We start from the raw sequence: 115,343 nt of genomic DNA, 5'->3' as shown, positions 1-115,343 counted from the left end.
CGATCAGCTCGAGGTCATCGCCGGGGCCGGAGAACGTATGCAGACGCTCATCTCGGAGATCCTCGCCAACTCGCGGGGCGTGTTCAAAGACCAGAGCGCGCCGGCCACCGCGGACGCGAGCCGCATCATCGCGTCGTCCCTCGCGTCGTTCCGCCCCGCGGCCGGGGCGCGTCGCGTCAACGTCATCGACGAGCTGCCCCCCTCGGCGGAGGTCGTCGGCGACGCCTTCCGTCTGCGTCAGGCTTTCGACAACATCCTTAGCAACGCCATCAAATACACCCCGGCCGGCGGAACCATCCGCATCTCGGGCGAGACGTCGCCCGACGACGTCATCCTGCGCTTCGCCGACACGGGGATCGGCATCCACCCCGACGACCTCGCCCGCGTCTTCGATCCGTATTTCCGCGCGCAGAGCGTGCGAGACAGTCCCACCCCGGGCACGGGTCTGGGAATGGGGATCATCCGCACCATCGTCGAAGAGCAGGGAGGCTCGCTCTTCCTCGACAGCGAACTGGGCGTCGGCACCACCGTGACCGTCGTCCTCCCCGTGCGCGCCGAGGTCGACGCGGCGTGATGCCCGACGACGTCCTGTCCAACCTGGGCCTCGCGCAGGCGACGGTGGCGACGCTCGGCACCGTCATGACCATCGGTCTCGGGTTCCTGCACCGCCCCTCCCGGTCCGCGCTGCTGTGGTCGCTGGCCTTCGTCCTGGCGATGACCAGCACCTGGGTCTCGGTGACCGGTGCGATCCTCGACGACGAGACGGTGCGTCGGGCCGGTCTGGGCCTCATGCTGGGCGCACCGGCTCTGATCTGGTCGGGGTTCCGCGCGCGACGCGGCGTGGCGGCGCTGCCGTGGATCGGCGTCCTGCAGGCCGTCGTCACGGCGGTGGTCTTCGTGTCCGTGGTCGACATCAGCGCCTACGGTCTCGCGTTCCGACTCGCGTTCCTCGCCGCGGCGGTCTTCGCCGGCCTGACGCTCGCAGAGATGCGGCACGCCGCCGATCGGCTCGAGCGCATGGCCCTCCCCCTCGCCGTCGTCTCCGCGGCCTTCGTCGCCCTCGGCGCCGGCATCCTCATCTCCGGCCTCTCGGCCCCCGCGAGCATCGGCGATCTCGCCCTCCCGCGCGTGCTCAACGGTCTGGCGATGCTGGTCTTCCTCGTCTGCGCGACGGTGTCGTTGCTGTACTTCACCTCGGTGTCGCCCAGCGGGCGGCGGGCGGCGTCCGCGTGGCCCCACTTCGTCGTCACCGCGTCCGATCGTCTGCGACGCGCGGCGCGTGCCCGTGAGGAGTCGTGGGCGGTCCTGACCGTCCGTCTCGACGATCCCCAGCACCTGCGCAGCGCAGCGGGCGAGAACGCCTGGACGCGCCTCGTCGAGGACTTCGAGAGGGTCGTCGCCGACACGTTCCCCGCCGAGGCCGATCTCGGCCGCGAGACGCGGGGCCGGGTGGTCGTCGTCCTCGCGCGACCGGACTCCGTGCTCCGCGAGCAGGTGCGCACCGTGCTGCGACGCATCACCGAACTCGACGGCTCGTCGTACGTCGGCATCCAGCTCTCCGCGAGCGTGGGATGGGTGCCCGCGGAAACGGGCGACTTCGAGTTGTCGACCCTCATCGCCGAGGCCGACCGCGCCGCCGACGAAGCGACTCGGCAGGGGGGCGATCGCTGGCAGCGCGTCCGCGCGTGATCAGCCTGCGGGCTCGGTGTCCCCACCACCGGCGATCGCGACGGTGAGCGTGTCACTGGCCGTCTGCTTGGCGAATTCGTTCGACGTCGGGGTGGTCTGGACCAAGAACTCGAAGGTGAACTGCAGGGTGACGAATGTCGCTTCTGCCGGCACCTCGCCGACGTTGAACGTCTGCGAATAGCTGTACGGAGCCAGCACCAGGTATCCCGGGGCGTCGGTCTGGTCGCTCTGCGCCGTCAGGGGTGAGAACGACTGCGACGCGTTGCCCGGGACGGCCGTCATGGTCGCCCGCTGCAGGTAGACCTTCTGTCCGTCGTCGGGGGACACCGTGGTCACCATCGACAGGCTGACGGGCTTCAACGCCGTCGGCGTCCAGCGGTCCATCGACAGAGTCGACCAGTAGTCGACCGTGGCGCTGACGGCGCCCGCGGTCAAGGGCCGCTGGGTCGAGCCGCTGGAGAGGTCGTTGCGCACCGGCTGCGGAGCCGCGCTCGTCGTGGCCGTCGGTGAAGCCGCAGCCGTCTGCTGTCCGCCGCCCTGCGCCCACGGAGGAGCACCGCATCCGGCGAGAGCGATCGCACCCGTGACCAGCAGCGTCGCGACGCCGATGAGCCTGCCGCGCCTCGTTGCGAGCCCCATTCGTCCTCCCCCGGATCGTTCCCTTCAGTGTAGGTGCCCGTAGAGGGGCGGCCGCCGCCGGACGCCTAAGGTGTGCGCGTGCAGCGCTCGTCCTCTCCCGCCCCTCCGCATCGCGCGTCCACCGTCTTCGCGGCGGTGGTGCTCGCCGTGTTCCTCGTCGGCATCGGGTGGACCGCCTGGATCGGGCTGCGGGGCGCATCAGCCGTGCAGCACCTGCGATCGGCGCAAACGACGGTCGACTCCGCGACGGCCGATGTCTCCGATCCGGCCGGGGCGATCGAGCGCCTCGGAGCGGCTGCGACCGACACCTCCGCCGCGCGCGGCCTCACCGACGACCCCGCCTGGAGGGCGGCCGAGATCCTGCCCTGGATCGGACCGCAGCTGGCCGCGGTCAGAATCGTCGCCGCCTCGGTGGACGACGCGGCATCCACGGCCGTCCGCCCCCTCGGCGCTGCCGCCGCCGTTCTGGCGCCGGGCGCTCTGCGCACCCCGGACGGCGCCATCGACGTGGCGCGGATCGCCGCCGCGCGTCCCGCCGCCGCCGACGCCGCCGCGCGACTGCGGACGGCCGCCGACGCCGTCGCCGCGATCGACCGTGCCCCGCTCCTGGGAGCACTCGCCACGGCCGTCTCCTCGACCGTCGAGTCGCTGGATCATGCGGCCGGCGCCGCCGATGCGCTGGAGCGCACGACGACTCTCCTCCCCCGCATGCTCGGCGTCGACGGCCGCCGCTCCACACTCCTGCTGTTCCAGAACAACGCCGAGTGGCGCTCCCTGGGTGGGGTGGTCGGTGCGGTGGCCGAGGTGAACGCCGAATCCGGCCGCCTCGCGCTCGTCGCCCAGGCGTCCAGCGCCGACCTCGCCGCTTTCGCCGACGAGCCGGTCCTCCCCCTCGCCGACGATGTCCGCGGCGTCTTCGACACGCGGCCGGCCCGATACCTGCAGAACACCACCCAGGTACCCGACTTCGCCGTCGGCGCCGCGATCGCCCGGGAGATGTGGCGGCGCACGCACGGCGACGAGGTCGACGCGGTGGTCGCGCTGGATCCGGTGGCGTTGTCGTACCTGCTGCGGGCGACGGGTCCCGTCACGCTGCCCACGGGCGATGTCATGGACAGCGCGAACGCCGTCCCCCTGCTGCTCGACGAGGTCTACCGCCGCTTCGCCGACCCCCACGAGCAGGATGTTTTCTTCCAGAGCGCTTCCGCCGCGGTCTTCATCGCACTCTCGGAGGGACGCGGTGACTCCACCGCTCTCATCCAGGCGCTGACGCAAGCAGGCGCCGAACGCCGCCTCCTGGTGTGGAACGCGGATGCCGCAGACCAGGCCGTTCTGGACGGTTCCACGCTCCAGGGCGCCCTGCCCGTGTCCGATGACACCCGCACCACGATCGGCGTCTATCTCAACGACGGCACCGGCTCGAAGATGGATTACTATCTCCACCCGCGCGTCGCGATCGGGTGGTGCGCCGACGGCTTGGCGACCCTCCGTGTGAGCCTGCGGAACGACGCGCCCGATCCCTCGACGCTGCCGCCCTACGTGACCGGCGGGGGCGAGTACGGCATTCCTCCCGGTGAGGCGCAGACCGGCGTCTACGTCTACCTTCCGCCGGGGGCCGAGGTCGTCGATCGGCGCACGTCGTCCGACGGCGACGTGACCCCTGGCTTCGCGGGCGGCACGCACGACGGCCGGACGGTCGTGAAGTGGTCCGTGCGCCTCTCCCCCGGGCACGCCGGAGTCCTGGATCTCGACCTCCGGATGCCGATGACCCCCCACCTCGACGTCCTCGCCACGCCGACGCGGGATCCGCGGGAGAAACCGGAGGCGGGAGGATGTCCGTCCGCTGGATGAGCGCTACCGGTCGCGGACTCCGGGTGAAGTCCGGAGGCGACCGGCGTGAAAGGCACCGGGACACACCGCACCGCGTCCGCCTCCTCCGGAAGACTCCCCCATGGAGCGGCGCCGTCCGCTTCGATCACCGGCTCGACCACGCCAAGCAGATGGGGCACACCATGAAGACCACGATCATCCGGGCCGTCGCGGCGCTCTCGCTCGCCGCGGCCGCGTTGCTGACCCCCACGGCCGCCAACGCCTACACCGACCCCTCCGCGGTCTCGGTGACGCCGTCGACGGTCGCTCCCAACGGCACCGCGACGTTCACGACCGACCGCCCGATCTTCGACGGCGACGAAGACATCGCCATCTCGGTGACCGGCGTCGCAGCGAAGGGCATCACCCTCGCGTCGATCGCTTCCGAGACCAACGACTCGCTGCGAACCAAAGCCGTCGGAGGCAACCTCCGCGCGCAGGTGCACTTCCCGGCGAACGCCAAGGGCGTCTACACGCTCACCTTCACCGGCGTGCGCAGCGGCGTCGTCCTCCACTCCAGCGTCACCGTCACCCCGATCGGCGCCCCGAGCGCCCCGGCGCAGGGCGGTCTCGCCGTCACCGGTTTCGACGCGGGCAGCACGACCGGCCTGTGGCTGACGGGTGCCGCCCTCCTCGTCGGCGGTTCCGCCGTCGGCATCGGTGCCGTCGTCCGTCGCCGCCGCGCCTCCCACGACTGACCTGCTCGACCCACGAAGTGGGGGCCGTCCTCGGACGGCCCCCACTTCGTCGTTCCCGCGCGCTCAGTCGAGGACGCCGGTCCGGGCCGATGCGACCTCGGCGGTGATCAGGATCGGCAGATGGTCGCTCTGTCCCTGGGGCAGCGTCTTGATGTGGGCGATGTCGAACCCCACCGATGTCGCGAAGTCGTAGTGTCCGCGGAAGAAGCGGTATCGCGTGTAGGTCCGCGTGTCGCTCAGCGTCAGTTCGTACCCCTGGTCGCGAACCTTCTGCCCGAGGTTCTCCTTGAAGACGGGGTAGTTGTAGTCGCCGACCATCAACGCGGGCAACCCCGGGCCGAGGTTCTGCAGTTCGGTCAGCGCCGTCCGGATCTGGTGACGACGGAGCGAGTTGAGCGCGGTCAACGGCGCGGCATGGAAGGAAGCGACGATGACGTCACGTCCGTGGTCGATGTCGCGAAGCCGCACGCCGAGCATGCGCTCCTCGGCGGGCTTCAGCACGTAATCGTGCAGCGACTTCTTCAACGCGATCGCCCGGACCTCCTCGGCACGGAACGTGTTCTCGCGGTAGTACAGCGCGAGCCCGAGACGGTTGCGCTGCGTGGCGTCGGCCAACCGCAGACCGCCGATCCGGTCAGGGATGTCCGTGGAGTCGCATTCCTGCAGGCAGAGCACGTCGATCTCGTGCTGCTCGACGAGCGCGACGAGTTCCCCCGCCGCGCGGTGCTTGTTGAGGTTGTACGAGATGACCTTCATGGCGCAGTCAGCCTACGACTCCCTCTGATGCGGTTGCCGAGGGGTTGCACATGCGCGGTGAGGTCGATTCAGGATGCCGAGTCGTCGGCATCCCGTCGGTTCCGCGTCTGCTCGGCTCGCGCTGCCAGGAGCTCGTCGGCGGGATATCCGACCTCGGCGAGCACGAGCCCACGGGCCGCCAGGACCTTCGTCTCGGGGATCCGCAGGCGAGCGTCGCGGATGGCGACGACATCGTCGATCTCGATCCGTCCCTCCCCCACGGCGACGCACGCGCCGACGAGCGCCCGCACCATGCTGTGGCAGAAGGCGTCGGCACGCACGTTCGCCACGAGGACGCCGTCGTCGCCGCGGTGCCAGTCGTACTCGAGCAGGGTGCGAATGGTCGTCGCCTCTTCCCGGGCCTTGCAGTAGGCGGCGAAGTCGTGGAGTCCGATGAGCCGGTTGGCGGCGGCATCCATCGCCACGACGTCGAGGGCGCTGCGAACCGTCGTCGTCCGCGTGCGATCGAGCGGGTCGTAGCCCGTCGCTGCGTCGGCCAGCCGATAGGTATACCGACGCCACACCGCCGAGAACCGGGCGTCGAAGCCTTCCGGCGCAAGAGACGTGCGACGCACCGTCACGTCGGAATACGCGCCCAGCACACCGCGGATGCGACCAGCCAGCGCGGCGACCGCGTCAGCCTCGTCATTGTCGCGACGTCGTCGCGGCAGACGCGCGATCTGATCGGCGTCCAGGTCGAGGTGGGCCACCTGGCCGGAGGCGTGCACTCCCGCGTCGGTGCGACCGGCCACGACGAGACGCGGTGAGCCTCCGATGATCCGTTCCAAGGCCGCTTCGAGGTCGCCCTGGACCGTCCTCAAGCGAGGCTGGCGCGCCCACCCTCGGAAATGCGTGCCGTCGTAGGCGATGTCGAGACGTATGCGCACCCTCCCAGCCTACGAGCGCGAGGGCCGCGGAAACGACGACGTCCCCACCCGAGAGGGCGAGGGCGAAACGACGAAGCCCCCACCGAAGGGTGAGGGCGAGACGACGGCGCCCCCACCGAAGGGTGAGGGCGAGACGACGGAGCCCCCACCCGTGAGGGTGAGGGCTCCGTGCGAGCGGGAGGCTCAGGCCTTGGCGTCGTCCTGGACGGCGTCGTCGGCGGCGGCCTCGGCGGCCGCGCCTTCCTCGGGCGACTCGGCGCCGGCGTCGGCGGCCTCGTCGGTGGAGGTCTCCTCGGCGGCGGGCTCTTCCGCAGCGGCCGGGGCGGCAGCGGCGGGAGCCGCAGCGGCCTTGGTCGACGCCTTCTTGGCGACGGGCTCGAGGACGAGCTCGATCACGGCCATGGGGGCGTTGTCGCCCTTGCGGTTGCCGACCTTGGTGATGCGGGTGTAGCCGCCGTCACGCTCGGCCACCAGGGGCGCGATCTCGGTGAAGAGGGTGTGAACGACCTCTTTGTCGCCGATCACGCTCAGCACGCGACGACGCGCGTGCAGGTCGCCGCGCTTTGCGAAGGTGATGAGGCGCTCGGCGAGCGGACGCAGGCGCTTGGCCTTCGTCTCGGTCGTCTTGATGGACTTGTGCGTGTAGAGAGCTGCCGCGAGGTTCGCGAGAAGCAGACGCTCGTGGGCCGGGCCGCCTCCGAGGCGGGGACCCTTCGTGGGCTTGGGCATGTCGTGTTACTCCAGGGAAAGGTTCGGTCGGGTCCGACGGGGTCAGACGGTCTCTTCGTCGTAGCCGCTGTAGAACTGGGCGCCGTCGAAGCCGGGCACCGAGTCCTTCAGCGAAAGGCCGAGGGAGGTGAGCTTGTCGCGCACCTCGTCGACCGACTTCTGACCGAAGTTGCGGATGTTCATCAGCTGCGTCTCGGAAAGGGCGACCAGCTCCGAAACGGTGTTGATGCCCTCGCGCTTGAGGCAGTTGTACGAGCGGACCGACAGGTCGAGGTCTTCGATCGGCATCGACAGCTCGTTCGAGAGGACGGTCTCGACCGGCGCGGGGCCGATCTCGATGCCCTCGGCCTCGACGTTCAGCTCGCGGGCGAGGCCGAACAGCTCGGTGAGGGTGCGGCCGGCCGAGGCGACGGCATCGCGCGGGGCGATGGAGGCCTTGGACTCGACGTCGAGAACGAGCTTGTCGAAGTCGGTACGCTCGCCGGCACGGGTGGCGTCGACGCGGTAGCTGACCTTGAGGACCGGCGAGTAGATCGAGTCGATCGGGATCTGACCGGCCTCGGCGTACTCGTTGCGGTTCTGGGTCGCCGAGACGTAGCCACGGCCACGCTCGATGGTGAGCTCGAGCTCGAACTTCGCCGTGTCGTTGAGCGTCGCGATGACCAGCTCGGGGTTGTGCACCTCGACACCCGCCGGAGCGGAGATGTCGGCTGCGGTGACCTCGCCGGCGCCGGTCTTGCGCAGGTACGCCGTGATGGGCTCGTCGCGCTCGCTCGAGACGACCAGCTGCTTGATGTTCAGGATGATCTCGGTGACGTCTTCCTTCACGCCCGGGATGGTGCTGAACTCGTGCAGGACGCCGTCGATGCGGATGCTCGTGACGGCCGCGCCGGGGATCGACGACAAGAGGCTGCGACGCAGCGCGTTGCCGATCGTGTAACCGAAACCGGGCTCCAGCGGCTCGATGACGAAACGGCTGCGGAACTCCCCGATCTTCTCCTCGGTCAGAGTGGGACGCTGTGCGATGAGCACTATGTGTTCCTTTCGATCACGTGCCCGCTATATGACACGTGTAATGGGGTGAGGTGTTGAGTTGTACTCGCGGGATGCCGAGGGGCCCACGACCGCGGGCCTCGGCATCCGGAAGTCTGAATCGCGCGTGAGCGCGGCATTCCCGGGGAGCGACGAGCACTCCCCGGGAACGAACGCGTCAGACGCGGCGACGCTTGGGCGGACGGCAGCCGTTGTGGGCCTGCGGCGTCACGTCCTGGATCGAACCGACCTCGAGACCCGCAGCGGTCAGCGAGCGGATCGCGGTCTCACGACCCGAACCCGGACCCTTCACGAAGACGTCGACCTTCTTGACGCCGTGCTCCTGCGCCTGGCGAGCGGCCGACTCCGCGGCCATGCCGGCGGCGTACGGCGTCGACTTGCGCGAGCCCTTGAACCCGACACCGCCGGACGAGGCCCAGCTGATGACGGCACCCGAGGGGTCGGTGATCGAAACGATGGTGTTGTTGAACGTCGACTTGATGTGGGCCTGACCCACGGCGATGTTCTTCTTCTCTTTGCGGCGCGGCTTGCGCGCGGCGGACTTGGCCTGTGCCATGTGCGTTCTCCTGAATCCTGACGCTCAGCCCGCGGCTTAGCGCGCCTTCTTCTTGCCGGCGACGGTGCGCTTGGGGCCCTTGCGGGTACGCGCGTTCGTCTTCGTGCGCTGACCGCGCACCGGGAGGCCGCGGCGGTGGCGCAGGCCCTCGTAGGAACCGATCTCGACCTTGCGGCGGATGTCGGCGGCGACCTCGCGACGGAGGTCACCCTCCACCTTGTAGGTGCCTTCGATGTGGTCGCGCAGTGCGACCAGCTGGTCGTCGGTGAGGTCCTTGACGCGGATCTCCTGGCTGATGCCAGTGGCGTTCAGGATCTCGACGGAGCGGGTGCGACCCACGCCGTAGATGTAAGTAAGTGCGATCACCACGCGCTTGTCGCGCGGGATGTCGACGCCGGCGAGACGTGCCATGCGGCTCTCCTCAGAGTGTCGTGGAGGTGTGGAGCAGGATCGGTGCTCGGGCCTCCGCCCCGAGGTGTCCCCCGCCCGCTTTCGCGAACGGGATCTGATCCTGCCGGTGTGTATTCAGTTGGAAAGAGTCGAGAGCTCGGAGGAGCTCAGCCCTGGCGCTGCTTGTGGCGCGGGTTGCTCTTGCAGATCACCATCACGCGCCCGTGGCGGCGGATCACCTTGCAGTGATCGCAGATGGGCTTGACGGAGGGGTTGACCTTCATGATGTTCCTGTTTCGCTGTCTTCGAATCCGCGGATGCGGCTCGTTACTTCTCGGCCGGGCTCAGCGGTAGCGGTAGACGATACGACCGCGGGTGAGGTCGTAGGGGCTCAGCTCGACGACGACGCGGTCCTCCGGGATGATGCGGATGTAGTTCTGCCGCATCTTGCCCGAAATGGTGGCGAGCACCTTGTGACCGTTCGTCAGTTCGACACGGAACATCGCGTTGGGCAGTGCCTCGGACACCGTGCCCTCGATCTCGATGACACCGTCTTTCTTCGCCATAAACTCGCTCACGCTCAGTTGCAGACCGGCCGGTCTGCGGTGGATGGGGATTCGGTGCTTCGACACGCCAAGGAAGGCGCAACGCACCAAAGATCAAGCATACGTGGTAATACCCGCCCCGGCAACTCGTGGGGCGCCGCGTCAGCCGTCGAGACGGGCGACGATGTCCTTCTGCGGGTCTCCGGTCAGGTCGTTCTGGTTCGACAGAACGGTGCCGTTCACCGCGATCGTCGGGGTCGCGACCCCGCTCTGACCCGGCTGCACCGGAGTCTTCTGCGTCATCGCGGTGACGAACTTCGTGTACGTCCCGTCGGAGATGCAGGATGCCACGGCATCCGAGGCTCCGGCCGTCGTCGCGATCGAGGCGAGGGTCGCGTCATCGAGGCCCGAGGTGTTCTCCTTGGGCTGCTGCGCGTACATCTCCTTCACGAAGGCGGAGACGTTGGCCGGGTCGTCCACGGCCACGCAGTACGCGGCGTTCGCCGAGCGGGTGGAGTACTGCGTGCCCTGCGAGAGGCGGTCGAGGATCGCGATCGGGTGAATGTTCAAGGTGATCGTTCCGTCGTCCACGAGCTGCTGCAGCGTGGGACCGTAGGCCTGCTCGAACGAGTTGCAGACGGGGCACATGAAGTCGACGTAGGTGTCGACCGTCTTCTCCCCCGTCCCCACCGCGATCGCACCGGTGTCGGTGTTCACGGCGGAGGACTGCGGAAGCGTCCCGGGCGAGGTCGCCTGGCTGTTGGCGAACCAGACCACGCCGCCCACGATCAGCACGACCACGACGACCGCCGCCGTGATGCCGATCGCGAACCAGTTCGTGGACTTGCGCACCGCGGCCATCATCATCAATCGATCTCCTTCGGCACCACACCGAACGGCGCCAGCTTCTCGGCACCGCCGTCGTGAGCGGTGAGGACCCAGATGCCCCCATCATGCACGGCGACGCTATGTTCCCAGTGGGAGCCCTCGGTGCCGTCGACGGTGGAGACGGTCCACCCGTCGTCCTCGACCAGGGTCTCCTGATCGCCGATGACGACCATCGGCTCGATCGCGACCGCCAGGCCCGGACGGACCTCCGGACCGCGGTCGGCGACGGCGTAGTTGAAGATGCTCGGCGACTCGTGCATCTTGCGGCCGATCCCGTGCCCGACATAGTCGCGCAGGATTCCGTAACCGCCCGCAGGCGCGTGCTCGTCGATGTAGCCCTGGATCGCAGCCCCGACCTCACCGAGGTGCGACGCACGGCTCAGTGCGGCGATACCCGCCCACAGCGAGCCCTCCGTCACCTCCGAGAGTCGGCGACGAGGCGCGACCAGCTCTTCCGGCGCGTCACCGGGCACGATGACGGTGAACGCCGAGTCGCCGTTCCACCCCTGGAACTCCGCTCCGGCGTCGATGGAGAGGATGTCTCCCGCCTGGAGCGGACGATCGTTCGGGATGCCGTGCACCACCTGCTCGTTGACCGAGGCGCAGATGGTGTGCCGATAGCCGCGCACCATCTGGAAGTTCGACTTCGCGCCGCGCTCCCCGATCAGACGGGCGGCTTCCGCATCGAGCTGCAGCGTGGTGACGCCGGGCTCGATGAGCCGGCGGACCGCCGCGAGAGCGTCGGCCGTGATCAGGCCCGGCTCGATCATCGATCGCAGCTGCGCCGGCTTCTTGTAGATCGAGGAACGCAGTCCCACGTCAACGAGCCGAGATGCCGCGGGCGTCGAGCGCCGCGTAGATGCGCGCGGTGACCTCGTCGAGGCTGCCGACGCCGTCGATCTCGTCGACGATCCCGCGGGTGCCGTACACCTCGAGGATCGGCGCGGTCTCGCGCTCGTAGATGCCCAGACGGGTGGCGATGGCCTCTTCGGTGTCGTCGGCGCGGCCCTGCTCCGCGGCCCGGGCGGTGAGCCGCGACAGCGACTCCTCGCGCGGGACGACGAGCGCGATGACGGCGTCGAGCGACTCGTCGCGCCCCTCGAGGAACTCGTCCAGGTGCATCACCTGCGCGAGGTTGCGCGGGTACCCGTCGAGGAGGAAGCCCTCCGCGGCGTCCGGCTGGGCGAGACGGTCGCGCACGACCGCGCTCGTGAGCTCATCGGGTACGAGATCCCCCGCGTCGATGATCGACTTCACCTGGAGGCCGAGCTCGGTGCCGTCCTTGACGTTGGCGCGGAAGACGTCGCCCGTCGAGACGACGGGGATTCCCAGGGCTTCGCCGACACGGACGCCCTGCGTTCCTTTTCCGGATCCCTGAGGTCCGACGATCAGAAGACGCGCGGTCATCGCAGCAGCCCTTCGTAATGACGCTGCTGGAGTTGCGCGTCGATCTGCTTCACCGTCTCGAGACCGACGCCCACGATGATGAGGATCGAGGCCCCGCCGAAGGGGAAGTTCTGGTTGGCACCGACCGTCGCGAGCGCCACGAGGGGCAGCAGGGCGATGAGGCCGAGATAGATCGAGCCCGGCAGCGTGATGCGGGTCAGGACGTAGTCCAGGTACTCCGCCGTGGGGCGACCCGCACGGATGCCGGGGATGAACCCGCCGTACTTCTTCATGTTGTCGGCGACGTCGACGGGGTTGAACGTGATGGCGACGTAGAAGTAGGCGAACCCGATGATCAGGAGGAAGTAGATCAGCATGTAGAGCGGGTGGTCACCGCGCGTGAGGTACTGCGAGATCCACGTCACCCACGGCGCCGGCTCCTGGCCCGCCTGCGGCTGGTTGAACTGCGCGATGAGCGCGGGGATGTACAGCAGCGACGAGGCGAAGATGACGGGGACGACACCGGCCATGTTGACCTTGATGGGGATGTAGGTGTTCGTGCCACCGTAGGTACGACGACCCACCATGCGCTTGGCGTACTGCACCGGGATGCGGCGCTGGGACTGCTCGACGAAGACGACGAGCGCCACGATGACGATGCTCACCGCAAGCACGAGGAGGAAGACCTCGACACCGCGGGCGTTGAGGATCGAGATCATCGCGCCGGGGAAGGTCGCGGCGATCGAGGTGAAGATGAGAATCGACATGCCGTTGCCGACACCGCGCTCGGTGACGAGCTCGGCGAACCACATGACCAGGCCGGTACCGGCGGTCATCGTGATGATCATGAGCAGCTGCGCCCACCAGATGTCGTTGGTCAGCAGCTGCTGGCACTCGGGCACGCCGGCGGAGCCGAAGAGCTGGCCCGAGCGGGCCACGGTGACGAGGGTGGTCGACTGCAGCAGCGCCAGCGCGATCGTCAGGTAGCGGGTGTACTGGGTGAGCTTGGCCTGACCGGCCTGGCCCTCTTTGTACAGGGTCTCGAAGTGGGGGATCACCACGCGCAGCAGCTGCACGATGATGGTGGCCGTGATGTAGGGCATCACGCCGAGCGCGAAGATCGACAGCTGCAGCAGCGCGCCGCCGGAGAACAGGTTGACGAGCGAGAGCAGACCCTCGGTGCCGCCCGATTGGTTCAGACACTGCTGGACGTTGGGGAAGTCGACGAAGGGCGTCGGCACGTGGGCACCCAGCCGGTAGATGGCGATGATGCCCAGCGTGAAGGCGATCTTCCGCCTCAGGTCGGGCGTGCGGAAAACCCGCGCGATGGCGCTGAACAAGGGAGAATCCTCCAGAACGATCTCGGCGCGCGACGGGGCGCACACCAAATCAGACTAACCCAGAAGGGGCCGACGGCCGTAAGGCCGCCGGCCCCTCCGGGGTCGGGCGTCAGTTGACGGAGCCGCCTGCGGCGACGATCTTCTGCTCAGCGGAGCCGGAGACCTTGTCGACCGAAACGGTCAGCGCGACCGAGATGTCGCCGGTGCCGAGCACCTTGACCTTCTCGTTCTTGCGGACGGCGCCCTTGGCCACGAGGTCGGCGACGGTCACGTCGCCACCCTGCGGGTAGAGCTCGGCGAGCTTCTCCAGGTTCACGACCTGGTACTCGACGCGGAACGGGTTCTTGAAGCCGCGGAGCTTCGGGGTGCGCATGTGCAGCGGCATCTGCCCACCCTCGAAGCCGACCTTGACCTGGTAACGGGCCTTGGTTCCCTTGGTACCGCGACCGGCCGTCTTACCCTTCGAGCCCTCACCGCGACCGACACGGGTCTTGGCGGTGCGAGCACCCGGGACGGGACGCAGGTGGTGGACCTTGAGCACGCCGGGGCGCGCCGCGGGGGCTTCCTTCTTGGCGGCCGTCTTACCGGCCGTTGCCTTCTTCGGGGCGTCGACCGTGGCGGTCTCGTCCTTCTTGGCAGCCATTAGTCGATCTCCTCAACCTTGACGAGGTGGGCGACGGTCTTGACGTATCCGCGCGTCTGCGCGTCGTCGGGACGGACGACCGAGTCGCCGATCCGCTTGAGACCGAGCGAACGCAGCGTGTCACGCTGGTTCTGCTTCTCGCTCACCTTGGACTTGATCTGCGTGACCTTCAGACGCTCGGCCATCAGGCACCTACCTTCTGAGCGGCGGCCTCGGCGCGCACGAGGCGGGCCGGGGCGACCTGGTCGAACTCCAGGCCACGGCGAGCGGCCACGGCGCGGGGCTCTTCGAGCGACTTCAGAGCCTCGACGGTCGCGTGCACGATGTTGATCGTGTTCGACGAACCGAGCGACTTCGAGAGGACATCGTGGATGCCGGCGCACTCGAGGACGGCGCGGACGGGACCACCGGCGATAACACCGGTACCGGCGGCGGCGGGGCGCAGGAGCACCACACCGGCGGCGGCCTCACCCTGGACGGGGTGCGGGATGGTCGAGCCCGAGCGCGGGACGCGGAAGAAGTTGCGCTTGGCCTCTTCGACACCCTTCGAGATGGCGAGGGGGACTTCGCGGGCCTTGCCGTAACCGACGCCCACGACGCCGTTGCCGTCACCCACGACGACGAGCGCCGTGAAGCTGAAGCGACGACCGCCCTTGACGACCTTCGACACGCGGTTGATCGTCACGACGCGCTCGAGGAACTGGCTCTCGTTGCGGTCGCGCGAACCACGGTCGCGCTGGTTGGTGTTGCGCTCGCGACCACCGCGACGGGGCTCGCGCTCGCGCTCGGCGGGGGCCGTGGCCGCAGCCGCACCCTCTGCCGGTGCAGTCTGCTCGGTCACTTCGGTCTCCTTGTTGTCACTCACAGGTTCAGCCCTCCTTCGCGAGCTCCGTCGGCGATCGCGGCGACGCGGCCGGCGTAGCGGTTACCGCCACGGTCGAACACGACGTCGGAGACGCCCACGGCCTTGGCACGCTCGGCGACGAGCTCGCCGACCTTGCGGGCCTTGGCGGTCTTGTCACCGTCGAAGCCGCGCAGGTCGGTTTCGAGGGTCGAGGCGGAGGCCACGGTGTGGCCCTTGCTGTCGTCCACGACCTGGACGAACACGTGGCGCGCGGAGCGCGTCACGACGAGACGGGGGCGCAGCTCGGTGCCGACGACCTTCTTGCGAAGGCGCGCGTGACGACGAGCACGAGCGACAGACTTTGTCTTGACAGCCATGGTCACTTACCACTCTTTCCGGCCTTGCGACGCACGACCTCGCCCGCGTACCGCACACCCTTGCCCTTGTAGGGCTCGGGCTTGCGGATCTTGCGGATGTTGGCGGCGGCCTCGCCGACGGCCTGCTTGTCGATGCCACTCACGGTGACCTTGTTGTTGCCTTCGACCGTGAGGGTGATGCCGGCGGGCGGGTCGATGAGCACGGGGTGCGAGAAGCCCAGGGCGAACTCGATCGAGCTGCCCTTCTGCGCCACGCGGTAACCCGTTCCGACGACCTCGAGGCCCTTGGTGTAGCCCTGGGTGACACCGATGATGTTGTTGTTGATGAGCGTGCGGGTCAGGCCGTGGAGCGACCGCGACTCGCGCTCGTCGTCGGGGCGGGTGACGAGAACCTGGTTCTCCTCGACCGACACCTCGAGGGGCTGTGCGATGGTGAGCGCGAGCTCGCCCTTCGGGCCCTTGACGTTGACCTCCCGGCCGTTCACCGAGACGGTGACACCGGCGGGGATGTCGATGGGAAGACGTCCAATACGCGACATGTCAGATCACCACACGTAGGCGAGGACTTCCCCGCCGACGCCCTTCTGCTCGGCCTGACGGTCGGTGAGGAGACCGGAGGAGGTGGACAGGATGGCGACGCCGAGCCCGCCGAGGACCGTGGGGACCTCGGTCGACTTCGCGTACACGCGGAGGCCGGGCTTCGAGACGCGCTTGATGCCGGCGATCGACCGCTCGCGGTTCGGGCCGTACTTCAGCGTCATGTTGAGGGTCTGGCCGACGCGCGCGTCTTCGACGCTCCAGTCGGCGATGTAACCCTCCTGCTTGAGGATGGCGGCGATGTTGGTCTTGAGCTTCGAGCTCGGCATCGACACGGAGTCGTGGTGCGCCGAGTTCGCGTTGCGCAGACGGGTCAGCATGTCTGCGACCGGGTCTGTCATCGTCATGTGTTGCTTCTTTCTTTCATGAGGTTTCGGCTGCCGTTACGCGACAGCCGACCTTCGATGACGGGCCCCCGGAAACCCCGGGGGCCCGAGGCGTCAGGCCTGCTGGTCGGCCGACTGGAAGGGGAAGCCGAGCTGGCGGAGCAGCGAGCGGCCTTCGTCGTCGGTCTTGGCGGTGGTGACGATGGTGATGTCGAAACCACGCACGCGGTCGATGCGGTCCTGATCGATCTCGTGGAACACGGACTGCTCCTGGAGACCGAAGGTGTAGTTGCCGTTGCCGTCGAACTGCTTGGCCGACAGACCGCGGAAGTCGCGGATGCGGGGCAGGGCGAGGTTGACGAGGCGGTCGATGAACTCCCACGCACGGTCGCCACGGAGGGTGACGTGCGCGCCGATGGCCTGGCCCTCACGCAGCTTGAACTGCGCGATGGACTTGCGGGCCTTGGTGACGACGGGCTTCTGACCGGTGATCTTGGTGAGGTCGTCGACCGCACCATCGATCACCTTGCTGTCGCGAGCGGCCTCGCCGACACCGGTGTTCACGACGACCTTGACCAGGCCGGGGATCTGCATGACGTTCTCGTAGCCGAACTCGTCCTGCAGCGCCTTCTTGATCTCGGCGTTGTACTTCTGCTTGAGGCGGGGCTGGATCTTGCCAGTCTCCGCGGCAGTCACGGTGCTCATGTTCAGAGGTCCTTGCCTGACTTCTTCGCGTAGCGCACACGGACGGTGCGCTTGACGCCGTCCTTCACCTGCTCCTCGACACGGTGGCCGACACGGGTCGGCTTCTTGGTCGAGGGGTCGACGAGCGCGACGTTGGAGATGTGGATCGGGGCCTCGAACGTCTCGATGCCACCGGTCTTGGTGCCGCGCTGGGACTGGCCCACGCGGTTGTGCTTGGTGACGTAGTTCACGCCCTCGACGATGACGCGGTTCTGCTCGGACAGGACCTCGAGGACCTTGCCCTGCTTACCGCGGTCGCCGCCGCGCTCGGGCTTGGCGCCCGAGATGACCTGAACCAGGTCGCCCTTCTTGATTTTCGCCATGATCAGATGACCTCCGGGGCGAGCGAGACGATCTTCATGAACTTCTTGTCACGAAGCTCACGACCGACCGGTCCGAAGATGCGGGTGCCGCGGGGCTCCCCGTCGTTCTTCAGGATCACGGCGGCGTTCTCGTCGAACTTGATGTACGAGCCGTCGGGACGGCGGGTCTGCTTCACGACACGGACGACGACGGCCTTGACCACGTCGCCCTTCTTGACGTTTCCACCCGGGATCGCGTCCTTGACCGTGGCGACGATGACGTCACCCAGGCCGGCGTAGCGACGGTTGGAGCCGCCGAGCACGCGGATGGTGAGCAGCTCCTTGGCGCCGGTGTTGTCGGCGACCTTCAGCCGGGATTCGTTCTGAATCACTTTTTACTCCTTGGGTTCCAAGCAAGCCGCGAGGCTTACTTGGCCTTCTCGAGGATCTCGACCAGGCGCCAGCGCTTGGTGGCGCTGAGCGGACGGGTCTCGTTGATGACGACCAGGTCGCCGATGCCCGCCGAGTTGGTCTCGTCGTGCGCCTTGACCTTGGAGGTGCGGCGGATGACCTTGCCGTAGAGCGGGTGCTTCACGCGGTCCTCGACCTCGACGACGATCGTCTTGTCCATCTTGTCGCTGACGACGTAGCCACGACGCGCCTTGCGGTACCCGCGGGCGTTCTCGTCGCGAACGTCGTTCTCGGCGTGCTCGTGACCGGCGACCTGCGCCTCGGCCTTCTTCGCGGTAGCCATTACTCCGCCTCTTCCTTTGCGGCGTCGTCAGCGGCATCCGCCTTCTTCGCCTTGCTCTTCTTCGCCTTCGCCGGAGCCTCGACCGGAGCCGGGGTGGCGCGGATGCCGAGCTCGCGCTCACGGATCACCGTGTACAGACGCGCGATGTCGCGCTTGACTGCACGGATGCGACCGTGGCTCTCGAGCTGGCCGGTGGCCGACTGGAAGCGCAGGTTGAACAGCTCTTCCTTGGCCTTGCGCAGCTCCTCGACGAGGCGCTGGTCTTCGAACGTGTCGAGCTCGCTCGGAGCGAGCTGCTTGGTGCCGATCGCCATTACGCGTCGCCCTCCTCGCGCTTGATGATGCGTGCCTTCAGCGGCAGCTTGTGGATGGCACGGGTGAGTGCTTCACGAGCGAGTTCCTCGTTGACACCCGCGACCTCGAAGAGGACGCGGCCCGGCTTGACGTTGGCAACCCACCACTCGGGGGATCCCTTACCGGAACCCATGCGGGTTTCGGCCGGCTTCTTGGTGAGCGGACGGTCGGGGTAGATGTTGATCCACACCTTTCCACCACGCTTGATGTGACGCGTCATGGCGATACGAGCGGACTCGATCTGACGGTTGGTCACGTAAGCGGGGGTCAGAGCCTGGATGCCGAACTCACCGAACGACACCGTGGTGCCACCGGTGGCCTGACCCGAGCGACCGGGGTGGTGCTGCTTGCGGTACTTGACCTTGCGGGGGATGAGCATTACGCCGACGCTCCTTCTGCCACGGGGGCCTCGTTGCGCGGGCCACGACGACGGTCGCCACCGCGGTCGTCACGACCGCGCGACTTGGGCGCGTTGGCCTGCTCGCGGGCGAGCTCCTTGTTGGTGAGGTCGCCCTTGTAGATCCAGACCTTCACGCCGATGCGGCCGAAGGTCGTCTTGGCCTCGTAGAAGCCGTAGTCGATGTTCGCGCGCAGGGTGTGCAGGGGCACACGGCCTTCGCGGTAGAACTCGGAGCGGCTCATCTCGGCGCCGCCGAGGCGGCCCGACACCTGGATGCGGACACCCTTGGCGCCGGCACGCTGCGCACCCTGCAGACCCTTGCGCATCGCGCGACGGAACGCCACGCGAGCAGAGAGCTGCTCGGCGACACCCTGCGCGACGAGCTGAGCGTCGGCCTCGGGGTTCTTGACCTCGAGGATGTTCAGCTGGATCTGCTTGCCGGTGAGCTTCTCGAGGTCGGCGCGGATGCGCTCGGCCTCGGCGCCGCGGCGACCGATCACGATGCCCGGACGGGCGGTGTGGATGTCGACGCGGACGCGGTCACGCGTGCGCTCGATCTCGATGTTGCTGACACCGGCGCGGTCGAGCGAGGTGGTCAGCAGGCGACGGATCTTGATGTCCTCGGCGAGGTAGTCGGCGTAACGCTGACCGGGCTTCGTCGAGTCCGAGAACCACCGCGACACGTGGTCGGTGGTGATGCCGAGGCGGAAGCCGTACGGGTTGACCTTCTGTCCCATTACTTGCTCGCCTTCTTGTTGGCGCGAGCCGGGGCCGCCTCAGCGGTCTCGGGCGTCGCGAGCACGACCGTGATGTGGCTCGTGCGCTTCTTGATCTGGAAGGCGCGACCCTGAGCGCGGGGCTGGAAACGCTTGAGCGTCGTGCCCTCGTCGACGTACGCGTTCTTCACGTACAGGTCGGCGTCATCCAGGTATTCGTTCGTCTTGTCGGCGGTGACGCGAGCGTTCGCGATGGCCGAGGCGACGAGCTTGTAGATCGGCTCGCTCGCGCCCTGCGGCGCGAACTTCAGGATGGCGAGGGCCTCTTCGGCCTGCTTCCCCTTGATGAGCGCGACGACGCGACGAGCCTTCTGAGGGGTCACGCGGATGTGTCGCACACGTGCGATGGACTCCACCATTTCTCTCTCCTCCTCGGTCGCCTTAGCGGCGACGGCCCTTCTTGTCGTCCTTCACGTGGCCGCGGAAGGTGCGGGTGGGCGAGAACTCGCCCAGCTTGTGGCCGACCATGGTCTCGGTCACGAACACGGGGATGTGCTTGCGACCGTCGTGCACGGCGATGGTGTGTCCCAGCATGGCGGGGATGATCATCGAACGGCGCGACCAGGTCTTGATGACGTTCTTGGAACCGGCTTCGTTCTGCGAGACGACCTTGCGAAGCAGGTGCTCGTCGACGAAGGGGCCCTTCTTAAGGCTGCGAGGCATCTTCCTCTACTCCTACTTGCGCTTCTTGCCGGCGGTGCGACGGCGGACGATCAGCTTGTCGCTTTCCTTGTTCGCGTGGCGGGTGCGGCCTTCGGCCTTACCCCACGGCGAAACAGGGTGACGACCACCGGAGGTCTTACCCTCACCACCACCGTGCGGGTGGTCGACCGGGTTCATGGCGACACCACGCACGGTCGGGCGGACGCCCTTCCAGCGCATGCGGCCGGCCTTGCCCCAGTTGATGTTCGACTGCTCGGCGTTGCCGACCTCGCCGATCGTCGCGCGGCAGCGGACGTCGACGTTGCGGATCTCGCCGGAGGGCAGACGCAGCTGCGCGTAGGGGCCGTCCTTCGCGACCAGACGCACGGATGCGCCGGCCGAACGGGCCATCTTCGCGCCGCCACCGGGACGCAGCTCGATCGCGTGGATCACGGTACCGGTGGGGATGTTGCGCAGCGGCAGGTTGTTGCCGGGCTTGATGTCGGCGCCGGCGCCGGACTCGACGACGTCACCCTGCGACAGCTTCGCGGGGGCGAGGATGTAACGCTTCTCGCCGTCCGCGTAGTGCAGCAGCGCGATGCGCGCGGTGCGGTTGGGGTCGTACTCGATGTGAGCGACCTTGGCGTCGATGCCGTCCTTGTCGTTACGACGGAAGTCGATCAGACGGTACTGACGCTTGTGGCCACCACCGATGTGACGCGTGGTGATGCGGCCCTGGTTGTTGCGGCCACCGGTCTTCGACAGCGGGCGCAGCAGCGACTTCTCGGGCGTCGATCGGGTGATCTCGGCGAAGTCGGCCACCGACGAGCCGCGGCGACCGGGGGTCGTGGGCTTGTACTTGCGAATAGCCATTGTTCTTGTCCTCTATCCCGACCGTCAGCCGACAGACGTGAAGATGTCGATGGTGCCCGACTTCAGCGAGACGATGGCGCGCTTGGTGTCCTTGCGCTTGCCGATGCCGAAGCGGGTGCGACGGGCCTTGCCCACGCGGTTGATCGTGTTGACCGAGGCGACCTTGACGCTGAAGATCTTCTCGATCGCGAGCTTGATCTCGGTCTTCGACGCACGGGGGTCCACCAGGAAGGTGTACTTGCCCTCGTCGATGAGCGAGTAGCTCTTCTCGGAGACGACCGGCTTCAGGATGATGTCGCGCGGGTCCTTGTTGACGGCGGTCATGCCGAGACCTCCTCGGTGGCGCCGGTCTTCGACGCGACGAACGCGTCGTAGGCGGCCTTGGTGAAGACGATGTCGTCGGAGACGAGCACGTCGTAAGCGTTCAGCTGGCCGAAGGACAGCACGTGGACATACGCGAGGTTGCGCACGCTCTTGACGGTCAGCTCGTCGTCGCGGTCGATGACCACGAGGACGTTCTTGACGGCGCCGAGCGTGTTCAGGACGGTCGCGGCGGTCTTGGTCGAGGGCGCACCCTCGATGCCGAACCCGTCGACGACGTGCAGACGCTGACCCCGAGCGCGGTCGCTGAGCGCACCCAGGAGGGCGGCGGCGATCATCTTCTTGGGGGTGCGCTGGCCGTAGTCGCGCGGCTTCGGGCCGTGGACGATGCCACCACCGGTCATGTGCGGCGCGCGGATCGAGCCCTGACGGGCGTTACCCGTGCCCTTCTGCTTGAAGGGCTTGCGACCGGCACCCGAGACCTCGCCACGACGCTTGGTCGAGTGCGTGCCCTGGCGAGCCGCGGCGCGCTGCGCCACGACGACCTGGTGGATGAGCGGGATGTTCGTCTTGACGTCGAAGATGGCGGCGGGCAGCTCGACGGAGCCTGCCTTCTTGCCGTCGGCCTTCACGACGTCGAGCGCGAGAGTCGAGTCAGCCATGATCAGGCACCCTTCACTGCGTTGCGGACGTAGACGATGCGGCCACGAGCACCGGGGACGGCGCCCTTGACGAGCATCAGACCCTTCTCGGCGTCGACGGCGTGCACCGTGAGGTTGAGGACGGTCACGCGCTCGCCACCCATACGGCCGGCCATGCGCATGCCCTTGAAGACGCGGCTCGGGGTCGACGAGGCGCCGATCGAACCGGGCTTGCGGTGGTTGCGGTGCGCACCGTGAGATGCGGAGACACCCTTGAAGTTGTGACGCTTCATGACACCCGCGGTGCCCTTGCCCTTGCTGGTGCCGACGACGTCGACCAGCTGGCCGGCCTCGAAGAGACCGTCGACGGTGAGCTCCTGGCCCAGCGCGTAGTCGGCGGCGTCCGCGGTGCGCACCTCGGTGAGGTGGCGGCGCGGGGTGACACCGGCGGCGTCGAAGTGAGCCGTGAGGGGCTTGTTCACCTTGCGGGGGTCGATCTGGCCGTAGCCGATCTGAACGGCGTTGTAGCCGTCCTTCTCGAGCGAGCGCAGCTGGGTCACGACGTTCGGAGCGACCTCGATGACGGTGACGGGAACGAGCTTGCCGTTCTCGTCCCACACCTGGGTCATGCCGAGCTTGGTGCCGAGGAGGCCCTTGGAGATCTTGGAGTTGATGTCAGCCATGTCGAACCTCAGAGCTTGATCTCGATGTTGACATCGGCCGGGAGGTCGAGACGCATCAGCGAGTCGACGGCCTTGGGCGTCGGGTCGATGATGTCGATGAGGCGCTTGTGGGTGCGCATCTCGAAGTGCTCGCGGCTGTCCTTGTACTTGTGGGGCGACCGGATGACGCACACGACGTTCTTCTCGGTCGGAAGGGGAACCGGGCCCACCACGGTGGCGCCGGCACGGGTCACGGTGTCGACGATCTTGCGCGCCGACGAGTCCAGCCCGGCGTGGTCGTACGACTTCAGGCGAATGCGGATCTTCTGTCCCGCCATTGTCTGCTCTCTCTCTTTCTCGCGTCTTACCCGACCTGGGGCATTGGACGCACGGTGGTGCTGACGCACCCTGGCACTTCCCCTCGCTTGCGCGAGAGATGCTGCACCGCTGTTCAGCTGTCAAACCGGACGCCATGGCATCCGGCCCGCCCCGCGCACGCACGCGTGCGAATCCCGTGAAGGATGAGGGGTTCGGTGTGGTGTTCTGCTGCCCGCGGCCCAGGACCCTGCGCTCTCGCGCCGCCTGTGCACTGCCCTGACAGTGATCCTGGCGCGCGCACAGCGCACGCCGGAATGTGGAACTGGACTAGTCTACGGACCCCCGGCACGTGTCGCAAACCCGGGCGTGTCGCGTGCGGCCGATGCTCAGGATCGCCACCCGAACGGGCGCGATCGCGGCGGACACCAGCCATAGGATGGTCGCGCCTGGGGGGCACCCGCATCGAGCATCGTACGTCTCCGGCCGGGCAGGAAGGCACGGATGAGTCCTGCTGACGAGGGTTCCGCACCCGCGAGCATCTGCACCGTCGACGCGATGGACGTCGTCGTCGAGGTGCGCAGCGACGCTCCCCTGCCCGATGAGATGCGCACGCGTATCCGCGAGGCCTGGAAGGACTGCCGCGTCAGGTCCGAGGCCGCGAGCGAGCGCCGCGTGCTCGAGCTGCACCCCGACGCGTTCCTCGACCCCGAGGGCGGCCTCTCCAACCTCTCCACCCTCGTCACCCTGGAGGCCCTCGACGCCCTCCGCGGCACACGACTGCTCCTGCACGCGGCCGGGGTGGCCGCCCCGGATGGGCGGACGATCGCACTGGTGGGGCCCTCGGGTCGCGGCAAGACCACGGCATCCCGTCATCTGGGAAAGCACTTCGGCTACGTGAGCGACGAGACCGTCGCCGTCGCCGACGACCTCTCCGTGAGCCCGTACCGCAAACCGCTCTCGGTCGTCACCGAGGGGCTGATCCACAAGGAACAGATCGCGCCGAGCACCGCCGGGCTGCACGGGCTGCCGGATGCCCCGCTGCGGCTCGTCGCGCTCACCCTCATCGATCGTCGGCCGGACTCCACGACGGTCGGCCTCGAGGTCATCGACCTCATCGACGCCGTCTGCGAGATGACCCCGCAGATCAGCTATCTGCCGGAGATGCCCGCCCCCCTGCAGCGGCTGGCGAAGCTGTTCGACGCGATCGGCGCCCCCACCCGTCTGATCTACCGGGATGCCACCGAGCTCCCGGCCCTCGTGCAGCAGATGTTCGATGCTCCGCCGCCGCGCGCCGCGACGTGGACGATTCCCCACCGTGCGGACTCCGCGGGGCCGTGGCGGGCCACCGCCTACGACGATGCGATCCTCGTCGACGGACGGGCGTGCATTCTCCGCGACGGCGTGGTCACCGCTCTCGAGCAGCTGGGCCGCCTCGTCTGGACGATGTGTCTCGCGGGGGCCTCGGAGGAGGCGATCGTCGAGGCGGCCTCGGCGGAGTTCGGCGAGCCGGCGGAGGGGAACGCGTCGGAGACGATCCGGTCGACCCTCGAAGAGCTGCGCACGCGCGGGTTCATCGAGGCGACGCGATGACCCCGCCCTCTCCCCCGGCGCCGCGTCCGCGCGGATGGCGACGGGTGCGTCGATCGCCCGTGACGCACATCATCGCCGCGTTCGTGGTGCTGGCCCTCGTGCAACTGTTCTTGGTCAAGCCGTTCCAGGTGCCCTCGGAGTCGATGTCGCCCACGCTGGAGACCGGCGACCGTATCCTCGCCGACCGCATCTCCCTCGTCGCGTCCGACCCGGCTCAGGGAGACGTCGTGGTCTTCTCCCGCCCCGACACGTGGGCGGGGGATGCCGCGCCGCGCGGAGCGCTGCGCACGGCCGTGGGATGGGTCGGCGACCTCGTCGGCTTCGGCCCGAGCAACCTCGACGCTCTCGTGAAGCGCGTGGTCGGGCCGCCGGGGTCGACGGTGCAGTGCTGCAGCGCCCAGGGACAGGTCGAGGTCGACGGCGTCGCGCTCGATGAGGGGTACGTCCGCAACGATCTGCCGTTCGTGGCCGGGCAACTCGACTGCGACACCGTTCCCGCGTCGGCGCGATGCTTCGGTCCGATCAGCGTGCCGGTGGGCCAGTACCTCGTGATGGGCGACAACCGCGCGAACTCGGCGGATTCGGTCATCGGATGCCGGGGCGCCCCGGCATCCACGGACTGTGCGCGGTTCGTGACGCGCGGTGACGTGATCGGCGAGGTGCGGGCGATCGTGTGGCCCCTCGACCGCGCTTTCGGCCCCCTGGATTGACCTCAAGCCCGCGGGCCGGACTCACGCGGTGAGCGCCCGGTGCCCGCGGCTCACACGACGTCGGCGCCGCCCCGGTGCGGGGACGGCGCCGACGTGAGACGCGATCAGGCGTTGCCGATGTTCTTGTCGACGTTCGCCCGGACCTCGTCGACCTTGGCATGCTGCTCGGCGGGAACGACCTTCTTGATCGCCTCGGCCGCACCGTCGAGGATCTTGTCGCTGACCTCTTCGGCCTTCTCGCTCTTGAGAGCCTCTTCGATCTTGTCGCGGTTCTCGTCGAGCAGCTTCTTGCCCTTGTTGATGATGTCGTCGACGCCCATGGCGTTCCCCCTTCGTCTGTCGATCACCCGGATCGGCCGAGCGATGTGGGTGCCATTCTGACGGGGTGTAGACCTCGATGGAAGGGCGGCTTGCTCCTGCTCTCGGCAACAGAGAATGCCCGACGTCGACGACGCCGGGCATTCTCTGTTGGACGAGTGTTTACGGGGTGCTCGAGACGTTGGTCACGGAGATGCCGTTGTTGACCGCCGTCGCGCTGACCGACACGGCAGCCGACAGCGGAGTGTCCTCGGAGATCTCAGCAGGGTCGAAGGTTCCGGCGTACTTCGCGCGGGGGGCGAAGATGGACACCTGTGCCGGAGATCCGCTGGATCCGGAGACCGTGACGGGCTGACCGGTGAAGTCGACTCGACGGTTGGTTCCGCTGACGGCGGCCACGGTCCAGACGGTGCCGCCGCTGGTGATGGTCTCGCCGACCGTGAACAGGGAGCCGTCTTCCTTGGTGATCTGGCCCGTGATGTTGGTGCCCGTGACGCGGTACGTGGCTTTGAGGTTGCCCGTCGAGTACGACCCGATGACGTTGCTGAGCTGGATACCGGCGTTCTGGAACTGACCCGAGTACGTGCTGTTCGAGTAGTTGGCGACGATGTTGCCTCCGACCAACGCCTGGATGTTCGCGCTGGCCGGGCTGGCGGAGGCCAGCGGCGCGGCGACGGCCACGGCGATGACGGGCGCGGCCCACGCGGCGGTCTTGATGACGGCGCGGCGGCTGACGGAGCCGGTGGCGGTCTCGGAGTTCTCGGTGCTCATGTGCCCCCCTGGGGTGAAGTGGATGCCCTCCCCGGTCGGGTGGGGAAAGGTCGCTACAGGGGTGATCGTGCTGACCCGGACGGGTGACACCCAGGGCGAAGCGGTAAACCCGGCGCGTCAGGTATGAGACATGACGCGTTGCGCGCGAACGACAGAGGCGCGACGCGGTGAACGCACGCGCGTCGGCGACGCCTGGCCCTCTGCGGCGAAGGCGCGGGCGAGAGATGACCCGTTGGCGAGTCCGCACGCGTGGGCGATGCGCTCGACGGACAGCGAGGAGTAGGCGGGGTCCTTCAGCAGGGTCGTCGCGTGGCGTACCCGGGCTGCCCGGATGCTCCGGTCCATCGTCGTCCCCCGGACGGAGAAGTGCCGCTGGAGGGTTCGCAGAGAGATGTTCAGTTCCGCGGCGACAGAGGCTGCGGTCAGCTCGGGATCACCGATCCGTGCGGTGATCACCGACAGCGCCGCGGAGTAGAGGTCCGCCCCCGCCTTCTCGCTCCGCGTGCGCAGAGACGCGACGACGACTCCCACCACCATCTCCTGCAGCAGACGCTCCATGAAGTAAAGCGAGAGTCCGGTCTGCTTGTCCCGCGTCGTCACGCAGGTCCAAGCGAACGTCAGGAAGGGCCAGAACAGCGCCGAATGCGTATCGACGACCTGCGCGAACGGCGCCTCGATCCCGATCCCGTTGAGCACTTGAGCGGGGAGGGTCACGATGAGATGGCACTTCGCCGACGGCAGGATCGCGGTCGCCTCATCCGAGACGAGCAGGGCGGCGCAAGGCCCCTTCTCCGTCACCACTCCCCTGGAGGAGGGGGGTCGTTCGAGGGCGACGATCACCGCCACCTCGCCGGCCGAGGGTGCGGGCGCCGCCACCGTGGGCCGGGCACCCAGCGTCGCACGGATACGGACACTGCCGAATGCGGCCTCGATAGGGGCGTCGACGAGTGCGATGACCATCGATGACACCCCCCGCGCGACACCGGCGCTGCGCGCCCCGCGCGGCTGCCGACGTCGATTCGCACGTCGACGCACGCCCCATCGAAACGGGACGAGCGCAACGACGCCTCAGAGGAATGTCAAGGTCTTGTCAAGATTGCGTAAAGGTGCAGTCGGTTTGCGCAGAGACCGAGGCGGTGCATGTCCATTACGCGCATTCACCGCTCTCGTACGGGTCGGATTCGGCCTGTCGATCGCGATTCGCGCCTGGGGCGCCTCGTGCGAGGGCCGTGAAATGTCAGCTCGAGAAGCCCGCCAGGAACGGATCGCACGAGGAGTCGACCGTCACCGGGGTGTCGTTGGCGGTCGGCGTGTGCCGCAGATCGAGCGGACCGAGCGGGCCACTGGGCAACTGCACGGTGTACGAGACGGTGCGCGTCTCGTTCTGACCGAGCGTGACCATCCGGCTTTCACCGGTGTTGCCGTTCTCATTGCCGCTCCGCGACAGCGACGGGATGTCGCCCTGCCCGGGATCCATCGCCGTGATCGTCGCGCCGGGGGGCGCGAAGAAGAGCGTGTCGAGCATCATCGTGCGCGGCGGCAGGCCGTAAGAGCTGTTGCGGAAGCCCAGCGTGTAGGCGTTCGTGATGTCATCCGTGATGCCGTTGCGCATGTTCATGCTGACGTTCACGGTGCGATCGGCCGCGTTGCACGAGGCGAAGACCTCGGTGGAGAGGTGGTACTCCAGCTTACCGACCGAGAAATCGTTCAGGTAGATGCCCAGCTGCGTCGAGGCGGCGTTATCGGCGCGCAGGCCGCCGTCCAGACCCACCTCGGTCACGAGGGCCTGCGCCTGCTCGTCGGTGAACCAGAGGTTGATGCGCTGCTCCTGCGCGCTGCGGGTGAGCTGATCGAACATCGCGATCGGGTTCCACTGTCCCGCGGCGAGGCGCGAGAAGACGGTCGACGAGACGGCCGCGAAGAACTCGTCGGACGATCGCCCGTTGTCGCCGGCGTCACCGTAGCGCTGGTAGGCGTCGCTGAGCACGAGCTTCACCGCGTTCTCGGAGGTGATCTGCTCACCGGTCGGCAGATCGACGGGCCCGAGCACCTCGAGCATGTGCGACAGCACGACCGGGTCGATCGAGATGACACCGTCGAACTGCGACCCGTCGGTGCGCTTCCAGAGGGATTCGAACAGGCGCGCCGTGGTCGGGAAGTCGGGTGAGAACGTGAAGTCCTGCGAGTACCGCGTGAACGTGTCGGGGTAGAGCGCGAGAGTGCTTTCGGGCAGGTCGAGCGCTGACCGGCCGGCCTGACCCGCGGCGTAGAACGCCATCGAGTCGGACTGCTCCTTGAGCTCGATGCGTCCGTTGTCGACGACCATGACGCTCGATGCGGCGGGGTTTCCTCCCGTGGCGCGGATCTCCGCGTTGTTCTGGAAGACCACCAGGTACGTCTTGGGGCCGTCGGCGCCCGCCGCCGCGAGTAGCGACGGCAGGTACTTCTGCACGAGGGTGAGGGAGGGGGCGGCCTGATCGACGATCTGCGCGACCTGGTCGAGCGGTTCGGTGACGATAGGCAGGAGGTTCGTGCGGTCGATGCCGTCGGTGACCACCTTGGCGTCGGTGAAGGCCGCGGTGATCTCGGGCAGAGCGCCCTCGGCCGCGCGGAACGGCTCGAGGTTGATGCCGCCGCCCTCGACGGCCAGCGACGAGAAGTCCGAGGCCGACAGCAGCGCGACTGTGGGCGGAAGCGCCCGCGCGGTGAGCTCGCGCGTCATGGCGGTGAGGCTCTGCACCGCCTCGGTGTTGTCTTTGACCAGGGGAAGGGAGGATGCCAGGTCCCACAGGGGTCCGGACGAATTGGCGTCCGCCCGATTCGTCTGCTCGAGCACCTCACCCGAAACCTGGTTTAGACCCGCGATGTCACGGTTGGCGACGATCTGCGGGACGAAGGAGAGCTTCGCCTGAGCCCCGAGGAGGTCGGTTCGGACGACACCCGCCTGGTGGGCGAATGCGAGGGCGATGGCTGCCGCGCCGAAGACGGCGAAGCCGAGCGCGCCGAGGGTCCAGCCGGTGATGGCGGCGGCGAGCTTGGTGCGCCGCGAGGGCGTGGGTGCTTCGTCGACGTCGGAGCGACGGGAACGGTCGCGACGCGAGCTCGAGTCCATGGTCACGAGCTGGTCCCCGTACCGTCATCGGTGGCCGGGGGGTCGATGACGATCGGCGGGAGGCCCGGCTCCGTCGTCGGCTGATCCGTCGGGGTGTCGGTGGGCGGATCGGTGGGATCCGTCGAGGGCGTGGAGTCCGACGGCGACGGAGAGGGCGCGGGTGACGGGTTCGTCGCCCCGCCTCCCGTGTTCGATCCACCCGAGCCGGGTTTGCGGCTCGGCTGCTGCGTGGGCGTCCGCTCGCGTTCTGCCTCCTCGAGCGCCAGGACGCGCTGATTCTCGGCGCGCAGGGCGTCCACGGCCGCGGCGTAGACGGGCATCTCTGAAAGCCCGTCTCCACCAGCCTGCTGGGCTGCCGTCACCCGTCCCGCCGCATCGGTGACCGCCGTGCGGAAGCTCTGTGTCGCGGAGTCGTTCTCGACGACCAGCTTGTCGGCCTCGGACTTGATCGCGGATCCGAGCGCCGTGAGCTCCGATTTGAAGGCCGACACCGCCGCGGTGATCTGCGACCGGGCATCGCGTGCGTCGGTAATCAAGGTGGGCAGCGACTCGCGGGCGACACGAACGCCGTCGATTGCCTTGCCGACGTCGGCGAGCGACTTCTCGTCGATCGACGCACGCTGATACTCGGGGATGGAGACGGGCGCGGCCGTGGCAGATGCCTGCAGCAGCGTGCCCCGAGCCGACTCGGCCGCACCCAGGGCAGCTCCGTCGACGCGGCCCTGCAGGGCGACGAGGACCGACTCGCTGGCCTGAGCCAGCGATGCTGCCTCCGTCACCGAAGCGTCGTAGAGGTCCGCCGCGGTCTGCAACACCTTCGTGTCGTTGGCGAGCTCCGCCTCACGCTCACGAAGACTGACCATCGCGTCATCCGCGGGGTTCGCCGTCGCGCGTTGCACAACGGCGAAAGATGCCGTGCCAACGATGGCGAGAACGGCGACCACGGCAGCAGCTACGCTCAGATAGTTGACGGCGCCGGCCTTGCGTCGTCCCCCGAACAGAGGCCTCTTACCGACCTGCGCCAGTTCGGGTGCCTGCCACCCGGCGTCTTCGGCGGATTTTCCGCCGGCGCCGACGAGTGCCGACAATGCCGCGCGAGAGTCAGGAGTGGAGGCGGGGCGGGAACCGCCGACGAGCGCCGAGAGCGCCTTCCGCGAGTCGACTGTCGGCTCCGGCGCCGATCCACCGGTCAGGTCGGCGAGATTCTGCGAGTGTGAGGACGCGGAGGCTGACACGCCCTCTCCGACGAGGGCCCGCAATTGGGTCGATTCCGATGCGACTCGCGCGTCGACCGAGATAACAGCCGAGGCGCCGACCAGGTCACGCAAAGCGGCAACGTCCGTCGGAGCCGGCGCCGCCGACCGTGCCTGGTCATCTGATTCGGTCGAGGATCCGACGAGCTTTTTGAGATCGTTCATGGCGTCTCCCCGGCGCATCTCCGGCGCCGTTCTGCGAATGTCGTAGGGTAGTCGAGGGGGCGCCGAGTACGGCGCGGATTATCTCGGGCAACAATAGCCGGAGAAATCTCGCGGATCAGCCGGGCACCCACTCCAGAGACGACAGGCGAATGGACGAGGCTTGGAACTGCGCGATTATCTCCGGATCCTGCATCGCAATTGGATCCTCATTCTGGCGCTGACAGTTCTCGGCGGCGCTGGGGCCTACGGCTATTCCCTCCTGCAGACGCCGACGTACGAGGCGAGCACCCAGCTGTATGTGTCCGTGCGCTCGGAGAGCTCCGGAGTCAGCGAACTTGCGCAGGGAACCAATTTCGCCCGTCAGGCTGTGGTCAGCTTCGTCGACGTGGTTGACAGCGCACTGGTGCTCGATCGCGTCATCGACGATCTCAACCTGAACGAAAGCGCGCAACAGCTCGCAAAGACCATCGACGCCTCTTCGCCGACGAATTCGGTGATCATCTCCATCAAGGCCTCCAATCCGAACGCCGAGATGGCTGCCTCCATAGCCAATTCCGTGGGCACGAATTTCGCCAACGTCGTCGTCAATCAGCTCGAGAAGCCGGATGGCAACGCGGCGAGTCTCGTAAAGGTCGAGACGATCGAACCGGCGCTGGTGCCGACCTCTCCTGCGGCGCCCCACACCGCGGTCAACATCGTTCTCGGCATCATTCTCGGCCTCGGCCTCGGCCTCGGGTTCGCCGTTCTGCGATCAATCCTTGACACGCGGATCCACTCACTGCACGACATTGAGGCAGCGACGGAGTCGCCCGTGCTCGGCGGAATCGCATTGGATCCCGACGCCAAGAAACGCCCGCTCATCGTGCACGCCGATCCACGCAACCCCCGCGCCGAATCATTCCGCAGCCTGCGAACGAACCTGCAGTTCATCGACGTCGATGGCGCGTCGCGCTCGTTCGTCGTCTCCAGCGCCGGACCCGGCGAGGGAAAGTCGACCACTACCGCTAATCTCGCAATCGCTTTGGCCGAGACGGGCGCCCGGGTGGCACTCGTTGACGGAGACCTTCGCCTGCCGCGCGTTGCGGACTACATGGGCATCGAGGGAGGCGTCGGCCTGACCGACGTGCTGATCGGCCGCGCGGAACTCGTCGACGTGCTGCAGCCTTGGGGCACGGGCAGACTCTTCGTCCTCCCCTCCGGTCGGACGCCCCCCAACCCATCGGAACTCCTCGGCAGCCAGGCGATGCAGCGCACTTTGGAGGCGCTCGCGGAGGCATTCGACTATGTGCTCGTCGATGCCCCACCCCTGCTTCTCGTGACGGACGCAGCCGTCGTGTCACGCTTCACCAGCGGCGTGCTGATGGTGGCGGCATCCGGAACGACCAAGAAGCCGCAATTGACCGCTGCGGTCGAGAAGCTCAACGCGATCGGCAGCCGCCTGTTCGGTGTGATTGTGACGATGCTGCCGGCAAAGGGTCCTGACAGCTACGGATACGGCGCTTACTCGTACAGCGTCCAGGAGGAGTCGGTATCCCCTTCCGGGCGGGGCGAGCGTCGCGCCCGGCGGTCGAAGACGGAAGAGACGTGACTTTCTCGATCCTGTCCGTCTGCACGGGAAACATTTGTCGATCCCCCGTGGCGGAACTCCTCCTCGCATCCGCACTCGAGCCGTTCCCGGAAGTGGTCGTCGCCAGCGCAGGGACGGGAGCGTTGGTGGGCGGCGGCGTCCCCGAACCCGCGCAGAGACTCGCGGCCAGCGTCGGAATCGATGCATCAGCACACCGGGCTCGCCAGTTCGACCCAGCAATGCTGCGCGAAGCTGATCTGATCGTCGCGATGGCAAGGGAACATCGAAGAATCGCCGTGGAATCTTTCCCGGGCGCGATGCGGCGTTCGTTTACTCTGCGCGAACTCGCCCGCATTGCCGACGTCGTCGAGCCCTCCCTGCCCGACGCGATCCGCAATGCCGGGGCGACGAGTCCATCCGACGGCATGCGCGCTGCGGTTGCGCTCGCATCCGCTTTGCGAGGCACCGTTTCCCCGCCAACAAGTCCCGACGAGTTCGACATCGTCGACCCCTATCGGCGGTCCGAGGAGACCTACCAGCGCTCCTTCAACGAGTTGGTACCCGCCGCGGGGCGGGTGGCGTCCTTTCTTGCGACGGCGGCGCGAATGGCCGCCTCTTCCTGAACGGAACCAAATCCCTACGTTCGCCTTCGCGGTGAGTGGATGGGCGCGGAGACAATCGCCCAGATTTCCCGCCTGTATTCATCGGCTCTGAATTGCCGCAGAGCGTCCCGTGCCGGGCAACCGGGTCGCTCCGATGAGATTAGGGTCCGAGCGTGGACAATGAATCGCTATCGCCGAGCCGGCGTGACCTGATCCTGATGACAGGAGTCGCCACGGCGGGAGCCGTCGCAGCCACCCGCGGTTCGTGGCGGTCCGAGTCGACGCCGTCCGCGCACTCGAACATCTTGATCAATGTGCGCGATCATGGGGCCCGAGGCGACGGCTCGGCGGACGACTCGTCCGCCGTGCGAGACGCTATGAAGGTCGCGCAGTCCAAAGGCCAACCCGCGACGATTTACTTCCCACGAGGAACCTACCGAGTGAAGGCAGGAACACTGACGGTTCCGGCCGGCCATCCCATGATCATCCGCGGCGACGGTCCGCGATCATCGCAGATCTCGTTGTCGGCCTCGGAGACCAGCACCGACGCGTTGATCTCCCTCGATGCGACCTTCGCTGCGGTCGAAGATCTGCAACTGGACGGGGGAGGCTCCGCCGCAGGCAACGATCTTCTCGTCCTGAATGCGGGATACAACCGCGTCAGCAACTGCAACATCGGTCGCGCACCGGGCACGGGGCTGGCCATTGGAAAGAAGGGTCGCTCGCTAGCCCACATGCTCGAGAACCTCATCATCAGAGACTCCGTGTCGTACGGCATCCGCGTTCACGGCCCGGCAGGGAAGGACGAAACGGGGTCAACGGACGGGCTGTGGTCGAACGTGGACGTAGGCCGCTCTGGGCTGTCTGGAGTCTTCCTCCAGTCGTCCTCTCAAAACATGTCGAATGTGCACGTGTGGCAGTCGGGAACACGTGCGGGAGACGACGGAGACCAGCACGGCTTCCGGGTCACCTCGCGAACACACATCTTCAGCGGGTGCCAGGCCGAGAAGAACCTGGGCGACGGGTTCCACTTCGAGTCCGGCGGCGGCGATGGGACCGTGATCAGCGGGTGCCGCATTTGGGAGAACGGGGGCGCCGGGCTGATCGGCGAAGGCACCCGCCACCTCACTGTGGTGGGATCGACCTTCACGCGCAACGGCCGCAACAACGTGGGCGACGCGGCATCCGATGACGCCGTCTCAGCGGCGGCCATCCACAACGACGGCGGTGACGCCTGGACGATCACGGGATGTAGCGCCTGGGACGACACCAACGAACTCTCCGCCGTGTGGGTACCCGAGAACTCGACCACGCCCGAGATTCCCCGCCGCGGCGAGACCATGAGTCAGACGTACGCGTATGTCGAAACAGGGTCGCGAGGTCGATCGAGCATCACCGGGGCGATGTTCCGCGCTGAAGAGCATCTCAGCGGCAGCTCCATCAAGACGGAGTCGGCGCTCCTGCGCGTGTCCAACAGCGACCTCGGCGATGATGACGTTCCCGTCGTGCCGGCCGCCGCTACGATCACTCTTCCCCCGTGGGGCGACGTCATTCGTGTCTCCGGACATGTGAAGGTGACGAAGATTTCGGACAGCCGCCCGGGCCGTTCCGTCACGCTGATGTTCGACAGCGCCAGCGCGGGGGGCATCTCCGACGGCGCGGACATCCAGATTCGGGGCGCATTCCTACCGAACGCCGGAGGCAGCATCAGCCTGATATTCCTCGGCGAGAAATGGCGAGAGCAGGCTCGGTCGGCGTGAGCAGATTGCGACGGCGAAATTAGTCTGGAAACACCCCCGGAATCCGGCCGGGGTAGGATCCACGCGTGGGGACATCGAGCGAGACGAGTGGCTACACCCGCGCATCTGTGAAGAATGCTCCGGCGGCGCCCGTGGAATCCATTCAAGCGGAGCCGCCGAAGAGCACGGGACGGCAGTTGCGCGTCGCGTTCTACGCCGTTTACGTGGCGCTCCTGATGATGGCACCCACCCTCGTTTCGTTCCCCGCGCGGTACCTGGGCGCGCCATCCGACAGCGCTCTCACTTGGACCTGGTTGGCAATCAACGCCATCGCCGTCTTGATGGTCCTCGCCGCGGTCCGAGCACATCCGGCGGCCTTGTTCGTGGTCATCGCGTTCAGCGCGTACATCATGATCTCGCCGTCCTGGTCGGTCGCGCCCCAAATCTCACTGCAGTACGGATCGACCCTCGTCGGGGTCTTGTGCGTCGCGTATCTGATGTCGGTGGACATGAACATGCGCGGGGTCCTGATCCTCATCGCGCGGGTGACCGTCACGCTGTCGGTCATCGGTCTGATTCTGTACGTGCTGCGCGCAGACGTCGCCATCTACGTCGACGCTGCCAACCGATCGAACCTCCTGGGAACCTCCCCTTTCAAGGGGCTGTTCCCGCACAAGATCGTCGCCGGCTACTACGCGGCCACCGGAATCGTCGCCATTCTGGCCACGTCCCGTCGAGGGCTTGGGCGAGTCCTCGGGATCATCTGCCTGCTCGCCGTCGTCATGCTGTCAAGCTCGTCGACCGCGTTGGTCCTGCTGCCCTTCGCGGTCGCCATTTACTTGCTCACGCGACGCGCGCTCGACCGCGGCATGCGAACCCGCGCATGGATCGCATCGCTCGTTGTCACCGCCACAGCCGGCGGGTTCCTCATGGCCTGGACGTGGTCGGACGTGCTCGGACTACTCTCCCGCGACGCCACCCTCACCGGTCGCACAGTCTTGTGGGACTGGGGGATCCGGACGTGGGCGGAACGGCCCATCTTCGGATGGGGCTACGGCGCATACTTCGAGACCCCGGAAGCGGCCGCGGTCGCGTGGTCGATTCCCGAATTCCGTAGCTGGGACGTTCCGCACTTCCATGAGACCTACATTCAGACGGCTGTGGATTTCGGCCTCGTCGGTCTCGTCGCTCTCGTCGTAGTGCTCTGGAAGGTGCTGGTGCGTTCGTACAAGCACGGTGCTGCACTCGGTAGTTCGGTCGCCGCGGGCACTTTCGCCATCGCGCTGACGGCAGTAGCGGCGGGATTCGTCATGTATCTCGTACCCTCGTACGCCTACACCGAGGTGGTTCCGCTCTTCCTTTTCATCACACTTTTCTCCACGGGAGCGCTGGAAAAACTCCGCCGTCGTTCAGAGAAGGTGAAATCTCGGCGGCCCCTCGGCGTCCGTTAGATGCGCGACATCGCCCTGTAGCATTGCCCTGATACGTTGAGGCGTCTTTCCGCTTACCCCAAGGATGCGGGGTGGATGCGGCACTCATTTCATTCTGAGAGAGAGACATCTTGACTGAACCGACGAGTTCGCCCTCGAACGTCGCCCGCTCTGCTGTCACCCCCGTGTTGTACCTTTCTGGCGCCCCGCGCCTGTCCACCAAGGCCACCACCGAGAGCCTAGGGCCGCGCTCGCACATTCTCGGAGTCATCTCGGCCCTGCGCGAAAGCGGATCCCTGGTCCGCGCCTTCGTCGTCGGCGACAACGTCCCCCAGTCGTTCCACGGCTCCGGCAGCGAGGCCCGAATGACGGCATCGCCGGTGCGGTTGCTCGCGGCCGACCTCGGACGTCTGACGTATCGGGCACGTTCGATTTTGAGGCTGTGGCGCCTGCTCCGCCGCGCCTCCCCCGCGCCCGCCATGGCCTACGAGCGCTACGCGCTTATGCAAGAGCTCGGTCGCGTAGCGCAGCGCAAGGGGGCAACCTGGGTGCTCGAGGTGAATGCGCTCCTCGCGATCGAATCCACGTCGGACCGTCGCGCCACCTCAAGTCGGCAGGTCGCGACGTTCTTCGAGCGCCGGACCTTGCGGCGGGCCGACCTGATCGTGGCCGTGACCGACCAGCTCAAGGTCGCGATCCACAACCTCTACCACGTACCCCTGGATCGCATCCTCGTGGTCGAGAACGGCGTCGACACGACGAGGCACGGCGACGCCTCGGCGGAACCGCACGGGACGCCCACGATCGGCTTCCTCGGGACCCTGTACCCCTGGCAACGCGTGGACCGCCTGCTCCACGCCGTGCACCGCAGCGAGACCCAGTGGAACGTCCGGATCGCCGGCGAAGGGCCCGAATACGACGCCCTCAAGCAGCTCGTCCGCCAGCTCGACCTCGACGCGCGAGTGACCTTCCTCGGACGGGTTCATCCCGATGAGGTTCCGGGTTTTCTGACCACCGTCGACATCTGCTATGCCGGCCACGGGAGCTCCGAGGGGGTGTATTTCTCACCGCTCAAGCTGTGGGAATACCTTGCAGCGGGCCGCCCTGTCTTGGCCTCGCGACACGACGCGACGGAGCGCCTGAACGCGCAAGGCTACGCGGTCGAGGTCTTCGATGAAGCCGACGACGACCTCGACCGCGCGTTGGCTGTGGCTTCCGAGAGTCTGCCGCAGCTCCTGGAGACGGCGGTACGTGATCAAGAACGCGTGCGCGTCGCCCACAGCTGGACCGCGCGGATTCAGCCCCTCCTGGAGCGGGTGGCTGAAAGAAGGCGTGGTCCAGCGTGAGAACCGTCGCACTGCCGTGGGATCTGGGGCATGCCACCCCGCTTGACGCGACGCAGACCTGCGACTGGATCCTCGGACCCGCGCGAACGTCCTCACGCCCGCGCATCCTCGGCAACCTGAATCTTCACGCCCTGCACCTGACACTCGAGCCTGGCCCTGTGCGCGAGCTGACCGCGAGGAGCGACGTCATCCTGATCGATGGATGGCCTATCCTCCTGCTCGCGAAGATGAGCTCTCGAAAGTCCGGCTGGCCGACGACCCGGGAGCGGATCGGCAGCACCGACTGGCTGGCCGAGCTGCTGGCGCGCGACCCGGCAATCACCGTCGTCGCGGTAGGTGGAACGCCCGAAACCGCGGAGAAGATGGCGCGGCACGTCAAGACCCACACCCGCAGCATCCGGTGGCACCACTTCGACGGTTACCGCTTCTCCCGCGCAGCCGAGAGCACCGGACCCGACGTGCTGACCGGTGCCCTCGCGGGAGCCGATCTCGTCCTCGTAGGGCTCGGAATGCCGAGGCAGGAGAAGTGGATCCTCGATCATCTCGAGTTGATCGCTCCTGGCGCGGTGATCGCGAATGTCGGCGGATGCTTCGACTACTTCGCCGGCACGCAGCGCCTCGCGCCAAGGTGGATGGGCCGAATCGGCTTGGAGTGGTTGTTCCGGCTCGCGCACTCGCCGCGGCGGCTCGCGAAGCGCTACCTGGTTGAGCCCTTGGTCTTGATCAGCCGTCTGGTGCGACGAGGTGTCCGGCGACATGACTGACCTCATCCCACCACCGACGGCATCTGACCGCCTCACACGCCGCTTCGAGGGAGCCCTTTGAGTTCGCTAGCATCCGCCGCTGCACGCGGTGGGGGAATCACGATCGCGTCCCAGTTCGTCAAGGTCGTCTTGATGCTGGGATCGACGATCGTGCTTGCGCGGTTGTTGAACCCGACCGACTATGGACTCGTCGCCATGGTGGTGGCCGTGGTCGGTGTGGGCGAGATCTTCCGAGACTTCGGCCTTTCGATGGCCGCCCTGCAGGCGAAGTCACTCAGTCAGGCGCAGCAATCCAACCTGTTCTGGATCAACTCAGCCGTGGGCTTCGCGCTCGGAGTGCTTTTCTTCGCCGCGTCCTACCCGCTGGCAGCCTTCTACAATCAGCCGGACGTCGCCATCATCACCCAGGCACTCTCGGTGACCTTCGTTCTCGGTGGCTTGTCGACGCAGTTCAAGGTGCACATCAACCGAGACCTCCGATTCGTTGCGCTCGCGATCGCTGACCTGCTCCCCTACGCGCTCGGCATCGGCGGCGCGATTGCGATCGCGGCCGTGTACGCGAATTTCTGGGCCCTCGTGGCGCAGCAGTTGATCGTGGCCGCCGGAACGTTGATCTTCTCGTTCGCCCTGACACGGTGGCGACCAGGGCTGCCGAGGCGCGTGCCGATGGATGGCCTGATTTCGTTCGGAGCGAGCTTCGCCGGGACTCAGATCATCTCCTACCTGACGAGGAACATCGACAGTCTGCTCATCGGGAAGGTGTGGGGCTCGACATCACTCGGCTACTACGACCGCGCGTACAACCTCGTCGTGCTGCCGCTCACTCAGATCAACACGCCCATGTCGCGGGTCGCAGTTCCAGTCCTTGCCCGGATCGCCGAAGAACAAGACCGCTTCGTCTCGTATCTTCGACGTGCGCAACTGGTCGCCCTCTACGTCACGTCATCGATCTTCGCGCTCCTTTTCGCCCTTGGAACGCCGCTTGTGATCGCCGTACTCGGCGAGCAGTGGGCACCCGCCGGCCCCATCCTCAGCATCCTCGCGGTGAGCGGCATCTTCCGTTCTCTCGTGCAGGTAGCGTACTGGGTGTACATGTCGCAGGGGCTCGCGACCGCTCAGCTGCGTTTCTACCTCGTCGCCCAGCCCCTGCTGGTGGGCGTCATCGCCTGCGGCGTACCGTTCGGGCCCCTGGGTGTGGCCGTGGCCGTCTCGCTCGGCTACGCCCTGTTCTGGATCGCCTCCCTCGCATGGGTGCGCCGTGTGACGAAGCTGCACCTCGGTGTGCTCTACGTCGACGCCCTGCGCGCGCTTGGTCTCGTCGCGGTTCCGATGGCGGCAGCCGCCTTCGGCGTACGTCTCCTCGTCGAGGGGGCGGGGGGCGTTCCCCTGCTCGTCGTGGTTTTGGGCGGCGTCGCCGCCCTCGTCTGGGCGGCGCTGGCATTCCTGTTCTTCCCCCGCGTACGGGCGGATGCCTCGCAACTCATCGATTTCGGCCGACGCGCCATCGGCGGTCGACGTAATGGCTAACGACCCCGCCCTCCACGGCTCGAAGAGACGGATCCTCTGGTGAAAAATTCTGACATCTTCGTCGCAGCACACGGTCAGGACGACAATGTAGGCGACCCGGCCCTACGCCGCGCAATGCTCGCGGGACTGGCCCCCGGTCGTCGCCGACATGTCCTGATCGGCACGGCCTCGCCGGCCTACGTCAACGCACTGGGTCTCCGCGACGACGACGTGACTTACGCGAATCGCCGGGATTGGCAGCTCGCCGCTTTTCGGCACGCGCTCCTCGGACGGGCGGCCTTCGTGTCGAATGCCGGCGAAATTCAGCTCAACAAGCGGCGTTTGCGGATCAATCGTGTCGACCGGCTCCTTGTCGGCCTGATTCGCCTCCGTGGAGGCGCTGCCATCACGACCGGTCTGGGCGTGCGCGACCCCTTCGGCACCCCGTCACCCATGCTCACCTCTCTGTCACGCGCCTGCCAGATCACCACCTGGCGCGACGAGGACAGCCGTCGGTTCGCCGACGCGGGGACCGTGCGCCCCGACTGGGCGTTCGCCTTGGGCTCCGACCTCGATGTTGTCCGCTCGACGCAACGCCCCCTCCTCGTCGTATCGATGCGCGGAGACACCCCCGCACTCACCGAGGCATGGCAGGATGCCGTGGCGAAGGTCGCCGATACCCTCGGTCTTGAGGCGCTCGTCGTCGCACAGGTGGAACGCGACGTCGCGCGAGGAGTCGAACTGGCGCACGCGCTGGGCGCCCGATCGCACCCCTGGCACGGCGGCGACCACCTCGCTGCGGAAGCCGACCTGCGCGAGGTGTACCGCCGGGCGCGCGTCGTCATCAGCGACCGGCTGCATGTGCTCATCTTCGCCGCGACGGAAGGAGCGGTTCCGCTCTACCTTCCGAACATCGATTCCGCGAAGATCCCTCGTACAATGGCGGTCGTCGGGCTCGGCGACCATCACGTCAGCCCCCACGATGATGATCTGTCGACGAAGGTTGCTGCCCTCGCGGACGGGCAGGCAGACGTGATGTCGAAAGTCGTCGCCGCACGGTCGCAGCTCCACGATCTCGCGACATCTATGAACAACCTGATCGAGGGCGGTGCCGGGCGATGAACGGGGTCTCGCCGTCATCCGGAGCCCTGCGCTCTGTCGTGATCTCGATCGCGACTTTCCGTCGGCCAGACCTCCTGAGCCAACTGCTCGAGTCCTGCACCGCTCAGGCCACGGAGGTGGACGCGAACGTTCGGATCGTCGTGGTCGACAATGACCCGCGCGAGTCGGCACGCTCGACTGTGGTCGGCTTCCCGTCGGTCGAGTATCTGGCGGAGCCCACCCCCGGAATCGCGGCCGCTCGCAACCGAGGCCTGGACGCGACACGTGACGCGGACGACGCGATCATCTTCGTCGACGACGACGAAATCCCGATGGCAGGCTGGCTGAGGGCATTGCTCGCCTACGCGGATCAGGAGAGAGCAGACATCGTCACCGGACCGGTCGAGCCGCTCATCACCGACGCGGTCCCGCGATGGATCGTCAGCGGGGGGTTCTGGCGGCGGCAGAACAGCGTATCAGGGAGCGTCCCCAATTCGGTGGCGACCAACAACACACTCCTCCGACTCGCCGCCTGGCGTGTCAGCGGCACACGCTTCAGCGAAGCGCTGTCGATGAAGGGAGGCAGCGACACCGAGTTCTTCCGCGCGCTACGCGCCGCCGCCCCCCTGATTGTTCTGTGGTGCGCAGACGCCGTCGTTCAGGAGCACCTAATCCCTGAACGCGCGAATGCCAAATGGCTCTTCCGCCGGGCGATCCGGATCGGCAACATCAATGCGCGATATCGCAAGCGGACGAACGCGCTCGTCGGGGGCATCGCGCGCATCAGTATCGGAGCCCCCTTCATCGCCCTCGACTTTCTCACCCACCGGCAGCCCATGGCCCGGAGCTGGAACATGCTCGCACACGGCCTCGGCATGGTCGGAAACGTCTTCAACGTCGATGTCGTCGAATATCGCCGGACAACGAACGGAGCATGATGTCCACGCCGTCATTCGCCTGTGTCATCCCGACGCACAACAGGCATCATTTCCTGCGCGAATCCCTCTCCTCCGTGCTCGCACAGACTCTCGCAGCCGAGCAGATCATCGTGGTATCCGACATACCCGATCCCGAGGCCGCCGAGATCTGCCGGGAACTCGCCGCCGGATCGGGACACCCGAACGTCGTGTTCGTTCACGATCCCTCAGCCGGCTCCGGGGCGTCCGCCTCCCGCAACCGCGGCGCCGCCGAGGCGACGGCGGACTACCTCGGCTTCTTGGACGACGACGACCTGTGGCAGCCCTCGCTCCTCGAGGCGGTCGCGGCGGCTTTGAACGGAAACGGGTCCGACCTCGTCGCCGTCAACCGTGAGATCTTCTCCGAGACCGATTCGCACGTCGGCCCCCGCATCACGGAGGGCCTGAAGTCGGCCGACGTCGCCGCCGCGAGCCTCGGCACTACGGGCAGCAACATGATCGTCAGCCGACTCGCGTTCGACGCGGTCGGAGGCTTCGATGCGCAACTGCCCGTGAAAAACGACACGGACTTTTTCTTCCGTTACCTTCTCGCCGGGTTCACCTACGTCGTAGTCCCCGACCTTCTCGTGCGCCAGCGTAAACACGGCCTCGGTCAGCTCACGACCAAGAATGAACGGCGCGCCCATGGTACCGAGCTCTACATCGCCAAGCACCGGGAGCATCTGACGCGTCGTGATCTGCGCAAACTCCGACTGACGATCCACCGCATTCGTCGCGCCTCGGCGACGACGTTCCGCGGGCGGACCGTGCACCTTCTCGGGGCACTGGCGAACTACACTCCCGCCGACTTCCTCCGCGAGCGCCGCGAATGGAAGATGTGGCACCAGGCCGACGCCTGACGTCTGCTTGCAGGCTTTCGATCAGTCGATGCCGAGAGAGGGAGCGGCTTGCCCGATCCTTCGCAACGCGAGACGCGCGGCGTGCCATCCGGCCATGCCGTGGACGCCTGCCCCGGGTGGGGTCGCAGCGGAGGCGAGATACACCCCAGGGATCGGTGTTCGCCACGGCCGTGCCGTCACCGTGGGTCGGGTAAGCAACTGCGCCGCGTCGACGCGCCCGCCGAGCACGTCCCCACCCTCGAAATTGGCGTTGACAGACGCAAAGTACGGCGCCGGGCGGGCCTCTCGATGAATGACGAGGTCGCGAAAGCCGGGGGCGAACGTCTCGATGCGGCTCGTAATCATCTCGACGGCATCCACCGCTGAGCCATTCGGGACGTGAGCGTAGGCCCAGACCACCTCATCGGAGGATCCCTGCGGCAGACGACTGCGATCGAGCCGCGTGGGCTGCGAAACGAGCACGTAGGGCGCGAGCGGAACCTGTCCGCGCCACGCCTGGCGTTCGGCAGAGGACACGTCGCGCTCCGATCCGCCGACATGCACCGTTCCGGCATCCTGCAGCCGCGCGTCGGCCCACGGGACTGGTCCGGAGAGGACGAAGTCGACCTTCGACGCCGCGTTGCCGTACCGGTAGCGCTCGAGCCGTCGCACGTACGTCGTGGGCAGCTTGTCTCGGGCGATGCGGGCCAATCCCCGCGGGCCGATGTTCAAGAACGCGATGTCACCCGGCTTCCACACCTCGCGCAAGTCATTCACAGTACTGTCCGCTTGGAGGCGGCCTCCGTGCGCGATGAGGTCCGAGACCAGGGCCTCGGCGATGGCGCCCGACCCGCCGCGTGGGATAGGCCAACCCGACGCATGCGCCTCCGCGGCGAGGACGGCGCCGACGAAACGCGCGGCGAGTGATCCGAAGGGCGCGGCGCCGTGGGCAGTAGCGCCTGCCGCCAGAGCACGCGCCTCGGCCCGGAGAGTGGAGAACCCCGCCACCGCCGAGGCGAGGGCGGCGGCACCACCGACCGTCGAAGGATGGGCACGCAGCTCCAAGCCGCTCAGCCCGCGCACCGCGTCGATGTTCGCGAGGAGCGGCCTCATCACACGCGACCACCCGGTGCCCGATCGACCGAGTTCGTCGACCGTCCGTCCCAGATCACGGTATGCCACGGCGGACCGTCCGACCATCGCCTGCCCATAGGACACCCGCGGGGTGAGGAACTCGACGCGACGTGAGATCTCGAAAGCCCGGAAGAACGTCGATGCAAGAGCCATGGGATGCGCCGCGGAGGCGACGTCGAAGCTGCCGTCGAATCCCTCGAATCGATCCGTCCACAGCCCACCGCCGAAGTGTGAGCCGGCCTCATACACGCTTACCTCGTGCCCGGCTCGCGCCATGATGACGGCGGCGGCGAGCCCATTCGGACCGCTGCCGACGACACTCACCCTCACAGGTATCGCCGATCAGGCATGGACCGGCTGCGAGCGCGTCGGTGGTCGTCTCGCCACAAGCTTCCTCACGACCCACATGACGACGGGAGCGAAGAAGACGGCGTAAACCAACGTGTAGTCGATGAACGAAATGCCCAGCGTCAGGTACACCGCCAGATGGAAGCACGCCAACAGCGCGAGCCAGCAGCGAAACAGCAGGGGCGTCAGCACGAGGAAGATCAGGAGCCCCTCGGCAGCCAAAGTCGAGTAGTCGAGGGCCTTCCAGAAAAGATGGTTGTCGAATGTCAGCATCCAAGGCCCGAGTATTCCGAGCTTGTCGTCTGCCGCGATGTCTTTCGCCAGGTATCCACGAGTGGCATCACGAGCGGGATCGAGCCATCCGCCCGCAATCTTCGGAGCCGCCGCCGACAACATCCCCCACCCGATCGTGAAGGCGAAGAGGAGGACAGGCAGCCCCTGGGTCTGCCGCAGCGGCCTGTTGCGACGGCCGCGCAGGTATGCATCGATCGACCACCGTGAACCCCACCCGGCAAATCCCAGGAACACGGGAACCAGCTCGAACAGGATGAAGTGGTCGACCTTGGAGAAGGAGTAGGAGAGCCCGGCCGCGATCATCATTGTGAGAGTGAGCAGCAGCGACACCGGCAGAGTAGCGATGCCGATCATCAGCAGCACCGCCAGCACGACACGGATGATCGATAGGGCGATGAGCAATCCAAGCGGTGGGACAGAGTCGACGAAGCCCAGAATGCCGGCGCGAGGGTGCAGGAAATCGTCGGGAAGTCCGGCGATCCAGGTGATGTCTACGGGCAGCAGGATGATCCATGCTCCGTACGCGATGCGCAGCGCCGCCAGAAAACGGCCATCGGTGCGGTAGGAATCGGCCGCCCGCGCCACTGTGCGCTCAAGGAAGGCGATCACAGGTCGACTACCTTCCACTCGCATTCCTGGATCTGCGCGACCTGTGCCGAGGTGATATCGATGCGCGCAGGCTCCCAGCAGAAGCGAATGCTGGTGACATCGACGCGACCGGAGACGATCTGAGCACGCTCGCGAAGCCAGGCGATCGATTCGTCCGAGAGCTCGACCTCGCTGTTCGGGCCGAGGATGTAGCTCAGTGTCGGCAACGCCGTGGAGAACCGCAGCGGCTCCATCACGGATGAGGGGTCTATTTCGGCGGTGGCGCCGTCGGCGAAGTCGACCTCGCCGCGGACGAACGTGGTCTCGACGGTTCCGTCACGGTCTGCCGCGGTCTGGAACCCGGGCATGCGAATGACCGGATAGGGCTCAGGGGAGATCCGGAAAGAAACAAATCCCTGGATGGCGAGAAAACAAACGAATCCCACCACGATGAGCAGGTCCATCCGTCTTTTCGAGTCAGAGCGCCGACGTTCGGACACACGTGTCATTTGCGCTCCCCCGCTGCCCATTGATGTGTCGATAGTACCGGCCGGTCCGTTACGGTACGGTTTCGCCTCGCGGAACACCCGCGACCGCGAGTCCGCGGAACGCGAGGATCGCGGGCACAACATTTACTGCCGATGTCACCTGGGTCCCGGCCTCGGCGCGCAGACAAAGTCGACCTACTTTTCCACGACAATGTCGAGGTAGGGCGGTACGGTCGACTCTCTGCTCCGAATCTGCATGATGACCGGTTTCGGCGTGAGGAATGGCGCGTCCTGCGTGAATCCCAACGACATGCTGTTCGCGTCGGAACCGAGGAGGGTGCGCAGGCGATCCGCGACGTCGAGCGTCCGGTAATCGAAGTCTCGGTCGACCTCGACGCTCCCGATCGGCGCGAGCATTTCTGGGCGATTGTTGAAGGTCAACGCCGTCTCGGACCACGCTCCCTCGACCGCACGGATGTCGAGTCTCGCCCGATCGCCCGTCGCGTCGCTGATGGCTGCGTTCAGCGACAGCGTCGCCGATACGATTTTCTTTCCCTTGAGCGCGCTGAGATCGAAGCCCATGTACGTGAACCGAGTGTAGGTCTGATCAGCAGATCCCCCGGTGGGCGGTTTGACGGGCATCTTCGATTCGGAAGCGAAGTTCGTGTCGGCTGAATCGCCTCCACGAACGTAGGCGTCTCCCGAGGCGTAAAGGCGCAGCTTCGTCGGATCCGTCACCCCGACATCCGTTTTTTGGACGACGGTCGAACCGTTCGTCGTGACCGAGGCCGAGATCGTCGCCGTCCCGACCGACTTCGGCGTGAGGTGCCCGGACGCACCGGCGTCCACGATCGTCGGATCACTAGACGAGTACGTGACCACCAGAGCGCTAGCGTCGATTGTGCTCCCGGTGGTGCTCTTGGCCGTGACCACGAGCTGAGCGGTCTGATCCAGCGAAAGAGTGGAGCCCACGCCGGTGAGTTCGACCGAACTCAAATACGGCGCGAGTTTGGTCGCCGGCTCCGGCTTGATCACCACATCGATATACGGGGGGTCAGCGGATTCGCGACTTCTGATCTGCGTGATCAGGGGCTGACCGGTCAGGAACGGGGTGTCCTGTGTAAATCCGAGGGAGAGCCTGCCTGCGGAGGCGGCGGCCTTGCCGGCCACGTAATCGCTGATGTCGGTCTGCCTCGCGGCGAACGCGGTATCGACCGCCGTGCTCCCTACCGTCGCCCCCAGGGCTGGCCGGTTTGCGAATGTCAGCCCGCTCTCCGTCCATGTCGCGTCGATTGCGTGGGCGTCGATACGCGCACGCTCGCCCGAGGGCTCGGTCACCGCGGCCGTCGTGGTGAGGATGGCTGACGCCACCTCTTTGCCCTTCAACGCCGAGATATCGAAGCCCATGTAGGCCAGACGCGTGTAAGACTCGTCGGTGGAGCCCGAGTTGGCCGGCTTGACCGCGAGTTGGACGTCAGCACCGTAGTTGCGCGTCGAGGTCGCTCCGCCGCGGACCCATGCGTCGGCGTCCGCGTACAGGCGCACCCGCTGAGGATCGTCGACCTTCACCGGCACGTAGGCAGTTTCCGTCACGCCCCCCGCTGTGACCATCACTCCCAGTGAGGTCTCGCCTCCGGCCAGAGCCGTAACCACACCGGATGCGGAAACCTGGGCGACCGCCGGGTTGCCTGACACGTAGCGCACTGACGAGAGCGATGACGGATCGATCGTGCGCCCATCAGCGCGCGTGGCCGTGAACGCGATCGCGGCCGACTGTGATTTGGTCATCGTCGAAGGCACGCCCGAAATGCTCACCGACACGAGTCGGCTCGTCGAGGGGGTCGCCGTCGGGACGGTCACCGCATAGCTGTACAGCTTGATCTCGCTGAGGGACGTCTTCGGATCGGTGGCCTGATCGCCGTGACCGACGATCCTCACCCATTTCGACAATGCGCTCGAGGTCGGGACGATCAACTGCGAACCGGTCGATCCGTCGTATGCTCCGTCGTATCTCGTCACCCAGGTCGAGCCGTTCCAAGACGTCTGAACCTCGAACTTGGTATGCCGCGACCTGTTCGCGCGCCAATCAATCTGAAGCGATTTGATCGAACGAGGTTGATCCAACGTGTAGGTGATCGAGTTGTCCTGCCAGGTCGTCCAGTAAGTGGTCGGGTCGCCGTCGAACGTCAGACCCGGGGATCCTTCGGTCGTGCGGGTCGCCACGGCCGACTTGATCTTCATCGGCCCTCGTTCCAGCAACACGCGATACGTCGAGGGTGTTTTCCCGGGTTCCGTGATCGTGGTCGTCGCCACTCCCGGAATGCTCGTGGGAAGGGTGCTCGTGACGGTCGCGCCGGTCTTGTAGGCAGCGACGGCCGGCACGCCCGCCCCCGGATCCCACGGGACCGTGTAGGCGAACGTCGTCGCGGCGAAACCGGAGATGTCAGCGCCACCGACGCGGAGGCTCTCTGCACGTGAGGTGCCTTGAGCATCGAGCTTCCAGTTGTCGAGTGCGACGATCCCTGCTGGCGACGGCGCGGCGAGACCGCTCGTCAGGGGGGTGAACTGGACGGCGAGCGTCGTGTTGCCCTTCGTCGACACCGCGATGGCGAGCTTGCGAACGTCATTGTTCGCGTTCTGTTTGGCCGGGTGAGGCGACGATGGGAGGGGAGCCGCGGCGGTGTCGACGAACGTGGCCGACGCGCTCTGCGAAACGATGCGCGCGAGAACCTGCTTGCCATTCTTGGTCAGTGTCGCCGACCGGCCATCGCCAGAGATCTGAATGGATGCCGAGGTATGCATGGACCAGAGAGCCTCCACCGGTCGTGACGAGCGGATCTCATCTTGGACGATCACCTGTCGCCTACCGTCGAACAGCTTGATGCCTCGCTTCCACGACGTGACGTCGTTGGGGTACTGCGCGGAAAGATCCGCGACGGACAGCGCCGACGTGAGGTTCGATTCGACGCGAGCCGCCGGAGTGTCCGCCAACGAGGTCGGGTGCGACGCATACGGGTTGATCACCAGCGTGTTCTGGCCCTCGGCCGCCATCCGGTAGTAGTCCCACCGTTGGCCGTAGGCCCCCTCATCGAAGTACCCGGCCAGCCCGTAGTCGTCCTTGCCCAGCTCCGTCGCCCAGTTCTGTCCGAGCGCGTCGAGATTGAAACTCCCGGCGTCGAGGTTCTGGTGGCTTGCGGCGGGCATGCTCCCCGTGCGGAATCCGACGAAGGTCGCGTTCGGGTCGGTCCATGAGGATCGGAAGCTCGCGACAGCGGCATTGGAGAAGTTGCGGTCGAGCGGCAGACCGCTTGCCGCCGGCGACGTCGAGGGGCGCCCGGGCTGATACCAGAGAAGACGTTGGACAGAGCTCCCGCCCCGGCCTTCGTCGATACCGGCATAGGTGAACGACGCATTGCCGTAAAGGTCGCCGAGACCGGCGAGCACCGGCCCCCGACTTACGCCCTTCTCGCTGTCGCCGAAGTTGTATCGCTCGCCCGACGGGCTTGTGAGGTAGATCGGGAAGTACCCCGTGGCGTCCAAGCCCGGGAGCGAAGAGAGGCCGGCGTCATCTCCGGTGGCCGATCGAAGACTCTGTAGGAGCACGACGAGGTAGCGCGTGGCGTAATCCCAATAGCTCAGACCCTCTGCGTAGCCTCCACCGTTCGCGTAGGCACCGATTCCGCGCTGGACGCTCGTGATCGCCGCATCGAGGATCTTGGAGGATAGCGCGGGGTCGTCTTGGGCGACGGCGATCGCTCCGATCGCGAGCCCGCTGTTGACGACGACGTTCCAATTGTTCGCGTTCTGAGCCCAGTTGCCCCCGTGCGTGTACGGCCCGTTGCTGCCCTCCGGGGCCTCATATACCGGCTCTGCCGGCTTGAGTCCCAAGTTGATGATGGCGCCCGAAAGTCGCGCCCGTCGATCGGCTGTCCAATACGAGTACAGCCAGTCGTATGCAATCGCGACACCGTGGGTCATCTCGGCTGTGTCGAGAAAGTGATTCGGGTTCCAGTCGGTGAAGCGGGTGACGGCGTCGAGGTCTTTCCACAGCCGCTCAGCGTATTTCGCATCTCTGGTGACCTGCCATGCCAAGCCCAGGTTGTATGCCCTCTCAACCATTTCACGGCTGGTGTCGAGGATCCTGACCCCGTCGGAGCTCGAATACGTCAGGGTCGGCTTCGTCAACAGGGCATCGGCAGAAGACAGAATCGCGGCGTATGTCTTCACACTGAACGCGTCGGATTTCACCTGCGACCTCAGTGCGGCGAAGCGCGCGTCATCGGCGAGCAATCGCGGATGGGCCGACGTCACCTCACCGGCTGAGACGGATGCCACATCGACGGCCGAGGCTGCGCTCACCGGCGTGAGCATTCCTACTGCTAGCGACACGGCGACCCCGAAAACGAGAAGGACGCGGGGCCCGCGCCGCGGGTATTCCTGGTTCTTCATGAGTGCCCTCTGGAGAGATTGACTCATCCCCAGATGACACCACCGGTCGACAGTCACCCGAACAGTCGACGGCTATGGCGGTATCCACGCCAGAGCCAACGGAGGTAAGGGAAGCACCGTAGACATTTCCGACGCCGGCGAATGAAGCCAGCGAATTCGACACCATACTAGGCGGTCGCCGAATATCCATGTCATACGTGCATGACGAGCGACAAGTTGATAAAGAGCGCTTCGGTACCGACGGATGTCTCCAAGACCCGTCACCCGTTCGTCATTTGGAGCGGCTCTCGAACCGTCGACGGGCCCGTCACCTCTCCAGGCGTCGCCAGAACCGAAATCCCACCTCATCGCCCTCCAGGACGTACGAAGACGCGACCCAGGGCGCGAGCCCCGCGAAGTGAGCGTCTTCGGCGGGGCATTCGGTCGAGATGCCGCACGAAACCGGGGATTCCACGATCAGCGCCGGGGGAAACGCCTGGATATCGGCCAGGTACTGCGTCGGTAGACCGCCATACCCCTGCTCAACTGGGAGCGAGTACGTGATCGCCGTCGGTGAGAGCCGTTGCGACGCCGCGAGGATCCACGTCTCGGCTCCGTGCACCAGTACCCGGTCCTCGGGAGCGGTTTCGGCCAACACGTGATCTATGATCTGCGCCTGGTAAGACCCAACGACGAAGACACCGGCGCCGGTGGTGGTGCGCAGGCCCTGTAGAGCGCTGGCTCCCGAACTCGAGATGATCATCGCCGACAGGGCGAGCAGCGCGGCCACGCGCGCGCCGCGGGCACCCGCGCGTCGTTCGGCCTGCCACCAGCGCGCGACCAACGGTCGCAGGTCGGCTCCGGCGGCGACGATGCTCACGGCGAATGCGGCGCTCGCGACGACGAGGTAGTGGGGATAGGGGCGTCCGGACGCCATCTGCGAGAGCGCGTCGACACCGCCCACGGCGAGGAACAGGACCACCACAATGGCGCCCGTTCGTCCCTGGGTATCCGTCGTCGCGCGCTGGAGAGCCCATGCGCCACTGACGAACAGGGCCGCGGCTACGACCGCACCCGAGACGAAGAGCTGCGACAGAGTCGCGAACGACTCGACCCGCTCACCCAAGGGCGTGCTCTCAGAGTAGAAGAGGTTGTAACGCAGGTACTGGTCGACGGCGGCGCGCAGAGCGTCTCCTGCCCATAACCACAGAGTCAACGCGAGTCCGATCATCGCGACCACGGCGACCACCGCCCCCGCGAGCACGACCCGCCGGCGGAAGTAGAGGACACCGGCGACCACCACCGCCACCAAACCCGCGACATTGTTCATGCGGGTGAATAGCCCGACCGATAGAGCCAGACCCAAGAAGAGTCCGACGACAGTCACCGTGCGCGCCGCGGCATCACGGCCCACGCTCATCGCAACGTGCGCGAAGAGGCTGTAGGCGACGAGCTGGAAGGGGAACAACCAGGTCTCCGTGAAGTTGCCGCCCTCGAAGACGCCGAGGTAGGTGATGCCCACGAGAAGCACTACGGCCGCCGCCCACCCGCGGATCCAACGCGACCAGATCACCCCGGCTGTCGCCAGGCCAACGGCGAATACGACGGCCTCGAGCAGGGGGGCACCGACAATCCCGCCCCCGATCCGCCATGCAAGCATCTCGATGACGGCGAGAAGCGGTCCCTTGTGGTCCCAAGAGTCGACGTATGGCATCCCTCCCCGAGACACCACCATGCCCGTGTACAGGAAGACGCCGGAGTCCCGCGTGATGTGCCCGCTGATGATCATCGGAACATAGGCGGCCAGACTGACGATCAGCGCTGCCGTCGTCGACAGGACGACATCGCGAGGCCGGAGCGAGGTCACGAGGCGACCTCGCGCACGCCGACGACGTGACGTTCGCGCCACCGTTGCAGGACGCGTCTATCGCGCGCATGTACGGCGGCGACGGTCAGCGCGGCTACGGCGACACCTCCCCACCCCCCGATGGTGTTCGCGATGACGTCGTTGACGGTGGCGAAGCGCGCGGGGAGGACGAAGAACTGCACCGTCTCCAGGGCCACGGACAGCGCGGGCAGCAGCGGTAGCGCCAGCCAGAGGAACCGAGTCGGGAAAACCAGCGAAACGAAGTACCCGAGCGGCAGGAACATGGCGATGTTGGCCGAGAATTCGAACCACCGGTATCCGAACCACGCCGGCACGCCGTTGCGGTGCAGGACCGAAAGCACCCGCTCGATGGCGCTTTCGTACCCACTGTCGATCGGGGTGGGAGACATGGTCGCCGTCAGCACGAGAGCGAGGCAGAGCCCCAGTCCCGTCCAGGCGAACAGCTGGCGCACGATCAGCCGTGCACGATCGCGTCACGAGCGATACGGCGGGGGGACGAACCGACGATGCTGACGCGCCACAACTCGATGAGTGCCCGGAACGCGAACTGCACCAAGCGGCGCGGGGGGAGGACCGCGCGCGCACGCCCGCCACCCCACATGGTTCCCTGCGAGACGGCCCCGCGGCGCGGAATGCTCGCCACGGAGACGTAGCGCACGCGAAGTCGTTCACGAGCCTCGGCGATCGAGAAGTGCACGTGCGGCACGAGCGCGTCCGACGGGACACCATCGACGAGCCGTCGCAGAGCGGTGGGTCCATACGCCCGGAGCGGAGTGTTCACATCCGGGACCGATCGGCCGCACAGCAACAGCACCGCGAAGCGGACCAGTCCGCTCAGGGCGCGGCGGAACCACGGGTCCGTGCGCCCGCGTCGCACGCCGTGCACGACATCGGCATGGCTGTGATCGAGAGCAGTCACCACCCGCGCGATGTCGTCCCCGTAGAACTGGCCGTCGCCGTCCACGTGGACGATGGTGCCGGCTCCGCTTCGGAGCCCCGCCTCGTACGCGGCGAGGGCTGTGGGTCCGTGGCCGCGGTTGCGGGGGGATCGGATGACGTCCGCGAGAGCAGCGGCAGCTTCCGCGGTATCGTCCGTCGACGCGTCGTCCATGACGATCACCGTCAGGAGAACGCCGGTTCCGGCGAACGAGGCGCGGATCTCGGCGAGGAAGGACGGAAGCGCCTCGGCCTCGTTGAAGGCCGGTATCACGACCGCAACATGGTCTTGCGCCTGCACCCTGGCATCCCCGCTCTCGGCCGGGACGGCTTCACCCGGCAATTCCCCCGAACATGTAGCGTATGACACTCGTGGGGCGCAGCCGGAATCTTCGTCGCGCGGGCGCTCTGTCCGCGCGGTTCCTCATCGTGGGCGCGATCAGCACCGCGATCGAGATCGTCGCCTTCAATCTGCTGCTCTTGACGGGGATGGGTCCGGTGGCCGCGAAAGTCGTCGCTTCGCTTATCGCCCTCGTCAACGCCTACATCGGCAACCGCGAATGGGCTTTCCGGTCGCGAGCACGCACGGGCGCCGGGCGGCAGATGGTGAAGTTCCTCCTGGTCAATGCCGTCTGCACGGGTCTCGGCGCGGGCGCTGTCTGGCTCGGAGCACGCGCGCTCGAGGCCGTGTTCGGGGCGGCCGACCCCGTCGGTCTCAACGTCGTCAACCTGTTCGCGATCGGCGGGGTGACCGTCATCCGGTTCCTGCTCTATCACTTCGTCGTGTTCCCACCGGCGCGGGCGATTCCGGCCAGCGAAAGCCGCTCGGGTAGGCTCGCCCCGTGAAAACCGCCCCCCGCGTGCTCGGCACCCTGTCTCTGCTTGCCGCGCTCGCCTCCATCGGGGTGCAGCTGGCGGTCGTTGCGCGCCTCTGGGCGGCCTTCGTCGAGACGCTGTCTCTCACCGGCACCCTCGCCCTGAGCGCCGCTGGTGCCGTGCTCGGCCTGGCCCTGGCCGTCGTCGCGGTGATCCTCCGGCGTGGTTCGGTCGGACTGCTCGCCCCGATCGCGGGACTGATCAACCTCGGTCTTCTCGCGGCCTACGCCTACCTGTTCACGGTGCTCTAAGACCTCGCTACGGCAACCGTCGGCAGCCCACCGACGGTCGCGTGCCGCGGGTCAACCGCAGGTGGTCTCGGTGACGCTCGTTCGCACCGGGTTGACCATGGGGGTGTGCACGAGCGACACCTCGCCGCCGTCTTCGGGCGCGCCCTCGAAGGTCATCGTCAGGGTGTGCGCCTGCTGCAGACCGTTGACCACCCACATGCGCCCCACGGGTCGGCCGAGGTGCTCTCCGTTGGTGATCTCGACATCGGTCCCATCGATCGTCGCCTTGACGAAACGGGCACCGCTGGGTCCGTAGAACTGGATGTCCGTTCCGATCGTGCCCTTGGGGTAGTGCCGCGCGCCGTCGACGTAGTTCACGAGGCCGTCCGAGGTCGCCTGGTCGAGCGCATTCACGAAGGTGACCGTCGTGGTGTAGGTGGGCACCGCCGAGCAGCGGTCGGCGACGACGTCGGCAGACATCCAGGTGTAGAAGCTCAACTTGCCCTCGGTGAGGTCGTTGACGAACACGCCCAGCGTCGTCTGGTCGGGGCCGTCGCTCTCGGGGAGCGGCCCGGACAGCCGTGACCCGTCGAAGGCGGACTCGATGCCCTCGTCGAAGGAGTGGAAGTAGATGCGGTTCTCGTCGACCGCCTGCACGACGGCCGTCGCGAAGGGGACCGGCTTAAAGTCCCCCGACGAAACGGCATCGAACACCTCCACCGCCGCGGAGGCGAAGAACGCGTCCTGATCGTCGTTCTTGGGATACCGCGCGTACACGTCACTCAGGAGGATCTTGACCGCATCACCCGACGTCAGCTTGTCGCCGGTCGCCAGCGTGATCGGACCGGTCGCCCGAAGGATGTACGACAGCACCACGGGGTCGATGGAGATGACCCCGTCGACCTGCGTGCCGAACGACTCGGTCCAGTAGGCCTTGGCGAGCTCGGCCGACAGGGTGAAGTCGGGCGTCGACGTGATGTCCTGCGAGTACCGGCCGACCTTGTCGTCGTAGAGCTTCACGACCTCGGGGTCGAGCGGGATGATGGGCGACTGCCGCTTGTTGGTGAAATCGCGGCTCGTCGCCTGCGCGGCGATCTCCAGCTTGCCGCCGTCGAAGCGCAACATGACCACGGATGCCGGGATGCCGCCGGTTCCGCGGGCCTCGGCGTTGTTCTGCACGAGAAGGAGATAGTTCCTGGGGCCGTCCGCGCCCATCATCGTCGACAGGTGCGGCATCAGTGCGTTCGCGCGGGAGAGCGCCGGCTGCAGCGCGGCAACGGCTCCCGTGAGCTGCGACAGGGGCTGACGCAGCACCCCGGGGATGTCGGCGAGGTCGACGCCGGAGAGGGCGTCGGCCGCGCGCTCCCCCGCGTCGGCCGCGGTGGAGACCGGAGCGGCGAGGGAGGCGAGAGCAGCCACGTCGAACACCCCGCCGGTCGGGCGCAGAAGAGCAGGGTCGACATCGGATAGCGCAGGCAGCACCCCCTGGGCGAGCTCGTCGATGGCGACCGTCGACTCCCGCACCGCGTGCAGGGTCGGACCGACGAAGGGTGCCTGCTCGGCGATCCACCACAACGGCGTGTCCGCGGCGCCACGCGCGGCCGACGCGTGGCCTTGGAGCTTCTGCACGGACGCCTGGACGGCTGCAGGATCGTCGCCCCCGAACTCATCCTGCAATTGCGAGACGACGGGCACGGCAGCACGCAATTCCTTCTGCGCGATGAAGGCGCCTATTCCCACCGCCGCGACGAGGACGACGAAAAACGCCGTAACGACGCCGAGCGCGATCCACGCGATTCTCGTGGGGCTCAGGCGGGCGAGGGAGATACGCGACATCACATTCCGTTCACGCCGTGAGTCCGAGGTCCGGCGTCGAGCGCAACGGGGCCCGTCGCGCAAATCGGTATGCTAGCGGAGTCGAATGGAAAGACGGTTGATGCACAAAGTGCCAACCCTGGGGGCTCCGTTCGATTCCTACCCGCCGAAAGACGAGGAGCCGCGTGGGATCCGACCGCACGCCGTCCGTCGCCATCATCGGCACCCGGGGGTATCCGAGCTATTACGGCGGATTCGAAACCGCGGTGCGCCGGCTCTCGCCGTACCTCGTGGAGCACGGGTGGGATGTGACGGTCTACGGCCGCCCCGGCTCGATCGAACTCGACGATCCCGAGCGCGACCGCCGCGTGCTTTCGCGGCAGACGAAGGGCATTGATTCCCGCGCTCTCAGCACATTGTCGTATGGATTCACCTCCACCTTCGATGCCGTCCGTCGGCGTCCCGATGTGGCGCTCATCATGAATGTCGCCAATGGTTTCTGGCTGCCGATGCTGCGTGCTCGCGGCATCCCCACGATCGTCAATGTCGACGGCCTCGAATGGGAACGCGAGAAATGGAGCGCGCTCGGAAAGGCCGTCTTCAAAGCGGGGGCGCACGTCACCGCGAAATGGTCGACGGAAAGAGTCGTCGACGCGCGGACGATCGGTGACGCCTGGCAGTCGCGCTTCGGTGTCGGGGGGGAATTCATCCCCTACGGCGCCGACGTGCCCGCAGCGCTGCCCGTCGAACCCGGCTTTTCGCATCGCGGGTACGCCTTGCTCGTGGCACGTTTCGTGCCGGAGAACACCGTCGGCCCGTTCTTCGACGCCGCCGAACGTCTTGCCGAAACGCATGACGTCATCGCCGTAGGTTCTGCGGGCTACGGCGGTGAACTCGACGATCGGGCGGCAGCCCTCGCCGCGCGGCTGCCGCGCTTCCACTGGTTCGGACACGTGCACGACGACAACCGCCTCGACAGCCTGTGGCAGCACGCGGGCGCATACTTCCACGGACACAGCGTGGGGGGCACGAATCCCGCTCTCGTGCAGGCGATGGCCGCGGGAGCTCCGATCCTGGCGCGCGACACCGTTCACAGCCGCGAGGTGCTGGGAACGGAAGCCGGTGACTTCACCGGCCCGGCTCCCGCGGACATCGAGAATTCGCTCCGCCGTCTGCTCGATGACCCCCAGAGGCAGCAGCAGCTCAGCGCGGCGGCGGTGGAGCGGGCCCGTACGGCCTACTCCTGGGAGAGCGTCAACGCCGCCTACGAACGGCTGCTGCGCTCGCATCTGACCTCCGCGGCCAACCGCGTGAACGAAGCGCAGGAACGGGAACGCTGACGCCATGGGCATCGCCGGCAAGATCATCCACGAGCAGCGCGAACGTCTGCGCGAGGCCGGTAGTGAGCGGTGGCGCATCGTCAGCGCACAGCTGGCGGGCAAGGTCGGTCCCATGGCCGTGCGCGGCGCGCTCCTCGCCCCCCGCCTCGGAACATCGCACGGTCTCCCCCTGATCGGACGAGGAGTCCGCGTCCGCAACCCACACCTCGTGCATGCCGGTCGCGATCTCGTCGTCGAGGACTTCGCCGAGATCCAGGGCCTCAGCCGCGATGGCATCCGGTTCGGCAGCGGAGTGTCCATCGGAACGGGGACGCTCATCCGCCCCAGCAGCTACTACTCCCGCGCGATAGGCGTCGGCCTCGTCATGGGCGACGGCAGCAGCCTGTCACCGGGGTGCTACATCGGGTGCTCCGGCGGAGTGAACATCGGCGAAAAGACCATGCTCGGTCCCGGGGTCCGCGTCTTCGCGGAAGACCACGTGATGAGCGACCCCTCGCTCGACGTGAAGTCGCAGGGCGTCGAGTGGTCGCCCATCACCATCGGATCCGGATGCTGGATCGCCAGCGGAGTGACCATCACCTCGGGAGTGACGATCGGCGACGGCGCCGTCGTCGCCGCCGGCGCGGTGGTGACCCGCGACGTCCCCGCCGGCGCCGTCTACGGCGGCATTCCCGCCCGCGAGCTGAAATCTCGGGGCGCGGAGTGAAGACGAATCGCTGCATCGTCATCCACCCCTCCGACGAAATGTACGGCGCCGATCGTGTGCTTCTCGAGGCGCTGCGGACGGCACCCGCCGATCTCGACGTCGAGGTCTGGCTGCCCACCGACGTCGAGTACCCCGAACGACAGCTGACGCGTGCGCTCGAAGATGCCGGCATTCAGGTGCGTCATCTCGCTCTGCCCATCATGCGCAGGGCCTACCTGCGTCCGGCGCGACTGCCGGGACTGGGATGGAGGACGCTCATCACAAGCGTGCGCCTCCTGGCGGCTCGCCCCCGGCTCGTCTACCTCAACACCGCCGCCGCGGCCCTTGTCGCGCCCGCCGCCCGCGCCTCGCGCGCACGTGTGGTTCTGCACCTCCATGAGCACATCGACGAGCGATCGCGCGCCGTCGTCCCCTTCCTGCGTTTCGCGCATCGCATCATCGCCGTGAGCCGTGCGGTTGCCGATGTGCTGCCCACGCCCCTTCGCGCGCGCACACGGGTCGTGAACAACGGCTTCTCCGCTCAACCGCCGACCGAGCTGCCCGGTTTCGCCGGCGGCATCCGCCTGGTCGTCGCGAGCCGATGGAACGCCTGGAAGGGGCACGGCGTCCTGCTGGCCGCGTGGAACGCTGCGCGACGCGAAGACCTTCATCTCACGGTATTGGGCGACAAGCCGCCGAGCGGCGAGGCGGTCGACGTTCCTGCGCTGGTCGCGGCCTCCCCCCGACCGGACACCATCACCGTCGTGGGCCCGACCGCGGATGTGCGTGCCCACCTGGACGCCGCCCATGTCGTGATCGTGCCGAGCATCCTCCCCGACCCACTGCCCACGATCGCCATCGAAGCCCTCGGTGCGGGGCGCGCTCTCCTCGCAAGCGACGGGGGCGGCCTGCGCGAGATCGCGGGGGACAGCCCGTTGCTGGTCGCCCCGGGAGACATGGACGCATGGACCCGCGCCTTGGAAGGCCTCGACGAAGACACCGTCCGCGCGGCCGCGTCCGTTTCTCGTGGTCGTTTCGAGCAGCTGTTCTCCCGTGAGACCTTCGATCAGCGTATGCGCGACGAGCTCTGGAGCGGGGTCGCACGATGACGATCTCGACCGCATCGGCCTTTCAGCGGCCCTCATCGACCGGCCGGACCCGCCTCCTCACCCTCGGGCTCATCGCCGCGGTGGTGGTCAGCTCGTTCCTGGGCCGGTACGACGCGGAGATCCTCGGGTTCCGCGTGCGCGTCGAACAGGTCGTCCCGCTCCTGTTGACGGGATGGATGCTGGCCCACCCGACCCTGCGGTCGGCATTCCTGCGCGCTCTGCGGCATCCGGTACCACTTGTCTTCGCCGCCTTCGTCGCGTGGAACATCGTGGCGACGCTGATCTTCTCGCCCAGCCTCACGTGGAGCGCGTCGATCCTCGTGTGGTTGCTGATCGATCTGCTGCTGCTGGTGTCGATGATGGCGCTCGCGGAGGGAGCCGAGTTCGCCGGTCGGCTCGGACGCCTCTCGGTCGCTCCCTGGGCGCTCGTCGGCTTCGCCGCCTACGCCGTCGCGAACCTCACCCGCGGTCAGGTGGCGATCGGAGCGGACTTCGACTACCTCTACGAGGTCTACGTCGCCCGGGTCACCGCGATCGAGGCCAACATCTACGCCTCGATCCTGATCTTCTGGACGCTGCTCGCAATCACCCGGCGCGGCATCGGACGATGGGAGATCGCGGCGATCGCCGTCTCCGTGCCCCTCGGTCTCGTGGCGTCGCAGACGCGCACAGCCGTCTTCAGTCTCGGGCTCGGACTCGCGGTCTTCGGGTTGTTCACCGTTTTCTCGCTCCGCTCGAGCTGGCGGGAACGCGTGCGGCGCATCGCGCCCGCCCTCGTGCTGATCGGGACGCTCGTGGTCACCTACGGAATCGTCGCCGCGCTCGGAGGCACGGAGCCCGCGGATCGCACCCTGCCCGCGGCGACGGCCTCGGCCCCGATCTCGACCGGCGCCCCGGCGACCACGCCGACGGTGTCCCCCTCCCCCGCCCCGACCCGAGAGCCCGACCCCACCAACCCCGAACAGCAGAACAAGATCGGCGACGTCGACTTCCAGGGCGGCACGATCGGCTTCCGCCTCGAGGTCGCCGGCCTCGCCGCGCAGGAGATGAAGGGCGTCAACCTCTGGTTCGGCAACGGGACGAACACCTTCGGCCTTCGCCACGATCAGCCGGGCACACCCGGCGTCAGCGGGCACATCATCATGCTCCCCGTGCAGGTGCTCTACGACGGGGGCATCGTCGGCCTCGGCCTGCTCGCCGCACTCTTCATCGCGGTCTTCGTGTGCGTGCCGCGGCCCCGGAAACCGGTTGCAGCCGGCCTGCTCGCCTCCTACCTGCTGTCGGCGACCCTCACGAGCATGTTCTGGTTCGCCGTCACCTGGATCCTCATCGCGGTGCTGCTGCGGCCCCTGACCGAGGACGAACGTGACCTCGACCGCACCTGAGGCGCCGCGTCCGCACCGCGCCCGCAGCGTCGCCCTGCTGACCGGGGTGTCGGCCCTCTCAGCCATCTCGCCCGTGATCGCGCTGCCGCTCATCACGCGCGCCGCCGGCCCCACGGGCTTCGCGGAGATCGCGATCGGTCAAGCCCTCGGAACACTCGCGGCCACCCTCATCACCTTCGGCTGGGCCGTGCGCGGTCCGGTCGAAGCGGCGCGGTCCTCTCACCCCTCGCGCGTCTTCCGGGCGAGCATCGTCGTGCGGGGCGCGAACAGCATCGTCATCCTCCCCGTCATCGCCCTCGTCGCGGCCATGGCGAGCCATGCCGATGATCACGCGCTCGCAATCGTCTCCGCCCTGGCCTTCTCGCTGCAGGGGCTCTCGCTGAGTTGGTACGCGGTGGGCGTCGGTCGTCCCCTCCTGGCTCTGGTCTTCGACGCGGTTCCCCGCATCGTGCTGAACCTCGCCGGCGCCATCATCGCTCTGGCGACCGGCATCCCCCTGCTGTATCCCGTGATCCTGCTGGCAGGGACGTTCGCGGCGTTCGCCCTCGCGACGTGGCTGATCGGCCTGCGCGAGCGATTCGCCATCGGCGAGGCGCTTCGCGACGCGCGGTCGGCGTATCGCGGAGGCTGGCGCACGGCGCTGGCCGCGGGGTTGCTCACGTTCTCGGAGACGGCCCCGCTGTCCACTCTCGGCGTGGCCGCCTCGCCCGCGGCGATCGGGTTCGCGCCCTTCGACCGGGTCCTGAAGTACGGCTACATCGGCGTGTACATGATCACGTCGTCGTTCCAGGGATGGGTGTCATCGGCGACCGAAGCCGCCGGGATCCGACGGATGCGGAGAGCGGTCGGCATCCACGGGCTGCTCGCTCTCGCACTCGGCGCAGGCTTCGCGCTAGTGGCCCCGTGGGCGACCCCGGTCGTGCTCGGACCCGGCTTCGAGATCACCCCGCTCACCGCACTCTTCGGCGGCATCGCCCTCGCCGCGATGACCCTGGCGACCGCGCTCGGAATGTGCGTCGTGCTGCCGTCCGGGCGCGACGGGGCCTACCTAGCCTCGGTGTGCGTGGCGGCCGTGCTCATCGTGCCGGCCGTCCTGATCGGCGCCGGTGTCGGCGGCGTCGGCGGGGCCGCAGCCGGTGTGGCGACGGTGCAGCTCTCGGCGCTGCTGGCGCTCAGCGTCGCCGCGCTGCCGGCGTTACGCGGTCGCTGAGGGCGGCCCGCAGGGACGGGTGGTCGCTGTCGCTCAAGGAGCGTGCCCGGGTCACCGGCCCAGGCCGGATCGACTCAGGCCAGCACGTAGCCCGCAGCCGCCATGGCGACCCAGACGGCGGTGAAGACCAGGCCTGTGAGCAGGGGCCCCCACGACCGACGCGAGAGGGCGACGAACACGGATGCTGCGAGCCCGAGGCCGATGAGCAGGGCCCGGGGCATCCCCGACACCGTCGGAGAGAACACCGCCGGAACGACCGCGAAGGCGAGCGTCGACGCCGCTGCCGCCACGACCCGGCTCCACACCGAAGACAGGCGCGTGGCGGCGAACGACTCGGCGGCGGGATAGACGAAGAAGATCGCGAAGAACGTCAGGCCCAGCACGACGACGAACGGCGCCGCCACTCCGAGCACGAGCCAACGCGGGGAGAGCGCCGCGAGCGCGGGGAACCCGAGGTCGCCGGCGAACACACCGGTGAGGAACGGCAGGATGACACCGAGCACGAGGGCCCACAGCACGTCGAGCGCCCGGAGCGAGAAGAACCCGCTCACGCGGGTACGCGCCGCCAAAGCGAGTCCTGTCGCCCCGAGGATGAGAGCTGCCGCGAGACCGCCGACGCTGCGGCCGGTGTCACCGTCGAAGGCGACCGAGGCGAGCGAGCCGACGGCGATCGCGACGACGAGCGCGCCGACCGCGGCAGCGAGGGGCTTCCACGTGCCGGCGAAGCCGCCGTGCGCCCGTGAGCCGGCGTCGCGGTCGCGGCGTGCGCGCGCTGCCGAGGAGACTCCGTCCCCGCCCACGCTCTGCGACAGATCCGCGGACGCCGTTCTGGTCTCCGACCAAGGGGTATCCTCCCCGCCGTTCGGTACGCCGCTGACAACGTGCGCTTCCCGACGGGATCTCCGGCTCGGGCCGACGGGAGCATCATTCACCCGCTCAGCATACGGGTTGCACCCGAATCGGCCCGGTGGCAGCTGGACACACGCCCCGGGACGATCATCCGTCGCGCCCGCCCGGGTGAAGACTCAAGTAGGCTCGCGCTCACGCGCTGGATGAAGTGGGGACGACCGGAACGCTGATGGCAAGCACACGTCGCCGTGAGGGGAGCCGCGTCGAGCCAGGTTCGACCGGAACACCGGATTCCGGCATCGAGCTCGTCCCTCTCCCCCACAACGTGGCGGTCGAGCTCCTCGCCGCAGCGGTGAACGATTTCGCGGAACTTCACGGCATCCGCATCCTGACGATCAAGGGCCGTGTGCTGGCGGACCAGGGGCTGCGCGCAGTCCGCGGATCCTCGGATGTCGACGTGCTGGTCGACCCGTCGGCGTTCGAACGCCTGTGGGCGATCCTGCGTTCGAGCGGATGGACCGATCGAGACAGGGCGGTCCTCGTCGACCTCCCCCGGGAGGGGACCGTGCTCGCTCCCCACGCCAGGACCCTCGAACACCCACAGTGGCCGTGCCATCTGGACCTCCACCGGTACTACCCGGGGTTCCTGAATCCCGCTCAGGATGTGTTCGACACGCTGTGGGATGCCCGCACCACGATCGACCTGGCGCACCGAGCCTGCCCGGTCCCGGGCGTGGCCGACCATTGGCTCATCGCAGCGCTGCACGCCACGCGTTCCCGCGACACCGGCCAGCTCGCCGACCTCGAGGAACGCGCGACTTCACGCCTGTCGACCGACCTCAGCGACCTCGCGGAACGAGCGCAGATAACGGGAGCGGCCGGCCCTCTGCGCGAGACGCTGCCCAGCCTGACCGGCGCGACCGTCACTCTGACTCCCGAAGCCGACCGGCTGACCGCGCTGTGGCGGCGTCGCGTCGAATCCCCGGACGATCTCCCCGAGACCCTCGCCGAACAGTTCGCCGGCGCGAGCTGGTCGACGCGCGTTCGCCTGGCGGCTCGGAAGCTCGTCCCGAGCCCGCGCTTCGCTCAAGCGTTCTTCGGTGTCGCAGACGATCCGCTCAGCCTGCTTCGGTTCTATTTGCACCGCATCGTGACAGCGCCGGTGAAGCTGCTCCGCATCCTCGCCGCCGCACGCCGACGGAGGCCCTGAATGACCGACTCGACGCCCGTGTGGCGACGCGCAGACGGTGTCGGTTGGACGCAGGAGGGATCCGCCGCCTACATCGCTCTCCCCGCTCGGACGACGCCTTTCGCCGTCATCCGACTCTCCGAGGTGGGGGCCGCCATCTGGGAGCTCGTCGATGGTCGACGTGACGAGAACGAGATCGTGGCCGAGATGGTCCGACTCTGGGAGGTCGACGAGACCGACGTGCGACCGACGGTCGCCTCCTTCATCGAAGCTCTCGCCTCGAAGGGTGTGCTGCAGCCGACCGGTCACTGAGCGAGACCGATCAGGCCTCCGCCGCGGCTCGTTTCCTCATCGAGCCGCACGTCGGGAACGCCGCGACGGCGAAGGACCCTCACCGGTCGCCGGGACGGCTATCGCCGTACTTCTGCGGGTGCCGCCCCCCTCGGTCTTTCGAGAGGAACCTCGCGCCTCCGTCGCGGATGACGTCGACGGGCCCGCGGCCGTGACTGGCTCCGGAGTCGCCGACGGCGGGGCGGCGTAGTAGTCGCCGGTGTACTGGTAGTCGTCGTAGCCTCGTCCACGACCGCGGACGGGCACGCGGTTGATGACCACCCCGAGGCAGCGCGCATTCGCCTTCTCGAGGTTGAGCATCGCCTTGTTCAACGTTTCGATCGTCGTCTTGCCGACGCTTGCGACGACCATCACGCCGTCAGCGTGGTGTCCGAGCACCGCGGCGTCGGTCACCGGGAGCAGCGGCGGGGCATCGATGATGATCGTCGCGTCAGCCGAGAGCGTGCGCATGAGATCGCGCATGCGCTCCGACCCGAGCACCTCGGAGGGGTTCGGCGGGAGCATCCCCGCGCCGAGGACGAGGAGGTTGCCGTCGACGCCGACCGGTTGCGCGACCTCGTCGAAGAGGGCGCGTCCGGCGAGCACGTCGGTCAGACCGGCGCCGTCGATGAGGCCGAAGATGTTGGCGACCATGGGCCGCCGGAGGTCGCCGTCGATCAGGACCACGCGCTGCCCACTCGCTGCGAGCACGATCGCGAGGTTCGCGCTGGTCGTGGACTTCCCGTCACCGGGGAGCGGACTGCTGATGACGATCACGCGCGGAGGATTGTCCACGTCGATGAACTGGAGGTTCGTGCGCAGTTCGCGTAACGATTCCGCCACCCGGAAGAACTTCGCTCGAGCGCCTCCGCTCATGCCGCCGTCGAACGGAACGAGTCGTCCCGTATCGGAGAAGGACTTCTCGAGCGGAATGGTGCCGACGACGGGGTGCCCCGTTTCGCGTTCGACCACCTCCGCGGAGCGGATGCGACGGTCGAGAACGTAGCGGACAACGGCACCGGAAACACCGGCGGCGAGGCCGATCAGACCTCCGACGGCGAGGGCGATACGCCAGTTCGGGGAGCTGGGCGAACGGGGCAGCTGCGCGGAATCCCCCGCGACGAGCTGCACGAGCGCCTGACCGCCGTCCCGAGATTCGAGCCGCGAGATCTCCGATGACATCGCCTGGATCCACGCCTGCGCGAGATCACGCGCGCCTTCAGGCGTCGACGCGTTCGCGACGACAAGCAGGTTCACCGTGTCGACGGGATTGCTCACACGTACCTGATCGACGAGTGTCTCCGGGCGGGTGTCGAGCCCCAACTGCGTGATGACGTCTTCCGCGACCGACCGCCACGTCCCCAGGTCGATGTACGACTTGACCTTCGACTTCGCGAGATTGTCGGCGATGAGCGCGGACCCGGTGTCTTCACCCTGCCCCGTCACGGCGACGAAACCGCTGGCATCCGCGGTGTAGACGGGCTTCTGCAACGCCACCCAGCCTGCGGCCGCCCCGATGCCGAGAAGAGTGCCGAGAATCAGCCACACCCAGCCCACTCGAATGATGCGCAGGTAGGTCTGCAACTCCATCGAACACACTCCTCTTCCGCGCCGTCATTGCGACGACGTCGCCCCCCGGAATTCCGCCGCGACGACCGAGAAATGTCTCGGGCACACGATTCTAGAACCCACTCACGTGTCTCGCTGAACACGCTCGAACGCATTCATACCCTCATTCTTAGCGCGCTCGGAAGAGTGGCGTCGACCGACGTCACGCCGACGCGGCCGTGGTCTCGGCAAGCGCGCGCCGCATCGTCCGCTCCGACGCGAAGCCGCTTTGCCGCGCAATGCCCTGCACCGTCATTCCCGAGTCGGCCCGAACCTCCAGGAGGGCACGGGCGAAATCCACGCGGAGCGACCGAAGATACGTCGACGGCGACGTTCCGCGTTTCTCGAAGAGGCGGTGCAGGTGTCGCGATGACACGTGCAGCTCCGCCGCGGCGGCCGCCACCGAGAACCGAGGATCCGTGAACCTCGACTCGAACAGCAACCGGACGCGATTGAACGTGGAGGTTCGCGCCGCCGCGACCACCTCACGCTCCCCCGCGGAGAAGAACAACGCGAACGCGATGTCGAAGAGAGTGCGCTCCATCACCATCGCCTCGACCATGCTCAGCGCCGGGCGCATTCCTGCAACCGTCGTTACGTATGCCCGCGCCGCCAGCGCGGCCGTCGTGACCGACGGCCGACTCGGTACACGTTCGACGTCGAGGCCGAGGTCCTCCACCGCGGCACGCGGAAGCCATAGCGTCGCCGCCGCTCCACGGCTCCAGACCAGGCGCATGGGGTATCCGTGCCGAAGGACGACCGGAGTACGGTCCACTCCCTCGCGCGGCGTTTCGCCCTCGACGATCGCCCGCGCCTCGTCCACGGGGAACACGATCCCGATGTAGCCGGTATCACCGGCCTCCGACCACAGCCACAGATCACCGTGATCGACCGCGTGCAAGGTGATCGCGGCGCGCCCGGCCGAGGTGACGCCCGCCGGATGGGGAATGCGCGACATCCGCAGGTGGTCCCGCAGCAGCGCGCGGATCGGGGCGCGATCCATGCCCACATCGACCGCGTGGGTCGACGATGCGATGCTGCTCATCCGACCCCCCAGCCTCGATCGCAGCGCGAGTGAAAACAAAGGGGATGTGTCGACCGCCCGCCCGCACGGTCGAAGGATGGTCATGCCCTGGACGACGGCATCCCGCTCCCGCCCCTTACTTCGGGAGACGGGGTGCCGTCGTCCTGATCCGAACGCTAACGACCGCTCTGTGCATGACGACACCGCCCGCGACGCATTTGCGTAGCGACGTAGGTAGTGCCCCGCGTAACGCGGTCGAAGGGCGATCGGTACTTACTGGTGCCGATCGACGCCTCCGTCGTGCGTTCGGATGCGACGTCCTCGCTCAGAGGATGCCCGCTCCGACCGGCACGAGGATCGAACCCGATGCCGCGAGGGTGCGTCCCGCGATCACGACGCTCACGGAGATGGGGAACGACGCGAGCGCGTTGATGGACAGCCCGGTGCGGTTACCCGCCAGGCCCCACTGGACGGGGATGTCGAGGGTGCCGCCCGATGCGACGCTGACGTTCTTCGTCGTGGTGAACGTCGTGACGGGGAAGCCGTACTGCCCCACGATCGGAGCGCTCTGATACGACGCGGTGCGCTGGCCGGACGTCGTCAGCGTGCTGTCGAAGCGGTACACGCCGAAGCCGTATGCGCGTCCGACCGAGACGTCGATCCCACCCGGGCGCCCCACGGTGATCGTCACCGTCGCGTTGCCCGACAACGCGCCCGCGCCGTTCGTGATCCGCAGGGTCGTCGGCACCGTGATGGCCACCGCGGCCGTCAGCACCGTCGCCGAGTCCAGCACGTTCAGAGCCAGCAGGCTCGTCACGTTGTTCGTGAGGAGGGCGTTCGCGTTGTTCACCGACGCGGAGGCTGCCGGGGCCGCGACGGCGGCCGCGATCACCGGAACCGACCACGCGGCGCCCTTCAGAACGGTCCGCCGCTCGATACCCCGCGCGGAACCCGTCGCACCCGTCGCCTTGTCCGATGACAGCTCTTCCAACATCGATTCTCCCCTTTTGCGAAAAAGCGGGAACCGGTCGAACCCGCCACGCGATCGTCGCGAAGGGGACTACTGGTCGACATCGGTAAGGTCTCATGGCGTCCGCGAAGCGTCCGAAAATGACCGGCCGAGAAATGCAGAAGCGGGCGCCGCGAACGGCGCCCGAAAGGCAGAGACGGAGGCCGTCGACGGCATCCGGAAACGACGAAGGCCGGGCCCGAAGGCCCGGCCTTTGCCGAGTGAAGTCTGGTGTGACTTACTTGAGGATCTTGGTGACGGTACCGGCACCGACGGTGCGGCCACCCTCACGGATCGCGTAGCCGAGGCCCTCTTCCATGGCGATCGGCTGGATGAGCTCGACCGACATCTCCGTGGTGTCACCGGGCATGACCATCTCGGTGCCCTCGGGCAGCGTGATGACGCCGGTCACGTCGGTGGTGCGGAAGTAGAACTGCGGGCGGTAGTTCGTGAAGAACGGGTTGTGGCGGCCGCCCTCTTCCTTGGACAGGATGTACGCCGTGCCCTCGAAGTTGGTGTGCGGGGTGACCGAACCGGGCTTCACGACGACCTGGCCGCGCTCGACGTCGTCACGCTTGGTGCCGCGGAGGAGCAGACCACAGTTCTCGCCGGCCCAGGCCTCGTCGAGCTGCTTGTGGAACATCTCAATACCCGTCACCGTGGTCTTCTGCGTCGGGCGGATGCCGACGATCTCGACCTCGGAGTTGATCGCGAGGGTACCGCGCTCGGCGCGACCCGTGACGACCGTGCCACGACCGGTGATGGTGAAGACGTCCTCGATGGGCATGAGGAACGGCTTGTCCTTGTCACGCACCGGGTCGGGGATGGACTCGTCGACGGCCTCCATGAGCTCGACGATCGAGTTGACCCACTGCTCGTCACCCTCGAGAGCCTTGAGGCCCGAGACGCGCACGACGGGGGCGTTGTCGCCATCGAAGTCCTGCGACGACAGCAGCTCGCGAACCTCGAGCTCGACGAGCTCCAGGATCTCCTCGTCGTCGACCATGTCGCTCTTGTTCAGCGCGACGAGCAGGTAGGGAACGCCGACCTGCTTGGCGAGCAGGACGTGCTCGCGGGTCTGAGCCATCGGGCCGTCGGTGGCGGCGACCACGAGGATCGCGCCGTCCATCTGAGCGGCACCGGTGATCATGTTCTTGATGTAGTCGGCGTGACCGGGGGCGTCGACGTGAGCGTAGTGACGCTTGGGGGTCTCGTACTCGACGTGCGAGATGTTGATCGTGATACCACGCTGACGCTCTTCGGGCGCGGAGTCGATCGACGCGAAGTCACGCTGAACGTTGGTGGCCGACGGGAACTTGTCGGCGAGCACCTTCGAGATGGCAGCGGTGAGCGTGGTCTTGCCGTGGTCGACGTGACCGATCGTTCCGATGTTCACGTGCGGCTTGGTCCGCTCGAACTTGGCCTTAGCCACTGGGTCCTCCTCAGGACGTTGGTTGCGAGGTCTCGGGCGCTGGATTGCGACCGATTCTTCGCGGGGATGGTTCTCAGATTACTAGAGAGTCGGTATTCAGTTTGTGCGGATGCCGGGAACCTGAGCAGAACCCGGGGTTCCCGGCATCCGTGAGAGCGGTGTTACTCGCCCTTGTTCTTCTGGATGATCTCGTCGGCCACGGCCTTCGGGACGTCGGCGTAGCTGTCGAACTCCATCGAGTAGACGGCACGGCCCGAGGTCTTCGAGCGCAGGTCACCGATGTAGCCGAACATCTCGGACAGCGGCACGTTGGCCCGGACGACCTTGACGCCGGCGGCGTCTTCCATCGACTGGATCTGGCCACGACGCGAGTTCAGGTCGCCGATGACGTCGCCCATGTACTCCTCGGGAGTACGCACCTCGACGGCCATGATCGGCTCGAGGATGGTGGGGTTGGCCTTGCGGACGGCCTCCTTGAAGCCCATCGAGCCGGCGATCTTGAACGCCATTTCCGACGAGTCGACGTCGTGCGAGGCACCGTCAAGGAGGATCGCCTTGACACCCACCATGGGGTAGCCGGCGAGCACGCCGACGTTCATGGCGTCCTGGAAGCCCTGGTCGGTCGGCGAGATGTACTCGCGCGGGATACGACCACCGGTGACCTTGTTCTCGAACTCGTAGGTCTTGTCGGCCGTGACCTCGAGGGGCTCGAGCGCGAACTGGATCTTCGCGAACTGACCCGAACCACCGGTCTGCTTCTTGTGGGTGTAGTCGTGACGCTCGACCGACTTGCGGATGGTCTCGCGGTAGGCCACCTGGGGCTTTCCGACGTTGGCCTCGACCTTGAACTCGCGCTTCATGCGGTCGACCAGGATGTCGAGGTGGAGCTCGCCCATGCCCTTGATGACGGTCTGACCGGTCTCGGAGTTCTGCTCGACGCGGAACGTCGGGTCTTCCTCCGCGAGCTTCTGGATGGCGACACCCAGCTTCTCCTGGTCGGCCTTGGTCTTGGGCTCGATGGCGACCTCGATGACCGGCTCGGGGAAGGTCATCGACTCGAGCACGACCTGGTTGGTCGGGTCGCAGAGGGTGTCACCGGTGGTGGTGTCCTTCAGGCCGATGACGGCGTAGATGTGACCGGCGGTGACCGAGTCGACCGGCATCTCCTTGTTGGCGTGCATCTGGAAGATCTTTCCGATGCGCTCCTTCTTGCCCTTCGTCGCGTTGACGATCTGGGCACCGGAGTCGAGGTGACCCGAGTACACGCGGATGTAGGTGAGGCGACCGAAGAACGGGTGCGTCACGATCTTGAACGCGAGGGCCGCGAAGGGCTCGTCGCGGTCGGCGTGGCGCTCGATGACGACCTCTTCGTCCTTGGGGTCGTGCGCCTCGATGGCGGGCACGTCCAGGGGCGAGGGGAGGTAGTCGACCACGGCGTCGAGCATGGGCTGCACGCCGCGGTTCTTGAACGCCGAGCCGCAGAGCACGGGGTAGAGCTCCGAGGCGATCGTCATCTTGCGGATGGCGCCCTTGATCTCGGCGACCGTGAGCTCCTCACCGCCGAAGAACTTCTCGAGCAGGGCGTCGTCGGACTCGGCGACGGTCTCGAGCAGCTGCTGGCGGTACTCGGCGGCCTTGTCGGCGAGGTCGGCCGGGATCTCCTGGATCTCGTACTTCGCACCCATGGTCACGTCACCCTTGGCATCGCCGGGCCACACGAGGGCGCGCATCTCGACGAGGTCGATGACGCCGACGAAGTCGTTCTCGGCACCGATGGGCAGCTGGATGACCAGCGGCTTGGCCTTCAGGCGGTTGACGATGGTGTCGACCGTGAAGTAGAAGTCGGCGCCCAGCTTGTCCATCTTGTTGACGAAGCAGATGCGGGGGACGTCGTACTTGTCGGCCTGACGCCACACGGTCTCGGACTGGGGCTCGACGCCCTCCTTGCCGTCGAAGACGGCGACCGCGCCATCGAGCACGCGGAGCGAGCGCTCGACCTCGACCGTGAAGTCGACGTGTCCGGGGGTGTCGATGATGTTGATCTGGTTCTTGTCCCAGAAGCAGGTCACAGCAGCGGAGGTGATCGTGATGCCACGCTCCTGCTCCTGCTCCATCCAGTCGGTCGTGGCCGCACCGTCGTGCGTCTCGCCGATCTTGTGGTTGACGCCCGTGTAGAACAGGATGCGCTCGGTCGTCGTCGTCTTGCCGGCATCGATGTGCGCCATGATGCCGATGTTGCGGACCTTGTGGAGGTCGGTGAGCACGTCTTGTGCCACGGGTGTCTTCCTTACCTGTTGGGAGGTTGATGCCGGGCCCATCGGAGGGTCCGTGACCGGGGTTCGATCACGGACCCTCCGCGGGTTTTACCAGCGGTAGTGCGCGAAGGCGCGGTTCGACTCGGCCATCTTGTGGGTGTCTTCGCGGCGCTTGACCGCGGCACCGAGGCCGTTCGAGGCGTCGAGGATCTCGTTCTGCAGACGCTCGGTCATCGTCTTCTCACGACGACCCTTCGCGTAGCTCACGAGCCAGCGCAGCGCGAGCGTGTTGGCGCGGTGCGGCTTGACCTCGACGGGAACCTGGTAGGTCGAGCCACCGACGCGGCGGCTCTTGACCTCGAGGGTGGGACGGACGTTGTCGAGCGCCTTCTTCAGCGTGGCGACGGCGTCCTGGCTGTTCTTCGCCTCGACACCCTTGAGGGCGTCGTAGACGATCGACTCGGCGATGGACTTCTTGCCGTCGACGAGGATCTTGTTGACCAGCTGGGTGACGACGGGGGCGCCGTACACCGGGTCGTTGACGACGGGACGCTTCGGGGCGGGACCCTTACGAGGCATGGTTCTCAGCCCTTCTTCGCGCCGTAGCGGCTGCGAGCCTGCTTACGGTTCTTGACAGCCTGGGTGTCGAGCGCACCGCGGACGATCTTGTAGCGGACACCGGGGAGGTCCTTCACACGACCACCACGGACGAGCACGAGCGAGTGCTCCTGGAGGTTGTGGCCCTCACCGGGGATGTACGCGGTGACCTCGGTGCCGTTGCGCAGCTTGACGCGGGCGACCTTGCGCATGGCCGAGTTCGGCTTCTTGGGGGTCGTCGTGTACACGCGGGTGCACACGCCGGCCTGCTGGGGGTTCGACTTCAGCGCGGGAGCCTTGGTCTTCGAGACCTTCGGCGAGCGGCCCTTGCGAACCAACTGCTGAATGGTTGGCACGTTCTCTCCTTGATTGGCCGGGCGGTTCCTCTCGGACCGTCCGGGGTGCTGCACGGTGACAGCGGTCGTGTCTCCCCCGCCATGTCGTTCGTCTTGCGATTCGTGACGTGTCGGGCTCACGTGTGATCCACCGCGCGACAGAATGATCGGACGCGATTGTGGTGGATATGCCGTGGGGGCGACCTGTTCGCAGGTCGATCCCTGAGATGGTGCGAGCGTTGATCCGAACGACACGCCCGAGGGCACGACGCACGGCGCGCGTGAACGCACACCCGCCCAATGATACGCGTTCCCCGGAGGTCGGGCAAACGTGCACGGGCTCGTCCGCGCAGAGCGATCAGGATGCCGCCCGCTCAGCCGAGCAACAGCACCGCCGCCGCAGCCGCTGCGGCCAGCAGCAGCACCACCGCTGCACCGATGAGCAGTGCCCGCCAGGCGCCGCGTCGGGCCGTCCGCGGCCGCACGAGGGCGGGGTCGCGACCGGGTTCGGGCCGCGCGGGGACGACGGCGCGTTCGACGCGGATCGGCGCGTCGACCCGCGGATCGTAGGCCTCGCGCTGAAGGGCGGCGGGCACGCGTGCCTCGCGGACGGCAGCGCCCGCATCGGGTGATCGTCGATTCGGGGACGCATCGGTCGCCGCCTCCGCCCGTCGCGCGCGACGGGAGCCCGCGTGGGTGTCGTCGGCTCCGCGGGGGCTGCGACGCGGCTGCGTGCTGTCGTCGGTGGACTCGCCGATCGCGGGTGCGGGCGAGCGCGTCGCGCGGCGCCCCGGCGCGGTGTCGTCGGCGGGGAGGGCCTCGGCGCGAACCGACGTACGGTCGTCGACCGGCGCGCGGCGCACCGTCTCGTCGTCCAGCGGCACACGGCGCACGGTCTCGTCGTCGACCGATGCGCGGCGGGCGATCACCGTCGCGTCGTCCGGCTCCTCCACGGGGTCGGCGCGACGAGCGATCACCGTCGCGTCATCCGACTCCTCCACGGCGTCGGCGCGACGGGCGATCACCGTGGCGTCGTCGGGCTCGCGGGCGTCGGAGCGGACGGTGGCGTCGTCGAGGTCGTCGGCTTCGGTGGGCGCCGTCGCGTCGTCGTCGGCCGGGGCGGGCGGATTGGCCGGCCACGCGCGCAGACGGCCCGCCCACAGCGTGACCTCGTCGGGGTCGTCCGGCCGGTCGAACGGGCCGCTCACGCGTTCCTCCGCGTGAGGCGCACCTCCGCGTCGCCGAGGAAGAACCGCTCCCCCGCCTCGATCTCCTCGCCGGGGGGAGCCTCCACCTCGGTGCCCATGAGCGTGGCGAACAGGACGCCGTTCGTCGATTCCAGGTCGGTGACGTACCAGGTGTCGCCGCGCAGCTCGAGGCGCGCGTGCGTCTTGGAGACCGTCCGCGTCTCATCGGCGATCGCGACGAGCTGAGCGTCGGGCCGCGTGGCATCCGGGCCGGGACGACGGCCCAGGATCACGACGGAGGACGTCAGGTCGACCGTCGCGCCGTCGGGGGCGATCAGCGCCCACGGGATGCGCTTGCGTCGCGCCACGATCGTGCGGTCGAGAGCGTCGAAGTCCTCGTCCGACGGCACCTCCGGACGCGTGTACAACGCCGACACCGACGTGCGGGCCGAACGCGGAGCGCCCGCGTCGGGCGCATCGGGCACCGCCGAGACCGCTTCGGAGAGCTCGGGGAACTCATCGACGGGGGTCCGCGAGACGCGCGGGGCGGAGATCGGCGCGGCGGGCCGGGTGAGGGGTGCTTCCGCGATGTCCACCGGTGCCTCGTCGGCTCCCTCGACACCACGCCGGGAAGGGCCGGCCCCGAGCGACGGCGCGTCGTCGCCGGGGCGGGCGGCCTGCGAGTCGTGCGCGGCGGCCGCGGGCTCGTCGGCCTGCGGCGTGGATTCGACCTCGGCCGGATCGGTCGAACGCGGTGCGGCCCACGACGACACGCCACGTGTGGGAGCTCCCGGCAGGAGCAGGGCGCGGGTCGAGGGGGCGCCGGCTTCCGAGCCGGGCTCGGACGGCGTCTCGGTGAAGCGGGGGACCCATCCCGTCGGGGACTGCTCGGCATCCGGGTTCGGGTCGGTGGGCGCGGGCGTGGGATGCGCGTCGGCCCGCTCACGCGCGGCGGCACCCGCGGGAGCGCCGTCGCGCAACGCGTCGAGCACGTCGAAGACCGACGCCGGAGCCGCGGGCACGGAGGGCTCCTCGGGAGCGTGCCGCTCGGTCGAGCGGCGGCCGTCGGGGTTGCCGGGCATGAGGTCGGCGGGCGGCGCCCAGTCGCTCGGCGACGGCACGGCATCGGCCAACGAGCCGGCCGGGGCGGCGAAGGGCTGCACCACCGGCTCCGACACCGGCGGCGCCGGATCGGCGGAGCGGTCGTGTGCGGCGGGCTCGGGATCGGGCGTCCACCCGCCGATGAGCGGAACGTAGGGTCCGTCGAAATCGCGTCCGCGCCGGACCGGGGCGGAATCCTCGTCGACGCCTCGGGCGCCGGACCCCTCCCACCGTGCCGCACCGAACCCCAGGACGCTCGCCCAGACGACGGGCACCAGGGCGCCGAGCACCGTGAGTCCGGCACCGGCGCCGAAGCCGACGGTGATGCGGTGGACGGCCACGATGTAGACGACGACGAAGGCGATGAAGCCGAAGAGCGGCACCAGATTGATGAGCACGAGCCACGGCGAGAACCCGCCGAGCTTGAGCACGGTGGCGACGTTGACGACGGGCACCCATGCCTTCCAGACCGGCTCGCCGATCTTTCGGAACATCGCGGCCAGAGCGAGGGCGAACCAGACGTAGAGCACCACGACCAGAGCGAGCGAACTCGCTCCCAACACCAGCGTCGTCGAATCGGTCATGTCGTATCGCGTCTCCCCGTCGTGGCGGGACGCTTCCCCCTCTCGTCGCGATGCGGCGACCCCCGCCGAGGAGGCCGAGGGGCGAGGAACCGCAGGAACGATCTCAACGATACGGCTGCGCGCACCCGGCGCCAGAAGCCGCGCTGGCGGGTGATCACACGACGCTCGTCGTCGACGATGCGCCAGAACGCGGCGACCTCGTCGGGCGTGACCTCCTCGGCGGCGAACACGGCGCGATCCGCGTCGGCGGCCAGACGGATGCCGGCGGGCGTCGCGAACGCGTCGGCCACCTCCCGGCGGGTCGGGGAGCGCGGCACGGAGCGCCCTGCATCGAGTCCGGCGTCGACGTACTCGTCCCATCCTCCGGCGATCGCGCCGCGCGGATCGGGATCGCGTCGACGGCCACGGCGACGCACGGCCTTGGCGATCATCACCGCCAGGAAGGGGCCGAAGAGCACCAGCACGACGAGCACACCGATGCCCGCGACGCGCAGCACGGGCCAGAGCCAGGCGAGGTCGAGGCCCTCGTCGGTGCGGGCGGCGTCGTCGCGGGAGTCGTCCTCCTGCACGGGCTCGGGAGGGACGACCTCTTCGACCGTGTCGGGCCGCACCTCGGTGACGTTCTCGGGGTCCTGCTGCTGGGTGACCTCGAGGCTCGGGGACTGCTCCCACTGCGGCGTGACGTCGATCGTCGCCCACTGGCCGTCGGTGCCCTGGACCTCTGTCCACGCGGTCAGGTCCCGCGGTCGGCACTCCCCCGCGTCGCACGTCGACAGGGTCGCATCGGCCGTCTCCAGCCGTGCGCCGACGACGACGCGGGCGGGGAAGCCCAGTTCGCGGGCGATGAGCGCCGTGGCGACCGCGAACTGCTCGTCGTCGCCGACGGCGGCGACGTAGTTGCCCGTCGCCTCCGCCCTCGGGTCGTCCTCGCGGTCGAGCAACCGCTCGAACATGCGGTCGATGCGCGCGAGGGAGTGACCGGACGCGCTCGGCTGCAGCTGATAGCCGGGGAGGTCGGCCGCCCACGCGGGAGCCGCGGTGCCCGCCGAGGCGAGGCTGTGACTGAGGTACCCGCGCTCCCGGAGCAGCTGGACGAGGGCCTGCAGGGCTGCACCGTCGGATCCGGTCGCGTGCTCTTCGACCCATCTCTTCAGGTTGTCTCCGCCGGACACTCCCTGCGGTGCTCCCGGGGGCGTGAGGGTCGCGAGATCGACCGGAGCGGGCTCCACACCCGAGAGCTCGTAGCGATCCCCCGCCCGCAGACCCCCGTCGGAGGTCTGCACTCCGGCTTCGGCGGCGGCGCTGTAGTAGAAGCGGTCGGCCAGAGCGCCGCGCCGATCGCCCTCGAAGGTCGCCGAGGCGAGGCGGCCGGCGGTCGGCATCCAGATCCCGTCGAGATCGGCGATCTCGACCTCGACCTCGATGGTCCGGCCGTCGCCGGCGTCGCGGGTCGACGGCAGGCGGACGAAGCCCGCACCCTCGTCGCCCGATGCGCGGTAGATCTCCCCGTCGTACGCGTCGAGGGTGGCGAGGCGGATGCGTTCGGGCAGCGTTCCCTCGCCGCTCACGCGGAACAGCACCTGATCGGCGCGCGCGTCGGAGAACATGGAGCGGTACTCCGCCAGGGGACTGACCGCCTCGGCGATCTGCTCCTGCGGTCCGGCGGCGGACCGCAGGACCTCGCGCTCCGCTCCCCGCGATGCCCATGGCACGACGGCGACCGTGACGACGACGGCGAGGGCGATCATCGCCGCCCCGAGCGCGGCGCGTCGGCGATCGGTGCGCGAGCGCCCGGTGCCCACCTGGGCCGCGGAGACGTCGCTCGCGCGCCGGAGGGCGCGGGCGCGCTCGTCGTGCGCGCGCCAGGCCAGCCACAGCACGGCCGCGAGCAGGGCGGACACGCCCACCACCGTCTCCACGGGGGCGGCGAGGGCGAGGGGACCGAGAGAGAGCGGGGCGCTCGTGGCCGTGCGACCGAAGAAGAGGCCGAAGCCGCTCATGCCGAGACCGGGGACCACCGCGACCGTCGCCCACCGGTCGCGCCGTGCGGCGAGGGCGAGGACGAGGGCGGTGCCGACGAGGAACACCACGAGGGCGGGGATGAGGAGGTTGCGATAGGCCCCGACCGGCAGATCGACGGTGACCAGGTCTTTCCAGGCGACGACCACTCCGGCGTAGGACTCTCCGAGCCCGCGGAGCACGTCCAACGGCGACGTGAGACGCGACGGCACGGCGAGCGGGACGGCCAGCAGCGTGAAGGCGGCGACGAGCCCGGCCGCGAGAGCCCATCCGCTCCCCCGCCGCCAGGCGACAAGTGCCACTACCGCCGCCCCGGCGAGGGATGCCGCGACGACGAGGACGACGAAGGAGACGGCCGCGTAGATGGGCCACGCCGCCACCGCCGCGAGCGCCACGGAGACGGCGGTGTACAGCGCGGCGGCGACCCAGCGCGGCGCCGACGACGCCTCTGCACGCCGCCGCGGCGCGCGGTCGCGCGTCCCGCTCACGAGGTGGCTCCCCGCACGAGCAGGCCGGAGAGGTCGTCGAGGGTGCCGATCGTGAGCACGGTGAGGCCGGCCACGCTCTGCATGCGAGGGTGCGCGCGCTCGTCGCAGATGACCGCGGCGACCGCCGTGTCGGCGGGGAAGGCGAGCGCCGCCTGGCGCAGGCGGGCGAGGGGCACGAGGGAGCCGGTGACGAGGAACGCGATCGAGAGGCGCTCGTTGGCCTCGGATGCCAACCGGCAGACGTCTTCGACGGGCATGGTGTTCTCGTGGCGCTCGATGGCGCTGAACCCGTCGAGCATCGCGCGCGGGGAGACGACCGGGATGTGGCGGATCGCGCGCAGGCGGCCCTTCACCACGCGCGGGATCTCCGATCCCGTCACGATGTCGATGTCGCGCGCGTCGCGCACGGCGCGCAGGCCCAGCGAGGCAGCGGCCGAGACGGCGAGCTCGTACTCGTCGGCATCCGTGTATTCCTGCGTCGCGGCGGCGAGGACGACCGCCATCCGCGATCGGCGGGACTCCTCGTACTGGCGGACCATCAGGCGCCCGGTCTTGGCGGTGGACTTCCAGTGCACCTGCCGCTGGGAGTCGCCGGGAGCGTACTCGCGGATGGCGTGGAACGACATGTCGGCGTCGACGAGACGCCGCGTCGCGTTGCCCTCGAGGTCGCGGACGAGACCGGAGCTGGTGGAGGGCAGACCGACGGTGCGCGGGTGGACGAACAGGTCGTGCACGTCGTCGAACGCGTGCTCGCGCCGCAGCAGACCCACCGGGTCGCTGCGGACCGTGGTGACGGGGCCGACGCGCACCACACCGCGCGGCAACGGCGGGATCTCGAGAGGCTCGGTGCTGCTGTGTCCGGGTCGGAGGAACGGCACCCCGAACTCGACGAGACCGCGACCGACGGGGATGTCGAGACGACCGGGCAGCGTCGGCCTCGTGCTGTCGTTGCGCACGACGATCTCGCCCGTGACGCCGTTCCCCGCGGTGACGCGCTCGTGCTGGAGGGCCAGGTCGACCTCGTAGGCGCGCGCGCCGAAGAGGAACGGGACGCTCATGAGCAGCAGCAGCAGGGCCACCGACCCCGCCACCATCCACTCGACCCAGCCGAAGACGACGCCGAAGGCGAGGCCCACGGTCGCCGCGACCGCGACGACCGCACCCGCGGGGCGGACCGTGCGCCCCGCCCACGACAGGGCTGCGGCGAGCGCCTCGGTGACGACGCGCCACACTTCGGCGACCTGCACCACGGCGCGCACGATGCGACGCTGGCGGCGGGTCGCGGTCGAGGTGATCGACGTGCGCGAGCCCGTGGCCATCGTCGCGGCCGAGGTGCGCGTGAGCCGCGACTCGGTGACGTTCACGTCGGGCACGGCTCACCCCCGACGGCCTCGGACGCAAACCTCGCGCTCACGGGAGTCATGCGCTCTCGCGCTGAGTGGGCGGGAGCGTGTCGAGCAGCACCTGGCCGATCACGGCCTCCTGCGTGACCCCGTCGAACTCGGCCTCGGGATGCAGGATGAGCCGGTGCGAGAGCACGGGGACGGCGAGCGCCTTGACGTCGTCGGGTGTCGCATAGGTGCGGCCCTGCGAGGCGGCCCGCGCGCGGGTGGCGCGCGTGAGGGCGAGCGCGCCGCGGATGCTGACGCCCAGGCGCACCTCGTCGGCCGTGCGGGTGGCATCCACGAGGCGGGCGATGTAATCGAGCACCAGCGCGTCGACGTACACGGATGCCGCGAGGTCGGCCATGCCCACCAGCGCCTGGGGGGTGATGATCGGGCGCAGGTCGGCGGTGGCGACCGGAGCGCCGTCGAGGATGCGCACGGTCGCCGCGTGGTCGGGGTAGCCGAGCGAGGTGCGCAGGAGGAAGCGGTCGAGCTGCGCCTCGGGCAGACGGTAGGTGCCGGCCTGCTCGACCGGGTTCTGCGTGGCGAGCACGAGGAACGGAACGCCCACCTCGCGAGAGACGCCGTCGATGGTGACCTTGCCCTCTTCCATGACCTCGAGCAGGGCCGACTGCGTCTTCGGGCTCGCGCGGTTGATCTCGTCGGCGAGCACGATGTTGGCGAAGATCGGCCCGCTGTGGAACTCGAACGTCCCGCTCTTCTGGTCGTAGACGGTGATGCCCGTGATGTCACCCGGGAGGAGGTCGGGGGTGAACTGGATGCGGGTGTTCGTGCCCTGCACCGACTGCGCGACGGCGCGGGCCAGCGAGGTCTTGCCGGTGCCGGGGACGTCTTCGAGCAGCACGTGGCCGTCGCTGAGCATGGCGGTCAGCACCAGCTCGACGACGTGGCGCTTGCCGAGGACGGCGCGCTCGACGTTGTCGGCGATCTGCGAGAAGGTCTGGGAGAACCAGGTGGCCTGCTCCTGGGTGATCGTCATGTCGCTGCGTTCTTCCTGTGGGGGATGGATGGATGCCGGGGTCAGCCGTTGCCGGCGGGCGGCTGAGAGGGATCGGCCTTGCCGGGGTCGCAGGTCCCACCCGTGACGAGGGTGGCGTCGTCGAGACCCCAGCCCTTCGCGGACCAGCTGACCAGGAGCTTCGCGTTCTCGACGCGCACCGCCCCCTTCGGGACGACGGTCGGGTCGCTGGCGTCGAGCTTCTGGCCGCTCTTGTCGAAGTAGACGACGCCGGAGCGGTCGGTGGAAGTGCGCGCCTCGCCGTTGCTGGTCTTCCACCCGAGCTTCAGCTCGCTGCCGGCGACGCAGGAGTCGATTCGGGCCGTCGCCTGCACCTGGTACGGGGCGCTTCCGGATGCCGGCTCGACGACGCCGCGGTCGGAGCGGGTCTGCCAGAAGTCGTGTTGGAAGTACACGCCGATGTTCGGGTCGCGGTCGTAGACGTCGCTGCCGGGACCCCAGTTGTCGTACTTGACACTGTTGTTGCGCGGCGGCTTCGTCCCCTCCTGGATGCCGCTGATCTTCCACCGTGCCGTGTCCCCGTCGACCACGGGCTTGGCCCCGACGCGGAACGTGTATCCCTGCGGAGCGGTGGTGTCCTGCGTGGCGTCGATGCTCTTCTCGGTCTGATCGGAACCGAAGCTCTTGCCGTCGTAGACGGAATCGACGCACATGCGGACCGTGTACGTCTCTCCATCGTCCTTGCCGGGGAACGTGCGGCGAGGTCCGTCGTCACCCACACGGCAGGAGCCGTCGATCGCGAAGCCGTATCGCACGTCGGACCCGTCGCCGTTCTTCGACGCCGAGCCCTCGGCGACGATGGTGACCTTGCCGCCGCCGTCGCGCTGCGACGTGAGGGTGAGGTTCAGCTGCTGCGGCCTGCCGACGCCGTGCGCCGTGAAGACCAGCGCCTGCCCGCTCTGCGAGCCGCCGAGGCCCGGCGGCACGGTGAAGCGCGAGATCGGCGTCACCGTGATCTGCGTGGACGAGTTGCTGCCCACCGGGAACGCGGCGACCGAAACGGTCTCCTGATTGCGTCCGACGCTGATCGTGCGCTTCTGCCCCGCGGCGCTCGCGATCTCGAGGGTGCCGGTCTCGGCGGCGTCGATGCCGCGGATGGTGAGATCCGCCACGCCTCCCTCTCCGCCGTTGTCGACGGGCGCGAAATCGCCGGACCGCGGCTTGTCGGGTGAGGCGTAGGCCCACGCCGTCGTCCGCACGGCGCCGCGGGATTCGCCGACGCTGTTGACGGCGGTCACGACGTACTCGCGCTGCTCGCCGTTGGGCGCCGAGATCACGGGGCACCCGCCGTCGGGGCCGCACTGCGCGACGACCTCGCCACCGGAACGGACCGTGAACCCGGCGAGCGCGGGGTAGGCGCGACGGGCCTCACCGGGGTCGACGCGGAGCGTGAGCGAGCCGTCGGCGAAGGCCGTCTGCCGCACGCTCGCCGGGGTGCGCGGATAGCCGAGGAGGTCGAGCACGACGCGGGCGTCGCGCGTGGACGCGGTCGTGCGTCCCTGGGCGTCGCGGAGGGTGACGCTGGCGCTGCACGTCGCGCCGGGAGCGTCGGCGGTCCACGAGGCGGTGATGCTCGAGGCCGAGGCGACGGAGAAGTCCACACCCGTGCACGCGGCAGTGGGCCGCACACCCACGACCTCGAGTGGGGTCCGCGGCAGCGGGTTGACCTCGCCGCTGATACCGATCACGCCGATCGTGCAGCTCGATCCCTGGGCTTGCGAGCACTGCGACGAGGTCGTTCCGCCCTGAGGCAGCGTCGACGGCGCCGCTCCGACTCGCAGCACGAGCCGTGCGGGGGCGACGGCGTTGTGACTGGTGACGGAGATGACGGCGGCGTTGTCGGTGCCGGGTACGGCACGGTCGCCGCCCACGACGGTCACGACCGACCCGTCGAGCGAGACCTGGAACGCCGACCCGCTGTAGTCGAGCGCGTAGCGGATCCCGGCCCAGTCCTCGCGTCCGAGCTGCCACGAGGTCATGTTGCGCAGGTCGAACGTGGCCGTCTCCCCGGGGCCCACCGTGAGCGAACCCGGGCGCAGCTCCGGCTGGGGGTCTCGGGCGACGACGCCGATGGGCACCGAGAGCACGGTCCACTCCTGCGTCCCCGCGATCCGCACGGGCACCTGGCACGCGTCGGTCCACGGCGAACCCGTCCCGGCGTCGTACTGCACGACCGACCCGTTGACCGAGCAGCGGCCCTCGGCGCGGACGCCCGTGGTCGAGACATCGGTGCCCACCTCGAGGGTGGCACGACGGGGAAGGGCGACGAGGGATGCCATGTCGAACTGCACCGAGGCCAGCTCGTCGACCCGCTGCGCCGAGCCGGGGCGCAGAGCCAGGGTCAGGTCATCGTCACCCGGGACACGGAGGAAGGCGTAGGTGATGACGTCGGCGTCGCCGACGCGGCCCGTGATCGCGAACGGGATGACACGACGTGTCGCGGGCAGGTCGCCGGAGATGCGTCTGCCGTCGAGGCGCACGTCGGTCGGCTGCCCCCACAGCGTCACCTCGAGGTCGCCGACCTCTCCGCCGGACCAGGTCGCGCGGCCCGCGATGACGTCGACCCCGCTGGTGAAGTCGTCGCGGTTCTCGACCGTGAGCACCGTGTCGGTCACCACGGGGTAATCGGGGACGCTCTCGCGCACGACCTTGACCACGATGAGACCGCGCCCGGTGTTGCCGGAGTCCGACTCCACGTCGTACAGGAACGACATCGTGCCGGGCTGATCGCCCGCGCGCAGGACGACGCCCGTGTCGCTGACGCTGTCGACGAAGCCGTCGAGCCGGGCGTACTCGGGGTTGGCGCTGCCGTCGACGAGGGTCTCGGGCAGATCGGGCCGCACGCCCGTGAGCCTCAGGCGTCCCTGCGTGGGGTCGATGTCGTTCGCGAGCGGGCTGACCCGGATCGTACGGTCGCCCCCGGCCTGCACCTGCACGTAGTCGGTGAACGTGATCGGACTCGGGTTGGCCTCGGCATCCAGGATCCCGATGCGCACCGTGCCCTCGCCCGTGGCGCCGGAGGAGTCGGACACGCGATAGCGGAACGACACCTGGCCCCGGTCGCCCGGCACGGACGAGTAGACGATCGACGAGCCGTCGGGGGACACGGATGCCGTACCCCGGTCGGGCTGGGCGACGATGCGGTCGAGCGACACGGCGTCGCCGTCGGGATCGACACCGAAGCCCTGGAAGTCGATCGTCGTCGTGCCCCCGCTGAGCACGCGCCCCTGGAGGGTGTCGGGGAGCGGCGCGCGATTGGCCTCTGCGCCCAGCACCGTGATGCGCACGGTCGCCTCGTCCCACAGGGCGGGCGTACCGGTGGTGTAGACGCGGTAGGTCACCTCGTAGGAGCCGGGCGCGGTGGGCGCCAGATAACGCAGCACCCCGCCGGAGGCGAAGGCGAGCGCGTCGCTGGCCGGCTGGGCCTGCACGCTGGAGGGGTCGAGGCTCGGACGACCTCCGGCCGGGGAGATGTCATTGTCGAGCACCGGGATGTCGATCTGCGCGCCCGCGCGCACCGTCACGGTGTCGTCGACGGCGATCGGCGCGATCTCGGGGGCCGGCGGCAGGAGGTAGACGGTCGCCTCGCCGCCCACGCGCGATCCCTCGTCGTCGGTGCCGTCGCTGACGGTGTAGTCCACCGTTCCGAGCAGGCCGGCGCCGCCGTCGGCGGTGGAGCCCGAGACGCGCAGATCGTTCTGCCCCACGGTGTCGACGGTGAGGGACGCCCCCTCTTCGGCGGCGGGCGTCACATCGCTGAGCAGGAGCACGCGGCCGGTGGGGTTCGACACCGCGCTGAACACGTCGAGGGTCGCGTCCTCCTGCGGGCGCACGAAGGCCACGACGGGGGCGGTCGACAACTGCGCCGGGGCATCGGCGGGAAGGAGGGTGATGCGGGCGGTCCCCGTGGCGTCCCTGCCCCCGGCGTTGACGGTGAAGTCGACGCGGTACACGCCGGGCTGGGAGGCCGCGAAATCGAACACCGTGCTGCCGCCGACCACGGTCGCCGTCGCGGCGGCGTCGTCGAGGACGCGGACCGAGCCGAGGGAGATCTCCCCCGCCGTGCCGGTCACGTGGGGACCGACGTCGACGGCGAGCGAGGTGCCCACCGTGTCGATGACGGCGAAGGACTGCACCGCGAGAGTGGGGTCGGGCGCCACGCGGATGACGAGGGGCTTGGTCGTGGTGGCCCCTCCGGTGTCGGCGACGGTGACGTCGAGCTGGATGTTCTGCTCGCCGCCCGACCCGTCGTCGGCGTGCTGGTAGACGACGTCTCCGCCGGGGGTCGCGGCGACCGTGCCGACGCCGCTCGGGTTGTCGACGGAGAGCAGCAGCAGGGGGTCGCCGTCGGGATCGACCCACCCGGGGAGCACGGGGACCGTGACGGTGCCCCCGCGCGCGACCTCGGGGGTCGGCCACTGCTGGAGGCACTTGTCGGTTCCGCACCACACGGGCGCGGCGTTGGACTCACCCGGCGAGACGGTGAGGGTCACCGTGGTGGGCGCCGACGTGAGGCCGTCGGCCGTCGTGCCGTCGGTCACCGCGTAGCTGAAGGTCGCCGTGCCGGTGGCACCCGGTTTGACGCGCACCGCCAGGCGCTGACCGGAATCGGTGAGCGACAGCGCGCCGAACGAGGGGTCGAGACCGGTGACGCTGTCGGCGACGATGCTCAGCACGTCTTCGTTGGGGTCGTGGTCATTCAGCAGCACCGGGAGGGTCGTCAGGCGTCCCGCCCGCACACCGAAGGCATCGGGTTCGGCGATGGGCGGCTTGGGGTCGAGGACGACGCTCACCTGCTCCTCGCTCTGGACGGCCGCGTCTTCGGTGCGGTCGTCGAGCGACCAGTTCTGACTGGATGCCACCAGGGCGCCGTCGGGGACCGTCCACACCCATCCAGTGCGCGTCTCGTTCAGGATGACGGCGTGATCGGTCGCGACGAAGACGGGTCGGCGCTGGTCGGGCATGCTCGCCCCGCCGTAGGCGAGGTCCGTCTCGCCCTGGTCCGACCGCCAGAGGGTGCCCCGACTGTCGCCCGGGAGGAGCCAGGCGGCGTAGGTGACGCCCTGATGGGTGAGCGGACGCGCGGGCTGGCCGAGGACGTTGCCTCCTCCGCCCACCTCGCGGCGGGGGCCGGAGCCGTCGGTCGGGATCGTCCACAGCGACTGATCGTCGGCGACGTAGACGGCGGCGGCTGCAGCTTCGGCGTCGCCGACGGAGACCTGCTCCCCCAGCTCAATGTCGATCGGGTCGGCACCGCGCATCCAGACGCGACCGGCCTCGGAATCCACGAGCACCCAGGTGTCACCGGCCGCCGAGAGCACGGGCGCGGCGATCGTCGCGTCAAGGGCGTCCCGCGCGCGCACCTCATCGGCGTCGATGTCGTACCGGATGACGGACTGGTCCACCGAGGAGTAGGCGAAGAGCATCCCCCGGTCGTCGAGGGCGATGGCATCCGCGGTGTACGACACGGCATCGTCGTCGCCGGCCGTTCCGAAGGGATCGAGTTCGGCGGCGCGCTGGCCCGCCTGGCTCAGCCGTCCCGCGAAGAGCGCCCCCGTGTCGGTGCGGTACACGACGTAGTCGCCGGCCGTGGCGACCGAGGTGGTTCCGGGCGGGGTGTCGGGGGCGGCCTCGAGCTGGTCCTGCTCGAGATCGACGGGCTGGGCCTCGTCGATGCGGGTGAGCTTGCTGTAGCTGTCGGTGAAGAGGTAGGCGCCGTCGCGTGCCTGCGCGACCTGGCTCGGGTTTCCCGCGGTGCGCACGGTGTCGAGCTCGCCGACCGCCGTGTTGACGCGCGCGTAGCGCTGCCCGTCGCCGGTCTGCAGGGCCCACACCGAGGTGTCGACCTCGGGTGTCTGCTGCGCGTCGAGGCCCGGCCATACGATGCTCGCGGTCACGACGAGGGTCGCCGCCACCAGGGTGGAGGCGAGTCCGACCAGCGTGCGGCGCTTCACCGCAGCACTCCCGTGGCGTAGAGCGCGGCGACGACCACCGCGCCGGCGGTGACCAGCGTCGCCGAGGCGAGCACCCAGGGCAACGCCCGGGACGCGCTCGAGACCGGGGTTGCGATGTCGGTGTCCTCATCGCGCGCGTATCCGGTGATGCCCGAGGAGTCGCGCGTCTTGCGCGAGATCTCGCGCTCGATGCGCGAGCGTGCGGGGCCCCGGACGGTGCCGTCGGCGAAGTCGATGGAACGGGCGGCGGGTGCCCACTCGGCGGCGGGGACCTCGAGCGGCGTCGCCGGCACGCCCATCTCGGCCTGCACCCCCTGCAACGCCTCGCCGAAGGCACGCGCACTGGCGTAGCGCTGGGCGGGGTCGCGTGCCATGGCCTTCGCGAGCACGGCCTGCACCGACTCCGGCACGTCGGACCGGGAGATGGCCGTGTACGAGGCGCGGGCGATGCGGCGGCGCAACTGCTCGCGCGAGTTCTGGCCCTTCTCGCGCCGCTCGAACGGACTGTGCCCCGCGAGCAGCGAGTAGACGGTGGCGCCCAGACTCCACACCTCGCTCGCGACCGTGCCGGCGGTCTGCTCCGCGACCACCTCGGGGGCGCTCCATGGGACGCTCATCGCGAGCATCTCGTCGGCCCCCTGGCGCACGAGCGACGACGAGATGCCGAAGTCGGCCAGCACGGGAGCGCCGAAGGTGGTGACCAGGATGTTACTGGGCTTGACGTCGCGATGGATCAGCCCCGCGTGATGCGCGGATTCGAGCGCACCGGCCATGCGCACCCCGATCGACAGCACCTCGGCCACGGGCATGCGCTCGACGCGGAAACGCTGCGCGAGCGAGCCAGGGCAGAACTCCATCACGATGTAGGGGCGCCCGTCGGCCGAGATGCCGGCCTGGTAGACGGTGACGATCGAGGGATGCGCCGACAGATGCGCCAGCACGTCGGCCTCGGCGTTGAACATGCGCAGCAGGTCGGTGTCGCGCACATCGCTCGGGAGGACCTTCACCGCGACGTCGCGGCGGGGCATGTCCTGCCCGTAGAGGAACACGTCGGCGAACCCCCCGGAACCGAGGGGACGGATGTACGCCAGCCCGGGCAGGATGGGCGGCGACGACGGAAGCCGCTGCGGCATCGAGCCCCCTCCCCCGGACGACGCACCCGCGACTCAGCGAGCGCACAACCCGTCGATGCTAACAAAGCAGCCTCCGTCGCCCCTGCGCGTTGTGCACAGGTCGACCGGAGCGCGGAGCGCGCTCAGGATGCCGGGGCGTCGGGCTCTCGCGGATCGAACGGCGCGTCGAGGGAGCGGGTGAGGTCGTCGAGCAGAGCCGCGATCTGCGGTTCGACGTATTCCGCCACGGCCGCCTGGATGCGCAGGCGATGGTGGAGGAGGATCGTGCACACCTCCCGCCCGATCATGTTCGCGTAGTCGTCGGCCAGACCGACCTCCTGCCGCAGCGCCGCTTTCGCGGCATCCGACAGGGGCGGCAGGGCCGGGATCTCGGCGTCCTCCTCCGCGGCGAGACCCGACAGCGTGAACAGGAAGGGCGACCCCGGTTCGGGGTCGGGGTCGAGCGGCATCCCGTCGAACTCCGGCTCGAGCCCCTCGGCGGGGCGGTACGACCGACGGCGGTTGCGCTCGGCCTGCTGGTCGAGCTCGGCCTGCAGCATGGGGAGGTTGCGCGAGGTGTAGTCGGCGACGGCGTGGTCGACGATTCCCTTCACGCGCGTCGACAGTCCGTGCTGCACCCCGTGCGGCACGTCGGAGCCCAGCCCCGCGGCCGAGAGGATCGGCGAGCCGAAGCACCGACGGCACGGGGCCACGCGGCCGCGGTGATTGGCGGGCTCCCAGCGCGGCAGCCATCGCAGCCAGGCATCCACCGCCTGGCTGACCTGGCTCTCGAGCGACCGCTCCACGGCGCCTACGTTAGTGCGACACGCCCGGGCCCGTGGGGATGCCACGGCGCGGACGCGCCAGGCGGGCCGCGCGGGAGGACACGGCCGACCGCGCGGAGACGCCGAGCCGGTCGCTCACGACGCTCAGGGGGCGTCCTCGTCGTCCTCCCAGCGCCACCGGGGCCCCTGGGCCCGGGTGCGGCACAGGAACACCCCGAGAAGGCCGGCGAGGAGCCCCGCCGCCGCGATCACGGGTCCCGCGAAGCCCAGGGCGACGCTCCCGGCGGCGGCGAGGCCGCGTGCCGGGTCGGCTCCGCTGATCACCGCGCCGACCACCACTCCGGCGGCTTCGCCGACGAAGGCCGCGACGGCGCACGGGACCGCGGTGAGATATCCCGGCGGATCCGCCCGCAGGCCCCACAGCAGCACCCCGGCGAAGAGGGCGAGGGCGGCGACCTGACCGATGACGCCCGGGATCGAGCCGAGCCCGCGGACGGGGATGACGTCGGCGTCCAACGCGAGGCTCGCCACGCCGAGCCCGCCGATCGAGAGGGCGATGAAGGCGACCGAGGCGAAGACGACCGCGACCGGCGGGGTCACCCCCGCCGGTCGCGGCTCGTTCGTCATGGCATCCGTCTCAGCGCTGCGAGAGCTGAGGACCGGCCTCGAGGGTGCGCTCGTACTCGCGCTGGGCTTCGGCGTTGATCTCGGTCACGCGGCGACCGCGCGCCGCGACCCAGGCACCGAACCAGATGGTGAGTTCGCGACCCAGCACGAAGGCCACGATCGCCAGCGGTGCGAGGACGTTGTTCTGGAGCAGGTCGAGCGACTCGCTCGAGGTGATGCGCCAGAACGGGGCGGCGAACAGCACGCCCAGCAGGTGACCCGCCCAGGCGATCACGCCCACGACCAGGCCCCACACCACCCAGTGGCCCCAGCGACCCCGGTTGATGAGGGCGCCCAGGAACCAGAAGCCCAGGAAGAACGCCACCGTCGGCACCCACAGGCCAGCGGTGGCGAGCGCCGCGAGGGCCTCACGCCCGAGATCGGAGACGCCGAAGGCGCCGCTCAGCAGGCCCAGGCCCAGCGTCGCGGCGAGGTACAGCACCGCGAAGACGACGGCGGCGAGCAGGCCGATCGCACCGGCGGCCCCGCGGTTGCCACGCGGGCGCGGCGCCTCGGGAGCCTGCACGAAGATGGGCTGCGGCCCCGCGGCGGCGCGCGTGGGCTCGTCGGCGACGGGAGCCGGGGTCGTGGCGGCGGCCGCCCCCACGGCTGCCCCCGCGGTTCCCGCGGCGACGGCCGGCGCGACCGTGGTCGGCGCGTCGTCGCGGCGGGGCGCCTCGGTCTCGGTGGTGGAATAGCGCGCCGTCGTCGTGTCGTGCTCCGGCTCGGCCGACGCGGCGTAGGCGGCCCAGCGGGCGTCCTCGTCGTCGAGATCGGCCGACGAGGTGCGGGCGGCCGCGGGCGCTGCCTGCGGCTCGACCGGCGAGGCGTCGTGCACGACGGGAGCGGTGTGCTCGCTCCGCGCGTCCAGCGCGGCGGCGGCATCGCGCTCGTGCGCCTCGCGCTCGTTCCACGCGGCCTGGGCCGCGTCGGTGTCGACGGCGTCGCGCTGTGCGGCCTCGGCGTCGGCGAGGCCCTCGTGCGCGCGGCCGACCACGTCGTGCGCGTCGTCGTCACGGGGCTCGACGACGGGGTCGCCGTACGAGTTCGTGGGCTCAGCGACGGGGTCGCCGTGCGGCTGGTGGTCGCTCATGGGGTCTCCTCACGCGGTGCTTGCGCCGCAAGGCTAACCCGCGTCCCGCGTGTCGTCCGGGAGGCGTGCCGTGGATGTGCGTCTCGCCTGAGTCCGGTCGGACGCCTAGGCTGATCGCATGTCCGGTCGATTGACTCGCACGGCCCTCGTCGCCGCGATCCTCGGCGCGGCCGCGCTCGTGACCACGGCGTGCGCACCGTCCGCCGACGAATCGGCGCCGCAGGAGTCGGCGCCGGTCGTCTCGACCAGCCCCACCCCGATCCCCACGATCACGCAGACCGCGGCCGCCGTGCGCCTTCCCGCGGACTGCCGGGCGATGCTGTCCGCCGACGTCCTCTCGCAGCTCGGGACGGTGCCGCTGAACGATCCCTCGTTGGGACCATCGGGCGTGCAGTCCGACGGTTCGCTCATCTGCATCTGGCGCGATCCCGCGGCCGACACCACGAGCCTGATGACGACGATCTCGCGCATGGACCGCGGCCCGGCCCTCGACATGCTCAACGACCTCGTGACCACCCAGGGCTTCAGCTGCTACACGCCCGACGAGGGCACCCGCTGCGAGAAGACCTGGATCAACGACACCTACCCCGTCAACGACGGCCGCACCCTCTTCTGGCGCGACGGCGTCCTGGTCGACACCCAATACTCCAACCTCGCCCCCACCGGGTACACCGCGAGCATCATCACCTCGATCTTCGGCTGATCGCGGCGCCGCGTTCACTCCCCGAAGAACGCGTGGGATGCCACGATCGCGGCATAGCCGTCCGGCATCCAGCCCGTGAGGGTCGAGGAGACCCAGCGATCCCCGCGCAGGTCGTGCACCTCGAGGACGTCGCCGGTCGTGCGTTCGCAGTGGGCCGTTCCGCCGTCATCGGCGCACGCGAACCCCTGGGCGGCCAGCGTCGCCTGGGCGGCGGCCGCGCCCTCTGCCGTCACGGTGGACACGGTGGTCTCCACGAATCGTCCGGCGACACCCCGCCAATGGCACGTGACGACGACGGTGGGTCCCGCGGCCGCCACCGCCTCGGGGGTCGACAGCGGAGCGGTTCGGCGCTGCCACAGCAGGGCGTCGGGCGACCACACCATCGACGACCACAGGGGCTGCGAGTAGAGGTGGCGGCAGTCGCCCGCGGGTTCCGCGGGCGGGGCGGCGGTGGGCGTCGGCGTGTCGGTCGTCGCCCGCAGCGTGTCGCCGACGAAGCTCACCGCGGTCGGGATGCCGGGTGCGGCGAGGACCCCCAGCGCCGCCACGGCCGCGGCGCAGAAGATCCCGGCCGGCCATGCCAACCACAGGCTGCGTCCACCGATTCGGGCCATGCGTTCCTCCGCATCCACGGTAGGCGCACACCCCCGGCGCACCCTTCCCTCGACACGCCGCATCGCGTCCTCGACACCGGGGCGACACACCGCCGACACGACGTGCCGGAGGCGCGGCCCGCGTGAGACCCACCCGCGCACGACGAAGGCCCCCGGCGCGAGCCGGGGGCCTTCGGGGATCAGGATGCCGCGCCGAGGCGTGGCATCCGTCGGTCGGCGGGAGGGAGGCGAGCAGGCCCGCTCCCCTCCCGCCTCGATCAGTTGTACGTACCGGGAGTGAAGTCGTCCGTCGAGAAGCTGTCGAAGTCGACGTAGCTCAGGTCGGCGTCGCTGTACGCGCCGTCTGAGGCGAAGATGCGGTTGGGGTACCGCTCGCTCTTGGCCTCCTCCGTCGCCTCGACCGTGACGTTGCGGTACTTCGCAAGACCGGTTCCGGCGGGGATGAGCTTTCCGATGATGACGTTCTCCTTGAGGCCGACGAGCGGGTCGCTCTTGCCCTCCATGGCCGCCTGCGTCAGGACGCGGGTGGTCTCCTGGAACGATGCGGCCGACAGCCACGACTCGGTCGCCAGCGACGCCTTGGTGATACCCATCAGCTCGGGACGACCCGACGCGGGGCGCTTGCCCTCGCCGACCGTCTCGCGGTTGATGGTCTGGTAGCGCTTGAAGTCCACCATCTCACCGGGCAGCAGGTCGGTGTCGCCGTGGTCGACGACGGTGACCTTGCGGAGCATCTGTCGGACGATGACCTCGATGTGCTTGTCGTGGATCGGCACACCCTGCGAGCGGTACACGCCCTGGACGCCGTTGACGAGGTACTTCTGCACCTCGCGGGCACCCTGCACGCGCATGACCTCCTTGGGGTCGAGCGTTCCGACCTGGAGGGGCTCGCCCACCGAGACGTGCTGGCCGTCCTCGACCAGGAGCGTCGCGCGCTTCAGGACGGGGTAGACCACCGGCTCGTCGCCGTTGTCGGGCGTGAGGATGACCTTCTTGGCCTTGTCGGTCTCGTCGATCGTGATGCGACCGTCGGCCTCGGCGATCGGGGACGCACCCTTGGGGGTACGCGCCTCGAACAGTTCCTGCACGCGGGGAAGACCCTGCGTGATGTCGTCGGCCGACGCCGAACCACCGGTGTGGAAGGTACGCATCGTCAGCTGGGTACCGGGCTCACCGATCGACTGGGCCGCGATGATGCCGACGGCCTCGCCGATGTCGACGATCTTGCCGGTGGCCAGCGAACGGCCGTAGCACTTTGCGCAGACACCGACGGCCGAGTCGCAGGTCAGCACGGAGCGGACCTTGATCGACTCCACGCCACCCTCGACCAGCTTGTTGATGAGCACGTCGCCCACGTCGTCGCCGGCCTCGGCCAGCACGGTGCCCTGTGCGTCGACGACCGCCGTGGCGAGCGTGCGAGCGAACACCGAGTTCTCGACGTTGGCGTCCTTGACCAGCTCACCGGTGGAGCCTGCCGCAGCGATCGGGAGCTCGAGGCCCTTCGACGTGCCGCAGTCCTCTTCGCGGATGATGACGTCCTGCGAGACGTCGACGAGACGACGCGTGAGGTAACCCGAGTCGGCCGTACGGAGGGCCGTGTCGGCCAGACCCTTACGGGCACCGTGCGTCGCGATGAAGTACTCGGCGACCGACAGACCCTCACGGTACGACGAGATGATCGGGCGAGGGATGATCTCACCCTTCGGGTTGTTCACCAGGCCTCGCATACCCGCGATGTTGCGGATCTGCAGCCAGTTACCACGGGCGCCCGACGAGACCATGCGGTTGATGGTGTTGTCGGCGGGGAAGTTGTCCCGCATCGCCTTCTGGACCTCGTCGGTGGCCTCGGTCCAGATCTTGATGAGCTCCTGACGACGCTCGGCGTCGGTGGTGAGACCCTTCTCGTACTGGCCCTGGACCTTCGCGGCCTGCTTCTCGTAGCCCGCGACGATCTCGCCCTTGTTGGGGGGCGTGAGGATGTCGCTCAGCGCCACCGTGACACCCGAACGGGTGGCCCAGTAGAAGCCGGCGTCCTTGATGCGGTCGAGGGAGGCGGCGACCTCCACCTTCGGGTACTCCTCGGCGAGCTTGTTGACGATCTGCGACAGCTTGCCCTTGTCGGCCTGCTCGCGCACGAACGGGTAGCCCTTGGGGAGCGTGTCGTTGAAGATCGCCTGGCCGAGCGACGCGTCGACGAGACCGTGCTTGTCGTAGCCCTCGGGCGCCTGGCCCTCGAGGAACGTCAGGCCGGGGATGCGGATGCGCGCCTTGGCCTGCAGGTCGAGGGTTCCCTCGTCCTTGGCCAGGATCGCCTCGCCCACGGAACCGAACGCACGGCCTTCGCCCGCCGCACCCTCCTTGAGGGTGGTCAGGTGGTGCAGACCGATGATCATGTCCTGCGAGGGCAGGGTGACCGGACGGCCGTCCGACGGCTTGAGGATGTTGTTCGAGGCGAGCATGAGCACGCGGGCCTCGGCCTGGGCCTCGACCGACAGGGGCAGGTGCACGGCCATCTGGTCACCGTCGAAGTCGGCGTTGAACGCCGCGCACACGAGCGGGTGCAGCTGGATCGCCTTGCCCTCGACGAGCTGGGGCTCGAACGCCTGGATGCCGAGACGGTGCAGGGTGGGTGCACGGTTCAGCAGCACGGGACGCTCGCGGATGATCTCCTCGAGCACGTCCCAGACCTCGGGACGGTAGCGCTCGACGGCGCGCTTCGCGGCCTTGATGTTCTGCGAGTGACCGAGGTCGATCAGGCGCTTGATCACGAAGGGCTTGAACAGCTCGAGAGCCATCTGCTTGGGCAGACCGCACTGGTGGAGCTTGAGCTGGGGTCCGACGATGATGACCGAACGACCCGAGTAGTCCACGCGCTTTCCGAGCAGGTTCTGGCGGAAGCGACCCTGCTTTCCCTTGAGCATGTCGCTCAGGGACTTCAGGGCACGGTTGCCGGTACCGGTGACGGGGCGACCACGGCGGCCGTTGTCGAACAGCGCGTCGACGGCCTCCTGCAGCATGCGCTTCTCGTTGTTGACGATGATCTCGGGGGCACCGAGGTCGATCAGGCGACGGAGGCGGTTGTTGCGGTTGATCACGCGACGGTAGAGGTCGTTCAGGTCGCTGGTGGCGAAGCGGCCACCGTCGAGCTGGACCATCGGACGCAGCTCCGGCGGGATGACCGGAACGACGTCGAGCACCATCGAGGCCGGCGACATGCCGGTCTGCAGGAACGAGTTGACGACCTTCAGGCGCTTGATCGCGCGGATCTTGCGCTGACCCTTGCCCTCAGAGATCTGCAGGTGGAGGCTGTCGGCCTCGGCCTGCAGGTCGAAGGTCTCGAGGCGGCGCTTGATCGACTCCGCACCCATGTGGGCCTCGAAGTACTGACCGAAGCGGTCCTGGAGCTCGTGGAACACGTCGTCCTCGGGCTTCAGGGCGCCCACCTCGAGGGTGCGGAAGTCCTCCCACACGCGCTCGAGCTTGGCGATCTGCTCGTCGGCGTTCTTGCGGGCCGCCGTCATGTCCTTCTCGGCGGCGTCCTTGACCTTCTTCTTCTGGTCGGCCTTGGCGCCCTCCGCCTCGAGGGCGGCGAGCTCCTCCTCGAGCTTGGCCAGGCGGGCGGCGATGCGGGCATCGCGGCGGTCGCCGAGCGTCTTCAGCTCGAGACGGATGTTGTTCTCCTGCGTGGCCAGGTCGCGGTGACGAGCATCCTCATCGACCGAGATGACCATGTAGGCGGCGAAGTAGATGACCTTCTCGAGGTCCTTCGGCGCCATGTCGAGCAGGTAGCCCAGGCGCGAGGGCACGCCCTTGAAGTACCAGATGTGCGTGACGGGCGCGGCGAGCTCGATGTGGCCCATGCGCTCGCGACGGACCGAGGACTTGGTGACCTCGACGCCGCAGCGCTCGCAGACGATGCCCTTGAAGCGCACGCGCTTGTACTTGCCGCAGGCGCACTCCCAGTCGCGGGAGGGTCCGAAGATCTGCTCGCCGAAGAGGCCGTCCTTCTCGGGCTTCAGCGTGCGGTAGTTGATCGTCTCGGGCTTCTTGACCTCACCGAAGGACCAACGACGGATGTCGTCGGCGGTGGCCAGACCGATACGGATCTGATCGAAAGTGGTTGATTCGAGCACTGGTTCTCCTGTGTCGGAATTCTCTGAAATCTGAGCTGGGTCGCTGAGCTGGAAGCTCAGATCTCGTCGATCGACGAGGACTCGAAGCGGCTGGAGATGTTGATGCCGAGCTCCTCCGCAGCGCGGAAGGCGTCGTCATCCGTGTCGCGCAGGTTGACCGCGGTGCCGTCGGCCGAGAGGACCTCGACGTTCAGGCAGAGCGACTGCATCTCCTTCATGAGCACCTTGAAGGACTCGGGGATGCCGGGCTCCTGGATGTTCTCGCCCTTGACGATCGCCTCGTACACCTTGACGCGGCCGAGGATGTCGTCGGACTTGATCGTGAGGAGCTCCTGCAGCGCGTACGCGGCGCCGTAGGCCTCGAGGGCCCACACCTCCATCTCACCGAAGCGCTGGCCACCGAACTGGGCCTTACCACCGAGCGGCTGCTGCGTGATCATCGAGTAGGGACCCGTCGAACGCGCGTGGATCTTGTCATCCACCAGGTGGTGCAGCTTCAGGATGTACATGTAGCCGACCGAGATGGGCGCCGGGAACGGCTCGCCGGAGCGACCGTCGAACAGCAGCGTCTTGCCCGAGGAGTCGACCATGCGGTCGCCGTCGCGGTTGGGGATCGTCGAGTCGAGCAGACCCGCGATCTCCGCCTCGAAGGCGCCGTCGAACACCGGGGTCGCGACCTTCGTGCCCGGGGCGGCCTCACGAGCCGACTCGGGCAGCTGGGCGGCCCACTCCGGGTTGCCCTCGACCTTCCAGCCCTGCTGGGCGATCCAGCCGAGGTGGAGCTCCAGGACCTGACCGAAGTTCATTCGACCGGGGATGCCGAGCGGGTTGAGGATGATGTCGACCGGCGTGCCGTCGGGCAGGAAGGGCATGTCCTCGATCGGGAGGATCTTGGCGATGACACCCTTGTTGCCGTGGCGGCCGGCGAGCTTGTCGCCCTCGGTGATCTTGCGCTTCTGGGCGATGTAGACCACGACGCGACGGTTGACGCCCGAGCCGAGCTCGTCGTCGCCGTCCTCGGCGTTGAACTCCTTGACGGCGATGATCGTGCCCTGCTCACCGTGGGGCACCTTCAGCGAGGTGTCACGGACTTCGCGGCTCTTCTCGTTGAAGATCGCGCGGAGCAGGCGCTCCTCGGCGCTGAGCTCGGTCTCGCCCTTGGGCGTGACCTTGCCGACGAGGATGTCGCCCGGACGCACCTCGGCACCGATGCGGATGATGCCGCGGTCGTCGAGGTCCTTCAGCAGGTCGGGGCTGACGTTGGGGAGGTCACGGGTGATCTCCTCCTTGCCGAGCTTGGTGTCGCGCGCGTCGACCTCGTACTCCTCGATGTGGATCGACGACAGCGTGTCGTCCTTCACGAGGTCCTGGCTGAGGATGATCGCGTCCTCGAAGTTGTGACCCTCCCACGTCATGAACGCCACGAGGAGGTTCTTGCCGAGGGCGAGCTCGCCGTTCTCGGTCGCGGGACCGTCGGCGATGACCTCGCCGGCCTCGACGCGCTCACCGGCGGAGACGACCACGCGCTGGTTGTACGACGTGCCCTGGTTGGAGCGGTCGAACTTGCGCAGGAAGTAGTCCTGCGTGCCACCCTCGTCGAGCTGGATGGTCACGACGTCGGCCGAGACCTCGAGGACGACACCGGCCTTGTCGGCGGTGACGACGTCACCGGCGTCGATGGCGGCGAAGCCCTCCATACCGGTACCGACCACGGGCGACTCGCTGCGCACCAGCGGCACGGCCTGACGCTGCATGTTCGCACCCATGAGGGCGCGGTTGGCATCGTCGTGCTCGAGGAACGGGATGAGCGAGGTCGCCACCGACACCATCTGGCGGGGCGAGACGTCCATGTAGCCGATCTCGTCGACCGGGAAGAGGTCGACCTCGCCACCCTGACCGCGGCGGGCCAGGATGCGGTCCTCCACGAAGTGGCCGTCGGCCTGGAGGGCGACACCGGCCTGAGCGACGATGTGGTCGCTCTCCTCGCTGGCGGTGAGGTAGTCGATCTGGTCGGTCACCCGGCCGTCGACGACGCGGCGGTACGGCGTCTCGATGAAGCCGAACGCGTTGATGCGGGCGAACGAGGCCAGCGAGCCGATCAGACCGATGTTCGGTCCTTCGGGGGTCTCGATCGGGCACATGCGGCCGTAGTGCGAGGGGTGGACGTCGCGGACCTCGACGCCGGCGCGCTCACGCGAGAGACCGCCGGGGCCCAGGGCCGACAGGCGGCGCTTGTGGGTCAGACCCGCGAGCGGGTTGTTCTGGTCCATGAACTGCGACAGCTGCGAGGTTCCGAAGAACTCCTTGATCGCGGCGACGACGGGGCGCACGTTGATCAGGGTCTGCGGCGTGATCGCCTCGATGTCCTGCGTGGTCATACGCTCGCGGACGACGCGCTCCATGCGCGACAGACCGGTGCGCACCTGGTTCTGGATGAGCTCGCCGACGGCGCGGATGCGACGGTTGCCGAAGTTGTCGATGTCGTCGGTGTCGAGACGGATCTCGGCGGCCTGGCCGCCGCGGACACCGTCGAACGTGACGTCGCCGCGGTGCAGGCGGACGAGGTACTTGATGGTCGCGACGATGTCGTCGACGGTCAGCACCGAGTCGCTCAGCGGCTTGTCGAGGCCGAGCTTCTGGTTGATCTTGTAGCGACCCACCTTGGCCAGGTCGTAGCGCTTGGAGTTGAAGTAGAAGTTGTCCAGCAGCGCGCGGGCGGCCTCGGCGGCGACCTGCTCGCCCGGACGGAGCTTGCGGTAGATGTCGCGGAGGGCGTCTTCCTTCGTGAGGATCGTGTCCTTGGACAGCGTCTCTTCGATGGAGTCGAAGCCGGAGAACTCGGCGAGGATGTCTTCGCTGGTCAGGCCGAGGGCCTTGAGGAAGACGGTGACCGACTGCTTGCGCTTGCGGTCGATGCGCACGCCGACCTGGTCGCGCTTGTCGATCTCGAACTCGAGCCAGGCACCGCGCGAGGGGATGACACGCGCCGACACGATGTCCTTGTCGGAGGTCTTGTCGGGCGTCTTGTCGAAGTAGACACCGGGCGAACGAACGAGCTGCGACACCACGACACGCTCGGTGCCGTTGATGATGAACGTGCCCTTGTCGGTCTGGAGCGGGAAGTCGCCCATGAAGACCGTCTGCGTCTTGATCTCACCGGTCTGGTGGTTCATGAACTCGGCCTCGACGTAGAGCGGGGCGGCGTACGTCTTGCCGCGCTCCTTGCACTCTTCGATCGAGTACTTCTCGGGCTCGAGGTAGGGGTTGGTGAACGAGAGCTGCATCGTCTCGCTCAGGTCTTCGATCGGCGAGATCTCCTCGAAGATCTCCTCCAGACCGCTGATCTCGGGCACGTCGGTGCGACCGGCGGCCTGTGCCTCGGCGACGCGCGCCTTCCAGGCCTCGTTACCGACGAGCCAGTCGAACGACTCGGTCTGCAGCGCGAGCAGATCGGGAACGGTCAGCTTGTCGGAGATCTTCGCGAACGAGAGGCGGGATGCTCCGCGTCCGCTCTTGGGGGTGGTGGTGGTGGATGCGTTGCTCGCAGCAGCCAAGGGAATAACCTCCAGAAGCCCGGGCGAGGGGCTCGTGATTCCTTGTCGTCAGGTGGAGTGCGTTCCTGCCCCGATAACCTGCTCGTCGCACACCGCGGTGAGGCGGGGACGGGCAGGCTCAGCCGACCACCATATGAGGGCAGGGGGAATCGAGGAGCGCAAAGTCCAAGCATACGCGGGAGGACTCGCCGTGTCCAGTCCAATTCTTGACGCGTCTGCGGACCTGCGGTATAACCGCGTGCGCCCGTCGCCCATTCCCTTGCGGGCCCGCCGTCAGACGCGCCGGAACCGCACGCGGTCTCCGGGTCGCGCCTGCGCGAGCGCGTCGAGTGCGGCATCCGTCACCACGGCGATCACGGGGTACCCGCCCGTGACCGGGCCATCGGCCAGCAGGACGACCGGGCGCCCGTGGGGAGGCACCTGGATCGCCCCCGGCCGCATGCCCTCGCTGGGCAGCTCGTCGTGGTGGATCCGGTCGAGGGCGGGTCCGTCGAGGCGGATGCCGACGCGATCGACGTCGCTCGAGACGCTCCAGGGCACGCCGAGCAGGGTCGCCCACGCGTCGGCGGCGAACCAGTCGACGCGGGGGCCCTCCGCGATGGCGACGTCGTGCAGGGTGGCTGGGATGGTCCAGGGGAAGGTGTCGACGACGGCGACGGCGGATGCCGCCGACCCGGCGTCGAGCAGATCGCCCGCGCGCACCGGGGCGGGGCCGAGACCCGCCAGCACGTCTCGCGCGCGTGAGCCCAGAGCGGGCGGCGAGGCGATCCCCCCGCGCACGGCGAGGTAGGCCCGCAGTCCCGCGCGAGCGGAACCGATACGCACCTCGACTCCCCCGGGCACGAGCTGCGGCGCATGGGAATCGACCGCACGGCCGCCGATGACGACGTCGACGAGGGCGCCGGTCACGCACACCCACGTGTCGCTCTCGGCGCGGGCGGCGAATCCGCCGACGACGATCTCGAGGCCGGCGGCGCCCTCGTCGTTGCCGACGAGGCGATTGGCCACCCGCAGCGCCCGCCGGTCGAGGGCGCCCGATCGCGCGACACCGAGGGCGGCGCGGCCGGGGCGGCCGAGATCCTGCACGGTGGTGAAGGGGCCGGGGTGGAGGACGCGGAGGGCCGGCCGGGGCGCGGAGGAGGCTGAGCCGGTCGACGCCTCCGGACGCGGCGACGCAGCGAGGGTCCCGGTCCCTTCGACAGGCTCAGGGACCTCGGTGGGCGCGGGGGCCTCGGGGGGCGCGGGGGCCTCGGGGGGCGCGGGGACCTCGGCGGGCGCGGGGGCCTCGGGGGGCACGGGGGCGAGATGCTCGCGCTCCGGCACGAAGCGCACGCGCGCTCGCGGGGGCAGCAGCACCGGGGTGGCAGCATCCGGGTCGAAGAGCACCGCGTCGGTCGAACCGATCAGACGCCAGCCGCCCGGGGTCTCGCGCGGGTAGGCGCCGCTGAAGCCGCCCGCGAGCCCGACGGCCCCGGCCGGCACGCGGGTGCGCGGCTGCGTCAGGCGCGGCACGTCGAAAGGCCACTCGGCGCTGACGAGGTAGGCGAAGCCCGGGGCGAAGCCCGTGAACGCCACCGTCCACTCCGCCCTCGCGTGACGCGCCACGAGCTCGCCGGCGGGGATGCCGAGGAGGGCGGCCGTCTCCTCGAGATCGGCGCCGTCGTAGCGCACGGGCACCTTCACGACGCCGGCGCTCGGCGCGACGTCGGCCGGCGAGAGCGCGGCGCGGTGGATCCACTCCCCCACCGCCGCGCGGCCGATGCGGAGCGGGTCGAACGCGACGAGCACGGTGCGCGCGGCGGGGACCAGCTCCTCGACACCCGCGGGCGGCGCGGCGGCGAGAGCCGCGTGCAGCGCCACGACGCCGGCGAGGTCGGCGACCTCGGCGAGCACGGCCCGCTCCCCCATCGGCCGCAGGACGACGGACGCCACGGGGTCGGACTCCCGCGTGGACGTCACCACGGGGCGCGCACCTCGACACCGGCGTCGTCGAGCGCGATGCGCACCGCCCGGGCCATCTCGACGGCGGCGGGACTGTCGCCGTGCAGGCAGAGGGACGCCGCCTCGACCGGGATCGGGGTGCCGTCGACGGCGTCGACCACTCCGTCGCGCACGAGCCGGACCGCGCGCTCCGCCACCCGGTCGGGGTCGTCGAGCAGGGCGCCCGCGGTTCCACGCGGCACGAGCAGCCCATCGCGGGTGTAGCCGCGATCGAGGAAGGCCTCGCGAACGAAGGGCAACCCCGCGGATGCCGCGGCCTCGGCGATCGCCCCGGACAACCCGAGCACGGGCAGGGGCCGACCGAGGCGGGAGGAATGGTCCGCGACCGCGGCGACGACCGCGGCCGCCTGGCGGGCGTCGTCGATCACCGCGTGGTACAGCGCGCCGTGGGGTTTGACGTAGCGCAGCTCGGCACCCGCGGCGGCGAGCGCGTCGAGCTGAGTCGCGACGCTCGCCCGCAGGTCCGCGGGTGCGGGGTCGCGGCGCACGCGGCCGAAGTTCTCGCGGTCATCATAAGAGGGGTGCGCCCCGACGGCGACGCCGAAGCGGCGGGCACGTTCGACCGAGGCCCGCATCGACGCGGCGTCTCCCGCGTGCGCGCCGCAGGCGACGTTCGCGCTCGACACGACGGCGAACATCGCCTCGTCGTCGGCGGTCGGCATCCCGTCCACCGTCTCGCCGAGGTCGGCGTTGAGGTCCACGTGCATGGTGCCACGGTAGCGGCGGGGTGCCTCGAGGATGGCGTGCGGGTGGGGCGATCGGCACCGCACGAGCCCTCACCGGAACAGGGGATGCCACGGGGACAGGGCCGACGGAGCCGCGTCGTCCGGCGCTCGGCGGATCGCCTGTTCTCGACGCCGGACCGTGCCGACGCCACCGCACCCCGCCGCCGGAGGGCGGACGGGTAGCGTGGAGCGCATGGCCCGCATGCGCATCGAACCCGACGACGCCCCCACGGCACGTCTGTCGGACGGCACGATCGCACGCGTCTCGCCCTCGGGATTCGTTTCGGGCTGGGAGCTCGTCGTCGACGGCACTCCGCAGTCGCACGTCGACCTCGACGACCCCACCCATCTGCACTTCGAGTATGTCGCGCGGATGGGCGCCGTCATCGATCGCCTCCGGATGCCGGGGCAGCCCCTCACCGCGGTGCACCTGGGCGCGGGTGCCCTCACGCTCCCCCGCTACGTCGAGGCGACGCGACCCGGGTCGCGCCAGCAGGTGATCGAGCTCGAGCCCGCGCTGTGGGACCTGGTCCGCGAGAACCTCCCCCTCCCGCGGGGAGCGTCGGTGCGCGTGCGCATCGGAGACGCACGCGAAGGGCTCGGACGACTGCCGGCGGGCCTCGACGGCGCCGTCCACCTGCTCGTCAGCGATGTGTACTCGGGCGCGCAGACCCCCGCCCACCTGACGACCGTGGAGTTCTACCGCGAGGCCTCCCGCCTGCTCGCCCCCGACGGCGTACTGCTCGTGAACGTCTCCGACGGGCCGGGGCTGGCCTTCGCGCGCCGACAGGTGGCCACCATCCGCGAGGTGCTTCCCGAGGTCATCGTGCTGGCCGAGGTGCAGGTGCTCAAGGGCCGCCGGTTCGGCAACCTGGTGGTCGCCGCCTCCGCCGCGCCCCTGCCCGTCGAATGGCTGCCGCGCCTGATGGCGGCGGGACCCCACCCCGCGAAGGTGGCCCAGGGTCACGAGATCGTCGAGTTCGTGCGGGGGTCGCGCCCCGCCACGGATGCCGATGCGACGCCGTCGCCGAAGCCGTCGGCATCCATCTTCGAACGCTGACGCGAGCGCTTTCGCCCCTCGACCGCGTGGCGCGTGCGGTGTCGGCGTGAGGTCGGCGCAGACTGGAACTCCTGCCCGACCGAGAGGAGCGACGGTGAGCTACATCCACGGGTACGACCCCGACACGTTGCGTGAGATCACCGACTCGCGCGAGTGCCAGGAGCGTCTCGACGAGATCGGCTCGCAGCGCAGTCTGCACGCCCTCCTCGAGCGGGTGTGGCTGCTCAAGGTGCTCGACCGCTTCGACGAGGCGCTGGCCATCTCGGAGCAGTCCGTGCGCGTGGCGCGCATGGCCGGCACGCGTCGTGATCTGCTGCGCGCCCGCATCCTGCACGCCACGATCATGCAGTGCCGCGGCGCGTACGCCGCCGCCGAGCAGGAGCTCACCATGTGCGCCGAAGAGGCCGAGGGGCAGGGCTGGGCGAGCATCGCCGCCTTCGCGCTGCAGCACCGCGGCAAGGTGCACTACGACGAGGGCGACTACGAGGGCGCCCGCCGCGACTTCAAGCAGGCGCTGTTCCTCCGGCAGAACGCCGGCGCCACCGACGCCCAGCTCGAGTCCACGCTGCTGGCGATCGACGCGGCCGACCGTCGACGCACGCGCGAGGTCGTCGCGAGCTGAATGTCGTAGGCCCCGCCTAACCTTCCGGTCATGTCCGATCTGCAGCGCGTACGCACGTGGGCCGAGGCGTTGATCGCCCTGCACCTCGATGCGTCGTGGACGTTCGCGTTCGACAACGCCAAACGCCGCGCGGGCCTGTGCGACTACGGTCGCAAGCGCATCAGCGTCTCGCGGTACCTGGCCGCGCGGTACGACGACGACACCAACCATCAGACGCTGCTGCACGAGGTCGCGCACGCGCTCGCGGGGCCGACGGCCGGCCACGGTCCGCGCTGGAAGCGCACGGCGCGCGAACTCGGCTACGTCGGGGGCACCACCCACGCCGGAGAGACGGCGAACGAACTCGCCCCGTGGGTGGGCACCTGCCCCGCCGGACACGTCGCCTACCGCCACCGCCGCGCCACACGCCCCACCTCGTGCGCGAAGTGCGCTCCGTCGTTCGATCCGCGCTTCGCGCTGTCGTGGGTGCGACGTGACATCACCCGCGCCGAACGCCTCGCCGCCGCCACGCCGCGCTGAGTCCGCGCCGAGCGGCGCTCGCCCTCGAACGCCCGCCTGGGACGGCGCCGCGAGCGCGTCACACGGTCGCGCTGACGCCCTCGGGGCGTTCAGGCCTCGACGAACACCCCGTCGCGCAGCACCGGAACCACGGATGCCGCGTCGCGCGCGGCCGCGGCAAGAACGGCCTCGCGGCCCCCGTCGGCGGCGAGGGCGCGTCCGCCGCCACTCGCCGTGAGAAGGTGGCGCACCGCGCCGCCGAGGGCACGAAACCCCTCCCCGGCGACGGCGGCATCGGGCGAGGCGTGATCGATGCCGAGGTCGCCGAGGGCGGCGACCACGGCGCCCGCACCGAGCAGGTCTTCGACGGCGAAGCGCGGACCCTCGAGGTCGGTCGCCCCGGCCGCGAGGATCGAGATGCTCGTGCGCTCCGCGCGGGCGCGCTGCACCTCGAGCACGTGCGCCGCCACGGCCGCCGCATTGCGCAGACCTCCCGCGACCACGTGGGCGCCCGTCTCGTGCGCCGCCCGGGCGAGCGCTGCCGCCTCGTCGTCGTCGGTCGAGACGTCGAGACCCGCGGCGTTCTCCACGGCGGCGAGCGCATGAGCGGTCAGGCCGAGCGGCTGCACGATCACGACGACGTGCGCAGGGGCGAGACGGCGGAGTCCCCCGAGCCCCCAATCCAGGCGCACCTGATAGTCGGACTGCGACAGGGCGGGGTCGATCGGCATCCTTCGATGCTAGAACGCCGCAGCCGTCGCGCCCGTCTGCGTGTCTTCGAGCGTCGGATGCCGGGATGACCGGTCCCCGGAGCTCACCGGGCTGCACCGGCGGGCGCCTGCTGCCGAGAGCGAGGCGGTCCGCCCCGCGGCGGCCGTCAACCCATCGCTCACCCACAGGCGGATCGGGCACCATCTGAGCATGCGCATCCTGCTGAAGTTCGTGATCGACTGCGACCCCGACGCCGCGTGGCGCGCCCTGCACTCCCCGCGCGCGGTCGCGGAGCTGTACGGACCCCTCCTCTCCGTCGACGGGCTGACCGAGATGCCGACCTCGTTCGAATCCGGCGACGACGTGCCGGTGCAGATGAGCGTGGCCGGTGTCGTGCCGGTGGGGCGTCAGCTGATCTCGGTGGCGGATCGGGAGACCAGCGACGCGAACGGCCGCGTCCGCGTCTTCCGCGACTGGGGCGTTCCGCTGACCGGGCCGCTCTCGGCGCTGGACGTGTGGGACCACCAGATGGCCGTCTCCGCCGCCCCCGGTGAGCCGGGGAAGACCCTGTGGCGGGAGCGCCTGACGATCGGCGGCGCGGCCGCCCCCGCGCTGTGGCCCGGGCTGTGGGCGACGTGGCAGTGGCGCGCCGCCCGTATCCGGGCCCTCGCCCCGACGTGGGCGCACGACCCCGAAGACGACACCGACGTCGACGAATGAGCGATCTGCTCGTGCGCGCGGCGATGCCCGGCGACAGCCGGTGCATCGCCACCGTGCACGTGCAGAGCTGGCGCGAGGCGCGCACCGAGCAGGTGCCCGCCGCGCTCGTCGAGCAGCTCGACGTCGAGCTCTCGGAGTGGCGATGGGCGGCGAGGCTCCGCGGAGAGACGCCCCGGGGAGGCGAGCGTCTCGGGGATACGTGGGTGGCCCTCGCGGACGGACACGTGATCGGCTTCTCCTCGGGCGGGCCGACGCGCGACGCCGATCGTCCGCGATCGGAGCCCGAGCTCTACGCCCTGTACGTGCTGGCGAGCCACTACGGAACCGGCGCGGGGGCGGCGCTGCTGGAAGCGGCCATCGGGACCGGTGCCGCGAGCCTGTGGGTGCTGTCGGACAACGAGCGCGCGATCGCCTTCTACCTCAAGCACGGTTTCGCACCCGACGGTGCCGTCCGGACCGACGGCCGCTGGGGTGGCTCTCTGACCGAGCTGCGCCTGACGAGGTGAGACGCGCGCCTCAGACCAGCCCGTGCCGGTAGGCGAAGACCACGAGCTGCACGCGGTCGCGCACCGCCAGCTTGGTCAGGATGCGGCTGATGTGGGTCTTCACGGTCGCCTCCGACAGGAACTCGCGTTCGGCGATCTCGGCGTTGCTGAGGCCCGTGGCGGCGAGCGCGAAGATCTCCTGCTCGCGCTCGGTCAACGCGGCGAAGGACTCGGGGACCGGCTCGGCACCGGCGCCGTCGGCGATGTGGGCGAAGAGTTCGCGGGTGGCCTCCGCCGCGATGACGGCGGAGCCGGCGTGCACGGTGCGGATGGCCGAGAGCAGAAACTCCGGCTCGGCGTCTTTGAGGAGGAATCCGCTCGCCCCGCGCTGGATGGCCCGGGCGGCCGCCTCATCGAGGTCGAACGTCGTGAGCACGACCACGCGGGGCGCGTCGGGCTCGCGCAGGATCTCGGCCGTCGCGGTCAGTCCGTCCATCACGGGCATGCGCACGTCCATCAGCACGAGGTCGGGGCGCGTGGCCCGCACGACCTCGATCCCCTCTCGCCCGTCGGATGCCTCGCCGACCACCTCGAGGTCGGGTTGCGAGTCGATGACCATGCGGATGCCGGCACGGAAGAGGGCCTGGTCGTCGACGAGGACGATGCGGACGGGGGCGGTCATGCGAGGGAACCTCTCGAGAGGGGACGGGTGTTCGGCATCCACGTGCTCATCGCGGACCTCCGATCGGAAGGGTGGCCTGAACGACGAACTCGCCGTACTCGGGTTCGGCCGTCAGCCGACCGCCGACCAGCTGCGCGCGCTCGCGCATCCCGATGAGCCCGTGGCCTCCGGCGGCGGGCACGGAGGCGGCGGACGAGGTGGAGCGGGCGTTGCGGACCGACAGCTCGACCCTGTCGGCGAACCAGCCGAGACGCACGCGCACGCGCGGATCCACGCCGTGACGAAGGGCGTTGGTGAGGGCTTCCTGCATGATGCGGTAGACCGCCAGCTGGATCGCGGTGGGCGGCTCGCCGGGCGGTGCCGGATCGACGCGCACGTCGAGGTCGACCCCCGCCGCCCGCACCCGGTCGAAGAGCTGATCGAGGTCGGCGAGGGTCGGCTGGGGCCCCTCGCTCTGACTGTGGCGCAGCTGACCGAGGAGGACGCGAACGTCGGTGAGGGCCGCTCGCGCGGTCGAGGAGATGGTCGCGAGCGCGTCGGAGGCCGCCGCGGGATCGGACGCGGCCGCGTACCGGGCGCCGTCGGCCTGGGCGATGACCACCGCCAGCGAGTGGGCGACCACGTCGTGCATGTCGCGGGCGATGCGCACGCGCTGCTGCTCGGCGATCGTCTCGGCCTCGGCCGCGCGCTGGGCCCGGCTGTTCGCCGCGGCGCGCAGGGCCGTGCGCACGAGCGCGCCCGACACCCACGCGAGCATGAGGGCGAACCCGGATGCCAGCAGCAGGGCGCCGAGGGCGAACCAGTCGTTGACGGTGAGCGGGGCGGAGACTCCGCGCCCCACGAGGTAGATCGGCACGATCGCCGCTCCCGCGATCGCCGAGGCGAACCCCCACCAGAACACGCGCTTCGTGCCGTACGCCGCGGTCGTGTACAGCACGGCGAAGATCGCGAGGTCGGTCGGCGAGGGCTGACGGCCGAATCCCATCTGCAGGAAGGCGCCCACCCACGCCAGGATGAGGGCGAGGCCGGGCTGCAGGCGCCGCATCGCCAGAGCCGCGGTGAGCGCCAGGGCCACGAGGACCGCCCCCACGTTCTCCCCGACCACCTCGAGGGGTGCGACCGCCACGCTGGTGGTCCCGGCCACCTCGACGGCGAGCGCGAGCAGTCCGAAGAGCGCGGCGACCCCGAGGTCGGTGACCAGCTGATAGCGCTGGAGCGGGCGGAGGGAGAGCATCGAACCCACGCTACGCGGGGCGACGAGCGGGCGGCATCCGTCTGGGGATGTATCCGACGGGCCTCGAGGCGTAGGTCGCAGCGGGTCGGTTCAGCCGGGGAAGTCGGCGGGCTCGATCGGGCGCGCCTCGAAGAAGGTCTGGAGCACGACGGTCGTGCGCGTGTTGACCTGCGCCGCGGCGCGGATGTCGCGGATGAGCGCCTCGAGCGCGCGCGGGGTGGGCACGCGCACGAACAGCATGTACGCCGCCTCGCCCGCGATCGAGTGGCAGGCCTCGATCGCCCCGAGGTGCGCGAGCAGCTCCGGGGCGTTGTCGGGCTGGGCGGGGTCGAGCGGGGTGATCTCGACGAACGCGGCGAGGGGGCGGCCGAGGGCCTCCGCGTCGAGGATCGGGCGGTAGCCCTGCACGATCCCGCGCGCCTCGAGACGACGCAGTCGCGACTGCACGGCCGAGACCGACAGGCCGACACGCTCCGACAGGTGCGACAGCGTCGCACGGGCATCGATCGAGATCTCGCGGACGATCGCCGCGTCCACCGCGTCGTCGAGACGGGGGGCGCGCGCGGGGGCCTCGGTCATGGGCTCGACAGTAGCAGTGCCCCCGGAGGGCACTCTGGCGCGCGCCGTAAGTTTTCCGTTAGCATTGCGTTTCGGCAGGAATATTTACAGCCCCTGATCGGAGGATGCCATGACCACCGCGACGCCCATCCGTGCTGACGAGGATCTGCTCGACGGTCGCGCCGTCGACGCGGTCGAGCACACCCCCGCGTGGGCCCGACTCAAGAACGCCACCACGGCTCTGCAGTCGCTGCAGGCGAAGGACGGCTCCGTCGAGGACACCGCCGCCGCGGCACCGCTGATCGACGAGATCGTCGGGGCGATCGAGACTCTCGCCCCGCTATTCCCGCACGATGCCGCCTACCTCTCGGCGTCCGTCGCCGACTTCCGCCGCTGGAGCGCAGAGGGTCTCGGCACCCCCGACTTCCTCGACTCGCTCGTGGCGTTCCAGCCCCAGGAGCACCGGGTCGACGGCATTCGGCACCTCGTCGTCTTCCCCATGTACACGCAGAACGGCTCGAGCGAGCGCCACGTCGAGGCGGTGCTGGTCGAGGCGATCTGGCCCGAGTTCGTCGCCCGCCTCGAGACCGAGTACACCAACCGCCTCTTCGTCTCGCTCCGGCTCATCGACTTCACCTCGGGGTACGACACCAACTCCGCCGTGCTCTTCCCCGAGACGGTCGCGATGCGCGAGATCCCGACGTTCACGTGGGGCGCGATCTTCCAGGACCGCGAGGCCGCGCGCTACCGCCGCGTGACGCGCGCCGCCGCGGAGATCACCAAGCTCGAGCTGCCCGAGGCCGCCGCCCGCATGCTGGAGGACCAGTCGCTCACCGAGCAGACGTTCGTGATGTGGGACCTCATCCACGACCGCACGCACATGCGCGGAGACCTGCCGTTCGATCCGTTCATGATCAAGCAGCGGATGCCGTTCTTCCTCTACTCCCTCGAGGAGCTGCGCTGCGACCTCACCGCGTTCCGCGAGTGCGTGTCGCTGCAGGCGCGCCTGTCGACCCGCGACGACCTCGACGAGGCCGAGCGGGCGATGCTGCAGCACGCCGAGCTCGTGCAGTACGCCGTGATCTTCGACCGCATCTTCCGCTTCGCCATCACCGGCTCGCGGGTGCGCAACTACGACGGCCTCGGCGGACAGCTGCTGTTCGCGTGGCTGCACCAGCACCGCGTGCTGCACTGGACCGACACCTCGCTCGCGTTCGACTGGGACGAGGTGCCCGCCGCCGTGGTGGCGCTGGCCGATGCGATCGACGAGCTCTACTGGCGCTCGATCGACCGCCCGAAGGTCGCCCACTGGCTCGCGGCCTACGAGCTCGTCAGCTCCGTCGTGACCCCGCACCCCGCCTCGGTCTGGGCGCGGGGCCTGCCCGATGACGTGCTCGCGGGCCTGCCGAAGGGGTACACCGACGCGGTGCTCGACGACGAGTTCCCCCTGTCGATGTTCTTCGAAGCGCTCGAGAAGAAGATGCGTCCGGTGATCGCCTCCACGGAGGGTATCCGCGGGTCGGATTGACCGATCGACGATGACGGAGACCGCATGACCGATGCAACGCAGGCCCAGGGGCAGGCCCGGGAACAGGCGCAGGAGCAGACGCAGGAACTCGTGCGGGGGCGACTCGTGCTCCTCGCCGGCGGGACGAGCGCGGCGGGCCGCGCCGCAGCGCGCGCGCTGCTCGAGGCGGGCGCCCGGGTCGTGATCGTGGGGTCGGACGCCACCCGTCTGGCGGAAGCCGCGGCGGAGGCGCCCGGTGCCCTCACCGAACAGTGCGACCTCACCGACGCGGATGCCGTGTCCGCGCTGCGCGACCGCGTGCACGCCGCGCACGGCGGGGTGGACGGCGTTCTCCATCTCGTCGGCGGATGGCGCGGGGGCGGCGGGCTGGCCGGCCAGAGCGACGAGGACTTCGCCTTCCTGCTCCGATCGTTCACGGCGCTCCGAAACGTCAGTCGCGCCTTCGACGACGACCTGAAGGCATCGCCCGCCGGCCGTCTCGCCATCGTGTCGTCGACCGCGGTCAGCCGCCCCCTGGCCGGCGGCGCGAACTACGCCGCCGTCAAGGCCGCGAGCGAGGCGTGGACGCGAGCGGTCGCCCAGGGGTTCGCGAAGAGCGCCCGCGACGCGGATCACCCGATCTCCGCCGCGGCAGTCATCTTCCGGGTGAAGAGCCTGGCCGGTCTCGAGGACGCCCTGGCCGCCGCCTTCATCTCCCTGTGGGACGACACCGCCGACGCCTTCATGGATGTCGTGATCGAGGTGGGGGCGGGCGCCTAGGGGCGGCCTCCCGAACGGGAATCACGCTCCGCGCCCGGCTCCGCGGATGCGCGGCTGGACATCGCGACGCCATCGCGGCGCGACTCCTCTTCGAGAGTCGCCGCCGCCGTAGAGGCCGGGACGGCAGAGCCGGTCGCGCCGATGGCATCCCCCTCGCCCGACGTCGCGGGCGCGGCTGCGCCGGTACCGTTCGTGCCTGCGGCGTCGTTCGCGTGTGCATCCGCACTCGCATCGAGGTCTGCGTTGGCGTCGGCCGATCGGTACTGCGTGGACAGCGTGCGGTACGACCGGGTGAAGAACGCGAGCACGCCGACCACGACCATCACGAGACCGGCGATCACGAAGACCAGCGCGATGCCGCGCGACTGTCCGTCGCCGAGCAGCCACCCCCATGCGGCACGCCCGCTCGCGCCCTCCATGTAGGGGATGACCACGAACTGCGCGATCGGCGCGATCAGGAACGAGGTGACGGGGGCGGCGGCCGATTCGAAGGCCGCGGCGAAGCCGAAGACGCGTCCCTGTGTGGCGAACGGCACGACCTTCTGGATCACGGTCTGCTCGGCCGCTTCGACGGGCGGGATCAGCGCCATGTACACCCAGATGCCGACCGCGTAGAGCCACCACCAGTCACGGAGGGTGAAGACCGCACCGAGCGCCCCCATGGCGATGACGATCCACAGCATGGTACGGATCGGGTTCTTGCCGAGCCCGAACCTCGCGACGAGCCCTCCGCCGATGATGAAGCCGGTCGCGGTGACGGCGAGCACGACGCCCCAGACTTCGGCGTCGTAGACCCGGCCGTCGATCTCGATGCGGAACAGCTCGAGACCGTACGGGTCCATCAGCGCCATGTAGACGCCGCCGATGAGGTTGTTGAACGTCGAGAAGATGATGAGGGCGAACAACCCGGGTGCGGCTCGGACGGCCCGGACGGCCCCGCCCAGGTCGACGAGGGAACCCGCCTCGGCCCCCGCCGCCGGACGTTTCTCGGGGATGCGGATCGTGAGGAGGTGCACGAGCGCCACGACGGTGAGCCCCACGGCGATCGCCAGCGTCCACCCCATGCCGAGGAATCCGACCGAGAGCCCGCTGAAGACACTGGTCACGACGAACGCGAGCCCTTGGACGGTGCCGACGAGGCCGTTCGCGTTCGCGTGACGCTCGACCGGCACGAGGAGGGTGACCGTGGTCGACAGGGCGATGTTGCGGAGGTTCTCGATCACGGCACCCGCGAGGATGATCCCCGAGAAGAGCCAGAACCAGGGTGCGCCGAGGTCGAGGAGCGCCGCCTCGGGGAAGGCGAGCCAGAGAGCTCCCGCGAGGAGGAAGGCCCCGAGGGTCACGACGCCCGAGAAGACCATGACGCGGTGCTTGCGGTGGCGGTCCACGAGGGAGCCGAAGACCATCGCGAAGATCGCGAGCAGCAGCATGTAGGCACCGCCGACGATGCCCGTCGCCAGCACCGAACGCGTTTCGAGGTAGACCCAGAACGTGAGCGCGAACCAGAGGAAACTCGTGGTGACGTTGGCCGCAGCCGTGTTGATCAGCACGGCGAGGAAGGTGCGGCGCCCGCTCTCGGGCGCGACCGAGACGACGGCGTCGGGAGCTGACTCGGGGGTCATGAGCACACGGTAGACCCGACCCCCGACATCGGCCAGACCTCGGCGTTCGCCACCGGGCTCGACACCCGAGCCTCTCGATCAGTCGAGCAGACTCCGGATGTCGTCGGCGGTCAGGCTGGGGCCGCCCGCGAACGTGCCCCCGCCCTCGTCGGAACCGCCGTCGAGGACGCGCGCGAAGAGATCGGCCTTCGCCTGGCGCAGCGCCACGACCTTCTCCTCGACCGTGTCGGACGAGACCAACCGGTACACGATCACCGGTCTGGTCTGTCCGATGCGGTGGGCGCGGTCGATCGCCTGCTCCTCGACGGCGGGGTTCCACCACGGGTCCAGAAGCACGACGTAGTCGGCCTCGACGAGGTTGAGCCCCACTCCGCCCGCCTTCAGCGAGACGAAGAACGCCGGCGCATCCCCGTCGCGGAACCGGTCGATCTCGGCCTGCCGGTTCACGGTGGTGCCGTCGAGGTAGCCGGATGCCAGTCCCGCATCGGTGCAGCGCTGACGGGCCGCCTTGAGGAAGCGCGTGAACTGGCTCAGCACGAGCACCCGGTGCCCCTCGGCCTCGGCCTCGACCAGGAGGTCTTCCAGGGCGTCGAGCTTCGCGGACGGCGCATCCCCCTCGTCGACGAGGGAGGGGTCGAGCGCGAGCTGACGCAGCATCGTGAGGGAGCGGAAGATCGCGAACCGATTGCCCTCGGCATCGTCGTCGAGCAGCCCCAGCAGTCGCTGGCGCTCGCGATGGAAACGCCGGTCGTAGAGCTTGCGGTGCGCGGGGTGCAGGGCGACCTCGATGATCGTCTCCTGCTTGGGCGGGAGCTCTGCGGCGACGAGGTCTTTCGTCCGCCGCAGGAGGAACGGCCGGATACGCCGGCGCAGGAGATCGAGCCGCTCGGCGTCGGCGCCCTTCTCGATGGGCGTGCGGTACAGCTCGGTGAACGACTCGCGCGTTCCGAGCAGCCCCGGGGCCACGAGCGACATGAGCGCCCACAGCTCGAGCAGGTTGTTCTCCATCGGCGTGCCGGTGATGACGAGCGTGAAGGGAACCGCGAGTGCCCGGGCCGCCCGGTAGCCGCGAGACGACGGGTTCTTGATCTGCTGCGCTTCGTCGAGCACGAGACCCGACCAGTCGACCTCGGCGTACTGCTCCTGCTCGAGCCGGAACAGGGCGTAGCTGGTGACGACGACGTGCGCCCCCGTCGCGGCGTCGGCGATCGTGCCGGCGCGCCGCGCCCGCGTGGCCGAGATCGTGCGGACCTCGAGGTCGGGTGCGAAGGTCGCGCACTCGCGCGCCCAGTTGCCCACGACACTCGTCGGCGCGACGATCAGGAACGGCGGGAGCGTCGGGTCGTCGGCACGGGCCGCCTCCATCATGGCGATGGTCTGCACCGTCTTGCCCAGCCCCATGTCGTCGGCGAGGATGCCGCCGAGCCCCTGGGTGCGCAGGAAGTGGAGCCAGTCGAGCCCCGAACGCTGATAGTCCCGGAGGGTGGCTCGCAGCCCCACCGGGGGATCGACCCGGGTGAGGGCCGCCTCATCGGTCAGACCGCGCACGCGCAGCCACCATTCGGCCTCGTGGACGGCGAGCATGCCGAGCTCGGACAGGTCGTCCCACAGCCCCACGTTGTAGCGGTTGATCGTGAGCTCGTTGCCCGGCCGGTCGGCGAGGGTGCGGGCCTCGTCGATGACGGCGCGGAGGCGGTCGAACTCGGGGCTGTCGAGCCGGACGTACTCGCCATCGCCCAGGAAGAGCACCCGGTCGCCGAGCGCCAGGGCGGTGTAGAGGGCGGTGAAGTCGACCTCGACCTCTCCCACGGTCACCCGGGCGTTCAGGTCGAACCAGTCGCTGCCGTCGTCGGCGCCGGTGCTCAGCTGCACCACGGGGACCTCGGCCGAGGCGCGGTAGTCGGGATCGTCGCCGCGCACCTCCACGCGGACGGACTCGAGGGCCCGCAGACGCGGCATCATCTCCCCCACGAACAGTGCCGCCGCCGCGGGCGCCATCGCTCGCGCCGGCGCGGTCCCCGTCGCGAACGGCGTCGGGACGTCGATGCGCATCTCTTCGGCGAGGGAGGAGACCGCGCCCCACACCGCACCCTCGTGCTCATCGTGGCGGCGGCCCTGCGTCGACGAGCGGTCCCAGCGCGTGGCGAGCGTCGTGGAGGCGTCACGATGCTCCACGGTCACCTCGAGCACGGGACGCGGCGCGGGAGGAACATCGACGGTGCCCCGCGGCGAGACCACCGGAGCGTCGAGCTGGAGCCGCGGGAGGTATTCGCGCAGGAACGTCTCGGACCCGCGCTCGTCGACGGTGAGCGCGCTCGAGCGGGCGAGGAGTCCGCGGACCGGTCCCGACGCGGGTGTCGACAGCCGCACGAGGGTGATGCGCTCGTCGTCGCCGTCGCGGTCGGCGACGAACGCCACGGCCACGGCGGGGTCTCCCACCACCCAGGAGGGCAGCGCGGCCGTCTCGTCGTCGACGCCCTGCACCGCCCCGCGAACGTGCAGCGTCGAGCCGCGGCGGTCCAGCGCCACCGCGGCGGTCACGGGCTCTTCGACGACGCGGACCGGGTGATGGATGCCGGCACCCGATACGAGCGGGACCCCCGCCGCGACGACGGCCTCGAGCTGCAGCCACAGGGAGTGCGGGGGCACGGCGGCGAGGGGCATCCACTCGTCGGACAGATACGGGCCGGCGCTGAAGCGCCCCAACCGCCCCAGGCTGTCGAGAGCGGCACGCGCCCGCGGCTCGGCCGGGAGCGTCGCCAGGGCCGACCAGCCGGCCCGACCCTTGATCCACGTGCCGCGAGTGCCCCGCACCCCCGGTCGCGCGCTGAGCGTGAGCGCCGTTCCGTAGCCGCGCCCGCCGCCGCGGCGGATGGAGAGGAAGAGGCAGAGGTCGAAGGGGGCTTCGTCGCCGACGACCGGGGCGGCGGCGAACAGTTCGTCGAGCGAGCGCTGCCACTCGGCGCGGGGCGGGCGGCCCGCCGAGATGAGGCGGTCGAACAGCACCAGCGCCGCCGCGCACGAGTGCTCGCACTCGGGTCCGCGTCCGCACGAGCACCACCCGGAGAGGCGGGACAGGTCGTCGGGGACGCGGAGCTCGAGGTGTTCGTACCCCGACGCTCCGAAGGACTGCGCCGTGACCACGAGGACACCGGCGACGGATCGTGCGTCGCCGACCTCGACCGAGCCGTAGACGAGCAGGCGGTCGGCGCGCGTCATCGCGGACGCCGAGAACAGCTCGCCGGCGATGCTGAGTGCTTCGGGATCCAACCGCATTCCCCCATTGTCGTCGGGGGCACGGACACCCCGACGCGTCACCGGATTCCTGTGGAGGAGATCGCCCCTGGGGAGGAGCCGGGAAAAGTTACGCTGGAGGGGTGACTTCCCTCCACGACACGTCGGTGCGCGGCTTCGCGTCCGACAACTATTCCGGCATCCACCCCGACGTGCTCGACGCGATCGCGACGGCCAACGAAGGCCACCAGGTCGCCTACGGCGAAGACGTCTACACGGCGCGCCTGCAGGAGCTCTT

At 68.9% G+C, this 115,343-nt stretch carries 109 protein-coding genes and 1 pseudogene (2 of these 110 cut by a window edge); 34 read left to right on the top strand and 76 right to left on the bottom strand.

What is annotated here, in order from left to right; genetic code table 11:
* Positions 1 to 574 carry the end of a cell wall metabolism sensor histidine kinase WalK gene (locus tag Q0818_RS02935; protein ID WP_298871163.1) on the top strand. Its footprint begins 1,094 nt before the window's first position, so 574 of the gene's 1,668 nt are visible here — the last part of the coding sequence; its start codon lies beyond the left edge, outside the window; it ends in the stop codon at positions 572 to 574.
* The gene (locus Q0818_RS02930; RefSeq protein WP_298871161.1) at positions 574 to 1,689 is read left to right on the top strand and encodes a hypothetical protein; all 1,116 of its coding nucleotides are present in this window, start codon (positions 574 to 576) and stop codon (positions 1,687 to 1,689) included. The genes Q0818_RS02935 and Q0818_RS02930 overlap by 1 nt, the downstream gene beginning before the upstream one ends.
* Here the strand turns inward: Q0818_RS02930 and Q0818_RS02925 are convergent, their stop codons facing one another.
* Positions 1,690 to 2,328, bottom strand: coding sequence for a hypothetical protein (locus tag Q0818_RS02925; RefSeq protein WP_298871160.1), 639 nt, complete (start codon positions 2,326 to 2,328; stop codon positions 1,690 to 1,692).
* A gap of 78 nt (positions 2,329 to 2,406) precedes the next feature.
* Between Q0818_RS02925 and Q0818_RS02920 the strand changes: the two genes are divergently transcribed.
* Positions 2,407 to 4,179 (top strand): DUF4012 domain-containing protein, encoded by a 1,773-nt coding sequence (locus tag Q0818_RS02920; RefSeq protein ID WP_298871158.1) that lies wholly within the window; start codon positions 2,407 to 2,409, stop codon positions 4,177 to 4,179.
* A 161-nt stretch (positions 4,180 to 4,340) separates the two neighbouring features.
* Positions 4,341 to 4,895, top strand: a complete 555-nt coding sequence (locus tag Q0818_RS02915; protein WP_298871157.1) for a hypothetical protein — start codon at positions 4,341 to 4,343, stop codon at positions 4,893 to 4,895.
* Positions 4,896 to 4,958: 63 nt separating this feature from the next.
* On the opposite strand, the gene Q0818_RS02910 is transcribed toward Q0818_RS02915, so the two are convergent.
* The 32 genes from Q0818_RS02910 to rpsJ all read right to left on the bottom strand — a co-directional run bounded on the left by Q0818_RS02910 (position 4,959) and on the right by rpsJ (position 23,058).
* The gene (locus Q0818_RS02910) at positions 4,959 to 5,651 is read right to left on the bottom strand and encodes an endonuclease/exonuclease/phosphatase family protein (RefSeq protein WP_298871156.1); all 693 of its coding nucleotides are present in this window, start codon (positions 5,649 to 5,651) and stop codon (positions 4,959 to 4,961) included.
* Positions 5,652 to 5,719: 68 nt separating this feature from the next.
* Positions 5,720 to 6,577, bottom strand: coding sequence for a tRNA pseudouridine(38-40) synthase TruA (gene truA, locus Q0818_RS02905; protein ID WP_298871153.1), 858 nt, complete (start codon positions 6,575 to 6,577; stop codon positions 5,720 to 5,722).
* 183 nt (positions 6,578 to 6,760) lie between these two features.
* Complete coding sequence (gene rplQ, locus Q0818_RS02900) at positions 6,761 to 7,306, bottom strand: 50S ribosomal protein L17 (RefSeq protein ID WP_298871150.1); 546 nt, start codon at positions 7,304 to 7,306, stop codon at positions 6,761 to 6,763.
* Positions 7,307 to 7,348: 42 nt separating this feature from the next.
* Complete coding sequence (locus Q0818_RS02895) at positions 7,349 to 8,338, bottom strand: DNA-directed RNA polymerase subunit alpha (RefSeq protein WP_058230893.1); 990 nt, start codon at positions 8,336 to 8,338, stop codon at positions 7,349 to 7,351.
* A 178-nt stretch (positions 8,339 to 8,516) separates the two neighbouring features.
* A complete protein-coding gene (gene rpsK, locus Q0818_RS02890; RefSeq protein WP_013583990.1) occupies positions 8,517 to 8,915 on the bottom strand; it encodes a 30S ribosomal protein S11 in 399 nt (132 codons plus the stop codon).
* A gap of 36 nt (positions 8,916 to 8,951) precedes the next feature.
* Positions 8,952 to 9,326, bottom strand: a complete 375-nt coding sequence (gene rpsM / locus Q0818_RS02885; protein WP_076673723.1) for a 30S ribosomal protein S13 — start codon at positions 9,324 to 9,326, stop codon at positions 8,952 to 8,954.
* Positions 9,327 to 9,472: 146 nt separating this feature from the next.
* A complete protein-coding gene (rpmJ, locus tag Q0818_RS02880; protein WP_005050492.1) occupies positions 9,473 to 9,589 on the bottom strand; it encodes a 50S ribosomal protein L36 in 117 nt (38 codons plus the stop codon).
* Between the two features lie 60 nt (positions 9,590 to 9,649).
* A complete protein-coding gene (infA, locus tag Q0818_RS02875) occupies positions 9,650 to 9,871 on the bottom strand; it encodes a translation initiation factor IF-1 (RefSeq protein ID WP_013583992.1) in 222 nt (73 codons plus the stop codon).
* 141 nt (positions 9,872 to 10,012) lie between these two features.
* Entirely contained in the window at positions 10,013 to 10,717 is a 705-nt protein-coding gene (locus Q0818_RS02870) for a thioredoxin domain-containing protein (RefSeq protein WP_298871142.1), read from the bottom strand.
* Positions 10,717 to 11,556 carry a type I methionyl aminopeptidase gene (map, locus tag Q0818_RS02865; protein WP_298871137.1) on the bottom strand — a complete coding sequence of 280 codons (840 nt, stop codon included), beginning with the start codon at positions 11,554 to 11,556 and terminating at the stop codon, positions 10,717 to 10,719. Before map ends, Q0818_RS02870 begins: the two co-directional genes overlap by 1 nt.
* A gap of 1 nt (position 11,557) precedes the next feature.
* A complete protein-coding gene (locus Q0818_RS02860) occupies positions 11,558 to 12,145 on the bottom strand; it encodes an adenylate kinase (RefSeq protein WP_298871134.1) in 588 nt (195 codons plus the stop codon).
* Positions 12,142 to 13,464: a preprotein translocase subunit SecY gene (gene secY, locus Q0818_RS02855; protein WP_076673717.1), complete on the bottom strand. Its 1,323-nt coding sequence runs from the start codon at positions 13,462 to 13,464 to the stop codon at positions 12,142 to 12,144. Before secY ends, Q0818_RS02860 begins: the two co-directional genes overlap by 4 nt.
* Positions 13,465 to 13,573: 109 nt before the next feature.
* On the bottom strand, positions 13,574 to 14,107 hold the full coding sequence (gene rplO / locus Q0818_RS02850; RefSeq protein WP_298871132.1) for a 50S ribosomal protein L15: 534 nt from the start codon (positions 14,105 to 14,107) through the stop codon (positions 13,574 to 13,576).
* Positions 14,107 to 14,292, bottom strand: coding sequence for a 50S ribosomal protein L30 (rpmD, locus tag Q0818_RS02845; protein WP_013583998.1), 186 nt, complete (start codon positions 14,290 to 14,292; stop codon positions 14,107 to 14,109). Before rpmD ends, rplO begins: the two co-directional genes overlap by 1 nt.
* Positions 14,292 to 14,948, bottom strand: a complete 657-nt coding sequence (gene rpsE, locus Q0818_RS02840) for a 30S ribosomal protein S5 (protein ID WP_231848142.1) — start codon at positions 14,946 to 14,948, stop codon at positions 14,292 to 14,294. The genes rpmD and rpsE overlap by 1 nt, the downstream gene beginning before the upstream one ends.
* 20 nt (positions 14,949 to 14,968) lie before the next feature.
* Positions 14,969 to 15,328, bottom strand: a complete 360-nt coding sequence (gene rplR, locus Q0818_RS02835) for a 50S ribosomal protein L18 (protein ID WP_043361012.1) — start codon at positions 15,326 to 15,328, stop codon at positions 14,969 to 14,971.
* A 2-nt stretch (positions 15,329 to 15,330) separates the two neighbouring features.
* Positions 15,331 to 15,867, bottom strand: a complete 537-nt coding sequence (gene rplF, locus Q0818_RS02830) for a 50S ribosomal protein L6 (RefSeq protein ID WP_076673713.1) — start codon at positions 15,865 to 15,867, stop codon at positions 15,331 to 15,333.
* A gap of 6 nt (positions 15,868 to 15,873) precedes the next feature.
* Positions 15,874 to 16,272 carry a 30S ribosomal protein S8 gene (rpsH, locus tag Q0818_RS02825; protein WP_013584002.1) on the bottom strand — a complete coding sequence of 133 codons (399 nt, stop codon included), beginning with the start codon at positions 16,270 to 16,272 and terminating at the stop codon, positions 15,874 to 15,876.
* Between the two features lie 93 nt (positions 16,273 to 16,365).
* Positions 16,366 to 16,956, bottom strand: coding sequence for a 50S ribosomal protein L5 (rplE, locus tag Q0818_RS02820; protein ID WP_076673711.1), 591 nt, complete (start codon positions 16,954 to 16,956; stop codon positions 16,366 to 16,368).
* 2 nt (positions 16,957 to 16,958) lie between these two features.
* On the bottom strand, positions 16,959 to 17,318 hold the full coding sequence (rplX, locus tag Q0818_RS02815; protein WP_076673708.1) for a 50S ribosomal protein L24: 360 nt from the start codon (positions 17,316 to 17,318) through the stop codon (positions 16,959 to 16,961).
* 2 nt (positions 17,319 to 17,320) lie between these two features.
* A complete protein-coding gene (gene rplN, locus Q0818_RS02810; RefSeq protein WP_013584005.1) occupies positions 17,321 to 17,689 on the bottom strand; it encodes a 50S ribosomal protein L14 in 369 nt (122 codons plus the stop codon).
* A gap of 35 nt (positions 17,690 to 17,724) precedes the next feature.
* Positions 17,725 to 18,051 (bottom strand): 30S ribosomal protein S17, encoded by a 327-nt coding sequence (rpsQ, locus tag Q0818_RS02805; RefSeq protein WP_076673706.1) that lies wholly within the window; start codon positions 18,049 to 18,051, stop codon positions 17,725 to 17,727.
* Positions 18,051 to 18,365 (bottom strand): 50S ribosomal protein L29, encoded by a 315-nt coding sequence (gene rpmC, locus Q0818_RS02800; protein WP_058623969.1) that lies wholly within the window; start codon positions 18,363 to 18,365, stop codon positions 18,051 to 18,053. The genes rpsQ and rpmC overlap by 1 nt, the downstream gene beginning before the upstream one ends.
* Complete coding sequence (gene rplP / locus Q0818_RS02795) at positions 18,365 to 18,784, bottom strand: 50S ribosomal protein L16 (RefSeq protein WP_013584008.1); 420 nt, start codon at positions 18,782 to 18,784, stop codon at positions 18,365 to 18,367. Before rplP ends, rpmC begins: the two co-directional genes overlap by 1 nt.
* On the bottom strand, positions 18,784 to 19,542 hold the full coding sequence (rpsC, locus tag Q0818_RS02790) for a 30S ribosomal protein S3 (RefSeq protein ID WP_058230882.1): 759 nt from the start codon (positions 19,540 to 19,542) through the stop codon (positions 18,784 to 18,786). Before rpsC ends, rplP begins: the two co-directional genes overlap by 1 nt.
* Positions 19,542 to 19,940, bottom strand: coding sequence for a 50S ribosomal protein L22 (gene rplV, locus Q0818_RS02785; protein WP_013584010.1), 399 nt, complete (start codon positions 19,938 to 19,940; stop codon positions 19,542 to 19,544). The genes rpsC and rplV overlap by 1 nt, the downstream gene beginning before the upstream one ends.
* Before the next feature lie 22 nt (positions 19,941 to 19,962).
* On the bottom strand, positions 19,963 to 20,244 hold the full coding sequence (gene rpsS / locus Q0818_RS02780) for a 30S ribosomal protein S19 (RefSeq protein ID WP_013584011.1): 282 nt from the start codon (positions 20,242 to 20,244) through the stop codon (positions 19,963 to 19,965).
* Positions 20,245 to 20,256: 12 nt separating this feature from the next.
* Positions 20,257 to 21,096, bottom strand: coding sequence for a 50S ribosomal protein L2 (gene rplB / locus Q0818_RS02775; protein ID WP_013584012.1), 840 nt, complete (start codon positions 21,094 to 21,096; stop codon positions 20,257 to 20,259).
* A gap of 24 nt (positions 21,097 to 21,120) precedes the next feature.
* The gene (gene rplW, locus Q0818_RS02770; RefSeq protein WP_116536909.1) at positions 21,121 to 21,420 is read right to left on the bottom strand and encodes a 50S ribosomal protein L23; all 300 of its coding nucleotides are present in this window, start codon (positions 21,418 to 21,420) and stop codon (positions 21,121 to 21,123) included.
* On the bottom strand, positions 21,417 to 22,079 hold the full coding sequence (gene rplD / locus Q0818_RS02765; RefSeq protein ID WP_298871101.1) for a 50S ribosomal protein L4: 663 nt from the start codon (positions 22,077 to 22,079) through the stop codon (positions 21,417 to 21,419). The genes rplW and rplD overlap by 4 nt, the downstream gene beginning before the upstream one ends.
* 2 nt (positions 22,080 to 22,081) lie before the next feature.
* On the bottom strand, positions 22,082 to 22,741 hold the full coding sequence (gene rplC / locus Q0818_RS02760; protein ID WP_056226244.1) for a 50S ribosomal protein L3: 660 nt from the start codon (positions 22,739 to 22,741) through the stop codon (positions 22,082 to 22,084).
* 8 nt (positions 22,742 to 22,749) lie between these two features.
* On the bottom strand, positions 22,750 to 23,058 hold the full coding sequence (gene rpsJ / locus Q0818_RS02755; protein WP_013584016.1) for a 30S ribosomal protein S10: 309 nt from the start codon (positions 23,056 to 23,058) through the stop codon (positions 22,750 to 22,752).
* A 481-nt stretch (positions 23,059 to 23,539) separates the two neighbouring features.
* Between rpsJ and Q0818_RS02750 the strand changes: the two genes are divergently transcribed.
* Together Q0818_RS02750 and lepB are read left to right on the top strand one after the other, a co-directional pair.
* Positions 23,540 to 24,628 (top strand): PqqD family peptide modification chaperone, encoded by a 1,089-nt coding sequence (locus Q0818_RS02750; RefSeq protein ID WP_298871098.1) that lies wholly within the window; start codon positions 23,540 to 23,542, stop codon positions 24,626 to 24,628.
* 59 nt (positions 24,629 to 24,687) lie between these two features.
* A complete protein-coding gene (lepB, locus tag Q0818_RS02745; RefSeq protein WP_298871095.1) occupies positions 24,688 to 25,338 on the top strand; it encodes a signal peptidase I in 651 nt (216 codons plus the stop codon).
* A 104-nt stretch (positions 25,339 to 25,442) separates the two neighbouring features.
* On the opposite strand, the gene Q0818_RS02740 is transcribed toward lepB, so the two are convergent.
* The 5 genes from Q0818_RS02740 to Q0818_RS02720 all read right to left on the bottom strand — a co-directional run bounded on the left by Q0818_RS02740 (position 25,443) and on the right by Q0818_RS02720 (position 30,627).
* Complete coding sequence (locus tag Q0818_RS02740) at positions 25,443 to 25,658, bottom strand: hypothetical protein (protein WP_298871093.1); 216 nt, start codon at positions 25,656 to 25,658, stop codon at positions 25,443 to 25,445.
* Positions 25,659 to 25,818: 160 nt separating this feature from the next.
* Positions 25,819 to 26,427, bottom strand: a complete 609-nt coding sequence (locus Q0818_RS02735; protein ID WP_298871091.1) for a hypothetical protein — start codon at positions 26,425 to 26,427, stop codon at positions 25,819 to 25,821.
* Positions 26,428 to 26,544: 117 nt separating this feature from the next.
* Complete coding sequence (locus Q0818_RS02730) at positions 26,545 to 27,387, bottom strand: helix-turn-helix domain-containing protein (RefSeq protein WP_298871087.1); 843 nt, start codon at positions 27,385 to 27,387, stop codon at positions 26,545 to 26,547.
* Positions 27,388 to 27,664: 277 nt separating this feature from the next.
* Positions 27,665 to 29,539 (bottom strand): DUF4012 domain-containing protein, encoded by a 1,875-nt coding sequence (locus tag Q0818_RS02725; protein ID WP_298871689.1) that lies wholly within the window; start codon positions 29,537 to 29,539, stop codon positions 27,665 to 27,667.
* A gap of 2 nt (positions 29,540 to 29,541) precedes the next feature.
* A complete protein-coding gene (locus Q0818_RS02720; protein WP_298871084.1) occupies positions 29,542 to 30,627 on the bottom strand; it encodes a hypothetical protein in 1,086 nt (361 codons plus the stop codon).
* Positions 30,628 to 31,117: 490 nt separating this feature from the next.
* Here Q0818_RS02720 and Q0818_RS02715 point away from each other — a divergent pair, with 490 nt between their 5' ends.
* The 10 genes from Q0818_RS02715 to Q0818_RS02670 all read left to right on the top strand — a co-directional run bounded on the left by Q0818_RS02715 (position 31,118) and on the right by Q0818_RS02670 (position 42,828).
* Entirely contained in the window at positions 31,118 to 32,545 is a 1,428-nt protein-coding gene (locus Q0818_RS02715) for a polysaccharide biosynthesis tyrosine autokinase (RefSeq protein WP_298871082.1), read from the top strand.
* Positions 32,542 to 33,147, top strand: coding sequence for a low molecular weight phosphatase family protein (locus Q0818_RS02710; RefSeq protein WP_298871079.1), 606 nt, complete (start codon positions 32,542 to 32,544; stop codon positions 33,145 to 33,147). The genes Q0818_RS02715 and Q0818_RS02710 overlap by 4 nt, the downstream gene beginning before the upstream one ends.
* A gap of 152 nt (positions 33,148 to 33,299) precedes the next feature.
* Positions 33,300 to 34,886, top strand: a complete 1,587-nt coding sequence (locus Q0818_RS02705; RefSeq protein WP_298871076.1) for a right-handed parallel beta-helix repeat-containing protein — start codon at positions 33,300 to 33,302, stop codon at positions 34,884 to 34,886.
* 65 nt (positions 34,887 to 34,951) lie between these two features.
* A complete protein-coding gene (locus Q0818_RS02700; RefSeq protein WP_298871073.1) occupies positions 34,952 to 36,316 on the top strand; it encodes an O-antigen ligase family protein in 1,365 nt (454 codons plus the stop codon).
* A 110-nt stretch (positions 36,317 to 36,426) separates the two neighbouring features.
* Positions 36,427 to 37,641, top strand: coding sequence for a glycosyltransferase (locus Q0818_RS02695; protein ID WP_298871071.1), 1,215 nt, complete (start codon positions 36,427 to 36,429; stop codon positions 37,639 to 37,641).
* Positions 37,638 to 38,405 (top strand): WecB/TagA/CpsF family glycosyltransferase, encoded by a 768-nt coding sequence (locus Q0818_RS02690; protein ID WP_298871068.1) that lies wholly within the window; start codon positions 37,638 to 37,640, stop codon positions 38,403 to 38,405. Before Q0818_RS02695 ends, Q0818_RS02690 begins: the two co-directional genes overlap by 4 nt.
* Before the next feature lie 57 nt (positions 38,406 to 38,462).
* Positions 38,463 to 39,932: a lipopolysaccharide biosynthesis protein gene (locus Q0818_RS02685; RefSeq protein WP_298871065.1), complete on the top strand. Its 1,470-nt coding sequence runs from the start codon at positions 38,463 to 38,465 to the stop codon at positions 39,930 to 39,932.
* A 114-nt stretch (positions 39,933 to 40,046) separates the two neighbouring features.
* On the top strand, positions 40,047 to 41,033 hold the full coding sequence (locus Q0818_RS02680) for a polysaccharide pyruvyl transferase family protein (RefSeq protein WP_298871062.1): 987 nt from the start codon (positions 40,047 to 40,049) through the stop codon (positions 41,031 to 41,033).
* Between the two features lie 38 nt (positions 41,034 to 41,071).
* On the top strand, positions 41,072 to 41,950 hold the full coding sequence (locus Q0818_RS02675; protein ID WP_298871059.1) for a glycosyltransferase family 2 protein: 879 nt from the start codon (positions 41,072 to 41,074) through the stop codon (positions 41,948 to 41,950).
* A complete protein-coding gene (locus Q0818_RS02670) occupies positions 41,947 to 42,828 on the top strand; it encodes a glycosyltransferase family A protein (RefSeq protein WP_366943094.1) in 882 nt (293 codons plus the stop codon). The genes Q0818_RS02675 and Q0818_RS02670 overlap by 4 nt, the downstream gene beginning before the upstream one ends.
* Before the next feature lie 21 nt (positions 42,829 to 42,849).
* On the opposite strand, the gene Q0818_RS02665 is transcribed toward Q0818_RS02670, so the two are convergent.
* From Q0818_RS02665 to Q0818_RS02635, 8 genes and pseudogenes are all read right to left on the bottom strand, one after another.
* Complete coding sequence (locus tag Q0818_RS02665) at positions 42,850 to 43,989, bottom strand: NAD(P)/FAD-dependent oxidoreductase (RefSeq protein ID WP_298871057.1); 1,140 nt, start codon at positions 43,987 to 43,989, stop codon at positions 42,850 to 42,852.
* A 135-nt stretch (positions 43,990 to 44,124) separates the two neighbouring features.
* Positions 44,125 to 44,265 (bottom strand): annotated as a pseudogene (locus Q0818_RS16705) (NAD(P)-binding protein); the annotation flags it as partial.
* A gap of 18 nt (positions 44,266 to 44,283) precedes the next feature.
* Positions 44,284 to 45,192, bottom strand: coding sequence for a hypothetical protein (locus tag Q0818_RS02660; RefSeq protein ID WP_298871054.1), 909 nt, complete (start codon positions 45,190 to 45,192; stop codon positions 44,284 to 44,286).
* Positions 45,189 to 45,635, bottom strand: coding sequence for a hypothetical protein (locus tag Q0818_RS02655; RefSeq protein WP_298871051.1), 447 nt, complete (start codon positions 45,633 to 45,635; stop codon positions 45,189 to 45,191). Before Q0818_RS02655 ends, Q0818_RS02660 begins: the two co-directional genes overlap by 4 nt.
* 219 nt (positions 45,636 to 45,854) lie before the next feature.
* Positions 45,855 to 50,108 (bottom strand): DNRLRE domain-containing protein, encoded by a 4,254-nt coding sequence (locus Q0818_RS02650; protein WP_298871049.1) that lies wholly within the window; start codon positions 50,106 to 50,108, stop codon positions 45,855 to 45,857.
* 307 nt (positions 50,109 to 50,415) lie between these two features.
* A complete protein-coding gene (locus tag Q0818_RS02645) occupies positions 50,416 to 51,954 on the bottom strand; it encodes a hypothetical protein (protein WP_298871047.1) in 1,539 nt (512 codons plus the stop codon).
* A complete protein-coding gene (locus tag Q0818_RS02640) occupies positions 51,951 to 52,427 on the bottom strand; it encodes a VanZ family protein (protein ID WP_298871045.1) in 477 nt (158 codons plus the stop codon). The genes Q0818_RS02645 and Q0818_RS02640 overlap by 4 nt, the downstream gene beginning before the upstream one ends.
* 2 nt (positions 52,428 to 52,429) lie before the next feature.
* Positions 52,430 to 53,212, bottom strand: a complete 783-nt coding sequence (locus Q0818_RS02635; RefSeq protein WP_298871043.1) for a glycosyltransferase family 2 protein — start codon at positions 53,210 to 53,212, stop codon at positions 52,430 to 52,432.
* Between the two features lie 62 nt (positions 53,213 to 53,274).
* Between Q0818_RS02635 and Q0818_RS02630 the strand changes: the two genes are divergently transcribed.
* Both Q0818_RS02630 and Q0818_RS02625 read left to right on the top strand, forming a co-directional pair.
* Complete coding sequence (locus Q0818_RS02630; RefSeq protein WP_298871041.1) at positions 53,275 to 53,757, top strand: GtrA family protein; 483 nt, start codon at positions 53,275 to 53,277, stop codon at positions 53,755 to 53,757.
* The gene (locus tag Q0818_RS02625) at positions 53,754 to 54,038 is read left to right on the top strand and encodes a hypothetical protein (protein WP_298871039.1); all 285 of its coding nucleotides are present in this window, start codon (positions 53,754 to 53,756) and stop codon (positions 54,036 to 54,038) included. Before Q0818_RS02630 ends, Q0818_RS02625 begins: the two co-directional genes overlap by 4 nt.
* Positions 54,039 to 54,089: 51 nt before the next feature.
* Here the strand turns inward: Q0818_RS02625 and Q0818_RS02620 are convergent, their stop codons facing one another.
* The gene (locus Q0818_RS02620; RefSeq protein ID WP_298871036.1) at positions 54,090 to 55,853 is read right to left on the bottom strand and encodes a DUF4012 domain-containing protein; all 1,764 of its coding nucleotides are present in this window, start codon (positions 55,851 to 55,853) and stop codon (positions 54,090 to 54,092) included.
* Between the two features lie 164 nt (positions 55,854 to 56,017).
* On the opposite strand from Q0818_RS02620, the gene Q0818_RS02615 reads away from it, so the two are divergent.
* Genes Q0818_RS02615 through Q0818_RS02595 form a run of 5 tightly spaced genes read left to right on the top strand, consistent with a single transcriptional unit; the run spans position 56,018 to position 61,561 of the window.
* A complete protein-coding gene (locus Q0818_RS02615) occupies positions 56,018 to 57,172 on the top strand; it encodes a glycosyltransferase (RefSeq protein ID WP_298871033.1) in 1,155 nt (384 codons plus the stop codon).
* A 4-nt stretch (positions 57,173 to 57,176) separates the two neighbouring features.
* A complete protein-coding gene (locus Q0818_RS02610; RefSeq protein WP_298871030.1) occupies positions 57,177 to 57,878 on the top strand; it encodes an acyltransferase in 702 nt (233 codons plus the stop codon).
* On the top strand, positions 57,875 to 58,966 hold the full coding sequence (locus tag Q0818_RS02605; protein WP_298871027.1) for a glycosyltransferase family 4 protein: 1,092 nt from the start codon (positions 57,875 to 57,877) through the stop codon (positions 58,964 to 58,966). Before Q0818_RS02610 ends, Q0818_RS02605 begins: the two co-directional genes overlap by 4 nt.
* On the top strand, positions 58,963 to 60,351 hold the full coding sequence (locus Q0818_RS02600) for a hypothetical protein (protein WP_298871024.1): 1,389 nt from the start codon (positions 58,963 to 58,965) through the stop codon (positions 60,349 to 60,351). The genes Q0818_RS02605 and Q0818_RS02600 overlap by 4 nt, the downstream gene beginning before the upstream one ends.
* Entirely contained in the window at positions 60,332 to 61,561 is a 1,230-nt protein-coding gene (locus tag Q0818_RS02595; protein ID WP_298871022.1) for a hypothetical protein, read from the top strand. The genes Q0818_RS02600 and Q0818_RS02595 overlap by 20 nt, the downstream gene beginning before the upstream one ends.
* A gap of 74 nt (positions 61,562 to 61,635) precedes the next feature.
* Here the strand turns inward: Q0818_RS02595 and Q0818_RS02590 are convergent, their stop codons facing one another.
* Complete coding sequence (locus Q0818_RS02590) at positions 61,636 to 62,361, bottom strand: hypothetical protein (protein ID WP_298871020.1); 726 nt, start codon at positions 62,359 to 62,361, stop codon at positions 61,636 to 61,638.
* A 278-nt stretch (positions 62,362 to 62,639) separates the two neighbouring features.
* Between Q0818_RS02590 and Q0818_RS02585 the strand changes: the two genes are divergently transcribed.
* Both Q0818_RS02585 and Q0818_RS02580 read left to right on the top strand, forming a co-directional pair.
* A complete protein-coding gene (locus Q0818_RS02585) occupies positions 62,640 to 63,620 on the top strand; it encodes a nucleotidyltransferase family protein (RefSeq protein ID WP_298871018.1) in 981 nt (326 codons plus the stop codon).
* On the top strand, positions 63,621 to 63,911 hold the full coding sequence (locus tag Q0818_RS02580) for a PqqD family protein (RefSeq protein ID WP_298871016.1): 291 nt from the start codon (positions 63,621 to 63,623) through the stop codon (positions 63,909 to 63,911).
* 36 nt (positions 63,912 to 63,947) lie between these two features.
* Here the strand turns inward: Q0818_RS02580 and Q0818_RS02575 are convergent, their stop codons facing one another.
* The 17 genes from Q0818_RS02575 to Q0818_RS02495 form a co-directional block, all read right to left on the bottom strand.
* Positions 63,948 to 65,519 (bottom strand): polysaccharide biosynthesis tyrosine autokinase, encoded by a 1,572-nt coding sequence (locus tag Q0818_RS02575; protein WP_298871014.1) that lies wholly within the window; start codon positions 65,517 to 65,519, stop codon positions 63,948 to 63,950.
* A gap of 181 nt (positions 65,520 to 65,700) precedes the next feature.
* Positions 65,701 to 66,582 (bottom strand): helix-turn-helix transcriptional regulator, encoded by an 882-nt coding sequence (locus Q0818_RS02570; RefSeq protein ID WP_298871011.1) that lies wholly within the window; start codon positions 66,580 to 66,582, stop codon positions 65,701 to 65,703.
* A gap of 304 nt (positions 66,583 to 66,886) precedes the next feature.
* Positions 66,887 to 67,555: a hypothetical protein gene (locus Q0818_RS02565; protein WP_298871009.1), complete on the bottom strand. Its 669-nt coding sequence runs from the start codon at positions 67,553 to 67,555 to the stop codon at positions 66,887 to 66,889.
* A 253-nt stretch (positions 67,556 to 67,808) separates the two neighbouring features.
* On the bottom strand, positions 67,809 to 69,002 hold the full coding sequence (tuf, locus tag Q0818_RS02560) for an elongation factor Tu (protein WP_058595425.1): 1,194 nt from the start codon (positions 69,000 to 69,002) through the stop codon (positions 67,809 to 67,811).
* Between the two features lie 161 nt (positions 69,003 to 69,163).
* Positions 69,164 to 71,278, bottom strand: coding sequence for an elongation factor G (fusA, locus tag Q0818_RS02555; RefSeq protein ID WP_298871004.1), 2,115 nt, complete (start codon positions 71,276 to 71,278; stop codon positions 69,164 to 69,166).
* An 87-nt stretch (positions 71,279 to 71,365) separates the two neighbouring features.
* A complete protein-coding gene (gene rpsG / locus Q0818_RS02550; protein WP_013584050.1) occupies positions 71,366 to 71,836 on the bottom strand; it encodes a 30S ribosomal protein S7 in 471 nt (156 codons plus the stop codon).
* Between the two features lie 5 nt (positions 71,837 to 71,841).
* Positions 71,842 to 72,210, bottom strand: a complete 369-nt coding sequence (gene rpsL / locus Q0818_RS02545) for a 30S ribosomal protein S12 (protein ID WP_013584051.1) — start codon at positions 72,208 to 72,210, stop codon at positions 71,842 to 71,844.
* Positions 72,211 to 72,563: 353 nt separating this feature from the next.
* Positions 72,564 to 73,397, bottom strand: a complete 834-nt coding sequence (locus Q0818_RS02540; RefSeq protein ID WP_298871000.1) for a hypothetical protein — start codon at positions 73,395 to 73,397, stop codon at positions 72,564 to 72,566.
* Positions 73,394 to 75,061 (bottom strand): DUF5684 domain-containing protein, encoded by a 1,668-nt coding sequence (locus Q0818_RS02535; protein WP_298870997.1) that lies wholly within the window; start codon positions 75,059 to 75,061, stop codon positions 73,394 to 73,396. The genes Q0818_RS02540 and Q0818_RS02535 overlap by 4 nt, the downstream gene beginning before the upstream one ends.
* Positions 75,058 to 77,568, bottom strand: a complete 2,511-nt coding sequence (locus Q0818_RS02530; RefSeq protein ID WP_298870994.1) for a transglutaminase domain-containing protein — start codon at positions 77,566 to 77,568, stop codon at positions 75,058 to 75,060. The genes Q0818_RS02535 and Q0818_RS02530 overlap by 4 nt, the downstream gene beginning before the upstream one ends.
* Positions 77,565 to 78,941 (bottom strand): DUF58 domain-containing protein, encoded by a 1,377-nt coding sequence (locus Q0818_RS02525; RefSeq protein WP_366943092.1) that lies wholly within the window; start codon positions 78,939 to 78,941, stop codon positions 77,565 to 77,567. Before Q0818_RS02525 ends, Q0818_RS02530 begins: the two co-directional genes overlap by 4 nt.
* Before the next feature lie 46 nt (positions 78,942 to 78,987).
* A complete protein-coding gene (locus Q0818_RS02520) occupies positions 78,988 to 79,953 on the bottom strand; it encodes a MoxR family ATPase (RefSeq protein WP_298870991.1) in 966 nt (321 codons plus the stop codon).
* 41 nt (positions 79,954 to 79,994) lie between these two features.
* Positions 79,995 to 85,946 carry an Ig-like domain-containing protein gene (locus Q0818_RS02515; protein WP_298870988.1) on the bottom strand — a complete coding sequence of 1,984 codons (5,952 nt, stop codon included), beginning with the start codon at positions 85,944 to 85,946 and terminating at the stop codon, positions 79,995 to 79,997.
* Complete coding sequence (locus Q0818_RS02510; RefSeq protein ID WP_298870985.1) at positions 85,943 to 87,079, bottom strand: serine/threonine-protein kinase; 1,137 nt, start codon at positions 87,077 to 87,079, stop codon at positions 85,943 to 85,945. Before Q0818_RS02510 ends, Q0818_RS02515 begins: the two co-directional genes overlap by 4 nt.
* 122 nt (positions 87,080 to 87,201) lie before the next feature.
* Positions 87,202 to 87,864, bottom strand: coding sequence for a spermidine/putrescine ABC transporter substrate-binding protein (locus Q0818_RS02505; RefSeq protein WP_298870980.1), 663 nt, complete (start codon positions 87,862 to 87,864; stop codon positions 87,202 to 87,204).
* Between the two features lie 123 nt (positions 87,865 to 87,987).
* Positions 87,988 to 88,470, bottom strand: coding sequence for a hypothetical protein (locus Q0818_RS02500; protein ID WP_298870978.1), 483 nt, complete (start codon positions 88,468 to 88,470; stop codon positions 87,988 to 87,990).
* 10 nt (positions 88,471 to 88,480) lie between these two features.
* The gene (locus Q0818_RS02495; protein ID WP_298870977.1) at positions 88,481 to 89,602 is read right to left on the bottom strand and encodes an ABC transporter; all 1,122 of its coding nucleotides are present in this window, start codon (positions 89,600 to 89,602) and stop codon (positions 88,481 to 88,483) included.
* Positions 89,603 to 89,720: 118 nt separating this feature from the next.
* On the opposite strand from Q0818_RS02495, the gene Q0818_RS02490 reads away from it, so the two are divergent.
* Positions 89,721 to 90,305, top strand: coding sequence for a hypothetical protein (locus Q0818_RS02490; RefSeq protein ID WP_298870976.1), 585 nt, complete (start codon positions 89,721 to 89,723; stop codon positions 90,303 to 90,305).
* 14 nt (positions 90,306 to 90,319) lie between these two features.
* Here Q0818_RS02490 and Q0818_RS02485 read toward each other — a convergent pair whose 3' ends face one another.
* The 5 genes from Q0818_RS02485 to Q0818_RS02465 all read right to left on the bottom strand — a co-directional run bounded on the left by Q0818_RS02485 (position 90,320) and on the right by Q0818_RS02465 (position 101,314).
* Positions 90,320 to 90,919 carry a hypothetical protein gene (locus Q0818_RS02485; RefSeq protein WP_298870974.1) on the bottom strand — a complete coding sequence of 200 codons (600 nt, stop codon included), beginning with the start codon at positions 90,917 to 90,919 and terminating at the stop codon, positions 90,320 to 90,322.
* A gap of 257 nt (positions 90,920 to 91,176) precedes the next feature.
* On the bottom strand, positions 91,177 to 95,052 hold the full coding sequence (gene rpoC / locus Q0818_RS02480; RefSeq protein ID WP_298870972.1) for a DNA-directed RNA polymerase subunit beta': 3,876 nt from the start codon (positions 95,050 to 95,052) through the stop codon (positions 91,177 to 91,179).
* Between the two features lie 56 nt (positions 95,053 to 95,108).
* A complete protein-coding gene (locus Q0818_RS02475; protein ID WP_298870971.1) occupies positions 95,109 to 98,606 on the bottom strand; it encodes a DNA-directed RNA polymerase subunit beta in 3,498 nt (1,165 codons plus the stop codon).
* A 273-nt stretch (positions 98,607 to 98,879) separates the two neighbouring features.
* Positions 98,880 to 100,568, bottom strand: a complete 1,689-nt coding sequence (locus tag Q0818_RS02470) for an urea amidolyase family protein (RefSeq protein ID WP_298870966.1) — start codon at positions 100,566 to 100,568, stop codon at positions 98,880 to 98,882.
* Complete coding sequence (locus Q0818_RS02465) at positions 100,562 to 101,314, bottom strand: 5-oxoprolinase subunit PxpA (protein WP_298870964.1); 753 nt, start codon at positions 101,312 to 101,314, stop codon at positions 100,562 to 100,564. The genes Q0818_RS02470 and Q0818_RS02465 overlap by 7 nt, the downstream gene beginning before the upstream one ends.
* Positions 101,315 to 101,525: 211 nt before the next feature.
* Between Q0818_RS02465 and Q0818_RS02460 the strand changes: the two genes are divergently transcribed.
* The 3 genes from Q0818_RS02460 (at position 101,526) to Q0818_RS02450 (ending at position 103,533) form a co-directional block, all read left to right on the top strand.
* Positions 101,526 to 102,392, top strand: a complete 867-nt coding sequence (locus tag Q0818_RS02460; RefSeq protein ID WP_298870962.1) for a spermidine synthase — start codon at positions 101,526 to 101,528, stop codon at positions 102,390 to 102,392.
* 94 nt (positions 102,393 to 102,486) lie between these two features.
* Positions 102,487 to 103,014, top strand: coding sequence for a hypothetical protein (locus Q0818_RS02455; protein WP_298870960.1), 528 nt, complete (start codon positions 102,487 to 102,489; stop codon positions 103,012 to 103,014).
* Positions 103,015 to 103,044: 30 nt separating this feature from the next.
* Positions 103,045 to 103,533, top strand: coding sequence for a SprT-like domain-containing protein (locus Q0818_RS02450; protein WP_298870958.1), 489 nt, complete (start codon positions 103,045 to 103,047; stop codon positions 103,531 to 103,533).
* A gap of 89 nt (positions 103,534 to 103,622) precedes the next feature.
* Here Q0818_RS02450 and Q0818_RS02445 read toward each other — a convergent pair whose 3' ends face one another.
* The gene (locus Q0818_RS02445; RefSeq protein WP_298870956.1) at positions 103,623 to 104,243 is read right to left on the bottom strand and encodes a 2-phosphosulfolactate phosphatase; all 621 of its coding nucleotides are present in this window, start codon (positions 104,241 to 104,243) and stop codon (positions 103,623 to 103,625) included.
* 190 nt (positions 104,244 to 104,433) lie between these two features.
* Here Q0818_RS02445 and Q0818_RS02440 point away from each other — a divergent pair, with 190 nt between their 5' ends.
* Positions 104,434 to 104,943, top strand: coding sequence for a hypothetical protein (locus Q0818_RS02440; protein WP_298870954.1), 510 nt, complete (start codon positions 104,434 to 104,436; stop codon positions 104,941 to 104,943).
* Positions 104,940 to 105,449, top strand: coding sequence for a GNAT family N-acetyltransferase (locus Q0818_RS02435; protein WP_298870952.1), 510 nt, complete (start codon positions 104,940 to 104,942; stop codon positions 105,447 to 105,449). Before Q0818_RS02440 ends, Q0818_RS02435 begins: the two co-directional genes overlap by 4 nt.
* A gap of 10 nt (positions 105,450 to 105,459) precedes the next feature.
* Here the strand turns inward: Q0818_RS02435 and Q0818_RS02430 are convergent, their stop codons facing one another.
* The 3 genes from Q0818_RS02430 to Q0818_RS02420 form a co-directional block, all read right to left on the bottom strand.
* The gene (locus Q0818_RS02430; protein WP_298870950.1) at positions 105,460 to 106,110 is read right to left on the bottom strand and encodes a response regulator transcription factor; all 651 of its coding nucleotides are present in this window, start codon (positions 106,108 to 106,110) and stop codon (positions 105,460 to 105,462) included.
* Between the two features lie 46 nt (positions 106,111 to 106,156).
* Positions 106,157 to 107,344: a histidine kinase gene (locus tag Q0818_RS02425; protein WP_298870948.1), complete on the bottom strand. Its 1,188-nt coding sequence runs from the start codon at positions 107,342 to 107,344 to the stop codon at positions 106,157 to 106,159.
* Between the two features lie 90 nt (positions 107,345 to 107,434).
* Positions 107,435 to 107,923, bottom strand: coding sequence for an Lrp/AsnC family transcriptional regulator (locus Q0818_RS02420; RefSeq protein ID WP_298870946.1), 489 nt, complete (start codon positions 107,921 to 107,923; stop codon positions 107,435 to 107,437).
* A 109-nt stretch (positions 107,924 to 108,032) separates the two neighbouring features.
* Here Q0818_RS02420 and Q0818_RS02415 point away from each other — a divergent pair, with 109 nt between their 5' ends.
* Together Q0818_RS02415 and Q0818_RS02410 are read left to right on the top strand one after the other, a co-directional pair.
* Positions 108,033 to 109,430 carry a DUF6421 family protein gene (locus Q0818_RS02415; protein ID WP_298870944.1) on the top strand — a complete coding sequence of 466 codons (1,398 nt, stop codon included), beginning with the start codon at positions 108,033 to 108,035 and terminating at the stop codon, positions 109,428 to 109,430.
* A gap of 24 nt (positions 109,431 to 109,454) precedes the next feature.
* Positions 109,455 to 110,189: an SDR family oxidoreductase gene (locus Q0818_RS02410; protein WP_298870939.1), complete on the top strand. Its 735-nt coding sequence runs from the start codon at positions 109,455 to 109,457 to the stop codon at positions 110,187 to 110,189.
* On the opposite strand, the gene Q0818_RS02405 is transcribed toward Q0818_RS02410, so the two are convergent.
* Positions 110,186 to 111,811, bottom strand: a complete 1,626-nt coding sequence (locus Q0818_RS02405) for an MFS transporter (protein WP_298870937.1) — start codon at positions 111,809 to 111,811, stop codon at positions 110,186 to 110,188. The genes Q0818_RS02410 and Q0818_RS02405 overlap by 4 nt on opposite strands.
* 78 nt (positions 111,812 to 111,889) lie before the next feature.
* Entirely contained in the window at positions 111,890 to 115,087 is a 3,198-nt protein-coding gene (locus Q0818_RS02400) for a DEAD/DEAH box helicase (protein WP_298870934.1), read from the bottom strand.
* Positions 115,088 to 115,188: 101 nt separating this feature from the next.
* Here Q0818_RS02400 and Q0818_RS02395 point away from each other — a divergent pair, with 101 nt between their 5' ends.
* Positions 115,189 to 115,343 carry the start of a low specificity L-threonine aldolase gene (locus Q0818_RS02395; protein ID WP_298870931.1) on the top strand. The gene runs 913 nt beyond the window's last position, so only the first 155 of its 1,068 coding nucleotides appear in the window; the start codon lies at positions 115,189 to 115,191; the stop codon falls past the right edge of the window.

It is taken from the genome of uncultured Microbacterium sp. (assembly GCF_947489255.1).
GTDB lineage: Bacteria > Actinomycetota > Actinomycetes > Actinomycetales > Microbacteriaceae > Microbacterium > Microbacterium phycohabitans.
The sequence above is the reverse complement of the archived record's forward strand: the minus strand, read 5'-3'. Positions and strand labels throughout refer to the sequence as shown.

Coding starts and splice junctions, on each gene's coding strand:
- Q0818_RS02930 (WP_298871161.1), top strand. CDS start 574: ATGCCCGACGACGTCCTGTCCAACCTGGGCCTCGCGCAGGCGACGGTG.
- Q0818_RS02925 (WP_298871160.1), bottom strand. CDS start 2,328: ATGGGGCTCGCAACGAGGCGCGGCAGGCTCATCGGCGTCGCGACGCTG.
- Q0818_RS02915 (WP_298871157.1), top strand. CDS start 4,341: ATGAAGACCACGATCATCCGGGCCGTCGCGGCGCTCTCGCTCGCCGCG.
- Q0818_RS02910 (WP_298871156.1), bottom strand. CDS start 5,651: ATGAAGGTCATCTCGTACAACCTCAACAAGCACCGCGCGGCGGGGGAA.
- rplQ (WP_298871150.1), bottom strand. CDS start 7,306: ATGCCCAAGCCCACGAAGGGTCCCCGCCTCGGAGGCGGCCCGGCCCAC.
- rpsK (WP_013583990.1), bottom strand. CDS start 8,915: ATGGCACAGGCCAAGTCCGCCGCGCGCAAGCCGCGCCGCAAAGAGAAG.
- rpsM (WP_076673723.1), bottom strand. CDS start 9,326: ATGGCACGTCTCGCCGGCGTCGACATCCCGCGCGACAAGCGCGTGGTG.
- rpmJ (WP_005050492.1), bottom strand. CDS start 9,589: ATGAAGGTCAACCCCTCCGTCAAGCCCATCTGCGATCACTGCAAGGTG.
- infA (WP_013583992.1), bottom strand. CDS start 9,871: ATGGCGAAGAAAGACGGTGTCATCGAGATCGAGGGCACGGTGTCCGAG.
- Q0818_RS02870 (WP_298871142.1), bottom strand. CDS start 10,717: ATGATGATGGCCGCGGTGCGCAAGTCCACGAACTGGTTCGCGATCGGC.
- Q0818_RS02860 (WP_298871134.1), bottom strand. CDS start 12,145: ATGACCGCGCGTCTTCTGATCGTCGGACCTCAGGGATCCGGAAAAGGA.
- rplO (WP_298871132.1), bottom strand. CDS start 14,107: ATGGCTGCCAAGAAGGACGAGACCGCCACGGTCGACGCCCCGAAGAAG.
- rpmD (WP_013583998.1), bottom strand. CDS start 14,292: ATGGCCGAGCGTCTGAAGGTCACGCAGATCAAGTCCAAGGTGAGCGAG.
- rplR (WP_043361012.1), bottom strand. CDS start 15,328: ATGGCTGTCAAGACAAAGTCTGTCGCTCGTGCTCGTCGTCACGCGCGC.
- rplF (WP_076673713.1), bottom strand. CDS start 15,867: ATGTCGCGTATTGGACGTCTTCCCATCGACATCCCCGCCGGTGTCACC.
- rpsH (WP_013584002.1), bottom strand. CDS start 16,272: ATGACGATGACAGACCCGGTCGCAGACATGCTGACCCGTCTGCGCAAC.
- rplE (WP_076673711.1), bottom strand. CDS start 16,956: ATGAGCACCGTGACTGCCGCGGAGACTGGCAAGATCCAGCCCCGCCTC.
- rplX (WP_076673708.1), bottom strand. CDS start 17,318: ATGGCGAAAATCAAGAAGGGCGACCTGGTTCAGGTCATCTCGGGCGCC.
- rpsQ (WP_076673706.1), bottom strand. CDS start 18,051: ATGGCTACCGCGAAGAAGGCCGAGGCGCAGGTCGCCGGTCACGAGCAC.
- rpmC (WP_058623969.1), bottom strand. CDS start 18,365: ATGGCGATCGGCACCAAGCAGCTCGCTCCGAGCGAGCTCGACACGTTC.
- rplP (WP_013584008.1), bottom strand. CDS start 18,784: ATGCTCATCCCCCGCAAGGTCAAGTACCGCAAGCAGCACCACCCCGGT.
- rpsC (WP_058230882.1), bottom strand. CDS start 19,542: ATGGGACAGAAGGTCAACCCGTACGGCTTCCGCCTCGGCATCACCACC.
- rplV (WP_013584010.1), bottom strand. CDS start 19,940: ATGGTGGAGTCCATCGCACGTGTGCGACACATCCGCGTGACCCCTCAG.
- rpsS (WP_013584011.1), bottom strand. CDS start 20,244: ATGCCTCGCAGCCTTAAGAAGGGCCCCTTCGTCGACGAGCACCTGCTT.
- rplB (WP_013584012.1), bottom strand. CDS start 21,096: ATGGCTATTCGCAAGTACAAGCCCACGACCCCCGGTCGCCGCGGCTCG.
- rplW (WP_116536909.1), bottom strand. CDS start 21,420: ATGACCGCCGTCAACAAGGACCCGCGCGACATCATCCTGAAGCCGGTC.
- rplD (WP_298871101.1), bottom strand. CDS start 22,079: ATGGCTGACTCGACTCTCGCGCTCGACGTCGTGAAGGCCGACGGCAAG.
- rplC (WP_056226244.1), bottom strand. CDS start 22,741: ATGGCTGACATCAACTCCAAGATCTCCAAGGGCCTCCTCGGCACCAAG.
- rpsJ (WP_013584016.1), bottom strand. CDS start 23,058: ATGGCGGGACAGAAGATCCGCATTCGCCTGAAGTCGTACGACCACGCC.
- Q0818_RS02750 (WP_298871098.1), top strand. CDS start 23,540: ATGAGTCCTGCTGACGAGGGTTCCGCACCCGCGAGCATCTGCACCGTC.
- Q0818_RS02740 (WP_298871093.1), bottom strand. CDS start 25,658: ATGGGCGTCGACGACATCATCAACAAGGGCAAGAAGCTGCTCGACGAG.
- Q0818_RS02735 (WP_298871091.1), bottom strand. CDS start 26,427: ATGAGCACCGAGAACTCCGAGACCGCCACCGGCTCCGTCAGCCGCCGC.
- Q0818_RS02730 (WP_298871087.1), bottom strand. CDS start 27,387: ATGGTCATCGCACTCGTCGACGCCCCTATCGAGGCCGCATTCGGCAGT.
- Q0818_RS02725 (WP_298871689.1), bottom strand. CDS start 29,539: ATGGACTCGAGCTCGCGTCGCGACCGTTCCCGTCGCTCCGACGTCGAC.
- Q0818_RS02680 (WP_298871062.1), top strand. CDS start 40,047: ATGCTCGCGGGACTGGCCCCCGGTCGTCGCCGACATGTCCTGATCGGC.
- Q0818_RS02670 (WP_366943094.1), top strand. CDS start 41,947: ATGATGTCCACGCCGTCATTCGCCTGTGTCATCCCGACGCACAACAGG.
- Q0818_RS02655 (WP_298871051.1), bottom strand. CDS start 45,635: ATGGACCTGCTCATCGTGGTGGGATTCGTTTGTTTTCTCGCCATCCAG.
- Q0818_RS02650 (WP_298871049.1), bottom strand. CDS start 50,108: ATGAAGAACCAGGAATACCCGCGGCGCGGGCCCCGCGTCCTTCTCGTT.
- Q0818_RS02630 (WP_298871041.1), top strand. CDS start 53,275: ATGACACTCGTGGGGCGCAGCCGGAATCTTCGTCGCGCGGGCGCTCTG.
- Q0818_RS02620 (WP_298871036.1), bottom strand. CDS start 55,853: ATGTCGCGTATCTCCCTCGCCCGCCTGAGCCCCACGAGAATCGCGTGG.
- Q0818_RS02610 (WP_298871030.1), top strand. CDS start 57,177: ATGGGCATCGCCGGCAAGATCATCCACGAGCAGCGCGAACGTCTGCGC.
- Q0818_RS02600 (WP_298871024.1), top strand. CDS start 58,963: ATGACGATCTCGACCGCATCGGCCTTTCAGCGGCCCTCATCGACCGGC.
- Q0818_RS02585 (WP_298871018.1), top strand. CDS start 62,640: ATGGCAAGCACACGTCGCCGTGAGGGGAGCCGCGTCGAGCCAGGTTCG.
- Q0818_RS02580 (WP_298871016.1), top strand. CDS start 63,621: ATGACCGACTCGACGCCCGTGTGGCGACGCGCAGACGGTGTCGGTTGG.
- Q0818_RS02575 (WP_298871014.1), bottom strand. CDS start 65,519: ATGGAGTTGCAGACCTACCTGCGCATCATTCGAGTGGGCTGGGTGTGG.
- Q0818_RS02570 (WP_298871011.1), bottom strand. CDS start 66,582: ATGAGCAGCATCGCATCGTCGACCCACGCGGTCGATGTGGGCATGGAT.
- Q0818_RS02565 (WP_298871009.1), bottom strand. CDS start 67,555: ATGTTGGAAGAGCTGTCATCGGACAAGGCGACGGGTGCGACGGGTTCC.
- rpsG (WP_013584050.1), bottom strand. CDS start 71,836: ATGCCTCGTAAGGGTCCCGCCCCGAAGCGTCCCGTCGTCAACGACCCG.
- Q0818_RS02535 (WP_298870997.1), bottom strand. CDS start 75,061: ATGACCGATTCGACGACGCTGGTGTTGGGAGCGAGTTCGCTCGCTCTG.
- Q0818_RS02520 (WP_298870991.1), bottom strand. CDS start 79,953: ATGACGATCACCCAGGAGCAGGCCACCTGGTTCTCCCAGACCTTCTCG.
- Q0818_RS02510 (WP_298870985.1), bottom strand. CDS start 87,079: ATGCCGCAGCGGCTTCCGTCGTCGCCGCCCATCCTGCCCGGGCTGGCG.
- Q0818_RS02500 (WP_298870978.1), bottom strand. CDS start 88,470: ATGACGAACGAGCCGCGACCGGCGGGGGTGACCCCGCCGGTCGCGGTC.
- Q0818_RS02495 (WP_298870977.1), bottom strand. CDS start 89,602: ATGAGCGACCACCAGCCGCACGGCGACCCCGTCGCTGAGCCCACGAAC.
- Q0818_RS02490 (WP_298870976.1), top strand. CDS start 89,721: ATGTCCGGTCGATTGACTCGCACGGCCCTCGTCGCCGCGATCCTCGGC.
- Q0818_RS02485 (WP_298870974.1), bottom strand. CDS start 90,919: ATGGCCCGAATCGGTGGACGCAGCCTGTGGTTGGCATGGCCGGCCGGG.
- Q0818_RS02465 (WP_298870964.1), bottom strand. CDS start 101,314: ATGCACGTGGACCTCAACGCCGACCTCGGCGAGACGGTGGACGGGATG.
- Q0818_RS02460 (WP_298870962.1), top strand. CDS start 101,526: ATGGCCCGCATGCGCATCGAACCCGACGACGCCCCCACGGCACGTCTG.
- Q0818_RS02450 (WP_298870958.1), top strand. CDS start 103,045: ATGTCCGATCTGCAGCGCGTACGCACGTGGGCCGAGGCGTTGATCGCC.
- Q0818_RS02445 (WP_298870956.1), bottom strand. CDS start 104,243: ATGCCGATCGACCCCGCCCTGTCGCAGTCCGACTATCAGGTGCGCCTG.
- Q0818_RS02440 (WP_298870954.1), top strand. CDS start 104,434: ATGCGCATCCTGCTGAAGTTCGTGATCGACTGCGACCCCGACGCCGCG.
- Q0818_RS02435 (WP_298870952.1), top strand. CDS start 104,940: ATGAGCGATCTGCTCGTGCGCGCGGCGATGCCCGGCGACAGCCGGTGC.
- Q0818_RS02430 (WP_298870950.1), bottom strand. CDS start 106,110: ATGACCGCCCCCGTCCGCATCGTCCTCGTCGACGACCAGGCCCTCTTC.
- Q0818_RS02425 (WP_298870948.1), bottom strand. CDS start 107,344: ATGCTCTCCCTCCGCCCGCTCCAGCGCTATCAGCTGGTCACCGACCTC.
- Q0818_RS02420 (WP_298870946.1), bottom strand. CDS start 107,923: ATGACCGAGGCCCCCGCGCGCGCCCCCCGTCTCGACGACGCGGTGGAC.
- Q0818_RS02415 (WP_298870944.1), top strand. CDS start 108,033: ATGACCACCGCGACGCCCATCCGTGCTGACGAGGATCTGCTCGACGGT.
- Q0818_RS02410 (WP_298870939.1), top strand. CDS start 109,455: ATGACCGATGCAACGCAGGCCCAGGGGCAGGCCCGGGAACAGGCGCAG.
- Q0818_RS02405 (WP_298870937.1), bottom strand. CDS start 111,811: ATGACCCCCGAGTCAGCTCCCGACGCCGTCGTCTCGGTCGCGCCCGAG.
- Q0818_RS02400 (WP_298870934.1), bottom strand. CDS start 115,087: ATGCGGTTGGATCCCGAAGCACTCAGCATCGCCGGCGAGCTGTTCTCG.